Here is an 82,283-nt window from a genome sequence, read left to right on the forward strand (position 1 = left end):
GCCGGCCGCATCCCGCTGGGCCGCGCCGGCGAGCCCGACGAGGTCGCCGGCGCGATCGCGCACCTGCTCGGCCCCGACGCCTCCTACACCACGGGCGCGGTCCTGCGCGTGGCCGGCGGCCTGTAGAGAAGCGGCGGCGGCCCGGGGGAGAACCCCGGGCCGCCGCGCGTGCGCCGCACTCAGTGCGTGAACAGCTTCGCCGCCGTGATCAGCGTCTGCACCACCCCGTAACCCAGCAGCACGGCCACCACCAGCCACGACACCACCAGGCGGACCTGCTGCCCGCCACCGCTGCGCTCGTTCACGATCCACTCCTGTCCGCCGTCACCAGCTGCCCGTCCGCCATCTCGTCCCGGCCCGACGCCGGCTCGTGGAACCGCTGCGGCACCGGCCGGATCAGCAGGTTCGCCACCAGCCCCACCGCCAGCACCCCGACCATCGTGAACAGCGCCGGCCGGTACGCCGACGCGGTCAACGTGCCCGGCTCGCCCTGCGCGTCGAGGAACGCGTTGACGATCAGCGGGCCGGCCACCCCCGCCGCCGACCACGCGGTCAGCAGCCGGCCGTGGATCGCGCCCACCTCGAACGTGCCGAACAGGTCCCGCAGGTACGCCGGCGCGGTCGCGAACCCGCCGCCGTAGAACGACAGGATCACGCAGGCCAGCAGCACGAACAACGCCGTCGCGGTCTGCCCGAACAACGCCAGCAGCAGGTACGTCACCAGCCCGACGCCCAGGTACACCAGGTAGATCGGCTTGCGGCCGATCACGTCCGACGTCGAGGACCAGACGAACCGGCCGGCCATGTTGAACAGCGACAGCAACCCGACGAAACCGCCGGCCGCCGCCACCGACACCGCCGAGGTGCCGTTGTCGCGGAAGAAGTCCTGGATCATCGGGCTGGCCTGCTCCAGGATGCCGATGCCCGCGGTCACGTTGCAGAACAGCACCACCCACAGCAGCCAGAACGAGCGGGTCTTCACCGCGTTCGCCGCCGACACGTTCGCGGTGGTCACCAGCGGTTTCGCCGCCACGCTGGCCGGGTCGAACCCGGCCGGGCGCCAGTCCGGCGCCGGCACCCGCACGTTGAACACCCCGAACATCATGATCACGAAGTAGCCGACACCGAGCGTGACGAACAGCCAGACCAGGGCCGAACCCGACGCCGTCGACCCGCTGTTCGACGGGTCGTACCCGGAGTCGAAGAACGACAGCAGCTGCCGGGACAGGGGAGAGGCCACCATCGCCCCACCACCGAAACCCATGATCGCCAGACCGGTCGCCAGGCCCGGCCGGTCCGGAAACCACTTGATCAACGTGGAGACGGGGGAGATGTACCCGATCCCCAGACCGATGCCGCCCAGCACCCCGTACCCCAGGTACAGCAGCCACAGCTGCGAGGTCGCGATGCCCAGCGCGCCCACCAGGAACCCGGCCGCCCAGAAGCACGCCGAGACGAACATCGCCTTGCGCGGCCCGTTCGCCTCCACCCAGGTGCCCGCCACCGCGGCCGACAGGCCCAACATCACGATCGCGATGCTGAAGATCACGCCGATCGCCGTCTGCCCGGTGTCGAAGTGCGCGATCAGGGAGTTCTTGTACACGCTGGTCGCGTACACCTGCCCGATGCAGAGATGGATCGCCAGCGCGGCCGGCGGGATCAGCCAGCGGCTGTACCCCGGCGGCGCGATGGTCTTCCGACGATCGAGTGCGGAAAGCATCCGTGCTTCCTCCGTCCAGATGGCGAGAACCCCTCGTTCCATGCCCCCACCGCACGCTGCGCCCAAACAGGCCACGCGCCCGACGGTCGAACCCTGAGCCGAGCGGTCGACGCTACCCCCGCACGTCGCCCGACGACCACTGAGCGTGACCACCGGCGGGGATGCGACCATGAGCCGGTGAAGATCCTGTCCATCCAGTCCTCGGTCGCCTACGGCCACGTCGGCAACTCCGCCGCCGTGTTCCCGCTGCAACGCCTGCGGCACGAGGTGTGGCCGGTGCTGACCGTGCACTTCTCCAACCACACCGGCTACGGCGCCTGGCGCGGCCCGCTGCTCGCCCCCACCGACGTCGCCGAGGTCATCGCCGGCATCGCCGACCGGGGCGTGCTCGGCACCGCCGACGCGGTCCTCTCCGGCTACCAGGGCGACCCCGCCGTCGGCGCGGTGATCCTCGACACCGTCGCCCGGGTCAAGACCGACAACCCCGCCGCCCTCTACTGCTGCGACCCGGTCATGGGTGACGTCGGGCGCGGCATGTTCGTCCGCCCCGGCATCCCGGAATACCTGCGCGACACCGTCGTACCGTGCGCCGACATCGTCACGCCCAACCAGTTCGAGCTGGAGTTCCTCGCCGACCGCCGCACCGACACCCTCGACGACCTGCTCGCCGCCGTCGACACCGTGCGGGCCACCGGACCCGAACACGTCCTGGTCACCAGCGTCCTGCACGGCGACCTGCCCGAGGGCCACCTCGAGGTCGTCGCCGTCTCCGGCGAGGGCGCCTGGGCCGTCACCACCCCGCTGCTGCCGATCAGCCCCAACGGCTGCGGCGACGTCACCGCCGCGCTCTACCTGGCCCACCTCGCCACCACCGGCTCACCCGAGACCGCGCTGGAACGCACCACCAACTCGATCTTCGCGGTGCTGGCGGACACCCTCGCCGCCGGCACCCGCGAACTGCAGCTCGTCGCCGCCCAGGACGCCATCGCCGACCCGCCCACCCGCTTCACCGCCCGCCGGCTGCGCTGACCGTCCCCACGTCTGCCGTCGAAACGCCGCCCCAGAAGGTGGCCGACACCCCGACCCACCAGCGAAGATGCACCCGTGCAACCCGACGACCCCGCATTCGCCCAACGCCTGCGCGACCTCACCCGGCTACGCCGGGTCCGCGACCGCATCGACCGCGAACACGCCCAACCCCTCGACGTCGAAGCGCTCGCCCGCGGCGAACACATGTCCGCCGGCCACCTCAGCCGCCAGTTCCGCCAGACCTACGGCGAATCCCCGTACGCCTACCTCATGACCCGCCGCATCGAACGCGCCATGGCCCTGCTGCGACGCGGCGACCTCAACGTCACCGACGTCTGCTTCGCCGTCGGCTGCCAGTCACTGGGCACCTTCAGCACCCGCTTCACCGAACTCGTCGGCGAACCACCCAGCGCCTACCGCGCCCGCCACGCGCCCCCCACCGCCGAACCACCCCCGTGCCTCACCAAACAGGTCACCCGACCGATCAGGAATCGAGAAGCCCGACCCGAACCACCCCCGCTAGCGTGACCACCATGACGATCACCATCCACTACGCCTTCCTGCCCCACACCGACGCCGACGCCGCCATCGCCTTCTACCGCGACACCCTCGGCTTCGAACTCCGCAACGACGTCGGCCGCGGAGACACCATGCGCTGGCTCACCGTCGGCCCACCCGAACAACCCGAGACCGGCATCGTCCTGCACCCCCCGGCCGCCGACCCCGGCATCACCGACGACGAACGCCGCACCATCCTCGAACTCATCGCCAAGGGCAGCTACGGCGCGCTCACCCTCGCCACCGACGACCTCGACGCCCTGTTCGACCGTCTCCAGGCCAGCGGCGCCGACGTCGTCCAGGAACCCACCGACCAGCCCTACGGCGTACGCGACTGCGCCTTCCGCGACCCCACCGGCAACCTCATCCGCATCAACCAGCGGCACTGAACCCGCGCAAACGCCCCGCTGCCCACCGAACGAGGGGAGCGGTTCGCCACCCGCACCGGCTTCGACCCCCGTACCCTGACGCCCTACCGCTGGTACCGCATCACACCCCACCGCGTCCAAGCCTGGCGCGAGGTCGACGAGATGCCCGGCCGCACGCTCATGCGCCACGGCCGCTGGCTGGACTGAACCCCACCACCGGGACGGAGACCCCATGACCACGGCCCACGCCGACAGCCACGACGTCATCCGCGTACACGGCGCCCGCGAGAACAACCTGCGCGACGTCGACGTCGAACTGCCCAAACGCCGCCTCACCGTGTTCACCGGCGTCTCCGGCTCCGGCAAGAGCTCCCTGGTCTTCGGCACCATCGCCGCCGAGTCGCAACGCCTCATCAACGAGACCTACAGCGCCTTCGTCCAAGGCTTCATGCCCACCCTGTCCCGACCCGAGGTCGACATCCTCGAAGGCCTCACCACCGCCATCATCGTCGACCAGGAACGCATCGGCGCCGACCCACGCTCCACCGTCGGCACCGCCACCGACGCCAACGCCATGCTGCGCATCCTCTTCAGCCGCCTCGGCCAACCCCACATCGGCCCACCCAACGCCTACTCGTTCAACGTCCCCTCCGTACGCGCCACCGGCGCCATCACCGTCGAACGCGGCGCCGGCAGAACCCAGACCAAGAAAGCCACCTTCACCCGCCTCGGCGGCATGTGCCCCCGCTGCGAGGGCCGAGGCAACGTCACCGACTTCGACCTCACCGTCCTCTACGACGCCGACCGCACCCTCAACGAAGGCGCCATCACCATCCCCGGCTACAGCATGGACGGCTGGTACGGCCGCATCTTCCGCGCCAGCGGCATGTTCGACCCGGACAAGCCCATCCGCGACTACACCAAGCGGGAACTGCACGACCTCCTGCACAAGGAACCCACCAAGGTCAAGGTCGAGGGCATCAACGTCACCTACACCGGCCTCATCCCCGCCATCCAGAAGTCGATGCTCGCCAAGGACGTCGACGCCATGCAGCCCCACATCCGCGCCTTCGTGGAACGGGCCGTCACCTTCACCACCTGCCCCGACTGCGACGGCACCCGGCTGAGCCCCGAAGCCCGCTCCTCGAAGATCAACGGCATCAGCATCGCCGACGCCTGCGCCATGCAGATCAGCGACCTCGCCACCTGGCTCCGCGCCCTGCACGAACCCTCCGTCGGCCCGCTGCTCGCCGCACTGGGGGACACCCTCGACTCCTTCGTCGAGATCGGCCTCGGCTACCTCAGCCTCGACCGCCCCGCCGGCACCCTCTCCGGCGGCGAGGCCCAACGCACCAAGATGATCCGCCACCTCGGCTCGTCGCTCACCGACGTCACCTACGTCTTCGACGAACCCACCATCGGCCTGCACCCGCACGACATCGCCCGGATGAACAACCTCCTGCTGCGCCTGCGCGACAAGGGCAACACCGTCCTGGTCGTCGAACACAAACCGGAAACCATCGCCATCGCCGACCACGCCGTAGACCTCGGCCCCGGCGCCGGCGCCGACGGTGGCACCATCTGCTACGAGGGCACCGTCGACGGGCTGCGCACCAGCGACACCACCACCGGCCGCCACCTCGACGACCGCGCCACCCTCAAGGACACCCTGCGCACACCCACCGGCACCCTGCCCATCCGCGGCGCCCGCACCCACAACCTGCGCGACGTCGACGTCGACATCCCACTCGGCGTGCTGGTCGTCGTCACCGGCGTCGCCGGCTCCGGCAAGAGCTCCCTCATCCACGGCTCACTGGCCAAGCGCGACGACGTCGTCAGCGTCGACCAGACCCCCATCCGCGGCTCCCGCCGCAGCAACCCGGCCACCTACACCGGCCTGCTCGACCCCGTCCGCAAGGCCTTCGCCAAGGCCAACGGCGTCAAACCCGCCCTGTTCAGCGCCAACTCCGAGGGCGCCTGCCCCACCTGCAACGGCGCCGGCGTCATCTACACCGACCTGGGCATCATGGCCGGCGTCGCCAGCACCTGCGAGGACTGCGAGGGCAAGCGGTTCCAGGCAGCCGTGCTCGACTACCACCTCGGCGGCCGCGACATCAGCCAGGTCCTCGCCATGCCGGTCAGCGAAGCCGAGAAGTTCTTCGGCGCCGGCGACGCCCGCACCCCGGCCGCCCACGCCGTCCTCGACCGCCTCGCCGACGTCGGGCTCGGCTACCTCACTCTCGGTCAACCGCTGACCACGCTGTCCGGAGGGGAGCGGCAGCGGCTCAAGCTCGCCACCCGGATGGGGGACAAGGGCGGCGTCTACGTCCTCGACGAGCCGACCACCGGCCTGCACCTGGCCGACGTCGCCCAACTGCTCGGCCTGCTCGACCGGCTCGTCGACGCCGGCAAATCGGTGATCGTCATCGAGCACCACCAGGCGGTCATGGCGCACGCCGACTGGATCATCGACCTCGGCCCGGGCGCCGGGCACGACGGCGGCCGGATCGTCTTCGAGGGCACCCCGGCCGACCTGGTGGCCGCCCGGTCCACGCTCACCGGCGAGCACCTCGCCGCCTACGTCGGGGCCTGACCTCGCCGGACGCGGGGCGGCGGGGTGCGGCACCGACCCCGCCGCCCCGACCAACCCACGTACGCGATTCGATAATCTACATTATGTCAAGTAAACCGGATCCTGGCCTCCCCGGACCTCATTCCGCCACCGGATCGTCCAGCACCGCGCCGAGCACCCGCGCCTGCTCCTCGCCCGGCCCCACCCCGTGCGCGAGCGTCACCAGCGCCTTCCACAACGCCCACCCGCGCGCCCGCCGCCACGCGTCGGCCGGCAACCCGACCGCGTCCCGGAACACCGCACGCTCCACGCCGACGCACCACGTCCACGCGGGCACCAGATCGCAGGCCGGGTCGCCGACCCCGCACTGCCCGAAGTCGATCAGCGCAGTCAGACGCCCGTCCGCGACGAGCAGGTTCCCGGCGGAGACGTCGCCGTGGAACCACACCGGCGGGCCCGGCCAGGCCGAATCTCCACCACGGGGCCCAGTCTGCGGGCACGGCAACGCGTTTTCCGGCCGCTCTCCCCCGGCGCGGCGGCCTGGCGGGAACGCGAAAATCATGCATAATATCCCTTATGCATGACAAACCGGACGAAGCGGTAGGAACGTTGATCGAGGAGTTCCTGACCGCCCGGGCCACCCGCAAGCCCTCCCCCCACACGCTGGCCGCGTACCGGCGGGACCTGAACGCGGTGGCGGCGCTGGTCGCGGCGGACGGCGACGACGCCACTCCCCTCCCCTCGGGCCGGCTGCCGATCGGCGCCCTGTCCCCGCGGGTGATGCGCGCGGCGTTCGCCCGCTTCGCCGCTCCCCGCGCCGCCGCCTCCGTCCACCGTGCGTGGTCCACCTGGAACAGCTTCTTCACGTTCCTGGTGGCCGAGGGCGTCGTATCCGGGAATCCGATGCCGGCGGTGGGGCGGCCCCGCACGCCGCTCCCCCGGCCCAAGCCGCTGCGCGGCGAGGACACCCCGGAGGAGTTGCTGGCGGCGGTGGCGCGGGCCGAGGGCCGGCAGCGCGACCCGTGGCCGGAGCGGGACCTGGCGGTGCTGGCGCTGGCGTTGTGCGCCGGGTTGCGCCTGTCGGAGCTGCTGGCGTTGCGGGTGTCGTCGGTGGCCGGGCGGGACGGCGAGCGGCGCGTCGACGTGGCCGGCAAGGGCGGGCGGCCGCGGACGGTGCCGATCGAGGCGGGCGTGGACCGGGTGTTGGCCGGCTATTTGGAGAGCCGGCGGTTGCGGTTCGGGGGGCGCAGCGTGCGGCCGGACGGGCCGTTGCTGGTGGACCGGGTGGGTGAGCCGTTGCGTCGGGGTGGCCTGCAGTATCTGGTGGAGTCGTGTTACCGGCGGGCGGGCATCGGTGACCGGGTGCCGCGGGGGGCGCGGTTGCACGCGTTACGGCACACGTTCGCGACGCGCCTGGCGGAGGACGGCGCGGGCGCGGCGGAGATCATGCGGTTGCTGGGGCACGCGTCGTTGGCGTCGTCGCAGACGTACATCGAGGTGACGGCGGGTCAGCAGCGGGCGGCGGTGGCCGCGAACCGCACGAACCGGGCGGTGTCGGGGTTGTCGGTGGACCGGCGCTGAGGCGGGCGTCGAAGGTCGCCGCGCAGACCACCGCGCGCCGTGTCGTTCGGCCGATCCGTCCGCGTCATCAGCTTCTGAGCGCTCGCGAAGATGAATCCATCGGTGGCGGTTGTCCGACCGGTCGGGCGCGGCGCTGGCAGGATCGGCCGGATGCGGGTGGGTGCGGCACGGGCGGTGGCGGTCGACTGGGTGCGGGAGCGGATGCGCTCCGATCCGTCGGTGGAGGGGGCGTTGTTCAGCGGGTCGACGGTGGGTTTGCCGGACGACGCGGTGTTGCCGGCGTCGTCGGACGTGGACGTGCTGCTGGTGCGGGGCTCCCCCGGCGCGAAGGTGGGCAAGTTCGTCCGTGGTGGGGTGCTGCTGGAGGTCAGCACGGTGACCTGGGCGCAGTTGGGTGGCCCGGAGGACGTGTTGGGGTCGTGGGTGTTCGCGCCGATGTTCCGTACCGATGGGGTGATCGCGGATCCGTCGGGGCGGTTGGCCGTGGTGCGGCGGCGGGTGGCGGCGGGGTTCGCCGATCGGGTGTGGGTGCGGCGGCGGTGCGCGGGCGTGCGGCGGCGGGTGGAGGACGGGTTGCGGGTGCTGGACGCGGGGGCGCCGGTGGCGGATCAGGTGTTGGCGGTCTGGCCGGCGGTGGCGGGGTTGGTGGATCCGACGGTGCGGCGGCGGTACGTGCGGGCGTCGGAGGTGTTGGCGGGTCACGGGTTCGGTGGGTGGTATCCGGAGTTGTTGGCGACGTTGGACGGCGGTGGGGTGGGCGCGGGGCGGGTGCGGGAGCATCTGGCCGGGTTGGCGGTGGTGTTCGAGGAGGTGGCGCGACTGCCGCGGGAGGGTTTCGCGTTCGGGGCGGATCTGGGCGTGGCGGGGCGGCCGGTGGTGTTCGGGGGTGCGGCGGAGCTGGTGGCGGCGGGGCGGCATCGGGAGGCGATGTTCTGGGTGCTGGTGACGTACGCGCGGTGTCATGCGGTGTTGGCGGCGGTGGCGCCGGAGCGGGGGCGGGCGGCGTGGCCGGCGTTCGAGGCGGTGTTGGCGGATCTTGGGGTGGCGTCGGTGGCGGATCGGCGGCGGCGGGCGGATGCGGTGCTGGCGTCGTTGCCGGCGTGGCAGCGGGTGGTGGATGCGGTGTCGCGGCGGGTTGTGGCAGGCTGAGGGGGACGCGACTGGCGGCACGGGGATGGGTGGACCATCGGGGAGCTCGTCGTGGGGGTCGACCGCCTGGGCCTCCGCGGGCGAGGTGTCGCATGTCTTCTTCTTCGGTTTCCGTGGTGTCCGGTGCGACCGCGCGGTTGTTGCCGGGTGGGCCGGTGGCGGATCAGGTGTTGGCCGAGGTGGCCGCGTCGGTGGCGCGGTTGCGCGCGGCGGGGGTGACGCCGGCGTTGGCGACGGTGCTGGTGGGTGACGACGACGCGAGCGCGGGTTACATCCGGATCAAGTCTCGGCAGGCGGCGGAGTTGGGGTTCGCGTCGCCGCACGTGCATCTGGCGGCGTCGGCGTCGCAGGCGGATCTGCATGCGGTGCTGGCGGATTTCAACGCCGACGCCGGTGTGCACGGGGTGCTGGTGCAGCATCCGATCCCGGGGCGGCTGGACTACGACCGGGCGTTGGCGGAGTTGGATCCGGACAAGGACGTCGACGGGATGCATCCGGTGAACATGGGTCGGTTGGCGTTGGGGTTGCCGGGGCCGTTGCCGTGTACGCCGGCGGGGATCGAGGCGTTGTTGGCGTTCCATCAGGTGCCGGTGTCGGGCCGGGAGGTGGTGGTCCTGGGTCGGGGCGCGACGTTGGGGCGGCCGTTGGCGATGTTGTTGGCGCAGAAGCGGCCGACGGCGAACGCGGCGGTGACGGTGGTGCACACGGGGGTGGCGGACTGGCCGCGCTATACGCGGCGGGCGGAGATCCTGGTGGCGGCGGCGGGGGTGCCGGGGATCGTGCGGCCGGAGCATGTGCGTCCGGGTGCGGTGGTGGTCGGTGGTGGGGTGCGGTACGAGGGGCGGCGGTTGCTGCCGGACGTGGCCGAGTCGTGTGCGGAGGTGGCGGGGGCGATCACGCCGCGGGTCGGTGGGGTGGGTCCGACGACGGTGGCGATGTTGTTCCGTAACGCGGTGCGGGCGGCGGAGCGGCAGGCCGGCTTGGGGTGAGGTTTCTCAGCCGAGGTCGACGACGAGGGGCCGGTGGTCGGAGATGGTGGACAGCGGGGTGTCGACGGCGGTGACGGGTGGGAGCCGGTCGAGGTGGTGGGGGTCGGCGAGGACGTGGTCGAGTTGGACGCGGGGTTGCCCGGCCGGGTAGGTGGCGCGGCGGGCGAGGGGTCGCCAGCGGGTGAGGGCGGCGGCGGGGCCGGCGGGGAGGTTGAGGTCGCCGAGCAGGATCCGGGGGGCGGGCAGGGCGCGTAGGGCGCGCACGACGCGGCGTAGTTGCCAGATGTTCCAGCCGGGGACGAAGGACAGGTGGGTGGCGGCGACGGTGAGGGGGCCGTGGGGGGTGTCGAGGACGGCGGCGAGCACGACGCGGGGTTCGTCGCGGAGCAGGACGAGTCCGCCGCCGGGGCCGGGTACGTAGATGGGTGAGCGCACGGGTGCGGCGCGCAGCCGGGTGACCTGCCAGGTGCGGACGGGCAGGCGGCTGATCAGGCCGACGCCGTAGAGGGGTTCGCCGTGGCCGTCGTCGTCGTGGGTGAGGGGGCGGAACTGTTCGCCGGGGGTGCCGACGACGGCGGCGGCGAAGCGGTGGTGCTCGGCGTTCAGGGCGCGGGCGGCGAGGGCGGTGAGGTCGAGTTTGCCGCTGCGGGTCTGGTCGCGGTCGACTTCCTGCAGGGCGAGGACGTCGGCGTCGAGGGCGGTGACGGCGGCGGTGAGCCGGTCGGGGTCGACGAGCCCGTCGGTGAGGGAGCGGCCGTGCAGCAGGTTGAAGGTGGCCAGGCGCACCTGCACACCCTACGTCGCTCTGGCAGGCTGGCCGGGTGCTGAAGCTGCTGTGCTGTTCGATGCTGGTGTTCGTGGCGGTGGCGTGCGTGGGGGTGTGGTTGCGGCGGCGTCGGGGCCGGTGAGGCTGGCCACAGGCGTTTTCGTCGGGGGTGGCGGGGTGGGCAGAATGCGCGGCGTGGATGTGGGGGCGTTGACGACGTTGCTGGCCGTGGCCGCCTTGGCGGGCTGGGTGGACGCGGTGGTGGGTGGCGGCGGTCTGCTGTTGTTGCCGGCGTTGTTGGTGGCGGCGCCGGGGGTGCCGGTGGCGACGGCGTTGGGGACGAACAAGTTGGCGGCGATCTTCGGTACGTCGACGGCGGCGGTGACGTATGCGCGGCGCACGAAGCTGGACTGGGTGGTGGCGGGTCCGGCGGCGGGCCTGGCGGTGGTGACGGCGGGGTTGGGTGCGGCGTTGGCGGGGGCGGTGCCGGCGGGCGCGTACCGGCCGGTGGTGTTGGTGGTGTTGGTGGCGGTGGCGGTGTTCGTTCTGACCCGGCCGCGGTTGGGGGTGGTGGCGGCGCCGTCGCGGCGGACCCGGGCGCGGGTGGTGGCGGCGGTGGTGGTGGCCGGGTTGGGCATCGCGTTGTACGACGGGTTGATCGGGCCGGGCACGGGGACGTTCCTGGTGTTGGCGTTCACCGCGTTGGTGGGTGCGGATTTCGTGCACGCGTCGGCGATGGCGAAGGTGGTGAACGCGGGGACGAATCTGGGCGCGTTGGTGGTGTTCGGGGCGAGCGGGCACGTGTGGTGGGCGTTGGGTGCGGCGATGGCGGTGTGCAACGTGGCGGGGGCGGCGGTGGGCGCGCGGATGGCGTTGCGTCGGGGCGCCGGGTTCGTGCGGGTGGTGTTGCTGGTGGTGGTGTTGGCGTTGGTGGCGCGGTTGGGCTACGACCAGTGGACGGCGCGCTGAGGTGGCGGTGCGGGCGGAGCACGACCGGTCGGTGTTGGCCGGCCTGTTGGGTCGGGATCCGGTGTTGCACGCCTACCAGTTGGGTGATCTGGACGATTTCTTCTGGCCGTACACGTCGTGGTTCCGCTGCGGCGACGAGGTGGTGTTGCTGTATCACGGGGTGGAGCCGCCGACGTTGTTGGCGTTCGCGGCGCCGGATCGGGTGGCGGCGTTGTCGGGGTTGTTGACGCGGGTGGCGCCGGTGTTGCCGGCCCGGTTGTACGCGCACCTGTCCCCCGGGCTGCTGGGAGCGTTGGCCGGGTCGTTCCGGTGTGCCCCGGGTGGTCGGCACCATCGGATGGCGTTGACGGTGCCGGGGCGGTTGGCGGGGGTGACGCCGGCGGGCGAGGTGTTGGGCGCGGCGGACCTGCCGGGGTTGCGGCGTTTCTACGAGCGGGCGTATCCGGGTAACTGGTTCGACGCTCGGATGGTGGAGACCGGGCAGTACGTGGGGGTGCGTGACGGCGGTGAGCTGGTCGCGGTGGCGGGGGTGCACGTGTGGTCGCCGGTGTACGGGGTGGCGGCGTTGGGCAACGTGGCGACGCTTCCGCGGTGGCGGGGTCGGGGTCTGGGTGCGGCGGTGGTGGCGGCGTTGTGCGCGCGGCTGCGCGAGCGCGTCGGGCACGTCGTGTTGAACGTGAAGGCGGACAACGTGGCGGCGGTGCGGTTGTACGAGCGGGTGGGGTTCACCCGGGTCGCCGACTACGACGAGTTCTCGCTGGTGGCCCGGGTGGGGTCAGCGGCCGCGGCTGGGTGAGTCGAAGCGTCCGGCGCGGATCTCGCGCAGCGCGCGGCGGCGGGTGTCGCCGCGCAGGGTGTCGACGTAGAGGCGGCCGCGCAGGTGGTCGGTCTCGTGTTGCAGGGCGCGGGCGAGGAAGCCGCTGCCGGTGATGGTGAGGGGTTCGCCGTGCTGGTCGTGGCCGTGGGCGGTGGCGTGCAGGGCGCGGGGGGCCGGGAAGTAGAGCCCGGGGATGGACAGGCAGCCCTCGTCGTCGTCCTGTAGTTCGTCGGACAGTTCCAGGGTGGGGTTGACGAGGTGGCCGCGGTGGCCGTCGGCGTCGTAGACGAACACCTGGGTGTTGACGCCGATCTGGGGTGCGGCGACGCCGGCGCGTCCGGGTGCGCCGAGCAGGGTGTCCATCAGGTCCCGCACGAGGGCGCGTAGTTCGGCGTCGAAGGTGGTGACCGGTTCGCTGGGGGTGCGCAGGACGGGGTCGCCGATGATCCGGATCGGGCGCATAGTCATGCCCGGAAGGTTATCCGTTGCTTACCGGGGGCGGGTGTCCGCCGGCGGGTGGGAGCAGGCCGGTGTCGGCGATGCGCTCGCGTAGCGGGCGGCGGCGCAGTGCGGTGAGCACGGCGTGCAGCTCGTCGGCCAGGGGTACGGGTAGTTCGGTGTCGAGCCGGCGCATGGCGGCGGTGGTGGCGGCCCATTCGGCTTCGACGGCGGGCAGCTGGGCGCGGGCGCGGTCGGTGAGGGTGACGATGCGGTGGCGGGCGTCGGTGCCGGGGGTGAGGGTGACCAGGCCGGCGTGGCGCATGCCGGCGACGGTCTGGCTGGCGGCGGAGTGGGTGACGCCGACGCGGGTGGCCAGGTCGCGGATGGGCAGCGGCCCGTCGGTGACGAGGACGCGCAGCACGGGTGAGTAGCGGGGCCGGTAGTCGGTGAGGCCGAGGCGGTCGTGCACGGCGGCGACGTCGGCGTCGAGGGTGTCCAGGACGTGGCGCAGCAGGGTGCCGAGGGCGTCGCGGTCGGGGGCGGTCACGTCCGCTAATGTAACAGCGCTGTTGTATTCGTTGTGGTGGGAGGGTCGCCGTCATGTATCCGCCGATCGAGCCGTACGCGTGGGGCCACCTGGACGTCGGCGACGGCCAGCGCGTCTACTGGGAGACCTGCGGCAACCCCGGCGGCCGGCCGGCGCTCGTGGTGCACGGCGGCCCGGGCTCCGGCGCGGGCGCGTCGTGGCGGCAGCTGTTCGACCCGCGGGCCTACCGGATCGTGCTGTTCGACCAGCGCGGCTGCGGGCGCAGCACCCCGCCGGCCGCCGATCCGGCCACCGACCTGTCGGTGAACACCACCGCGCACCTGCTGGCCGACATGGAGCTGCTGCGCGCGCACCTGGGCGTGGACCGGTGGTTGCTGTGCGGCGCCTCCTGGGGTTCGGCGTTGTCGCTGGCGTACGCCCAGGCCCACCCGGCTCGGGTCACCGCGCTGGTGCTGTTCAGCGTGGTGGCCAACACCCGCCGGGAGATCGAGTGGGTGACCCGGGACATGGGCCGGGTCTTCCCGCAGGAGTGGGCGCGTTTCCGCGACGGGGTGCCCGAGGGCGAGCGTGACGGTGACCTGGCCGCCGCGTACGCCCGGCTGGTCGACGACCCGGACCCGGCGGTGCGGGACCGGGCGGCGCGTGACTGGTGCGCGTGGGAGGACGTGCACGTCTCCCTCGCGGGCGGCTACGCGCCCAGCCCCCGCTACGCCGACCCGGTGTTCCGGTACGGGTTCACCCGGCTGGTCACCCACCACTTCGCGAACCTGGGTTTCCTGCCCGACGGTCAGCTCCTGCGTGACGCCGGGCGCCTCGCCGGCATTCCCGGGGTGCTGGTGCAGGGCCGCCTCGACGTCAGCGGGCCGCCGGACATCGCCTGGCGGCTGACCCAGGACTGGCCGGACGCCCGGCTGGAGATCGTCGAGTCCGGCGGGCACGGCGGCGGGCACGGCATCGGCGAGCGGGTGGTCGCCGCCCTGGACGCGTTCGCCGCCGCCCCCTGAGCGCCCGGCGGGGTCGGGTCAGCCGGCGGCGAGCAGCGCCCGGATCGGGGCGGCCTTGGCGGCGGCCTCGGCGACCTCGGCGGCCGGATCGCTGCCCCAGGTGATGCCGCCGCCGGCCCACAGGTGCAGCCGGTGGGCGTCGGCCGCGGCGGTGCGGATGGTCAGCCCCAGGTCGAGGCGGTCCGACGCGACCCAGCCGAGCGCGCCCATGCCGGCGCCCCGACCCACCGGCTCCCGCGCGGCCACCTGGGCCAGCGCGGCGTGCTTGGGCGCGCCGGTCACCGAGCCGCCGGGACACACCGCGCGCAGCAGGTCGGCCAGGCCCAGGCCGCCGGCGGGCGCCGCCGACACCGTCGACTCCGCCTGCCACAGGTCACACCAGCGGCGTACGGCGAACAGCTCGTCGACGCGCACGGACCCGGTGCGGGCCATCCGGGCCAGGTCGTTGCGTTCCAGGTCGACGATCATCACGTGTTCGGCGCGTTCCTTGGCCGAGGCGAGCAGCTCGCGGCGACCGGCGGCGGTGGCCGGGCGGGTGCCCTTGATCGGCCGGGTGACCAGTCGGCCGCCCTCGACGGCGATCAGCGTCTCCGGGGAGGCGCAGCCCAGCGCCCAGCCGGGGCCGGTGAGGGTGCCGCCGTAGCGGGCGCCGGGCAGCGCGGCGAGGCGGGCGAGCGCCGGGCGGGGATCGCCGGCGTACCCGGCGGCGGCGTGCCCGACGAGGTTGACCTGGTAGACGTCGCCGCGGGCGATGGCGGCGCGCACCGCCTCGACGGCGGCGGCGTGCGCGGCGGGGGTCCAGCTGTCGCGCCAGTCGGCCAGCGACCAGCCGGGCGTGGTCGCCGGCCGCCGCGGCGGCGGGTCGGCGTGTCGGTAGACGACCACCACCAGGTCGGGCAGCGCGGGCGCCGGGGTGGGCGCGCCGGTCGGCGCGCCGATGGCGTACGCGCCGGCGGCGGCGGACAGGAACAGCGCCGCCCCGCACACCCCGTCGGGTGTGTGCCGGCCGGGTCGGGCCAGGTCGTCGACGCGTACGCCGTGCGTGGTGAGGAAGCGTTGGGCCAGGTCGGCGGGGTCGCCGCCGTCGCCGAGGCGCCACTGCAGCCGGGCGGTCTCGACCAGCCGGGACCGGCAGGACCGCGGCGCGCCGGGCACATCGAACGGTACCTGTGGGAGCGCTTCCACGACGTCCGGGTGGTTCCGGCTCATCCGTTCAGCCCGTTCTGGGGGAACATGACACATCCATGCTCGATGCCGCGCGGTTTCGCTTGGTACTGTGCGTCACTGGTCATGTGAACCATGACACAGTGCCCCCACAGTGCGGAGAACCCGATGTGTCAGCACCAGCCCACCTGCCCCTCCGCCGACGCGACCGACCGCGAAGCCGCCCGCGTCCTCGCCTGCTTCCCTGAGCAGGGCTGGAGCCTGCTCTGCAACGGCGTCATCGTCTTCGAGGACACCGGTGAGCTGCTCCCCGACGGGCGGACCATCGCCCCGCACCGGGGACCGGCCCGCCACGCCCTCGTCGCCTGAGCGATCACGCAGCGTCAGTGAGCGTACGCGCCGGCGCAGACCGCCGGCGCGCCGGCCGGGGCGGCGATTCCCCACCGCCCCGGCGTGAGCGCCCTCAATCCTCGAACGCCTCCGGCGCCGGGCACGAGCAGACCAGATTCCGGTCGCCGTACGCGCCGTCGACCCGCCGCACCGGCGGCCAGTACTTCCCCGCCCGCACCACCCCGCCCGGATAGGCGCCCACCGACCGCGGGTACGGGTGCGGCCACTCGTCACCGGACACCATCGCCGCGGTGTGCGGCGCGTTCGCCAGGGGGTTGTCCCCCGCCGGCCACCGCCCCGACGCCACCTCGTCGATCTCGGCGCGGATGGCGATCATCGCGTCGCAGAACCGGTCCAGCTCGGCCAGGTCCTCACTCTCGGTCGGCTCCACCATCAACGTGCCGGCCACCGGGAACGACATCGTCGGGGCGTGGAAACCGTAGTCGATGAGCCGCTTCGCCACGTCGTCGACGCTCACCCCGCTCGCCTTCGTCAACGGCCGCAGGTCCAGGATGCACTCGTGCGCCACCAGGCCCTTGTTGCCGGCGTACAACACCGGGAAGTGCTGCCGCAGCCGCACCGCCACGTAGTTGGCCGCCAGCACCGCCACCCCGGTGGCCCGGACCAGCCCGGCCGCGCCCATCATCCGCAGGTACGCCCACGGGATCGGCAGGATCCCCGCCGACCCGTAGCGGGCCGCCGAGATCGCCGGCCGCCCGTCGACGTGCCCGCCGCCCGGGTCACCGGGCAGGAACGGCGCCAGGTGCGCCCGCACCGCCACCGGGCCGACCCCCGGGCCGCCGCCGCCGTGCGGAATGCAGAACGTCTTGTGCAGGTTCAGGTGCGACACGTCCGCCCCGAACTTCCCCGGCTTGGCGAACCCGACCAGCGCGTTGAGGTTCGCCCCGTCGACGTACACCTGACCGCCGGCGTCGTGGACCTTCGCGCACAACTGCGCGATGCCCGTCTCGTACACCCCGTGCGTCGACGGGTACGTCACCATGATCGCGGCCAGGGCGTCCCGATGCTTGTCGACCTTCGCGTCGAGGTCGACCGGGTCGACGTTGCCGTCGGCGTCGCAGCCGACCACGACCACCCGCATCCCGGCCATCACCGCCGACGCGGCGTTGGTGCCGTGCGCCGACGACGGGATCAGGCACACGTCGCGGTGCCCCTCGCCCCGGTCGCGGTGGTAGGCGCGGATCGCCAGCAGCCCGGCCAGCTCGCCCTGCGATCCGGCGTTGGGCTGCACGCTGACCGCGTCGTAGCCGGTCACCTCCGCCAGCCAGCCCTCCAACTGGGCGATCAGCTCCCGGTAGCCGGCGGTCTGCTCCGCCGGCGCGAACGGGTGCACGTGCGCGAACTCCGGCCAGCTGATCGGTTCCATCTCGGTGGTGGCGTTGAGCTTCATCGTGCACGACCCCAGCGGGATCATGCCCCGGTCCAGCGCGTAGTCGAAGTCGGCCAGGCGCCGCAGGTAGCGCAGCATCGCCGTCTCGGAGTGGTGGGTGCGGAACACCGGGTGGGTGAGGATCTCCCCGGTGCGGGCCAGGCCGTCCGGCAGCGCCGCGTCCACGTCGCCGTCGACGCCGTCGACGCCGAACGCCGCCCACACCGCCTGAAGGTGCGCCGCCGTGGTCGTCTCGTCGCAGGACACGCCGACCCGGTCGGCGTCGACCAGCCGCAGGTTGACGTTGCGCGCCGCCGCGGCGGCCACCACCTCGGCCGCCCGCCCCGGCACGGTCGCGGTGACCGTGTCGAAGAACGCCACGTCCGCGACGTCGACGCCGCCGGCGCGCAGGCCGGCCGCCAACCGGGCCGCCGCCGCGTGGGTACGCCGGGCGATGGCCCGCAGCCCGTCCGGGCCGTGGTAGACCGCGTACATGCCGGCCATCACCGCCAGCAGCACCTGCGCGGTGCAGATGTTGCTGGTCGCCCTCTCCCGCCGAATGTGCTGCTCGCGGGTCTGCAACGCCAACCGGTAGGCGGGGTTGCCGTCGGCGTCGCGGGACACCCCGACGAGGCGGCCCGGCAGCATCCGCTCCAACCCGGCGCGCACGGCCAGGTAGCCGGCGTGCGGCCCACCGAAACCCATCGGCACGCCGAACCGCTGGGTGGTGCCGGCGGCGATGTCCACGCCGATGTCACCCGGCGGGCGCAGCATCGTCAACGCCAGCAGGTCCGCCGCGACGGTCACCAGGGCCCCGGCGGCGTGCGCGGCGGCGACCAGCGGGGCGTGGTCACGCACCGCGCCCGACGCGCCCGGGTACTGCAGGTGCAGGCCGAAGAACTCCGCCGGCAACGCCTCGACGTCCAGGTCCACCACCCGCACCTCGATACCCAGCGGCTCGGCGCGCCCGGCGATCACCGCGACGGTCTGCGGCAGCGCGTCGGCGTCCACCACGTACACCTGGCTCTTGACCTTGCTCGCGCGGCGCGCCAGGGTCATCGCCTCGGCCGCGGCCGTGCCCTCGTCGAGCATCGACGCGTTGGCCGTGGCCAACCCGGTCAGGTCGGTGACCATGGTCTGGAAGTTCAGCAGCGCCTCCAGCCGCCCCTGGCTGATCTCCGGCTGGTACGGCGTGTACGCGGTGTACCAGGCCGGGCTCTCCAGCACGTTACGGCGGATCACCGCCGGGGTGTGCGTGCCGTGGTAACCCAACCCGATCATCGACACGGCGACGGTGTTGCCGGCGGCCAGGGCGCGCAGCTCGGCGATCGCCTCCCGCTCCGAGGCCGGCTCCGGCAGGTCCAGGACGCCGTGCCAGCGGATCACCTCGGGGATCGCCGCGTCCATCAGCTCGTCGACGGAGCTGTAGCCGACGGCCTCCAGCATCCGGCGCTCGTCGTCCGGCTCGGGGCCGATGTGCCGGTCGGCGAACTGCTCTGCGGTCATGCGCTGCGCTCCTTGCGGGGGCGAGGTCGACGGGTCGGCCTCCCCCTGAGTCGCGCTGACGCGCTCCACAGCGCCTGCCCACGTGGTCCTTTTGCCTGAGAGGTTCCGGGGAGAATCTGCCCCTTCGGCGCCGCCTGATCGACGGTCTCTCCCACGTGGGTGGTACCGGCGACACCAACGCTACCAGCGGCGGTGTTTCCGGCTCATGTCCCGGGGGTGATCACACCGGCGCGGGCGCCGGCGCGGCGAGCCGCGCCGCCACGGCGGTGAGCGTGGCGCCCAGCGGCGCGTCGAGGCGCAACGCCGCGTAGCCGTCGCCGCGCGTCGCCCCCTGGTTGACGATACCCACCGGGATGCCGTGCTTCGCCGCGCGCAGCACGAACCGCCGACCCGACATGACCGTCAACGACGAGCCCAGCACCAGCAGCGCCCGGGCCCGCTCGACCAACGCGAAACAGTCCGCCACCCGGGCGGCGGGCACCGTCTCGCCGAAGAACACCACGTCCGGTTTGAGCATGCCCGCGCCGCACACCGCGCAGTCGACGGTGCGGAACCCGCTCACCGCCTCGTCGGGCAGGTCCACGTCACCGTCGGGGTTGACGTGCGCCACGGCCGCGTCGAACCCGGGGTTGGCCTCGTCCAGCCGCCGGTGCAGCTCCTCACGGCCGGTGGCGTTGCCGCAGTCCAGGCACGTCACCTCGTCGAGCCGCCCGTGCAACTCGATCACCCCGCTCGCGCCGGCCGCGGTGTGCAACCCGTCGACGTTCTGGGTGATGACCCCGCCCAGCAGCCCGGCGCGCTGCAACCGGGCCACCGCCCGGTGCCCGTCGTTGGGCACGGCCCCGGCGATGGTGCGCCACCCCAGGTGGCTGCGCGCCCAGTAGCGCCGCCGCGCCTCCGGATCCCGGGTGAACGCCTGGTAGGTCATCGGGGTGTGCCGCCGCGCCGCGCCGCTGGGCCCCCGATAGTCCGGGATGCCCGACTCGGTGGACAGGCCGGCGCCGCTGAGCACCACCACGTCACCGGCGGCCACCAGCGCCGTCAACGCCTGGAACGCATCTTCGCTCACCCCTCCATGGTGCCTCGCCCGCCCCGGTGCGCGCCCCTGCCGCCGGTCGACCGGCGCGGACACCCGCCGCGGGCTACGTTGACAGCATGCGCGTCGTCATCGCCGGAGGCCACGGAAAGATCGCCACACTGCTGAAGCGGGAACTCGCCGGGCGCGGCGACACCGCCGTCGGGTTGATCCGCAACCCCGAGCACGCCGCCGCGCTGCGCGCCGCCGGCGCCGAACCGGTCGTCTGCGACCTGGAACACACCGACGTCGACACCCTCGCCGCCCACCTCACCGGCGCCGACGCCGTCGTGTTCGCCGCCGGCGCCGGGCCCGGCAGCGGCGCCGCCCGCAAGGACACCGTCGACCGGGGCGCCGCCGTGCTGCTCGCCGACGCCGCCGTACGCGCCGGCGTCCGCCGCTACCTGCTGGTCTCCTCGATGGGCGTGGACAACCCGCCCGCACCCGACACCGACGACGTGTGGGCGGCCTACCTGCGGGCGAAGAAAGCCGCCGAGGACGACGTCACCGGCCGCGACCTCGACGTCACCGTGCTGCGCCCCGGCCGCCTCACCGACGACGAACCCGCCGGCCGGATCACCCTGGCCCGGCCCGTCACCCCCGGCGCGATCAGCCGCGCCGACGTCGCCCGGGTGGTGCTGGCCCTGCTGGACGCGCCCGGCGCCGCCGGACACACCGTCGAACTCGTCGCCGGCGACACCCCCATCGCCGACGCCGTCGCCGCGCTCGCCCGCTGACCCCACCCGAGGAGGGGCGCCGGGGTGGGGGCCCCCGGGGGGGGGCGGGGGCCGCCGGGGGGGCCCCCCGGCGGCCCCCCCCCCCCCCCCCCCCCCCCCCCCGCCCCCCCCCCCCCCCCCCCCCCCCCCCCCCCGCGGGGCCCCCCCCCCCCCCCCCCCCCCCCACCCCCGGCGCCCCTCCTTGGCCTCACCGCTGGTGACGCGGCAACGCCGGCTGAGCCTCGCCGCCACCGACCGGCGGCGCCTCCCGGGAGATGCGCTCCATGGTGCGCGCCAACTGCTCACTACCGTCGTCGAGATGCCGCGCCGCCGCCCGCATGTGCGACATCATCATCTCCCCGAAGATCCGCAGCGCCTCCCGGGTGGCCACCGAATCGTCCGCGCTCTGACCGGCGGCGCTGCGATACTCCATCACCGCCCGCTCGGCCTCCTGCTTCGCCTCCTCCGCCGCCGCCCGCAGATAACTCTCGTACTGCGTGCGGGCGTACTCGGCGACCCGCCGGGCGTAGTCGTGGGCCTGCGCGATGATCTGCTCGGCCTCCCGCTGCGCCGCCGACAGCAGGTTGACCTCCTTCGCCGCCGGCATCGCCGGCTTGTCGGCGCTCGGGATCACCCCGTGCCGGTGCAGCTCCAGATGGTCGTTGAGCCGCTCGTTCTCCGCCCGCAGGTTCGCCACCTGCGCGGCCAGCAGATCCAACTCGTCGGCCACCTGCATCCGGAACCGGTCCACGTCGGCCTGCTCGTAGCCACGGCGGGTGAACGCCGCCGACCCGAACTCCCACCGCCGCACCCGATCCGAGGTCAACCGCACCTGCACCGGCCCGGACACCTGCTGCGCGTCGTACCTGCTGATCGGAGTCGCACTCATTGGAAACCTCCGTCAGGGGTGGTCACGGTACGCCACGTCGGCCCGTACCAGTGCTTGCCGAAGCCCTCGTGGTGCAGCTGACCCGGCTGGTAACCGGCCTCCGTCAACGCCGCCACCGAATGGCCCACCATCTCGTCGGACCCGCACACGTACACGTGCCGCGACCGCCAGTCCCCGTCGGCCAGCACCCGATCGGCGATGCGCTGCACCTCACCCGGGCGCCGCGGATCCGACCCGGCCACGTACGACACCCGCAACCACGGATGCGACGCCGCCACCTTGTCGATCGCCTCGCTGTCGTAGAACTCCGTACGCGAGCGAGCCCCCACGTACAGGTCCACCCGCCGCCCCGAACCCTCCGCCGCGACCTGCTCCACCAACGCCTTCACCGGCGCCCAGCCGGTCCCACCGGCCAGCAGCAGCAGATCCGACGACCCGGCCGGCCACAACGTCAACCGGTCCCCCACCGGCGCCGCCAGGTGGATCTGGTCACCCACCGCGCACCCGTACACCAGCCGCGACGACACCGCCCCGCCCGGGGCGGCCCGCACGTGCAGCTCCACCGTGCCGTCCGGGCGCGGCGCGTTCGCCGGCGAGTAGTACCGCCACGACCGCACCGCCGGATGCGACACCCCGATCGACTGGCCCGGGACGAACGGCAACAGGTACTGCGGCCGCACCGTCAACACCGCCACGTCGAACGTGCGCCGCTCGTGCGCCAGCACCTCCGCCACCCACCACGGCGGGGAATGCGCCTCCGCCGCCTGCGCGGCCTCGGTCATCACCTGCGCGACCAACCCGTACGCGGCCGCCCAGTCCGCGGCCAACTCGTCGGTCCACGCCGCGCCGCTGAAGTGCCGCAACGTCTCCAGCAGCGCCTCACCCACCGCCGGGTAGTGCTCGGCGCGCACCGCGAACTTGCGGTGGTCGCCGCCGAGCTGCTGCAGGAACCCCACCAACCGGTCCAACTGGTCCACGTGCGACACGATGTGCCCCAACGCGGACACCAGACGATCCCGCTGCCCGGCCATGTTCGTCGGGAACATCTGCCGGGTCTCCGGATGCGCCAGGAACAACGTCGAATAGAAGTAGAGCGGCACCTGGTCGCCGTGCCCGGCCACCAGCGACCAACTCTGCTTGAGCCGTGCCGCGTCCACGCTCAGGCGTTCCTCGCCGACACGACCTGATCCCGCACCTGACCGAGCACGACCTGCACGTCAGCGATCACATCCGCCGGCACACCCAACTCCACCAACGTCGCCGTCAGATGCTCACCGACCTTCGCGTAGTGCGCCCCCGGAATGTCCAGCGGCTGATGCGCCTCGGCCAATCCCCGCCCCGCGTACTCGTTCGGGCCGCCCAACACCACCGCCAGCATCAACGCCAGGTGCCGCCGCTGCTCGACCATGTCCACATCGGCGAAGTAGCCGGCGAGGTCGCCATCCGCCAGCACCTTGTCGTAGAACAGCTCCACCGCGGCCTTCACCGCCGCCGCGCCACCGATGCGCTCGTAGTGGGAGATCGGGGTGGTCTCGCTCGTCACCGTCATGTTCGGTCCTTCCGCCAGGGGTCCGCGGCAGCGCCGCGGCAGGGGCATCGCCAGCCGGTGCGGCGTCACACACCGTGACGTCGACACGCCGACGACCGAGACGGACCATAGCGCGCCCGCCGACACCGTTCACGACTGCCCTATCAGGATCCCGACAACCCTCAACTACGGACGGTCAACACGACACCCCACTCAGGTGGACGCGGCGCACCCACGCGACCACAGCCGGTCAACACCGGCCGCGTACCGTCTCTTTCGGATACTGCGCGGCCACCCAGCGCGACCTGCACACACCCGCCCCGACGCCGGCCCGGCCCCCGCGCCCACCGCCGGCCCCCCACCACGCTCACAGACAGTCACCGAAACGACGAATCGCGCCGGACCGGAAGGCCACGACGCGATTCCGTGCACGAGACGCCAGCCGATCAGCCGGCCCGACGCCGCGCCCGACGCGCCGCCAACTCGTCCCCCACCGAATCCACCTCGGGCTCCGCCGCCGGGGCGTCCCGCTCCGGCCCACCCGCCGGCTCCGCCGGCAGGTGCGACAACGAACCCTGGATCTCCTTGAACGCGCCACCGATCGCGATGCCGAACACCCCCTGGCCACCCTGCAACAGGTCGACCACCTCCTCCGGCGACCGGCACTCGTACACCGTCGTCCCGTCGGAGATCAACGTGATGCCCGCCAGATCATCCACCCCACGCGACCGCAACGCCTCGATCGCCTTGCGGATGTTCTGCAGCGACACCCCGGCGTCCAACAACCGCTTCACGACCTTCAACACCACCAGGTCGCGGAACGAATACAACCGGGACGTCCCCGACCCCGACGCGTCGCGCACACTCGGCACCACCAGAGCCGTCCGCGCCCAGTAGTCCAACTGCCGGTAGCTGATGCCCACCGCCGAACACGCGGTCACCCCCCGGTAGCCCACCTCACCGTCAGCGGCCTGCTGTCCCCCACTCGGACCAGGATCCTGCGGCTCGTGCATCCGGACCAACCTCCCCGCCCGTGCGGCGCCACGTCGACTTCCCCGTACGCGCACCCCTCGACACGGCAACCCTAACGCCGGGGAGCGGACAACACCGGCAGGAGACACCCGACACGCCGCGCCACCGACCCGCCACAGCACACACGGCGGCCAGTCGCCACCACCGTGACCACCACCGCCGCGCACCCCGGCCGACCGACCGGCCACCGCTCAGCCCGCGAAGTCCTCCGGACGCACCTGGTCCAGGAACTCCCGGAACTTCTCCACCTCGTCCTCCTGCTCGTCCGGGATCACGATCCCCGCCTCGCTGAGGACCTGCTCCGCACAACGAATCGGCGCACCCACCCGCAACGCCAACGCGATCGAGTCACTCGGCCGTGCCGACACCCGCACCCCGTCACCCAGCAGCAGATCCGCGTAGAAGACGTTCTCCTTCAACTCGGTGATCTCCACCGCCCGCAACGGCGCCTGCACCGCCGCCAACACATCCCGCAGAAGATCATGCGTCAACGGCCGAGCCGGCTTGACCCCCTGCTGCTCGTAAGCGATGGCCGTCGCCTCGACCGCACCGATCCAGATCGGCAGGTAGCGGTCCCCCTCGACCTCCCGCAGCAGGACGATCGGCTGGTTGCTGGGCAACTCCACCCGAACTCCGACCACGCTCAGCTCGCGCACCGCCGCCTCCGTGTCGTCGTCACCTTCGCACCGCGCCTTCCCTGCACGGTACACGGACCCAGGACACGCAAGTCCCACGCGCTACGTGCACCACGCCCTCGACAGACGGGCTTACCCCGGCAAGCCTACGACACGCCCACGCCGACCGAACGGCGCGCGCCCACCCACGACGAAGGGCCGGACACCCCACGGCGCCCGGCCCCTCACCCACCACCTCACCGACCCAACGTCGACCGCAGCCCCACCCGCACCAACGCCGCGTGCAACTGCTGCGACAACGCCATCAACTCCCGCGCCGTCTCCGCCGCACGCGCCCGCGCCGCCGGATCACTCTGCCGCGCCAACGGCGCCACCAACTGCGCGAACAGGCCGACCTCACGATCCGCCGCCGACCGGTACGCCCGCAGATGCCGCGGCTGGAACCCGTACGCCGCCAACCCCGCCACCGCACTCGCGATGATCAACGCATCCGCGTCATACCACCCCGGCGGATCCGACACCAGCACACCGAGCCGCTCCAACTCGACCAACGTCGACTCGTCGACCCCGCTGCGCGACAGCAACTCCGACCGGCCCAACCGCACCTCGGACGACTCGACCGGCTCCACCGACTCCCGACCCGGCACCTCACCACCCGGACCGACCGCCACCAGATTCGGCCGCGACCGCCCCGACGGCGCACCCGACGAATCCCACTCCGCCAACTGCTCCCGGATCACCCGCAACGGCAGATACTGATCCCGCTGCGCGGTCAGCACGAACCGCAGCCGCGCCACGTCGTCCCAGCCGTACTTTCGGTAACCCGCCGGCGTCCGCTGCGGCTCCACCAGGCCCTCGGCCTCCAGAAACCGCAACTTCGAGATCGTCACGTCCGGAAACTCCGCCCGCAACTGCGCCAACACCTCGCCGATACTCATCAGCCCAGGTGAGCGCGCCGCACCGGACGGCGTCGAAGCCGCAGGCTCGTTCACCCCCGGCCGGCCTCCTCCTCCGGGCGCGGACCGGCGATGAACACCACCCGGAACTTGCCGATCTGCACCTCGTCACCGTTGCTCAACGTCGCCGCCTCGACCCGCTCCCGGTTCACGTACGTGCCGTTCAGGCTGCCCACGTCCCGCACCGTGAACGTGCCGCCGTCACGGTGGAACTCCGCGTGCCGCCGCGACACCGTCACGTCGTCGAGGAAGATGTCACTGTCCGGGTGCCGCCCACTCGTCGTCACGTCGTGGTCCAACAGGAACCGGGCACCCGCATTCGGGCCCCGGCGAACCACCAGCAACGCCATTCCCGGCGGCAACGAACCGGACATGCGGCTCGGCACCACATCGGTGTCCGGCCCTTCCAGCACTTCGTCGAGCGAACCGAGATTGAGCGTCGAAGTGACGTCGAGCGGGGGGAACTCGTCGTCTGGGCGCGTCATGGGACCACCTCACGGATCTGTTCGGTCGGCGTCGGGGAATGGCGGGTCTGGCCGCCGGGCGAACCCACACCCGGCGGCTGGCTCCCCGTGCCCGGGAAGGCGCACTCCGCAACGCTCAAACTATTGGTTCTCGGTCGACTGGGCGAGCCTAGCCAGCGCCGAAATGCAGGGCAACCGGACGCGCGGAACCAACCGCGTCGCCCGGAACGACACGAACTCAGCTCTCGGTGAGCTCGCGGTACGCACCAGCGGTCAACAGACCCTCGACCGCCGCCGGATCATCCGGAGTGATCTCCAACAACCAACCCGCACCGTACGGATCCGTGTTGATCACCTCCGGCGTGTCGGCCAACGCCTCGTTGCGCGCCGACACCGTGCCACTCAACGGCGCGTAGATCTCCGACACGCTCTTCGTCGACTCGATCTCCCCCAGCGACTCACCCGCCGCCACCACCGCACCGGAGTCCGGCAGCTGCACGAACACGATGTCACCCAGGGCGTCCTGCGCGAAGTGCGTGATACCGACGCGGACGACACCACCGTCACCACCGACCACCCACTCGTGCTCGGCGGTGTACCGCAGATTCTCAGGAATCACCAACTGCGTCCTTCGTCATCGGCGCACCGGGGAAACCGGCGCGGCCGCGACCGGTCAGGAGACCGGCCGGGCGTGGTCCAGCCTGATCGGCGCGTGCAGCTGCGAAACCTCCACAACCTCACGATCCTCGGACGCCACGTTACCGCCGTTGTCCCGCACCGTTGAGACCACCCCGCCCGGAATGTTCAAGGCCGTACGCATGGTCGCCGGATCACCGATCACCAGGATCGTGTACGGGCCACCCAACCGACGCCCGTCCACCACCAGCCCGCCACTCGACCCGTCCACGAAATACGTCGACGCGATGATCCGCACCGCGGTGCCGTCCGCACCCTGGATCTGCATCGCCTCCGCGCCCGCGCCCCGCAACTCCTGCACCGCGTCCAGGATCCGCGTCGACGACATCGCCTTGCCCGACCCCGAGAACCGCACCTCCAGGCCCGGCCCCACCGCCGGCAGCGTCCCCGCCAGGATGCCCAGCTCGTCCGCACGCCGCGTCGCCTCCTGCAACGCCGCCTGCCGACCCTGCTCACCCGAACGCAACTGCCGCTGGCTCTCCTCCAACGCCTCGATGTCCTGGCGCAGCCGCCGCTCCCGAGAATCCAGATCCGACGAGATCCGCACCAGGTCCTCCTCCCGCGTCGCCGCGAGCGTCGGATCCGTCGACGTCGTCTTGAACTGCACCACAAGCGTGAAACCCAACAACGCCAGCAGCACCCCGATCATCGCCCCCGCGGACGTGAACCGCCGTGCCACCGGCGCCCGCTCAGGCTCCGCCGCCGCCCCCGGCTCCTCCGCCGGCGCCGGCACGTCCTCCCGCTCGGCGGGCTCGGCGGGCTCGGCCGGCTCGACGGGCTCGGCCGGCGCCAACGGGCTCAACTCGTCCGGATCCGGCGCGTCCGGACGCGGATCCGGCTCACCCGCCGGACCCGACGGCCGCCCCGGCACCGCCGGCTGCGGCCACCCCGTGCCCGTCTCCCTGTGCTCCTCGCTCATCGCCACCAACCTACGCCCGGAACAGGTGCCGGCGGATCGCCGCCACATTCCCGAAGATGCGCACCCCGAGCACGACCACCACACCGGTGGACAACTGACCGCCCACACCCAACTGGTCGCCCAGATACACGATCAGACCCGCCACCAGCACGTTCGAGATGAACGACACCACGAACTGCTTGTCGTCGAAGATCCGGTCCAGCTTCGCCCGCACCCCACCGAACACCGCGTCCAACGCGGCCACCACCGCGATCGGCAGATACGGCTGCAACGCCGCCGGCACCGTGGGATCCAGATACACCCCCAGCACCACACCGGCGAGCAACGCCAGCACCGCGATCATCGGCCACCTCCCGAGGGACTGGAAGAAACACCCGAACCGGACGGCCCGGGACTGGACGAACCCCCGACACCCGAACCCGACGGGCTCGGGCTCGCCGAGGGCTCGGCGTAGCGTAGCCGTGGCTCAGGAGCGGCCGGGAGGGTGAGGTCGTCGACCTCCTTCACCCCGAACGACAACCCCGTCGTCCGCGCCACCTCGCGCATCAACGCCGCCGCCCGGCCGTCGTCGAACGTGTCCCGCATCGACCCCGGCCCGATCGCCTGCACCTCGTACGGGCTCGTCACCGGCCGGTAGTCCACCAGGATCGCCTCACCGGCCTGCCGGATCGTCGACGTCGCCGTCAACCGCTGCCCGTTGATCGACACGGCCTCCGCACCCGCCGCCCACAGGCCGTTCGCGACCTTCTGCAGGTCCGAGTACAACACCTGCGACTCCGCCGTGTCCGCGCCCGTCACCGCGTCCTTGTCCCGCGGCGCATCGGCCAACCGCACCACCACACCGTCGCCGCGCACCCGACCCAGGCCGGTGCCCGCCTCCAGGTTGCGCAACCGGGACGCCTGCGAGCCGCTCAGCGCCGCATCCCGCTGCCGGCCGACCTCCTCGCGCAACTGCTCCGCCCGCGCGGTCAACCGGTCCGTCTCCGTCTCCCGCTGCTTGATCTCGGCGATCAAGCCGGCCCGCGCCGTCGCCCGGCTCGGCTCCTCGGCCATCGTCTCCCGGTAGGCCACCGCGAACAGGAAACCGATCACCGCCAGCACCACCAGGCTCACCGGCCGGCCCAGCACCTCCCGCACCCGCGACACCGGACCCACCGCCCGCCGCGCCGCCGCGTCCGCGTAACCCGGATCCAACGGGTTGCGGAACAGCTCGGTCAGGAAGTCCGGCGCGTACACCCGCGCCGACGGGTCCCGCTCTGCGTCCCGTGGCGGCGCCGCCGTCACGCCGTCGCCCCCGCGCGCCGCGCCCGCATCTCCCGGACCAGCCGGCGGGCCTGCACCACGTACATCGCGCCGGCGACCCAGTAGAGCACCAGGCCCCACCAGGCCAGGCCCCATCCGATCGCCCCGGCGGCGGTGGCCACGCCCGGCGCGGCATCGGCCAGCAGCAGGACCGGGAACGCCGCCAGCAGCAGGAACGTCGCGGTCTTGCCCACGTAGTGCACCGGCGGCGGGCCGTAGCCGTAGCGGCGCAGCACCCCCAGCGAGCCGAGCAGCAGCAGCTCGCGGGCCAGCAGCGCGGCGGTGAACTGCCAGGGCACCACCTCGCGGGCGGTGAAGGCGAGCAGGGTGGCCAGGATGTAGAGCCGGTCGGCCAGCGGGTCCAGCAGCTCGCCCAGCCGGCTCACCTGGCGCATCCGGCGCGCGATCCAGCCGTCCACCCAGTCGCTGGTGCCGCCCACGGCCAGCACCACGACGGCGATCACGTCGGCCCGGACCACCAGGAAGAGCCAGAGGAAGAGCGGCACGCCCAGCAGCCGCACGAAGCTGATCAGGTTGGGCAGGGTGAGGACGCGATCGGCGGCGACCGTCGAACCATCCCCCGGGTGCTCCGCCGGAACCGGCCCACGCGACACCCCAACCCCCCTTCGCAGCACGGTCCGGCAGCCGTACGAGCGGCCGCCGGAGGAACGTGCGCGTTGCCGGCCGGTCAGACGCCGGCGCCCTCCCCGATGCGGCCCACCATCGAAGCGATCATGGGCCGGCCAGTTGCGCTGCCACTATATCGGGCTTCCCCGCCCGTCCCGGCCGCTGCGCTGCGTCGCTGCTCAGTGTCGTGACCGTGTCTACCGTCACAATCGCTACGGCATCCTAGGATACTAGTTGAATGGGCCGACGCCGGCACGGAGGTCCGCGGGGTCAGGCGGTGCGGGCGGTCGAGTCGGAGCCGGTCTGCGGCGCCGTCGTGGTGGCCGCCTGGCCGAACGCGAGCAACGCCAGCAGCAGCTCGTGCTGCACCCGGTTGGGCATCCGGTCCAGCACGGCCTGCACCGCCCGGTGTCGCCGCTCCTGCAGCTCGCGCAGCAGCGACTCCGCCGCGTTCGTGGGCAGCAGGCGCACCTCGCGGCGGTCCCGAGGGTCGGCCACCCGGCGCAACAGGCCCACCGCCTCCAGCCGGTCGCAGAGCCGACTGGCCGACGACGGCACCACGTCCAGCAGCTCGGCCAGGCGGTTCACGTTGGTGTCCGGGTGCGACACGATCAGCGACAGCACCCGCAACTGGGTGGGCGAGACGCTGACGGTGTCCCGCGAGGTGGCGGAGTCGAGCACACCGATGAGCGCCTCGGCAGCCGCCTCGACGGCCGCGGCAAGATTCGGAGGTCGCTCCACCCGCTGTCCCCTGCGATCGTCCCGCTCGTGTTCGCTCCGCCGCTCCGGTCACTGCCCGGTGACGTCGTCCGGCCGGTTTGAACCGCGCCAGTCCAGGCAGACGACGACCGCGTCGTCGCGGAGATCCGCGTCGGCATGATACGCGTGCAGTTCGCGCATCACCGTACCAACTGCCTCGGTCGCCGGCTGCAACCGAGTGGACCGCATCGCCCGCGCCATCGCCCGGTTGCCGTAGGGCTCCTGCTCGTCCGGCTCCGCCGCGTAGACCCCGTCGCTGACCACGAACAGCCGGTCCCCCGGCTCCAGAGCGAACTCCTGCACCGCGTAGCGGGTCTCGGCGAACATGCCCAGCGGCAGCTGCTGCTCCAGCATGACCGGCGTGACCCGGCCACCGCGCAGCCGCAGCACGTGCGGGGACCCGGCGTCCACCGCCCGTACCACGCCACGCCGGTCGTCCAGCTCCAGCAGCAGCGTGGCCACGTGCCGCTCCCCCCGGTGCTGGTAGAAGATCGTGTCGGAGGCCAGCTCCGCCTGCTCGACCAGGCTGCCGCCGGACCGGCGCGCGTTGCGCATGGCGTTCACGGTCACCGCGGTGAGCAACGACGCGGACAATCCGTTGCCGGCGCCGTTGAGCACCGTCACGGTGAGCCGGTCGCCGTCGACGGACCAGTCGAAGTGGTCGCCACCCACCGTGTAGGCCGGTTCGAGCTGCCCGGCCAGCAGCACGTCGCCGTGCCGGACACTGCGCCCGGGCAGCAGGTCCCACTGCATCTCCGCGGCCATGCTGAGCCGTTCCCGGCGGCGCGCCCGGCGGTAGCGGTCGGTCTCCCGGTCCGCCGCCCGGATCGCCAACGCCAGGTCGCCGGCGGCGTCGCGCGCGGCGGCCACGGTGGCCGCGTCCGGGGTGCCGGGCAGCTCGACCATCAGCACGCCGAGCCGCTCCCCCCACACCGACAGCGGCAGGTAGGCCCGGCAGCGGCCGTCGTCCGCGGTGTCCAGCACCGGTTGCTGGCTGCTGAAACAGCGCTGGGCCACACCGTGGGAGCGGAGCGGGCCGCCGTCCGGGCGCGCCGGGTCCAGCACCGGCCAGAGGCCGCTGGACCGGTAGTCGGCGACGAACACCTCCGCCCGTACGGCGCCGAACGTCTGGCGCAGCACCGCTTCCGCGGTCTCCGCCAGCTGGTCGGGTGGCGCCGTGCGCAGGGCACGCGACACCGGTCCGGACGCCTCCGGCATGTGCTCATCCTCCGATGACGACTATTGCTACAGGGCAAACATCATACGGAGGACCACCGACACCGGACGTGGGGTGGCCGTCAGCCCGCCGGACCCCCCTCCCCTGGACGCTGGCCGCCAGGGTAGCGAGCGGTCGACTCGGCGGTATCAGCCCGACGGGGTCGCGCCGGCCGCGATACTGACGCGGAGCGGCCGGCGACGGGAGGTACGGGGGTGAACTCGGCGAACGGCGCGGCCGTGGTGGTGGGCGTGGACGGCTCGGAGCCGGCGACCCGGGCGGTGCGCCTGGCGGCCCGGGAGGCCGGCCGCCGCAGCCGCCCGCTGCGGGTGGTGCACGCCTTCATCTGGCCCCTGCTGCGCGTGCCGGTGTCCGCGCCCGCCCAGGCGCCACCGGGCGCCGGCCTGCGCAACCAGGCCGAGCAACTGGTCGGCGACGCGGTCGGGGTGGCCCGGGCGGAGTGCCCCGGACTGCGGATCACCGGCGAGATCATCGACGGGGAGGCCGCCGCCGTGCTGCTCGGTGAGTCCCCCACCGCCGCGCTGGTGGTGCTCGGCGACCGCGGCCTCGGTGGCTTCGCCGCGCTCGTGGTCGGCTCGGTCGCGGTGCAGGTCGCCTCGCACGCCGACTGCCCGGTGCTGATCGCCCGCGGCGCCGCCCACGACGCCGGCCCGGTGGTGGTCGGCGTGGACGGCTCGCCGCTGTCCCGCGACGCGGTCGAGTTCGCCGCCGGCACCGCGTCGTCACGCGGCGCCCGCCTGCACGCCGTGCACGCCTACACCCACCCGACCTCGCGGGAGCCCGGCGACATGCAACCCCTGGTGTACGAGGAGGGGCGGCTGCGCGGCGAGGAGGACCGGGTGCTGGCCGAAATGCTGGCCGGGATCGAAGAACGCTGGCCGGACGTGCCGGTGACCCGCGAGGTGGTGCACGCCCGGCCGGTCACGGCGCTCACCGCGGCCTCCCGCGACGCCCAGCTCGTGGTGGTCGGCCGGCAGGGTCGCGGCGAGCTGAGCGGGCTGCTGCTCGGCTCGGTCAGCCAGGCGTTGCTGCACCGGGCCGACTGTCCGGTCGCGGTGGTGCGCGCCCCCGACTGAACGGTTGTCCGCGCCCCGGGCGGGTAGACGGTGCCGACAGCCGAAGCGACCGGAGGAGGCAGCGATGCCAGGACCACGGCCGGGCAGCAACGCGTACGACAAGCAGCGGGCGCGCCTGCGCGATCGCGTCGAGCAGTCCGGACGGGCCGCCGACCAGGAGGCGAACCAGGTGGCCAACCGGATCCTGCAGGACGATCGGGGTCAGCGTGGCGTCGTCCGGGGCGAACGGACCTACGGGCCCAAGGGCGAGCGCGAACCGGGCGACCCGAAGTGAGGGCGGCACCCCTGGTCGACGGCGCCATCGCGGGCGCCGTCGGCAGTGCCGTGCTGAACGTGGTGAGCTATCTCGACATGACGGTGCGGGCCCGCCCGGCCAGCACCACCCCGGAGACGACCGCCGGGCGCCTCGCCGACGTGGCGCACGTCGACCTCGGGCCGGTGGAGGAGGCGGCGAACCGCCGGGCCGGCCTCGGGCCGGTGCTCGGATACCTCACCGGGATCGCCGCCGGGGCCGCGTTCGGTCTGCTCGCCGCCCGCCGGCGGGTGCCGCTGCCGGTGGCCGTGACGCTCCTCGGCGGCGGGGTGATGGCCACCTCGGACGGCTCGATGACGCTGCTCGGCGTGACCGACCCGCGCACCTGGCGCCGGATCGACTGGCTCTCCGACCTGGTGCCACACCTGGCGTACGGGCTGACGGCCGCAGCCACCTGGCGGAGGCTGCGGCCGTCGTCGTGACCCGCTCAGCGGTCGCTGGCGTCGTCGGCCACCGGCTCGCCGGCCGGGCCGTACGGCGACGTCTGTCCCTTCGGCACCGGCCGGCCCGTGTCGGCGTTGGACGTGCCGCCGCCGCGCGAGCGCCCACCGCCGGTCAAGGCGGACTTGCGGCTGTCCTGGCTGGTCGCGCCGAGGTCGTTCCGGCGAAGCTCCTCCTGCTGCGGCTTGACCACGGGTTTCTCCTTCCGCTGGGAGCGCACGGCCGTCGACCGCGCCGCTGATCGGGATACCCGCCGCCGCCCGGCGCATTCCGACGCCGCGACGGGGTCTGGGCCGGCTCCCGGTGGGTAACCGGCTCGAATGCCGGACGATCGGAACGTGGCGCGGGCCCTGCTGGACCGGCAGTCCCGCACGTACGCGGAGGAGGCCGGGATCACGCTCGCGGACCGGCCCGGCCCGCTCTACCAGTTGCTGGTGCTCACCACGCTGCTGAGCACCCGGATCCGGGCGAGCGTGGCGGTGGCCGCGGCGCGGGAGCTGTTCACCGCCGGCTGGCGGACCCCGCAGGCGATGGAGGCGGCGAGCTGGCAGGAGCGGGTGGACGCGTTGGGCCGGGGCCACTACCGGCGCTACGACGAGCGGACCGCCACCATGCTCGGCACCGGCGCCCGGCTCTGCCTGGACCGGTGGCACGGCGACCTGCGCCGGCTGCACCGGGAGGCCGGTGCGGATCGGGCGGTGCTGCGCCGGCGGCTCACCGAGTTCCCCGGCATCGGCCCGACCGGCGCGGACATCTTCCTGCGCGAGGCGCAGGCGGTCTGGCCGGACGTGCGTCCGTACGCCGACCGGCGGACCCTGGCCGGGGCGCGGCGCCTCGGCCTGCCGGCGAACCCGCGCAGCCTGGTCGGCCTGGTCGGGGAGGCCGACTTCGGGCGGCTGGCGTCGGCGCTGGTGCGGGTGGCGCTCGGCGAGGAGTCGGCCGGCGAGGTGAGCCGCACCGCCGCCTCGGCCGGCTGAGCCGGTGCGGCTACTTGGCCGGGCCGGGCCGGGTCAGGTGCCAGGCCAGCAGCGAGGCGAGCAGGGCGAGCAGCACCACGCCGCCGGAGATGCCGCCACCCTCGCCGCCGCTGGCCCGGTGTCCGGTGGCGCCGAAGTAGATCACGGCCAGCCCGGCGAGCACGGTGACGAACGTACGCATTCCTCGGTCCTTCACGCCCCGCACGGTAGGGCCGGCGGCGACCCCGGCGGCCCGTTTCGCCCCGGTTGTCCCCCGTCCGGGGTCAGTCGGTCTCCAGGTCGTCCAGGGAGACGGCGTGCGTCATCAGCCACCGGGCCAGCGCGGCCATCCCGAACAGCCACAGCGGCGCCGACTCGGTGGTGCCGTTCGTGGCGAAGATGGCGAACCGCAGGTCCGGGGCCCGGTACGCCTCGATCCGCCACCTGTGGTTCTTGTCCCGCCAGACCGCGGAAGGGTCCATGGCGTCACGGTAGGTGACCGGGCCGGGCCGCCGTCGCCGGTTGGCTCACCAGTTCGGCACGACGTGGTCGCCGAGCCCCGCGCCGAGCCCCGCCACCACGAGCGACACCCCGATACCACCGACGATGCACCAGCCCAGCCCGCTCCAGCCGGAGCGACGCGGGCCGGTGGCGGGCACGTCCGCGCGCCAGCACTCCCGGTACGCCCAGGCGAGCACGCCGACGCCGAGCGGCAACAGCCCGATCCAGAACCAGTACCAGCGCGTGCCGAGCACCGGCGGCGGCGCGGCGAGCAGGGTGATCAGCCAGGCGGCGCCGATCACCATCGCGATCATGGCGGCCGCGGTCGCGAGCGCGTCGGCCCCGGTATCGCCGAAGTGGGTGGTGGCGTCGAGGGCACGCGGGTCGGCCAGCGGGTCGGTCCACGGGTCCCGGAACGGACCGCCGTCCGGGTCCGGCGACGCGCCGGTCGCCGCCGGGGACGGGGACGACGAGCCGGGGTCCGCGCCCTGCTGCGGATCCGGGTCGGCGCCGTCCTCGTCGTCGGTCCCGTCGGACACCGGCGGAGGCACGTACGCGTAGTGGAACCGGCCGTCGGGGCGGGCCCAGACCACCGTCGAGCCGCCCTCCGCGTACCGGGGCTCCGGGCGGCGGCCCCAGGGGCCGGAGTCGTCCCACCCGTCGGCACGGGTGATCGTCAGCACCCGGCCGGCGGCGAGGTCACGCTGCAGGCCCGCTTCGTCGTCGGCACGCGGCGCGGTCCACCAGGCCAGCGCCGCCCAGACCAGCCAGCAGGCCAGCAGCGCCGCCGGCAGCGCCCGCCGGCGCAGCCACGCCAGGTCGACGGGACCGGCACGACGGATGTCGATCATGCCGACACTCTGCCATCCGTACGCAACCGGTCAGCCGGGCCTGCGGACCACCTCGCGGGCGTCGTCGGGCAGCCGCCGGGTGACGCCGCGACGGTCCAGCAACTCCAGCAGCGGCACCGCCACCCGGCGGGTGGTGCCCAGCGCCTGCCGGGCGGCGCTGAGCGTGAACGGCTGCGGCAGCCCGGCGAGGACCCGCACCGCGTCGTCCGGCGCGCCCGGCAGCAGCACCACGTTCTCCGCCAGCCGGAGCAGCGCGCCGGCCCGCACCGCGGCGCCGATCTCCTTCGGGCCCAGACCGAGACCGGCGAGGTGGTGCGTCTCGGGGGCCTGGAACGGCCGGTCGCCGTACTCGGCGCGGACCCGCGCCACGGCCCGGGCCACCGGTTCGGGCAGTGCGCCGGCGGAGGCGGCGGTGACCAGGCCGTCGCGCAGCCGCAGCGGCGGGCGCAGCAGCGCGGTCACCAGCGCCCGGTCGGGCAGGTCGAGGCGGTGGCGCAGCACGTCCACCGGTACGCCGGCGGCGAGCGGCTGCTCGCCGGCGTAGCGGGTGACCTCCTCGGTGAGCCGGCGGCCCAGGTCCCGCCAGTGCTCCGGGTCGGCCAGCCAGTCACCGGCCACCGGGGTGCCGGTCGCCGGCACGCCCATCCGGGTGAGCTGCCCGGCCCGCACCAGCCGCCGGCGGCGCAGCTCACCGGCCGGGTCGGGTCGCCCGTCCAACCCGGCCAGCACGCCGGCCCGGGCGGCCGCCGCGCCCCGGCGGCGCAACGGCGGCGGGTCCACGTCCAGCACCGTCACCCCGCCGGCCACGTGGCGCCGGCCCGGGTCGCGCAGGAGCGCCCGGTCGCCGATCACCAGCGGCAGCGCGCGGGCCAGGCGCAGCCGGACCGTGTCCGGGCCGAGCGGCCGGACCCGGACGGGCACCGCCGCGGAGCCGACGTGCAGCATGAGGGTGGCCGGCAGGTCGGCGGCCGGATCCCCGGTCAGGCGCACGTCGAGCAGGTCGGTGCGGCCGAACCGGCCGGGGCGCAGCAGCGCGTCGCCGCGACCGATCCGGTCCCGGGACAGGCCGCGCAGGTTCACCGCCACCCGGGCCACCGCGTCGACCTCGGACCGGGCCGCGCCCAGGGAGTGCAGGCCGCGTACCCGCACCGGCTCACCGGTGGTGGCCAGCTCCAACTCGTCGCCGACGCGCAGCCGGCCGCCGCCGAGGGTGCCGGTGACCACGGTCCCGCTGCCGCGCACGGTGAACGCCCGGTCCACCCAGAGCCGGACCGGCGCGTCCCGGGCCGGGTCGGGCAGCCGGGCGACCAGGCGGTCCAGGGCGGCCCGCAACCCGGGCAGGCCGGCGCCGGTGACCGCGGAGACCGCCACCGCCTCCACCTCGCCGAGCGACGTGCCGGCGATCTCCTCCCGGGCCCGGGCCATGGCCGGCGCCGGGTCGGCCAGGTCCGCGCGGGTCACCGCCAGCAGCCCGTACGACACCCCGAGCGCGTCCAGCGCGGCCAGGTGCTCGGCGGACTGCGGCATCCAGCCCTCGTCGGCGCCGACGACGATCAGCGCGGCCGGCACCGGGCCGACCCCGGCCAGCATGTTCGGCACGAACCGCTCGTGCCCGGGCACGTCGACGAAGGCCAGGGTGCCGCCGGAGGGCAGCGTGGTCCAGGCGAAACCCAGGTCGATGGTCATGCCCCGGCGGCGTTCCTCCGCCCACCGGTCCGGTTCCATCCCGGTCAGCGCCCGGACCAGTGTGGACTTGCCGTGGTCGACGTGCCCGGCGGTGGCCACGACCCACACCGGCTCAGCCCTCCACGCGCAGGATCGCCGCGCGCACGTGGTCGTCGGCGGTCTCGGGCACGGCGCGCAGGTCCAGCAGGAGCCGGCCGTGCAGCACCCGGCCGAGGATCGCCGGCTCACCGGTACGCAGCGGCACGGCGTACCGCTCGGGCAGGCTCAACGCCCAGGAGTCCAGCTCCACCCCGGGCGCGCCGCCGCCGCCGACGACCGCCGCCGCCGGCACCACCTCGGCCTTGCAGCCGTCGGCGCCGAGGAGGTCACGCAGCCGTTCGGTCCGGGCGCGCAGCCGGCCCGGGTCGGCGTGCAGCGCGTCCCCGGTCGGGGTGGCGGGCGCGTGCAGCGTGGCGGCGAGCGCGGCGAGGGTGAGCTTGTCCACCCGCAGCGCCCGGGCCAGGGGGTGCCGGCGCAGCCGCTCGACCAGGTCGGTGTCGCCGAGCAGCAGGCCGGCCTGCGGCCCGCCGAGCAGCTTGTCGCCGCTGGCGGTGACCAGGTGCGCGCCGGCGCGCAGCGTGCTCGCCGCGTCCGGCTCGTCGGGCAGCAGCGGGTCACCGGCGAGCAGCCCGGAGCCGATGTCGACGACCACGGGCACGCCGAGCGTGGCCAGCTCGCCGACCGGCACGGCCGAGGTGAAGCCGGTGACCACGAAGTTCGACGGGTGCACCTTGAGCACGAAGCCGGTGTCCGGACCGGTCGCGACGGCGTAGTCGGCCCGGGTGGTGCGGTTGGTGGTGCCCACCTCGCGCAGCCGGGCGCCGGTGCTGGCCAGCAGGTCGGGCAGGCGGAACCCGTCACCGATCTCGACCAGCTCGCCGCGGCTGACCACGATCTCCCGGCCGGCGGCGAGCGCGGTGGCGGCCAGCACCAGCGCGGCGGCGCCGTTGTTGACCACGTGCACGGCGGCCGCGTCGGGCACGGCGGCGGCGAGCGCGTCGAGCGCCTCCCGGCCGCGCCGGGCCCGCCGGCCGGTGGCCAGGTCGAGTTCCACGTCGGTGTGCCCGGCGGCGGCGACCAGCGCGTCCACGGCGGCCGGAGCGAGGGGGGCCCGCCCGAGGTTGGTGTGCAGCACGACGCCGGTGGCGTTCAGCACCGGGCGCGGCGTGCGTCCGGGCAGCGCGGCCAGCGCCGCGTCGCGTACCTGCTCGGGGGTGATCTCACCGCGGCGGGCCCGCTGCTGGGCGGCGACGATCGCGGCCTTGACCCGGTCGCGGCCGAGCGTGCCGGCGGCGGCCGCCAGCGCCGGGTCGGCGAGCAGCGCGTCGGTGCGCGGCACCCGCCGCCGCGGGTCCACCTCGCGCATCGACGCTCCCCCGGACGGTTTGGCGGAGACGGACGGGAATCGAACCCGCCTGGCCCGGGTCCCGGACCACACCGGTTTTGAAGACCGGGAGGGGCACCAGCCGCCTGAACGCCTCCACGCAGCAGTCAATCACAGCGGCGGACGCACCGCCCGGCGAGGTGTCAGCCCCGCCGATCTGCGCGTTCGCGTTGCGGGACGACCGTGTACCTCGGGTCGCGCGCCGAGGCGACGCCGCCGTGGAAGATGCCGAAGCGGGTGCAGACGGAGGCGGCGAGCAGCGCGCCGCCGGACACCGCGGACAGCAGCCGGCTGCGGCGCCCGAGCCACGCGCCGGCCACCCCGGCGGCGGTGAGCGCCCGGCCGGCGCGCAGCAGCTTCCCGGGGGTGCCTTCGGCGTAGGGCTCGCTGAGCAGGCCGAGCCGGTTCTCCACCCGGTGCGCGCCCCACAGCTCCAGCGCCGCGCCGGCCACCGCGAGACGCCGCGCCGGCCCGGCCTGCCCGGGCGGCGCGGCCAGCAGCCCGACGCCCGCGCCGCTGGCCAGCGCGCTGCCCGCGAAGATGACCGGCAGTTCCGGGTACGCCTCGTGCCACGACGGCACCGCCGTGTCGGCCAGCAGCACCCCGGTGTACGTGGCCAGCGCCGGCGCGGTGACGGCGGCGACCAGCCCGGCCGCGTGCCCGGTCGGGGGCAGCAGCCGGCGACCCAACCCCAGCACGCCGTGCTCGGGCAGCCGGGGCGCCACCTCGGCGATCGCGGCCAGCCCGGCGGCCGGGCCGAACGCGCTGAGGATCCAGGTGCCCACCGACATCGGCGAGGTCACCTTCGCCACCCGCAGCATGTGGTGGAACCGGCTCGGCCGGCCCAGGTCGTTGATCAGGAAGTACGCGCTGGCGCTCACCGCCGCCAGCGAGGCGACCCGGCCGGCGCGGCGCAGCGCCGGCCGCCCGGTGAGCTGTCCGCCGGCGGCCAGCATCGAGGAACCGGCGGCGAGCCCGCCGGTGAACAGGTAGGCGGCGATGTCCCACTTCCACACCGGCGGCTTCAGCACCGGCCGGCCGTAGTAGGAGGTGAACTCCGCCGGTGGCACGTTGAGCTGCTCGCCACCGCCCTTGCCGGCACGGCGGCGCCGGGCGGTCGGGGCGGTGTCGCGGGCCGGGTGCGGGGCCAGGCCGGCCTCGCGGGCGCCGGCGTCGGTGCGGCCCACTCCCGGGCCGGGGCCGGTGGCCCGGCTGCCGGACTCCGGCGGCACGCCGCCGTCGGCGGCCAGGCGCTCCCGGAAGCGACGGAACAGGGCACCCACCGGACGGTCCGGGCTCACGACGATCCTCCGACGAACGCGGCGACGGTCGCCGCCGCCATGGCCAGCGCGGCCAGGCCGGCCCGCTTCCACATCTTCGGCAGGTCCCGGGTGGTGACCACCGGGTCCGGCGGCAGCCCGTACACCTCGGGCTCGTCCAGCAGCAGGAAGAACGCGCCGTCCCCGCCGACCCCGTCGGTCGGGTCGTGGCCGTAGAGCCGGGCCTCCGGCACGCCGCGCTCGTGCAGCGTGGCGACCCGCTGGGCGGCGCGGTCGCGCAGCTCGTCGAGCGGCCCGTACTGGATCGACTCGGTGGGGCAGGCCTGCGCGCAGGCCGGCGTCATGCCGGCGCCCAGCCGGTCGTAGCAGAGCGTGCACTTCCACGCCCGACCGTCGTCCTTGCGCTGGTCGATCACGCCGTACGGGCAGGCGGAGATGCAGTAGCCGCAGCCGTTGCAGATGTCCTCCTGCACCACGACGGTGCCGAACTCGGTGCGGAACAGCGAACCGGTCGGGCAGACGTCCAGGCAGGCCGCGTGCGTGCAGTGCTTGCAGACGTCGGACATCATCAGCCAGCGGAAGTCGGTGCGGCTCTCCGCGCCGGTGCCCCGACCGGGCGGCTGGGCGCCGGGCATGCCGAGGAACTCCGGGCCGGCCGACATCCGCGCCGCCGGCTCCGGGCGCCCCGGCGGCAGGCCCGGGTTCGTGCCGGTGTCGGTGGCCGTGCCGGCGCCTACCGACGCCGACACCGGGCTGCTGCTCGCCGGGCCGGTCGGGTCACCGGCGAACGGCGGCGTACGGTGCCCCGCCGGGCGGGGCTGCTCGATGAACGCCACGTGCCGCCAGGAGTTCGCGGTCAGCGCGCCGGTGTTGTCGTAGGACATGCCGAGCAGGTCGAAGCCCGAGTCCGGGACGCCGTTCCACTCCTTGCAGGCGACCTCGCACGCCTTGCAGCCGATGCAGACGCTGGTGTCGGTGAAGAAACCCATCCGGGGCGGCGCTGACTCCCAGCCGGCGTCGGGGGCCGGGTCGAGCGGTCCGTACAGGCTGTTGGCGTCAGGCATGACCGTTCCCGTCCTGGTGCGCGGCGGCCGACCGCTCGTCGGTGCCGCCGCCGGCCGCGTCGGTGGTGACCATCGGCACCTTCCGGTCCGGGGTCATCCCGGCCCGCCGCTGGTAGTCGCCGACCAGATCGAGCAGGGCCGGCCCGGTGGGCCGGCGTCCGGACCGGATGTCACAGGTGCCGATCTTGCTCTCCTGGATGAGCACGTTCGGGTCCAGGGTGATGCCGAACAGGTCGTTCGCCGAGTCGCCGGTGACCAGCCCTTCGGTGCCGAAGTGGTAGGGCAGCCAGACCTGGTGGATGATCCGCCCGTCCACCCGCAAGGGGGTGAGCCGGTCGGTGACCAGCACCCGCGCCTCGATCACCGCCCGCCCGCTGATCAGGTGCGCCCACCCGAGGTGCGCCAGCCCGACCTCGGCGGCCAGCTCCGGGGACACCTCGACGAACATCTCCGGTTGCAGCTCGGCCAGGCGCGGCACGGTACGGCTCATCCCGCCGGCGGTGTGGTGCTCGGTGAGCCGGCTGACCGTGAACACGTACGGGAAGACCTCGCTGTGCGGCTCCGGCGGGCTCGGGTTGATCCGGTTCACCGGGTGCTCGTAGATCTTCCGGGTCGGGTTGGCCTGCTGCCCGTAGAGCGGGTTGCGCATCGCCGACTCGGCCGGCTCGTAGTGCGTCGGCATCGGGCCGTCGAGCACGCCGCTCGGCGCGTACAGCCAGGCCTTGCCGTCGCCCTGCATGACGAACGGGTCGTCGCCGGCGAGCGCCTCCGGGCCTGAGGCGTCCTTCGGCGGCCGGTACGACGGCGGCTTCGTCTTCTCGAAGTCGGGCACGTCGTACCCGGTCCACTCGCCGGCGTCCGGGTCCCACCAGACGTACTTCTTGCGCTCGCTCCACGGCCGGCCCTCCGGGTCGGCGGAGGCGCGGTTGTAGAGCGTGCGCCGGTTCGCCGGCCAGGCCCAGCCCCACTCGGCGGCCACCCAGTCCTGCTCGTGCCGGGACTTGCGGCGGGCCGCCTGGTTCACCCCGTCGGCGTAGACGCCGGTGTAGATCCAGCAGCCGACGGCCGTGGAGCCGTCGTCCCTGGCCTCGGCGAACGCGTTCAGCGGACGGCCGGTGGCCACGTCGAAGCCGTTGATCTCCTTGAGCACCGCCTCGGCGCTCGGCTCGGCGTGCTCGCCGTGCGTCGGGTAGTCCCAGGCCAGGTCCAGCAGCGCCCGGTCGCGAGGCTTGGTGGAGGCGGCCAGCTTCTCCCGCAGCACCCGGCCGAGGTGGTAGAAGAACCACAGCTCGGAGCGGGCGTCGCCGGGCGGGTTGACCGCCTTCTCCCGCCACTGCAGCATCCGCTGCGTCTGGGTGAACGTGCCCTCCTTCTCCACGTGCGAGGCCGCCGGCAGGAAGAACACCTCGGTGCGGCACTCCTCCGGCACGATCTCCCCGGTGGCGATCTCCGGGCTGTTCTTCCAGAACATGGCGCTCTCGATCAGGAACAGGTCGCGGACGACCAGCCAGTCCAGGTTGGCCATGCCCAGGCGTTGGGCCCGCCCGTGCGCCGAGCCGACCGCCGGGTTCTGGCCGAGCAGGAAGTAGCCCTTCACCTTGCCGTCGATCATGTTCAGGACCTGCTGGTAGGTGCCGTGGTCGCCGGTCATCCGGGGCAGGTAGCCGTAGCCGAAGTCGTTCTCCGGCGTCGCCGCGTCACCCCAGTACGCCTTGAGCAGGCTCGCCGCGAACGCACCCGAGTTGCCCCAGAAGCCCTTCTGACCCGGGTGCCGGATGCTGTCCACCCACTTGTCGAACGTCGGGTGGTCGGCGTGGTGCGGCATCGGCAGGTAGCCGGGCAGCAGGTTGAACAGCGTCGGGATGTCGGTGGAGCCCTGGATGCTGGCGTGCCCGCGCAGCGCCATGATGCCGCCGCCGGGCCGGCCCATGTTGCCCAGCAGCGTCTGGATGATCGCGCCGGTGCGGATGTACTGCACGCCGACGCTGTGCTGCGTCCACCCCACCGAGTAGACGAGCGCGCCGGTGCGCTCCCGGCCGGAGTTCTCGGTCCAGGCGCGGGCCAGCTCGAGGAACTTCTCCTCCGGGATGCCGCAGACGCGGGCCACCATCTCCGGGGTGTAGCGGGCGAAGTGCCGCTTGAGGATCTGGTAGACGCAGCGCGGGTGCTGCAACGTGTCGTCGCGCGGGGTCTGCGCCGGCACCGGCTCGCCGTGCGACTCGTACTCCAGCCCGGAGGCCGAGTCGCGCTCCTTGCCGGTGCCCCGGATCTTGGTGTGGCCCTCCTGCCCCTCGTACTGCCAGCTGGTGTGGTCGTAGGAGCCGGTCTCCGGGTTGTAGCCGGAGAAGAGGCCGTCCAGGTCCTCGGTGTCGGCGAACTTCTCGCTGACGATGGTGGCCGCGTTGGTGTAGGCCAGCACGTACTCGCGGAAGTCGAGCTCGTTGTCCAGGATGTAGCGCACCACGCCGCCGAGCAGCGCGATGTCGGTGCCCGCCCGGATCGGCAGGTAGGTGTCGGCGAGCGCGCTGGTGCGGGTGAACCGCGGGTCGACGTGGAAGACCTTCGCGCCGCGCTTCTTCGCCTCCATCACCCACTGGAAGCCCACCGGGTGGGCCTCGGCCATGTTGGAGCCCTGGATGACGATGACGTCAGCGTTGGCGAGGTCCTGCTGGAAGTCCGTCGCGCCGCCGCGACCGAAGCTGGTCCCCAGACCGGGGACGGTGGCGGAGTGTCAAATACGCGCCTGGTTCTCGATCTGGAGTGCCCCCATCGCCGTGAACAGCTTCTTGATGAGGTAGTTCTCCTCGTTGTCCAGCGTCGCGCCGCCGAGGCTGGAGATGCCGAGCGTCCGGTTGAGCGGGCGGCCCTCGTCGTCGACGTCCTCCCAGGTCTCGTCGCGGGCGGCGAGGATCCGGTCGGAGATCATGTCGAGCGCGACGTCGAGGTCCAGGTCCTCCCACTCGGTCGCGTACGGCCGGCGGTAGCGGACCTTCGTCTGGCGCAGCGGGCTGGTCACCAGGCTCTTGCTGGCCGAACCCTTCGGGCAGAGCCGGCCCCGGGAGATCGGGCTGTCCGGGTCGCCCTCGATCTGGGTGACCCGGCCGTCCTTGTGAAAGACGCGCTGCCCGCAGCCGACCGCGCAGTAGGGGCAGACCGACCGGGCCATGCCGTCCGCGGTCTCGGTGCGGGCGGTCAGCTCGGCGGAGCGCGCCGACTGCGCGGCGGCGCCGCGCCCCAGCGGGTCGGTGCCGGTGAGTTGCCGGTACACCGGCCACCCCTGGATGAACGTCTTCAGACCCACCCGGGCACCCCTCCACGCGGAGAACGGCTGACCTCCTGCACACTAGGCCAGCCGTCTGGCGTCCGCGAGTCGAGCGGAAAACAGCGCCGCCCCGACCGGATGGCCGGGGCGGCGCTGGGCGTCGGTGTGCAGGTCGCCTCTCGGCGAGTGGCGCGACGCGGCTCCAGCCGAACGGTATTCCGCGAAGGCAATTTAGGTGAGGCCCGGGGACACTGGTCACACCGACGCTCTGCATAACCGTACCCGCGGGCCCGTTCTTCCGCGGGGCGTCGTGACGCCGGTCACCGACCTTGGCGCCCCGAGCGCCGGGCAGGGGTTACCCTGATGCCATGTCGGCCACCGCCAGCGCGTACCTCGCCCGGCCCGGGCGTCCCGCGGTGGTGGCGCGCACCCTGGACGAGCTGGCCGGGCCCACCGCCTGCATCGTCGAGCTGCCGGTGCGCCTGATGTGGAGCAGCGAGCGCGCCTTCGACCTGGCCGACCCGGACGAACTGCTCTGGATGTACGAGAACGTGCTGCGCGAGACCAGCCGGGTGGAGGACCTGCGGGAGCTGATCCACGCGGGGACGCTGCGCCGGGTCTGGCCGCTGCTCAACCTCCCCCGGGGCGTGCGCCTGGCCTGGGAGGGCCGGCACCGGAGCCTGCGCGCCGCGTGACGCACCCGCACGACTTCTACCGGGAGGTGGCCCGGGTGGCGCTGGCCGCCGCCGGCCCGCACCGCTTCGTGCTCGGCGGCGGGGTGGCGTGGGCGGCGCACGGCCTGGTCACCCGCCCCACCGAGGATGTCGACCTGTTCGCCGACGTCGAGGGCGCCGCCGCCGCGGCGGCCGCCGACGTGTGTGCCGCGCTGCGACGAGCCGGCTACCGGGTGGACGAGGCGGACCCGGGTGGGCTGGGCGACGTGTTCGACGGCTACGACCGCGACCTGCGCGACTTCGTGGTGAGCCGGGACGGTCGCGAGATCCGCCTCAGCCTGGCCCGCCTGGACCGGCACCGCAGCCCGGTGGTGATGGATCTCGGTCCGGTGATGGACGTCCGGGACCTGATCGCCAACAAGACCGCCGCGCTTGTCAACCGGCGGGAGGTACGCGACTACATCGACGTGGCCGCCGCCCTGGACCGGTACGCGGTGGCCGAGCTGCTGGAGCTGGCCCGCCAGGTGGACCCGGCGCTCGACGACACCGACGTGCGCGCGGCCGGCCGCTACCTCGACGGGCTGGCCGACCGCCGGTTCACCCGCTACGGCCTGGACCCGGCGCGGATCGCCGAGGTGCGCCGCCGCATGTCCGTCTGGCCCCGCTGACCGGACGGGACCGGACGGGCCACGGCCGGGCGGTCACTTCGTCGGCCTGCCGCCGGTGACGCCGAGGATCTCGCCGGTGACGTAGCTCGACTCCTGGGAGGCGAAGAAGACGTACGCCGGGGCCAGCTCGGCCGGCTGCCCGGGGCGGCCCATCGGCACGTCCGTGCCGAACTGCTTCACCTTCTCCGCCGGCATGGTGGCCGGGATCAGCGGCGTCCAGATCGGGCCGGGCGCGACCGCGTTGACGCGGATGCCCCGGTCGGCCAGGTTCAGCGCCAGCGCCTTGGTGAAGTTGGCGATGGCCGCCTTGGTGGTGGCGTAGTCGAGCAGCTGCGGCGACGGGTCGAACGCCTGGATTGAGGAGGTGTTGATGATCGCCGAGCCCTCCTTCAGGTGCGGCACCGCGAACTTGCTGAGCCAGAACATGGCGTACACGTTGGTCTTGACGACCCGGTCGAACTGCTCGGTGGTGATGTCGTCGATGCCATTGTCCTGCGACATCTGGTAGGCCGCGTTGTTGACCAGGATGTCGATGCCGCCGAGGTCGGCGACCGCGCGGTCGATCAGCTCGCGGCAGTTCGCCTCCTCGCGCAGGTCGGTGCGGACGGCCACGCCCTTGCGGCCGGCCTGCTCGACCAGGCTGACCGTCTCGCGGGCGTCCGCCTCCTCCTCCTCGCCGAGGTAGGAGACGAGCACGTCGGCGCCCTCCCGGGCGAACGCGACGGCCACCGCCCGGCCGATCCCGGAGTCACCACCGGTGATGACCGCCCGCTTGCCGGTGAGCCGGTCGGCGCCCCGGTACGACTCCTCGCCGTGGTCCGGCTTCGGGCCCATCTCCTGCTCCGTGCCGGGGGTGGACTGCTGCTGCGCCGACTGACCCTGCTGCTGCCCGTACTGCTCGGTGGGGTTCTGCTGGGTGTACTGGTCCTCGGTCATGACTGCGCCCTACCCCGGCCGGTCCGGGGAAAACAGCAGCCGGTGACCGTAGGGAAAACATCTCGGGGGGATGTGGCGCCTGTGACACCTGGTGGTTATGGTGCGCAACGGCGCCCACGAGGCGCCTACCCCCATGGAAAGGCACCGCATTGACCTCCTCCTCCGGCGCCTCGCGGCGCCAGGTGCTGGCCGTCGCCGCCGCCGCGGCGACCGCTCCCCTGCTCGCCGGCGCGCCCGCCGAGGCGAAGCCGAAGCCGCCGACGCAGCCGAAGACCTGGGACCTGACCGTCCTGGGCACCTCGGACACGCACGGCAACGTCTACAACTGGGACTACTACAAGGACGCCGAGTTCGACGACAGCAAGCACAACGACGTCGGCGTCGCCAAGCTGGCCACCCTGGTCAATCAGATCCGGGCCGAGCGCAAGGGCAGGGCCACCCTGGTCCTGGACGCCGGCGACACCATCCAGGGCACGCCGCTGGCCACCTACTACGCCAAGCAGGAGCCGATCACCAGCACCGGTGAGACGCACCCGATGGCCAACGCGATGAACGTGCTGAAGTACGACGCCGTCACGCTGGGGAACCACGAGTTCAACTACGGCCTGCCGCTGCTGGCCACCTGGATCAAGCAGCTCGGCTTCCCGGCCCTCGCCGCCAACGCGATCAACGCGAAGACCGGCAAGCCGGCGTTCCTCCCCTACGTGATCAAGGAGGTGCGGCTCGGCGGCCACGGCGCGCCGAAGCTGCGGGTGGGCATCCTCGGCCTGACCAACCCCGGCGTGGCGATCTGGGACAAGGCCAACGTCGAGGGCCGCCTGGTCTTCGCCGACATGGTCGCCACCGCCGCGAAGTGGGTACCGGAGATGCGCCGGCGCGGCGCGGACGTGGTGCTCATCTCCGCACACGGCGGCGACAGCGGCACCTCCAGCTACGGTCCGGAGCTGCCGAACGAGAACCCCACCGCGCTGATCGCCGAGCAGGTGCCCGGCATCGACGCGATCCTCTTCGGGCACGCCCACAACGAGGTGCCGGAGAAGTTCGTCACCAACCTGAAGACCGGCAAGGCGGTGCTCACCTCCGAGCCGTCGAAGTGGGGCCAGCGGCTGACCCGGATGGACTTCACGCTGACCCGGGAGAAGGGTTGCTGGAAGGTGGTCGACTCGTCGGCCACCACGCTGAACACCAACACGGTGGTCGAGGACCCGGCGGTGCTCGCGGCGGTCCGCGGCCAGCACGCCAAGACGGTCGACTACGTCAACAGGGTCGTCGCGCGGTCGAGCGTGGAGCTGTCCGCCGCCGAGTCGCGCTACCAGGACACCCCGATCCTGGACTTCATCAACCACGTCCAGACCGAGGTGGTCACCGCGGCGCTGGCCGGCGGCGCGTACGCCGGCCTGCCGGTGCTGTCGATCGCCGCGCCGTTCAGCCGCACCGCGGTCTTCCCGCAGGGCGACGTGCGGATCCGCGACGTGGCCGGCCTGTACGTGTACGACAACACCCTGGAGGCGGTCGTGCTGACCGGCGCCGAGGTGAAGGCGTACCTGGAGTACTCGGCGAAGTACTTCGTCACGGTGCCGGTGGGCGCTCCGGTCGACCCGGAGACGATCAGCGACCCGGCGGTGCCGGACTACAACTACGACGTGTTCTCCGGCGTCGACTACGACATCGACATCGCGAAGCCGGTCGGCCGGCGGATCACCCGCCTGGTGCTGGCCGGCACCGACACCCCGGTGGCCGCGGACGCCCAGTTCGTGGTGGCGGTGAACAACTACCGGCGCAGCGGCGGCGGCAACTTCCCCGGCATCGTGAAGACCCAGGTCTACAACGCGCAGCAGGAGATCCGCCAGCTGCTCATCGACTGGGCGCAGGCCAAGGGCGTCATCGACCCGGCCGACTTCTTCGTGCCGAACTGGAAGCTGGTCCGCGAGGGCGTCCCGGTCTTCTGATCCCCCGAGGGCCCCGGCGTCCTGCCGGGGCCCTCGTCGCGTCCGTCGAGGTCCATCCGACCCTTCCGATGCCTTCGCCGGCGTCGGGCCGGACTCGGGCCGCGCCGGACGGACCGTCAGCCGCCGGCTCTCAGGTGCCACTCCGACTCGCCGCCGGTCGGATCCGGCCGGTCCGGTCGGATGTCGGTCTCGGTGGACTCCGCACGTTCCTCGGGGCGTACCGGGGGCGGCAGCTCGCCGAAGCGGACGTGCCGCAGGAACGCGTACTCCTCATCGGTGAACGACTCGACCGGTTCGCTCATGCCCGCATTGTGCGCCACGGGCGCGGCGACAGCCATACCGTTCCACCCGCGGGCTGGGTGGCGCACGAGTGGAACGACATGGGTGTCAAGACGGGCCCGAGGCACCCATGGTGTTCCACTCGCCGGCCGGATGACCCGCGACTGGAACGGTATGGGTGTCTCCGACGCCCGAAGACAACCACCGTGCTCCACTCGCGGGCTGGGAGCCCGGACGGACAGACGCGGTATCAACAGGGGCGGGACGGGTATGCCGTCGCGACGGCCGTCGGCGACGAGGTGGAGGACGACATGCGCGCGGTACGGATGACCGCTCCCGGGGTGCTGGAGCTGACCGAGGCGCCCACGCCGGAGCCCGGGCCCGGCGAGGTGCTGCTGCGTGTCGGCGCGGTCGGCGCCTGCCACTCGGACCTGCACATCCTGGACGCGGCCGCAGGGGTGTTCCCCACCCCGATGACGCTCGGCCACGAGATCGCCGGCACGGTGGCGACCGCCGGCCCGGGCGTGGACGGCTGGGCACCCGGGGATCGGGCGGCGGTCTACGGGATCATCGGCTGCGGCCGGTGCCGGGCCTGCCTGCGCGGCGAGGAGAACCGCTGCCGGGTCGTCCCGCTGGGCGGCATCGGGCTCAGCCGCGACGGCGGGCTGGCCGAGTACGTGGCGGTGCCGGCGTCCCGGCTGCTGCACGTGGGCGACCTGGACCTGACCCAGGCGGCCCCGCTGACCGACGCCGGGCTGACCCCGTACCACGCGGTGGAGCTGGCCCGGCCCCGGCTGCGTCCCGGCACCACCTGCGTGGTGATCGGCATCGGCGGGCTCGGGCACATGGCGTTGCAGATCCTGGTCGCCACCACCGCGGTGCGGATCGTCGCGGTGGACACCAGCGTCGCGGCGCTGGACCTGGCCGGCCGCCTCGGCGCGCACCACGCGGTGCCGGCCGGCCCGGACGCCGTGGACAAGATCCGCGAACTGGTCGGCCCGCCGCCGGACGGCGCGGACGTGGTGCTGGACTTCGTCGGCGCGCAACCCACCCTGGACACCGCCCGGCAGGTCGTCGCCACCGGCGGTCAGCTGCTGCTGGTCGGCCTGGCCGGTGGGACGCTGCCGGTCCGACCGGTCGCCGACGAGCCGCCCACGGTGCCGCTGGAGACCGGGGTGGTGGTGCCGTTCTGGGGCACCCGGGCCGAACTCCAGGAGGTGATCGCGTTGGGTCGGGCCGGCCGGCTGCACGCCGACGTGCAGACGTTCCCGCTGGCCGAGGCGCCCGAGGCGTACGAGGCGCTGCGCCGGGGCGACGTCCACGGCCGGGCGGTCATCGTGCCCTGACCGGCGGCAGCCGGTCGAGCAGCGCGAGCCCGGCCCGTACCGGCCGCCGGTCGAGCGCCTCGGCGAAGCTGACCCGGCCCTGGCAGAACCGGACGAACATCCGCCAGCCGGGCGGGCTGGCCAGCATCGCGTGGAACACGTCGGGCCGCCGCTCGAACACGTCCAGCAGCCGGTGCCCGGCGCGCATCTCCGGCACCAGCCGCCGCCCGACCTCCCGGGCGTACGCGTCGAGGTCGCCGCCGGCCACCGCGGCGCCGGCGAGGCGGCCGGAGCGCAGCGCGTAGCTGATCCCCTCCCGGCTCCACGGCTCCAGCAGGCCGGCCGCGTCGCCGGCGACCAGCACCCGCCCGTGGCGCAGCGGGGCGTCCTCGGCGCGGCAGCGGGTCAGGTGGCCGGAGTCGTGCTCCGGGGCGATGCCGGCCAGCCCCAGCCGGGCCACGAAGTCCCGCAGGTAGGCCCGGGTCCGCTCGCCGTCGCCGCGGGCGGAGATGACGCCCACGGTGAGCCGGTCACCCTTGGGGAAGACCCAGGCGTACGAGCCGGGCACCGGCCCCCAGTCGAGCAGCACCCGCCCCCGCCACCGGTCCCGCTCGGCGGCGGGCACCGGCAGCTCCAACTCCAGCCCCAGGTCGACCTGGCGGAAGCGCACGCCGACGTGGCGGGCGGTCACGCCGGAGGAGCCGTCCGCGCCGACCACCGAACGCGCGCGCACCACCTCGCCGTCGGCCAGCCGCAGGCGTACCTCGTCGGGGTCCTGCTCCACCGCGCGCACCGCGACGCCCTCGCGGACCTCGGCGCCGGCGGCGACCGCGGCGGCGCGCAGCCGGTCGTCGAACTCCTCCCGGCGGATCATGGTGACCAGCGGCGCGCGGTGGCGGCGGGTGAACGCGCGTCGTCCGTCCCGGGTGAAGGTGACCCGGTCGACGCGGTCGTGTGCGGGCACCTCGACCAGGCCGTCGACCTCGGCCAGGGAGGTGCCGACCAGGCCGCCGCCGCAGGTCTTGTACCGGGGATGGGTGGCCCGCTCGACCACCAGCGTGCGCACACCGGCCCGGGCCGCCGCGTGCGCGGCGGCGAGTCCGGCCGGTCCGCCACCGAGCACGACGAGGTCCCAGACGATCACTGGTGCAGCCTAGGGCACCGCCGGACCGGGCCCGCCGGTACGACCCCCGATCGGGTGGGCATCATCGCCGGCCGCCCGGGTAACCGCCGGTCGCCGGCTGTCCATGATCGGGCGGCCCACGCCGAGGAGGAGCGATGCCTCAGGTCCAGCTGTCCGCGGTCGAGGAACGGGTCTACCAGGCGGTGACCGCGCTGGAGGTGCGCGGCCACGTCCCCTACCCGGGCCTGATCGCCGAGGAGACCGGGTTGACCGAGGAGGAGGTGCACGAGCCGCTGCACTCGCTCACCCAGCGGGGGCTGCTGCACCGGGAGGACTCGCCGATATCGGGCCTGGACTTCGGGCCCCGCTGGTGCGCACGCCAGACGGCCTGATCGCGTCGTTTGCCCCACCGGGGTCCGGGTAGCGATCGGGGATGCGTGATCGACGGTCTGTGGGGGGCACGATGAGCGGTGACCGGTCGCCGGCGCCGGACACCGGGTACGACGACCGGCGCCGCTGGCAGGCGCTGAGCGTCGGCCTGGTCGCGGCGTTCATGACGCTGCTGGACGTCAGCATCGTCAACGTGGCCGTCCCGTCGATCGACCGGGCGCTGGACGCCACCCCGAGCGACCTGCAGTGGGTGCTGTCCGGGTACGCGTTGACGTTCGGCCTGGTGCTGGTGCCGGCCGGCCGGTTCGGTGACGCGCGCGGCCGGCGGACCGCGTTCGTGGTCGGGGTGGGTCTGTTCACGCTGACCAGCGCACTGGCCGGACTGGCCACCTCGTCGACCTGGCTGATCGTCGCCCGGCTCGTGCAGGGCGCCGCCGCCGGTGTGGTCAACCCGCAGGTCAGCGGCATGATCCAGGAGCTGTTCCGGGGCGCCGACCGGGGTCGCGCGTTCGGGCTGCTCGGCGCGACCATCGGCATCTCCACCGCCGTCGGGCCGCTGCTGGGTGGCCTGCTCATCCAGCTCGGCGGCGAGGAGCACGGCTGGCGGTGGGTGTTCTTCGTGAACATCCCGGTCGGCATCGTGGCGATGGTGCTCGGCTGGCGGCTGATGCCGGCCCGGGCCGAGGGCCAGCCCGACCGGCACCGACTCGACCCGGTGGGCGTACTGCTGCTCGGCGCCGGGGTCACCGTGATCCTGCTGCCGCTGGTGCAGCGGGAGCAGTGGCAGGGCTCGGCCAAGTGGCTGCTGATCCCGCTCGGACTGGTGCTGCTGGCCGGCTTCGCGCTCTGGGAACGCCGGTTCGCCCGACACGCCACGCCCCTGTTCGACCTGCGGTTGTTCGGGCTGCGCTCGTACGTCCTCGGTTCGCTGATCGGGCTGATCTACTTCGCCGGCTTCACCGCGATCTTCTTCATCTTCACCCTCTACCTGCAGATCGGCCTGGGCTACAGCGCGCTGGTGGCCGGCCTGGCGATCACCCCGTTCGCGCTCGGCTCGGCGCTGGCCTCCGCGCTCGGCGGCCGGGTGGTCACCCGGTACGGCCGGCCGCTGGTCGCGATCGGACTGCTCGCCGTGGTGGTCGGCCTGGTCGCGACCGACCTGGTGCTGACCGGTGGGCCACACCGGAACGTGCCGCTGCGCACCGCGCTGCCGCTGCTCGTCGCCGGGCTGGGCAGCGGCCTGGTGATCGCGCCCAACCAGACGCTCACGCTCTCCGAGGTGCCGGTGCCGATGGCCGGCAGTGGCGCCGGCATGCTCCAGACCGGGCAGCGGATCGGCACCGCCGCCGGCATCGCGGCGGTCGGCGCGCTGTTCTTCTCGACCCTGGCGCAGAACCAGAACGACTGGGCGCTGGCGTTCCGGCACTCACTGCTGCTGGCCGCCGGCATCATCGTGCTGGCGCTCGGCGTGGCCGTGGTGGACATCGTCGCCGGCCGTCGCCGGTCCTGATCGGTCCGGACCGGCCAACCCGGGCGGAAGTCCCGGCGAACTTCGCGCGACCGGGGCAGCGCCAAGCACGTCGACATTGATAGATACAAGGGCATGACGAACACCCTCGACCGTCGTGCCCTGCTGCGCCTCGCGGGCGCCTCCGCCGGCACCGCCGTCCTCGCCGGCGCAACCCTGGCCGGCGCCTCCCCCGCCGGCGCGGCCACCGCCGCGTTCCGGCACGGCATCGCCTCCGGCGATCCGCTGCCGGACGGGATCCTGCTCTGGACCCGGGTCACCCCCACGCCCGACGCGCTGCCCGGCTCCGGCGCCGGCCCCGACGTCGAGGTGCGCTGGCAGGTCGCCACCGACCCGGACTTCACCGCGCCGGTCGCGGCCGGCACGATCGCCACCGGCGCGGCCCGCGACCACACCGTGAAGATCCCGGTCACCGGCCTCGCCCCGGCCACCACCTACTGGTACCGCTTCGGGTACGCCGACGCCTGGTCGCCGACTGGCCGCACCACCACCGCGCCGCCCGCCGACTCGGCGGTGGACCGGCTGCGGCTCGGCGTGGTGTCCTGCGCGAACTGGGAGGCGGGCTACTTCTCGGCGTACCGGCGGCTGGCCGACCGGGACGACCTGAACCTGATCGTCCACCTCGGCGACTACCTCTACGAGTACGGGACCGGCGAGTTCACCGCCGCCGGCCGGGTGGTGCGGCCCACCCAGCCGGCGCACGAGGTGCTCACGTTGGCCGACTACCGGATCCGGCACGCGCTCTACAAGACCGACCCGCACCTGCAGGCGCTGCACGCGGCGGTGCCGTGGATCATCACCTGGGACGACCACGAGGTCGCCAACGACGAGTGGTCCGGCGGCGCGGAGAACCACACGCCCGGCACCGAGGGGCCGTTCGCCGACCGGCTGGCCGCCGCCCGGCAGGCGTACCTGGAGTGGATGCCGGTGCGCGTCGGCGCGGACGGGGCGATCTACCGGCGGTTCCGCTTCGGCCGGCTGGCCGAGCTGTCCATGCTGGACCTGCGGTCGTACCGCTCGGCGCAGGCGTCCGGCACGGCGGTGGACGACCCGGCCCGGACGATCACCGGCGACGCCCAGATGGCGTGGCTGAAGGCGGGCCTGTCCGGCTCGAGCGCCCGCTGGAAGCTGGTCGGCAACCCGGTGATGATCGCCCGGGTGGACGTCGGCGCGCTGCCCGCGTGGCTGCTCGGTCCACTCGGCAAGCTGCTCGGGATCCCGGAGAACGGCGCGGTGCTCAACGCCGACCAGTGGGACGGCTACAACGCCGACCGCAACGAGCTGGTCGACCACCTCCGGGCCACCGGCACCCGCGACGTGGTGTTCCTGACCGGCGACATCCACACCTCGTGGGCCAACGAGGTGACCACCCGCGCGACCGGTTCGGCCGACCCGGCCGCGGTCGAGTTCGTCGTGCCGTCGGTGACCAGCGACAACATCAACGACTTCCTGAAGCTGCCGGCCGGCAACCCGCTGAGCCAGCTCGGCGCGGGCCTGATCCGCTCCACCAACCCGCACGTGCGCTGGACCGAGCTGGACGGACACGGGTACGGGGTGTTCGAGGTGACGCCGCAGCGCTGCCGGATGGACTGGTACCACCTCGCCGATCGGACCAGCAGCACCAGCGGCAGCCGCTGGGTGGCCGGCTGGTCGGTGGCCGCCGGTTCGTCCAAGCTGCGTGCCGAGGGCGCCCCGGCCTGACCCCTTTCGGGTACGCGTGAAGGCCGGCACCCCTTACCCTGGGGTGCCGGCCTTCGGCGTGGTGCTCACTTGGTCCAGTGCTGGTCGACGAGGTCGGTGGCCTGCTTCTCCCACTGCGCGTACGCATCCGGGTAGGCCGACACCTGCACGGTCTGGGCGGCCTTGGTCAGCGGCATGTCCTGCCAGCCGTCGACCTGCTTGAGGCCCTTCAGGAAGGCGAGCGTGGAGTACTCGGGGTCGGTGATCTGCTCCGGGCTACCCCAACCCGAGGACGGGCGCTGCTGGAACAGACCCAACGAGTCGTGGTCGTTGCGGTCACCGAGGTGACCCAGGTTCTCCAGCTTCGACTCCTGCAGCGCGGTGGCGATCGACACGACCGCCGCCCGCTCGGGCAGACCGGCCTTCTTCGTCGCGGCGATGATCGCCTTGACGTTCGCGGTCTGCTCGTCGTTCAGGTTGATCGTCGACTGCTCGCCCTGCACCGTGGCGGCAGCGACGGGCTTACCGGCCGTGGCGTGGGCGGGGGTGTCGGCGTGCGCGGCGATCGGACCGGCGAACACACCACCGGTGAAGGCCAGACCAGCGATACCCAGAATGCTCTTACGCAGGATCGTGTTCATGGTGGGGGCTCCGTTCGGGGGTCGACACACCGGGGGGTGTGTGGGCACCGTCAGGCGCTCAGGAAAGTCTTCGGGGGATCCGGCTGCTCGCGGGGCGCGGGGGCCTCTACGCGGCGCCGGACCATGTGTAACGACCGGCCGCCCACCGTCATTCCCGGGGGGCGCGGGTCGGCGGCGCGGGGGTGCGCTCACCTTCCTCGGTCGTTCACCCGGTTACAACGCCGCGCACCCCCCGACGATTCCGCCGCCAGCGTGCCACCCACCACCCCGGAACCGGACACCACGCCCACCCGGGGACGGCCCGCACACCACGCGCGCCCAAGCACCCACGGCGTTCCACCCACCGCACATCAACGCCGTGGGTGGAACGCCATGGGTGTCTCACGCCCCTCACAGACACCCATGGCGTTCCACCCACCGCCTACGGACGCCGCGAGTGGAACGCGTGGTTGTCTCGGGTCATGGGGTGCCTCGGAGTTTGCCCGACCCGGTCCACCAGGCCGTGGTGATGTGGGCGGGCTCCAGACGTGCAAGACCCGCGCGGGGGCGGGACCGGCCGGCCCCGAGGTCGGGGCCGGCCGGATCGCGGGGTCACCAGAGCTGCTGGACGATGTCCGCCGCCTGCTCCTCCCACTGCGCGTACGCGTACGGGTAGGCGGACACCTGGACCGTCTGCGCCGCGCTGGTCAGCGGCAGTTCCTGCCAGCCGCCGACGTTCTTCAGCGCGCCGAAGAACGCCTTGCTGGCGTAGTCCGGGTCGGTGATCTGCTCGGACGAGCCCCACCCGGACGACGGGCGCTGCTGGAACAGGCCCTCCGAGTCGTGGTCGTTGTACGTGCCGAGGTGACCCAGGTTGTAGAGCTTCGACTCCTGCAGGGAGGTGGCGACGCCGATCACCGCGCCCCGCTCCCCCACGCCGGTCTGCTTGGCCGCCTTGACGATGGCCTTGGCGTTGCCGAGCTGCGCGTCGTCGAGCGGGATACGCGACTGCGCGCCCTCGACGCCGTGCGGCATGAGCTTCTCCCGGGTCGGGCGGTCGGCCTTGGTCGGCACCCTGTCGCTGCCGGTGGTCAGGCCGGACTTCGCCGCCTCGGTGCCGGTCCTCTTGCCGGTGGCCAGGTCGATGGCGGCCACGGCGCCGGCGTGCGGTCCGCTGGTCACCGGGGCGGCGACGGCGGTGGGGGCGAAGGCCAGGCCACCCAGGGCGGCCACCCCCGCGACGGTCAGCGCGGCGCGGCGGTTCTGGGCGACGGTGGTGGTCCTCGCGTAGGCGGTCTTCGCGACGGCGGGGAGCCATCGGGTGACGTGCTGCTTCACGATGGTTGCCCTTTCGATCGTTACGACGCGCTCCGGGGTGAGCGCCCCTGGGGGTGGCCGGCGACGCGGGTTTGGATGCCGGCGGTACGGGGGACACAACCAGCCGGACCTGTCACCCATTCCGGAAATGTCAGGCGGGCCGCGGGCTGCGGTCCAGGTCACCCGGAGCACCGGACAGCCGGCGCCTACCCGGGGAAACGGGACGATCGGGCCGGACGGCCGAACCACACCAGGACGTGCCAGAGCTGCTTGAGGTGTTGCCAGGTGACCTCGGTCGGTCCCCGATCGGCCCAGCGCTCGGGCTCGCGCACCAGGGAGGCGGCGGCACGGCCGATCAGCGCCGCGTGCAGCGGCTCCCCCGGCCGGCCGAACTCGGCGTGCACGCGGGCGGCCAGCGGCGGGATGTCCGGGCCGCGGAAGTCGGCGTCCACGCCGTCGACGGGCAGCTCGAAGCCGGCGTGCCAGTCCAGCGCGAAGCCGTGCCGCCCGGCGATCGCGGCGAGGCGCCGTCCGGCGTCGGTGTCGCGGAACGACGGGTCGACCACCACGGCCTCGACGTCGCGGGCGAGGCTCAGCTCGCCGTGCACCTGCGCCTCGATGTAGTCGTCCAACGATCGGCCGGCCCGCTCGGACGCCCGTTCCCGGCGGGACAGCAGCGCCCGTGACAGGGCGCCGGTGTCCATCCCGGACACGCCCAGGCTGACGCCGGTGCCGGCGGTGGCGTCGAGCAGCGCGGCGAGGACCGGCTCGAAGACGGTGACGGTGCCGACCTCGGTCGGGCCGAGGTGGCTGTCGCCGAAGGTGAACGTGGCCCGGGTCAGCACCTCCGAACGCAGCCGCAGGTGGCACGAGCCGAACCGGGGGCAGGCGCCGTCGAGGTGGTCGAGCAGGTTGAGGCCGCCGTACGTCGGGCGCTCCGCGGGCAGCACGCCCGGACGCTGGTACGCGCCGCCGAACATCGCCTTCTCCCAGACGTCACGGTCACCGCCGGGAAACGCGGTCAGCCCGCCGTTGGAGATGCCGGTGGAGAACTGGCTGCGGTAGACGCCGTCGGCGTCGAGCGCCTCGGCCACGGTGCGGCCGTCGCGCAGCAGCCGGTCGGGGTGGAAGTTGAGGGTCAACCGGCCGTGGCCGGTCACGGCCGCGACCAGTTCCTCGTACCGGATTCCGGTGCCGGAGCCGGCGAGGTGGGCCGCGATCACGGCGAGCGCCGCCGGCCGGTCCCGCAGGGCGACGTCCCGCACGTGTCGCAGGGCGGCGGACTGCGCGGCGGTCAGGGTCGGTTCGGGCATCGGGCGAGTATCGCGGGTCCGGGGCCCGGAGGCCAGGCGGTTACCGGTGATCGACCGCGCCGAGGCGGGCGAGCAGGTGCGCGGTGGCGGCGAGTTGGCGCAGCAGGTGGTCCAGGGTGGTCTGCCGGTCCAGCGTGGACGGCGCGGCGGAGGCGCCGCCCTTCGTTAGAGTGAGGCACCTGCCGCACCGGGAAGGCCCGTACCGTGACTGCTACGACCGTGGTCGACCAGGTCGAACTGGGCGATCACGTCTGCTGGATCCACGACGACGACGGCGACGCGCTCGACACCGTCGGCCGCTTCGCCGCGGTCGGCCTGCGCCGCGGCCACAAGGTGGTCTGCTTCACCGAGACGTCGACGCCGCAGGCGGTCCGCCTCCGGGTCGACGCCGTGGGGGTCCCCACCGAGGCCGCCGTGGCGGCGGGACAGCTGCGGATCCTGCCGGCCGTGGAAGCCTTCCTGGCCGGCGGCCGGCCCACCCCGACCATGCTCGCGGACGCGGTCCGCCACGAGGTCGACCAGGCCCGGCACGAGGGCTATCCGGGGATACGCCTCAGCGGCGACATGACGTGGGTGCTGGGCACCGGCGTCACCCTGGACGAGCTGCGACGCTACGAACTGGCGCTCAACCCGCTCTTCCCCGACGGCCGGGTCGCCGGCCTGTGCCTGTACGACCGGCGCCGCTTCCCCGCCGACCAGCTCCGGCTCCTCACCGCGGCCCATCCGGGCACCGCCGACCCGCACACGCCCCGCACCTGGTCGCCGCTGCTGCGGGCGTACCGGGTCGGCGATCCGCTCGGGTTGCGGCTGGTGGGACAGGTGGACCGGAGCAACCGGGACGCGCTCGTCGCGTTGCTGGCCGACCTGACGGCCGACCGGTGGGCGGCGGCCGTACCCCCGGTGCTGGACCTGACCGACCTGAGCTTCGCCGACGCGGGCGCCGCCACCGAGCTGGCACGGGCCGTGCGGGCCGGCCGCGCGGGCGTCCGGTTGGTGGGCTGCCGGCCGACGCTGCGCCGGCTGCTGCACGTGCTCGGCGGCGTCACCGCGGGACCGCCGGCGTGACGACGGCACGCCCGTCATCGACCTCGAACCGGTGCTCGACGACGAACGCTGAGCCGCGCCCTCAGTGGCCCCGGGCGATCCACTCGTCCAGGTGCGGCGCCTCCGCGCCGATGCTGGTGTCCTCGCCGTGCCCGGTGTGCGCCACCGTCTCCGGCGGCAGGGTGAGCAGCCGGGTGCGGATCGACTCGACGATGGTGCCGAAGTCGCTCCAGGAGCGGCCGGTCGCGCCCGGACCGCCGGCGAAGAGGGTGTCGCCGGTAAAGACCGCCTCCAGTTCCGGGGCGTGCAGGCTGCACGCTCCCGGGCTGTGGCCGGGCGTGTGCAGGACCCGTAGCGTGGTGCCGCCGACGGTCACGGTCTGCCCGTCGGTGAGGTCACCGTCCGGCGGCGTGTCCGGATGGACCTGGTCCCACAGCACCCGGTCGGCCGGGTGCAGCAGCACCGGCGCGCCGGTGGCCCGGGCCAGTTCGGGGGCGACCCGGACATGGTCGTCGTGGGCGTGGGTGGCCAGGATCGCGACCACCCGGCGGTCGCCGACGACCGCGAGGATGGCGGCCACGTCGTGCGGCGCGTCGACCACCACGCACTCGGCGTCGTCGCCGATCACCCAGACGTTGTTGTCCACGTCGAACGTCTGCCCGTCCAGCGAGAACGTGCCGGACGTGACGGTGTGGTCCACTCGGGCGGTCACGGGAAGACCACCACCGAGCGCAGCACGTCGCCGTGGTGCATCCGGGTGAACGCCTCCTCGACCCGGTCGAGGGCGATCTCCTCGGTGACGAAGGCGTCCAGGTCGAGCCGGCCCTGCCGGTACAGCTCGGTGAGCATCGGGAAGTCCCGGCTGGGCAGGCAGTCGCCGTACCAGCTGGACTTGAGCGCGCCGCCGCGGCCGAACACGTCGAGCAGCGGCAGGTCGACGGTCATCTCCGGGGTGGGGACGCCGACCAGCACGACCGTGCCGGCGAGATCACGCGCGTAGAAGGCCTGCTTCCAGGTCTCCGGGCGGCCCACCGCGTCGATCACCACGTCGGCGCCGAAGCCGCCGGTGGCGGCGCGGATCGCCTCCACCGGGTCGTCCTCGGAGGCGTTGACGGTGTGGGTGGCGCCGAACTGCCGCGCCCAGTCGAGCTTGCGGGAGTCGGTGTCCACCGCGACGATCGTGGTCGCGCCGGCCAGGGCGGCGCCGGCCACCGCCGCGTCGCCGACCCCGCCGCAGCCGATCACCGCGACGGAGTCGCCCCGGGTCACGTTGCCGGTGTTCATGGCCGCGCCGAGGCCGGCCATCACGCCGCAGCCGAGCAGGCCGACGGCGGCCGGTCGGGCCGACGGGTCGACCTTGGTGCACTGGCCGGCGTGCACGAGCGTCTTCTCGGCGAACGCGCCGATGCCGAGCGCGGGCGTCAGCTCGGTGCCGTCGGTCAGGGTCATCCTCCGCGTCGCGTTGTGGGTGGCGAAGCAGTACCAGGGCCGGCCGCGCCGGCAGGCCCGGCACTGCCCGCAGACGGCCCGCCAGTTGAGCACCACGAAGTCGCCGGGGGCCACGTCGGTGACGCCGTCGCCCACCTGCTCGACGATGCCGGCGGCCTCGTGGCCGAGCAGGAACGGGTAGGCGTCGTTGATGCCGCCCTCGCGGTAGTGCAGGTCGGTGTGGCAGACGCCGCAGGACTGGACGCGGACCACCGCCTCGCCCGGCCCCGGGTCGGGCACCACGATCGTGGTGACCTCCACCGGCGCGCCCTTGCGCCGCGACACGACTCCCCGGACTTCCTGGCTCAAGAGATTCTCCTTCGTTCGGTCCCCTCCGCCGAACCTACCGCCGATCATCACCGTCGGCCCGGCGTCGCCGAACCGGAATGCCCCGGTCTCAGCCGGGTACCCGCGTGCGGGTCCTTCGACGTCGAACGGGAGTGATCATGAGGTTGACGCATGCGCCGCTGCGGGTCGCCGTCGGCGCGTACATCCTGAACTCGGGGCTGTCCAAGCGGACCCTGGAGGGCGAGGCCGCCGCCGGCGTGCACGGCATGGCGGTGGGCGCGATCCCGCAGCTCCGGCAGGTCCCGCCGGACCGGTTCGCGGTGCTGCTCTCGCGCGGCGAGATGGCCCTCGGCGCGGCGCTGCTCGCCCCGTTCGTGCCGTCGCTGCTGGCCGGCGCCGCGCTGGCCGCGTTCGGCGCCGGGCTGGTGCAGCTCTACCTGAAGACGCCCGGCATGCGGGAGGGCACCAGCCTGCGCCCCAGCCAGGCGGGCATCGGACTGGCCAAGGACGTGTGGCTGGTCGGCGCGGGAGTGACCCTGATGCTGGACTCGCTCACCCACGGACGGCGCCGCTGACCGGCCTCCGCGCTCAGGCCGCCGCCGGCACCGCCACCGTGGCCCGGTCGTCGGCCCACCGGCGGCGGGCGGCGTTGCGGTAGCGCAGCACCTGCACCGCGCCGAGCGCCCAGAGCAGATACTGCACGGCGAACGCCCAGCGGAACGCGGACAGCGGCGGGGTGCCCTGCCCGGCCGGGGTGGCCAGGTCGAGCACGACGCCGACGGCGAGGATGAGCACGATCGAGGCGACGAAGCCGCCGACGTTGACGATGCCGGTGGCGCTGCCGATGCGGTGCACCGGGTTGAACGTGCGGGCGTAGTCGAAGCCGATCACCGAGCCGGGGCCGTTGACCGCGAGCACCACCACCAGCGCCACCAGCAGCCCGTGCGGGGCGCGGCCGGGCCAGGCCAGCACCACCGCCCAGACGGCCGCGGTGGCGGCGGTGATGGCGAAGACCACCACCGAGCGGTGGAACGGGTGCCGGGCGCACAGGTGCGCGATCACCGGGCCGCACACCAGCGTCACCACGGTCATCAGGGTGAGCAGCCCGGCCGCCGCGGTGGGCGAGAAGCCCTGCCCCTGCACCAGGAACGGATAGCCCCAGAGCAGCGCGAAGACCGAGCCGGAGAACTGGGTGACGAAGTGCGTCCACAGGCCCAGCCGGGTGCCGGGCTGACCCCAGGCGTCGGCGAGCTGCCGGCGTACGGTCGCCAGGCCGGGGGTGGACGCGGTGACGTGCTCGGCGCGCGGGGTGTCGCGTACCGCGGCGAGGACCAGCAGCAGCACGGTGACGCCGAACGCCGCCGCGGTCAGGAACGCCGGGGTCCAGCCCGCGCGGTGCAGCAGCGCCACCAGGGGTACGGCGCCGAGCACCGCGCCGAGCTGGCCGACGGTGCCGGTGAGCTGCACCAGCAGCGGGTTGCGCCGGCCGGGGAACCAGTACGCCACGATCCGCAGCACGCTGATGAACGTCATCGCGTCGCCGAGGCCGACCAGCACCCGGGCGGCGACGGCGAGGCGCACGTCGACGGCGACCGCGAAGACGATCTGCCCGGCCACCATCAGCGCGCCGCCGGCCAGCAGCAACCGGCGCGAGCCGTATCGGTCCAGCAGCACCCCGACCGGGATCTGCATGGCGGCGTAGACGGCGAGCTGGGCGACGGAGAAGGTGGCCAGGGCAGCCGCGTTGATCCCGAAGCGGTCCGCCGCGTCCACCCCGGTCACGCCGAGGGAACTGCGGTGGAACACCGCGGCCACGTACGCGGTGACGGCCACCGCGTACACCAGGGCGGCCGGCCGGCGGGGGGCGCTCACCGCAGCACCCCGAGCATGGTGGCGGCCGTGTCGATGTGGCCGGCCACCGCGTCCCGCCATGCCTGCGGGTCGTCGCCGTCGAGCGCGGCGGACGCCAACTTCATGATCAACCAGTCCGGGCGGCGGGGTGACCGGGCCAGAAGGCGCGGAGCAGGGATTCGACCTCGGCGGTTCGCTCGATCTGGGGCATGTGGCCGGTGTCGCGGAACAGGTGGGCCCGAGCCCGCGGCAGGCGGGTTCGCGCGTACGCCAGGTGGGCGGCGGGCAGGATCAGGTCGCGGTCGCCCCAGATCAGCAGCGTGGGCAGGTCGAGCGCGGGCGGCAGCGCGACCGTCACGCCGGCCGTCCGGGCTCCGGAACGACCGCCTCGCCAACCGGCCGCGCGGCCGGTGGAGTCGGCCCGGCGGACCCGGCCGGCGGGGTCGGCACCCGGGCCGGGCGCGAGCGCATGGCCAGCGCCAGCACCCGGCCGTACCCGGCGGGAGCGACCCGGGCGAGCAGGTCGGGCAGCTTCGCCGACCAGCCGATCAGCACCCGGCCCCGACGCCGCCGCGCGCCGCGCAGAATCACCTCGGCGGCGGTCGCCGGGTCGATGGTGAGCAGCTTCTCGAACTGCCGGCGGCCGGCCTCGTACTCCTCGACCGGGACGCCGCTGCCGACCCGGGCGCTGGCGGCGATCCGGGTCCGGATGCCGCCCGGATGCACCGAGGTGACACCGATCCCGTCGTCGACCAGCTCGTGCCGCAACGCCTCGGTGAACCCGCGGACGGCGAACTTGCTCGCCGAGTACGCGGCCTGCCCGGCGGGGGCGATGAGGCCGAACAGGCTGGACACGTTGACCAGGTGGGCGCCCGGCTCGGCCTTGAGCGCGGGCAGCAGCGCGTGGGTCAGCCGCACCACGGCCCGGAAGTTGATCTCGACGACCCAGAGGAACTCGTCCAGCGTGACCTGGTCGAACCGGCCACCCAGCGCCACCCCGGCGTTGTTGATCAGCAACCGGATCCGGGGATGGGCGCGGTGGATCTCGGCGGCGACCCGGTCGGTGGCCTCGGCGTCGGCGAGGTCGACCAGGTGGGTCTCGACCCGCCGGTCCGGGTGGGCGGCGCGGATCGCCTCGACCACCGCGGCGAGGCCGTCGGCGTCCCGGTCGAGCAGGACCAGGTCGGCGCCGCGCCGGGCCAGGCCGTGGGCCAGCGCCGCGCCGATGCCGCTCGCGGCGCCGGTGAGCACCGCGACGCCGCCGCGGACATCGAGATCACGCATCGGTGCCTCCCGAGGTGGACACGGCCGCGGTGGCCGGTGCGCCGGCCCGGGCGAACCGCACGCCGTCGGTGAGCGGCCCGTGCCGCATCAGGCGTACGTCCCGGGGATAGTTCTGGTGCAGCCGCCACGGCGCGCGCGGCCCCTGCTTGGGCAGCTGGTCGACGGCGCGCAGCACGTACCCGGAGCGCAGGTCGATGATCGGTACGAGGTCGTCGGTGTCCGGGGCGTCCGGGGTGACGATCTGCTGCCCGGTGTCGTCGAGGTGGCGCAGCAGCCGGCAGACGTACGTGGCGACCAGGTCGGCCTTCAACGTCCAGGAGGCGTTGGTGTAGCCGATCGTCATGGCGAAGTTCGGTACCCCGGAGAGCATCATGCCCTTGTAGGCGATGGTGGCGGCGAGGTCGACGTCCGCGCCGTCGACGGCCAGCGTCATGCCGCCGAGCGCGAGCAGGTTGAGGCCGGTGGCGGTGACCACGATGTCGGCCGGCAGCTCCTCGCCGGAGGCGAGCCGGATGCCGTGCGCGGTGAACGTGTCGACGGTGTCGGTCACCACCGTCGCGCGTCCCTCGCGCAGCGCGGTGAACAGGTCCCCGTCCGGCACCACGCACAGCCGCTGGTCCCAGGGGTCGTAGCGGGGCGAGAAGTGCCTGTCGACGTCGTACCCGACCGGGAGCCGGCCCTTCGCGGCCCGGCGCAGGAACCGCTTGACCAGCCCCGGCGTGCGCCGGCTGAGCTGGAAGTTGGCCACCCCGAGCGCGACGTTCTTCCACCGGGCCACCGCGTACGCGGCCTTCGGCGGCAGCCAGCGCCGCGCGGCGTCGGCGAACGCGTCGCGCGACGGCAGCGAGATCACGTACGTCGGTGAGCGCTGGAGCATGGTGACGTGGGCGGCCCGTTCGGCCATGGCCGGGACCAGCGTGACCGCGGTGGCGCCGCTGCCGATCACCACCACCCGCTTGCCGGTGAAGTCGAGCCGCTCCGGCCAGTGCTGCGGGTGCACAAGCGTGCCGGCGTACCGTTCGACGCCGGGCAGCCGGGGCGTGTAGCCCTCGTCGTAGCGGTAGTAGCCGGCGTTGGTGAACAGGAACGCGCAGGTCAGCGCCGTGTCCTCGCCGGTGTCGTCGCGATGGACGTGCACGGTCCAGCGGGCGGTCGCGCTGTCCCACTCGGCGCGCACCACCCGGTGGTGGAAGCGGATGTGGTCCTGCACGCCGTACTCGCGGGCGGTCTGGCGCACGTAGCGGCGGATCGACTCGCCGTCGGCGATGGCCTTCGGGTCCGTCCACGGCTTGAACGAGTAGCCGAGCGTGTACATGTCCGAGTCGGAGCGCACGCCCGGGTAGCGGAACAGGTCCCAGGTGCCACCGATCGCGCCCCGGGCCTCCAGCACCGCGTAGGTCTTGCCGGCGCACTCGCGTCCCAGGTGGACGGCGGCGCCGACGCCGGACAGGCCGGCGCCGACGATGAGGACGTCGACGTGGTCGGAGGCCATGGCTTCTCCCGTTCTCGCCCGGCGGTGGATCGGACACTATCCACCGCTCTCGACCCGAGTCAACACCCTGTCGAGTCGGATCGACAGGGTGTTGAGCGGGTGTAGCATCGGCCGACATGAGCCCCGCCCGTACGCCGACCGGCGCCGCGCCGAGCCGCGGGCGGCGGGCCGGCCGCTCCACCGGCGACGACCGGGAGGTGGCGATCCTGGCCACCGCCGAGCGGCTGCTGCGCGAGCGCGCCTTCGGCGACATCTCCATCGACGACCTGGCCCGGGGCGCGGGGATCTCCCGCCCCACGTTCTACTTCTACTTCCCGTCCAAGGACGCGGTGCTGCTGACCCTGCTCGACCGGGTCACCGAGGAGGCCGACGCCGCCGCCGGCGACGTGCTGGACCGGCTCGCCGAGGACCCGCGCGCCCGGTGGCGGGAGCTGATCGCCCGGTTCCACGCCACCTTCGGCGGCCACCGGAACGTGGTGCTGGCCTGCGCCCAGGTGCGTGGCACCAACGCCGAGGTCCGGCGGCTCTGGGCCGAGGTGCTCGAACGCTGGGTCCGCGCGGTCCAGGCCGCGATCGAGGTGGAACGCGCCCGCGGCGCGGCCCCGGACGGGCTGCCCGCCCGGGACCTCGCCATCGCGCTGAACTCGATGAACGAGCGCGTCTGGTACGCGACGTTCGCCGGCGACGGACCGGCGGTGGCCGAGCGGGACGTGGTCGACGTGCTGCTCGACGTCTGGCTGACCGCGATCTACCGCACCACCACGCCCCCGGTCACGCCGCCCGGCTGAACTCCATGATCCAGTTGGTTTCCCAGGTGCGCTCGCCGTCGACGGAGAACGCCTGCTCCCAGCGGCACGAGGTCGGGGTGACCGCCGACCAGAGGAACCGGCAGCGCACCGGCCGCCCCTCGTCGGCGTCGTCGGCGAAGAACGTGCCGACGCCGTCGGTGAACCGGCCCACCACCGGTGGCAGCTCGAGCACCCCACGCCGGCTGTTCATCCAGTAGATCGACCACAGGCCGGTCGCCGGGTCCAGGACGCGCACGGTGGACCCGGCGAAGCCCCGGCTCGGGCAGCGCATCTCGTCGAAACTGCCGGCCCCGTCGAAGAACGAACGCGCCTCGCTGGTGCCGGCGAACTCGTCCCAGTCGTCGCTGCCGACGTGGCGCTCGCGCAGCCGCCGGTTGGCCACGTCCCAGGTGCCGACGAGGAAGTCGAAGTCGCCCATCAGCGCCCCACCGGCCCCTCGGCACGGGTGTCGGCCAGATAGCCGGCCAGGTCGGGCCGATCCGGCGCGAGCATGTGCCGGACCCAGGCGGCGCGCTCGTGTTCCAGCACGCCCAACTCCCACACGCAGCCCACGCCGGGCCGCCGGAGGTCGACGAAACGCGCCGGGTCGTCGTCCGGGCAGTCGAGGGCCGGCTGCCCGGCGACCGCGATCCGGCACTCGACGACGTTGTCGAAGAACCAGCTGTACGCCAGCAGGTACGCCCCGGTGTCCGCGCCCCGGTGCAGCACCACCCAGCTCGCCGGCGGGGTGCCGCCGTCCGGGCCGGGCAGCAGCGACGGCAGGTACGCGTACCCGGCGTCGACCACCTCCGGTTCGAGGCGGCGTTCCGGCTGGTCGATGTGGTAGCGCTTGACGTGCCGGCCGGCGACCTCGACGGTTCCCGGCACGGTCAGCTCCTTGTCGTGAAAAGCCATGCCGGGACGGTAGGACCACTTCCCTGACAGCTAGTGTCAGTGGATGCGGGCCAGTCGACTCCTGTCCATCCTGCTGCTCCTGCAGGCCCACGGCCGGCTCACCGCCGCCGACCTGGCGACCCGTCTCGAGGTGTCGGCGCGCACCGTCTACCGGGACGTCGAGGCGCTGCACGCCGCCGGCATCCCGCTCTACGGCGAGGCCGGGCACGCCGGCGGCTACCGGCTCGTCGACGGGTGGCGTACCCGGTTGACCGGGCTGACCGGCGAGGAGGCCGACCGGCTGCTCTTCGCCGGGCTCCCCGGGCCGGCCGCCGAACTGGGCTACCAGTCGGTGGTGGCGGCCGTGCAGCTCAAGCTGCGCGCCGCGCTCCCGGCCCCGCTCGCCGACCGGGCGGCGCGCCTGGAGCAGCGGTTCCACCTGGACACGCCGGGCTGGTACTCCGACGGCGACCCGTCGCCGCACCTGGCCGCGGCGGCCGAGGCGGTGTGGCGGGAACACCGGGTACGGGTGCGTTACCGCGGTTGGCGCGGCGAGGTGACCCGGGTGCTGGAGCCGTACGGGCTGGTGCTCAAGGGCGGCCGTTGGTATGTGGTCGCGGCCCGGCCGGACCGCGCCGAGCCGGCCACCTACCGGGTCAACCAGATCCTCGACCTCGCCCCGTTGGACGAGCCGTTCGACCGGCCGGAGTTCGACCTGCCGGCGTGGTGGCGGGCGCACGTGGTCGCGTTCCGGGCCGGGCTGCACCGGGACGAGGCCACCGTCCGGCTCTCCGCGCGCGGCCGGGAACGGCTGCGGGAGATCGGCAGCGACGTGGTGGTCGCCTCCGTCGAGGCGACCGCCGGCCCGCCCGACGAGGCGGGCTGGGTGCGGGCCGTCCTGCCGATCGAGTCGCTCACCCACGCGCACGGCGACCTGCTCCGGCTCGGCGCCGACGTGGAGGTCCTCTCCCCCGCCGCCCTCCGCGACCGCCTGGCCGGGACCGCCGCCGCGCTCGCCGCGCTCTACCACCCGGCCGAGCCGGGGCGTCCGTGACCGGCAGCGGTTCGGGACACGGTGAGCGTCACCGTGACTCTTCGCGTTCACACCGTCCACTTAGGGTTCTCGACGGTCCGGCTCACACGACGTTCCGGACCGCCCACCGGCCCCACCCGGGCCCCGACGGAAGGACCACCCATGCCCTTCGCCCGACGTACCGCCGCCCTGGCCCTGGCCGCCGCGCTCGGCGGCCTCGCCGCGGTGGCCGTCCCCGGCGCCGCCGGCGCGGCGCCCCGCCCCGGCCCGGAGACGCCCTCGGTGCTGCTGCTCACCGTCGACGGCGGCGGCGCCGACGTGCGGGCCACGGTGCTGGTCTGCGGGCCCGCCGGCGGCCTGCACCCCGACCCGGCCGCGGCCTGCCGGCTGGTCGCCCGGGTCGACGGCGACCTCGACGCGCTCGACGTGGACGCCGACCCCTGCGCCGCCGTCCACGCCCCGGTCGTCGCGCGCGCCGTGGGCATCTGGCAGGACCGCCCGGTCCGCTACGCCCGGACGTTCGACAACCGCTGCCTCCTGACGCGCGCCACCGCCAGCCTCTTCGCCTTCTGACACCCCCCTGGTCGATCATGAAGTTGGCGGTGCCGTACGTCCGGTCGAGGCCGCCAACTTCATGATCGCCGGGGCGGGTGCGGGGCCGGGGCGGGGGACGGCGGAGAATGGTGTGTCGGATCAGGGAGGGCGTGGTGGTGGCGGAGCGCGGGGCGGGCGACGGGTGGGAGCTGCGGGCGGACTGCGCGCGCTGCGCCGGGGTCTGCTGCGTCGCGCCGGCGTTCGCCGCCTCGGCCGACTTCGCCATCGACAAGCCGGCCGGGCGGCCCTGCCCGAACCTGCGCGCCGACTCCCGCTGCGGCATCCACTCCGAGCTGCGGCGGCGCGGCTTCCCCGGATGCACCGTCTTCGACTGCTTCGGCGCCGGCCAGCACCTCACCCAGGGCACCTTCGCCGGTCGCGACTGGCGCGCCGATCCGGGCGTCGCGCGGCGGATGTTCGACACGTTCGCGGTGCTGCGGCCGTTGCACGAGCTGCTCTGGTACCTCACCGAGGCGGTCCGGATCACCCCGCCCGGCGGGCTGCGCGACGACCTGACCACGATCCTGGACGAGACCGGCCGGCTCACCGACGGCACCCCGGAGGAGCTGCTCGCCGTCGACGTCGACGCCCACCGGGACCGGGTCAACCGGCTGCTGTCGCGCGCCGGCGAGCGGGCCCGCGCCGAGCGGGCCGGGCCGGACCGGCGGGGCGCGACGCTGATCGGAGTCGACCTGCGCCGCGCCTCGCTGACCGGGGCGAACCTGCGCGGCGCCATCCTGATCGGCGCCGACCTGCGCGGGGTACGGCTCGGCGCCGCCGACCTGACCGGGGCCGACCTGCGCGGGGCGGACCTGCGCGGCGCCGATCTCGGCGAGTGCCTGTTCCTGCACCAGTCCCAACTCGACGCCGCCCGCGGTGACCACCGCACCGTCCTGCCGCCCGGGCTGCGCCGTCCCGAGCACTGGTCCCGCACGATCACCCCACCCCCCACCCCCCTCCCCCCACCACCGCTCCCACCGCTCCCGGTGATCAAGGAGTTCGCGTCTCCACCAGGCGGCCACTCGACGCAAACCCCTTGATCACCCGGCCGGACCCCCGGGCTCCGGCGTGGCCGGCCGGCGGCGTGATCAAGGAGTTCGGGTCGGGGCGAACGCCGGTCGTGACGCGAACTCCTTGATCGGGCGGCAGGACGTTGGGTGGGTAGTGGGGTGGGTGGAAGTGGGGTGGGTGGGTTTCGGGGTGGGTGGAGCGGGTAGGCGGCGCACGGCCGGTCGAGGTGAGACGGGAGGCGGACCGATGGGATATCGGGCACGCGACGGCGAGGAACCGGTCGACCCGGCGCACGCCGAGGACGCGGCCGGTCAGGCCCGGCTGGTGCAGGTGCCGGCGGACACCGACGTGCCGGCCCCCGCGCCGGACGCGCCGCGACCGGACGAGGTGACCGAGGACGACGGATCGGGGATGGCCGGCGGGGCCTCCGGCAGCAGCTCGGGCGGCTCGTCGATGCCGACCCATCCGGACGCGTCCCGCTGAACGTTTGCCGCCACCCGATGCGGGCAGGAGTGCGACATGACCAGTGAAGAGTCCTTCGGCCGCGCCCCCGGCGACGAGCCCGACGGCGCCACCGCGTACGAGGCGTCGCTGCGCCCGCCGGGCGAATCCCTGCACACCACGGACGACACCGGCGACGACTTCGCCGACCTGCCCGCCGAGGACCGGCGCTCGGCGCGGGACACGAGCCGAGCCGGCTACGACGTGGACGCCGTCTCCGGCACCGCCGACCCGGCCGACGGGCCGGAGGAGATCGAGGAGGGCCGCCCGCTGCGGTGACCCGACGACGCGCGCGGGGTGGCTGGTGCGCCGGCGCCCCGCGCCTCGGTCATCCCCCGGTTGGCCAGCGCGTCGGCGCGTTCGTTCTCCGGATGCCCGTTGTGGCCCTTGACCCACAGCCAGGTGACGTCGTGCCGCGCGCACGCGGCCTCCAGTCGCTGCCACAGGTCGGCGTTCTTCACCGGCTGCTTCGCGGCGGTGAGCCAGCCGTTGCGCTTCCACGCGTGCAGCCAGCCGGTGATGCCGTTGCGCACGTAGGTGCTGTCGGTGTGCAGCCGCACGGTGACCGGCCGGGTGAGGCTCTCCAGCGCCCGGATCGCGGCGGTCAGCTCCATCCGGTTGTTGGTGGTCGGGGTCGCCTCGCCCCCGCACAGCTCCCGCTCACGCTCGCCCCAGCGCAACACCGCGCCCCAGCCGCCCGGCCCGGGATTGCCGCTGCACGCGCCGTCGGTCCAGATCTCCACGACCCGGCCGGTCTCCGCCTCCGCCATGCCCGGCAACCTACCGGGTACGCCGCCCGGCGGGGCCATGCGACCCGGCCCGCCCGGAGCACCGGCCCGCCACGGCGGCCCGCTCGCGGTCCGGCGGGACCACCCGCGCCGCGCCGCCCGGCTACTGTGCGGTTCCATGACCGCACCCCCGCCGTTCAGCACCCTCTGCAACTTCCGCGACCTGGGCGGCTGGCGCACGGCCGACGGCCGCACCGTGGTCCGGGGACGGCTCTACCGCTCCGACTCCCTGGCCAAGCTCGCCGGCGACGACCTGGACCGGTTCGCCGCGCTCGGCGTCCGCACCGTCATCGACCTGCGCTATCCGTGGGAGGTCGCCGAGCGCGGACGGGCGCCGGAGAACGTGACCTGGCACAACCTGAGCATCGAGCACCGCTACTACGTCCAGGCCGACATCGACCCCGACGTCGACCCGTGGCGCTACCTGGCCGACCGGTACGCCGAGGTGGCCGAGGACGGCGTGGTGGAGTTGCGCCGGGCGCTGGAGGTCATCGCCCACGACGAGCATCCGCTGGTGTTCCACTGTGCCTCCGGAAAGGACCGCACCGGGCTGCTCGCCGCGCTGGTGCTGGCCCTGCTCGGCGTGGACGACGACCAGATCGCGGCGGACTTCGCACTCACCGAGCGGGCCACCGACCGGCTGGTCGACGAGTGGCGGGAACGCAACGGCGGCGCGACGCCGGGCTGGCCGGCGTACGGGCGGGCGCCGGCCGAGCTGATCCGGTTGGTGCTGGCCGAGTTGGTCGCGGCGCACGGCTCGGTGCGCGGCTACGTCACCGGGCGGCTCGGGGTGGGCGAGGAGACGATCGCCGCGCTACGCGCCCGGCTGCTCACCGACGAGGAAAAACCGCACGACGGCGACGGGGCGCTCTGGCAGGCTTCCTGATCATGGACACTCGCTGGGACGGCCTGCGGGCCGAGGTGCGCGCCGCCGTCGACGACCTGGTCACCTCCGGCCGGGAGGCCGGCGTGCAGGTGGCCGCCTACCTCGACGGGGCGCCGATCGTGCAGGAGCAGGCCGGCCTGGCCGACACCGACACCGGCCGGCCGATGACCGCCGACACCCCGGTGCACGCGGTCTCCACCGGCAAGGGCCTCACCGCCACCGTGGCGCACGTGCTGGCCGAGCAGGGCCGCCTCGACATCGACCTGCCGCTGGCCCGGGTGTGGCCGGAGTTCGCCCGGCACGGCAAGGACGGCATCACGCTGCGCCACGTGCTCACCCACACCGCCGGCCTGCCCGCCCTGCCCGCCGACGTCACCCCGGCCGACTTCACCGACTGGGAGCGGATGTGCGGGCTGCTCGCCGACGCGACGCCGTTGTGGGCGCCCGGCGAGCGGCTGGCCTACCACGCCTGGACGTGGGGCTGGCTCGTCGGCGAGGTGGTCCGCCGGGTCACCGGCAAGCCGATCTCGCAGGTGCTCGCCGAGGAGGTCGCCGGGCCGCTCGGCGTCGACCGGGAGCTGTTCCTCGGCGTACCGGAGGCGGAGCTGCCCCGGCTGGCCCGGCTGGAGGACGCCGGCCTGTCCGCGCTGATGACCTGGGCCGGCGCCAACCTGCCGCACTTCGACGCGGTGGCCCCGCCCGCCGTCCGCCCGGACACGGTGATCGGCGGCGACCCCGACGTGCTACGCGCCGACGTGCCGTCGGTCGGCACGATGAGCGCCCGCGCGGTGGCCCGGATGTACGCGGCGCTGCTCGGACCGGTCGACGGCGTGCGGCTCATCTCCCCCGACCGGCTACGCGCCGTCTCCGCGCCGGCGGTCCGCGCGCAGGAATGGGTGTTCGGGCAGGAGAGCACGTTCGGCCTCGGCTACGCGGTCGACGACGACGGCTCGTTCGGCACCGCCGGCAGCGGCGGCAGCCTGGCGTTCGCGTACCCGGGACTGGGGTTGACCGTGGCCGCGGTGCGCAACCGGCTCGGCGCGGGCGACGGCGACCCGATGGAACGGCTGCGGGTGCTGGTGCGCGACCGGGTCGCCGCGACCCTAGGCGGGGCGCAGCCGGGCGCGTAGCCGGCCGGCGGCGTCACCCAGCACCGCGCCGGTCATCGGCAGCAGCGGGCTGGACCGCATCACCGCCAGGTCCTCGGCCGGGCTGGTCCCGCCGTCGAGGAACCGCAGCACCCGCTCCGGCGGGTTGCGGTCGAACAGCCGCTCGAAGAACTCCACCCCGTCCACGTGCCCCCGGTCCAGGGCGCGCAACGCCACCGCGTCCATCCACCGGTGCCGACCCGGGTACGCCGGCGCGGGCACCGGCGGGCGGCCCGCCGCGACCGCCCCGGCCAGCTGGTCCGCCTGGCGGAGCATGGCGGAGAAGGTGAACCCGGTGGACGGGCGGGTCGCCCCGCCGGCCGTGCCCAGCCGCACCACCCGGGGGCTCGGGCGGGCGACGAACGGACCGTCGGTCATCGGGATCACCCCGTTCTCCACCTCCGCCACCCGCAGGGCGGTCAGGTCCAGCCCGAGCAGGCCGGCGTAGCCGCGCAGCGCCGCGTCGTACCCGGCGTCGTCGAGCAGCGCCGGCCCGAACTCGGTGTACTCCACAAGCGCGAACCGGTCGTCGACCGGCAACACGTAGCCGAACGACACCCCGCGCTCCGGCTGCCGGGTGCGGAAGTCCATCAGCACCGCCCGGCCCGGGTCGAACGTCGGCCGGTCGGCCGCCAGCCACCACCCCCGGAAGTGCTGCAACCAGCTGGTCCGCCCGGGCCGCGCCGGCGGGCGGGGACGCGAGTCGAGCACCCAGCCGGCCCGCACCAGCACCCGGCCCTCCGGGTCGCACACGGTCACCCGGTCGCCGTCGTCGCGCAGCTCCCCCGCCGGCGCGCCGATCCGCACCGCGGCCAACCGCCGCTCCGCCTCGGCAGCCCGGTCGTAGACCGGGGCGGAGCGGAGCATGGCGTACCGCAGCGGGTCCAGCGGCAGGACGCGGCGGCCCGCCGCCGTGACCACCTCGACCCGCGACCAGCTCGCGCTCAGCAGCGGTTCCAGGTCGCCGCCGGGGGTGCCCCAGAACGCCCAGGTGCGGTCCTGGCCGCGCTTGTGCACCGGGTCCACCACGGCCACCCGCACGCCGGTGACCCGGCGCCGGTCCAGGGCTGCCAGGACCAGCGAGGCGGCGCCGCCGCCGCCGACCAGCGCGAGGTCGACGTCGACCGGGGAGGATGCGGGCACCCGCCCACGCTGTCACACCGGCGGGGAGCGCCGCCGGGGACCCCACCGCCCGCGCCGACGCGCCGCGTAGATTCGGCGGCATGACGGGCGCGCCGCTGCGGGTGGGGTTGCTGGGGTACGGGACGGCCGGGCGGGTGTTCCACGCCCCGCTGATCGCCGCCACCCCCGGGCTGCGGCTGGACGCGGTGGTGACCCGCGACCCGCAGCGCCGCGCGCAGGCCGACGCCGAGCACCCCGACGCCCGCCTGGTCGACGACGCCGAGCAGCTCTGGTCCGCCGCCGACACGCTCGACCTGGTGGTGGTGGCCGCGCCCAACCGCCAGCACGTGCCGCTGGCGCGGGCGGCGGTCAGCGCCGGGCTGCCGGTGGTGGTGGACAAGCCGGTGGCGCCGGACGCCGGACAGGGCCGGGCGCTGGTGGCCGAGGCCACCGCCGCCGGGGTGCCGCTGACGGTGTTCCAGAACCGGCGCTGGGACGGCGACTACCGCACCGTGCGCCGGCTCGTCGAGGCCGGCGAGCTGGGCCGGGTGACCCGGTTCGAGTCGCGGTTCGAGCGGTGGCGCCCGGCGATCAAGCCGGGCTGGCGGGAGAGCGGCACCCCCGGCGAGGCCGGCGGCGCGCTGTTCGACCTCGGCGCCCACCTGGTCGACCAGGCGGTACGGCTGTTCGGGCCGGTGGAGCGCGTCTACGCCGAGCTGGACCGCCGGCGGCCCGGCGCCGAGGTGGACGACGACGCGTTCGTCGCGCTCACCCACACCGGCGGCGTGCGCTCGCACCTGTGGATGGGCGCGGTGACCGCGCAGCTCGGGCCCCGCTTCCGGGTGCTCGGCGACCGGGCCGGGTACACCAGCTGGGGCCTCGACCCGCAGGAGGCGGCGCTGCGTGACGGCCGGCGGCCCGGCGGGCCCGGCTGGGGCGAGGTCGCCCCGGAGCGGTACGGACGCCTCGGCGCCGACGACGACCTGCGTGTCGTGCCCACCGAGGCGGGCTGCTACCCGGACTTCTACGCCCGGGTGGCGGCGGCGCTGCGCGACGGCGCGCCGATGCCGGTCGACCCGGCCGAGGCGGTCGCCGTGGTCGAGCTGATCGAGCTGGCCCACGAGGCGGCGGCGCAGGGCGTCACCCTGCCGGTGCCCCCACTGCGCTGAGGGGTAAGGAGGGCCCCCTGTTAACGCATTCGGTATAGGAGGGGGCCCCGCTTAACCCGCCAGGCCGGCGCCCGGCGAGGCGGTCGAGCAACTCGGCCCGCACGGGCTATCCGGTGACCGGCTCGCGGGCATCCTCGGCGGCCGGCTCGGCGTACGCGGCGGCCACCGTCGCCCGGTCGAACACCCGCCACGTCGCGACGATCACCGCGACCGCCACCACGAAGCCCACCCAGTACGGCGCGGTGATCCCGAACCGGGCGGCCACCACGCCGCCGAGCAACGCGCCGACGCAGTTGCCGCCGGCCGCGATGAACAGCGTGGTGCTGCCCACCCGGCCCATCAGCGCCGGCGGGGTGAGCCGCTGCCGCAGCGAGTTCGCCACGATGTTCCACAACGCGCTGTGCACCCCGAACGCGAACAACGCGACGCCGACCACCGCCGCGCTGCGCGACGCGGCCAGCGCCAGGTGCAGGCCGGCCTCGACCAGCAGCCCCACCCGCACCGTCCAGGTGGCGGTGATGGCGGCGATCAACCGGTCACCGACGACCGAGCCGAGCAGCCCGCCCACCGCCATGCAGGTGAACAGCACGCCGTAGCCGACCGAACCGACACCCAACCGCTGGGTCGCCAGCAGCACCAGCACCGCGATCGCCGCGGTCAGCGTGACGTTGAGCAGCCCGATCAGCATCGTCATGGTGCGCAGCAGCCGCTGCGACAGCAGCCAGCGGAACCCCTCCGCGACCTCCGCGCGCACCGAGCGCCGGTCATCGCGCGCCGGCGCCCCCCGGTACGTTCCGGCGAGCAGGCCGACGAGCACGGCGCTGAGCGCGTACGTGCCGGCGTTGAGCGCGAACGGCGCCGCCGCGGCGAGCACGAACAGGAACCCGCCGAGCGGGCCGGCGACCATGTTCTGCGTGACCTGGGTGCCGCCGTTCAGCCAGCCGTTGGCCCGTTCCAGCCGCGATCGGGGCACCACCGCCGGCAGGACCGCCTGGGCGGCGGTGCGGAACACCACCTCGCCGGTGTTCACCACGAACAGCACCACGTAGAGCAGCGCGACGCCGGCCCGGTCGGTGAGCATCGCGGCGGCCAGCACGGCCAGCGCGCCGACGCGTACCCAGTCGATGAGCACCATCAGCCGGCGCCGGTCCACCCGGTCGGCCAGCACGCCGCCGGGCAGCGCGAACAGTAACCAGGGCAGCCACGACACGGCCGCGCCGGCGGAGACCACGAGCGGGTCGTCGGTGCGCGACGCCACGTACAGCGGGGCGGCCACCGTGGCCGTGCCGCTGCCGAGCGCGGACAGCGTGGTCGCGGTCCACAGGCGGGCAAAGCGCCCGCCGAGTCGTTCCCCCGTCACGACGAGGCAAGCTATCAGCGAAAGCGCCGCCCGCCGAGTGATTTGCGGAAGGCCCCCGCACAACGCCTCCGGTTCTCTCGGGGGCGGGCTCCGCAGCCAGTGCGGCACCCCGCTCAGCTCAGTCGGGCTCGCCAGGGATGGGAATCGGCAACGCGAGCGGGGCCGTCGGACCGACCGCCGTGACCGAGTGCGCGGGTGCCGGCCGGTCCGCCGCCGGTCGCCGCGAGTACAGCCGCCCCTGGCCGGCCGGACCGTTGCGGCGGGACACCTCGATCGTCACCATCCGGATCGGCGCGGGCGGCGCGGCGAACCCTGGTACGCCCCAGCGCAGCCAGATCGGGAGCCGCCCGGCCCCGGCCTCGGCCAGCAACTTCTCCACGGTCCGTCGACGGTCGGTGTGGTCGACCTCGACGACGACCGGCGGACGGTCCGGCCGGGCGCAGGCGACGTCGAGCACCGACTGCCGCCCGGACAGTGGCGGCGGCAACGGCAGCACGCTCGCTGCCCGGCGGTAGACCCGCCAACCCTCACCGGTCGCCCACGCGACCACGGCGTCGACGAGCCGAGTGGTCACCTGGTCGGTGGTCAGATCCTCGAAGGTCAGCCCGTCGAGTCGGTGCGCGAGGGAGGCGGCCACCCGCTCGCCGTCCTCCGCCAGATCCATGCCCGCAGGCTAGCGGGCGACCGGAGCCCACCGTCGAGGACCACCGGCCAGGGTCACCGGGTGTTCAGGCGGGCGGCCTGGCGGATCAGGTGGTCGCGTTCGGGCAGGTTGGTGGCCTTGCCGGCGGCCTCGGCGTAGAGGCGTGCGGCCGTCTCCGGGTTGCCGTCGCGCTCGTGCAGGTACGCCGCCACCGCCGTGTGCCGGGGCAGCGCGTCGTCCAGCGCCGCGAGCGCCGCCAGCCCGGCCCGGGGACCGTCCGCCTCGCCGACCGCCACCGCGCGGTTGAGCCGCACCACCGGGCTCTCGGTGAGCCGGACCAGCTCGTCGTACCACTCGACGATCTGCACCCAGTCGGTCTGCGCGGCGGTGGGCGCGTCGGCGTGCAGGGCCGCGACGGCGGCCTGGGCCTGGAACTCGCCCAGCCGGTCCCGGGCCAGGGCCGTCTGCAGGATCCGCACCCCGTCGGCGATCAGGCCCGTGTCCCACCGGCGGCGGTCCTGGTCGGCCAGCGGCACCAGGCTGCCGTCCTGGCCGGTCCGGCTGGCCCGACGGGCGTGGTGCAACAGCATGAGGGCGAGCAGCCCGGCCACCTCGGGATGGTCGACGGCGGCGGCGAGCTGCCGGGTGAGCCGGATCGCCTCGGCCGCCAGGTCGACGTCGCCGGAGTAGCCCTCGTTGAACACCAGGTAGAGCACGCGCAGCACGGTGGCGACGTCGCCGGGCTGGTCGAACCGAACGGCGGAGACGGTGCGCTTGGCCCGGCTGATCCGCTGCGCCATGGTCGCCTCGGGCACCAGGTACGCCTGGGCGATCTGGCGGGTGGTGAGCCCGCCGACCGCGCGCAGGGTGAGGGCGACCGCGGACGACGGGGTCAGCGACGGGTGCGCGCACAGGAAGTAGAGCTGGAGCGTGTCGTCGGCCTCGGGCACCGGCCCGGGCGCCGGCTCCTCGTCGACGAGGTCCTCCCGCCGGCGTCGGGCGGCGTCGGCGCGGGCCGTGTCGAGGAACCGGCGCCAGGCCACGGTGACCAGCCACGCCTTCGGCTCGCGTGGCGGGTCGGCCGGCCAGGCGCGGAGCGCCTCGACCAGGGCGTCCTGCACGGCGTCCTCGGCCGCCGCGAAGTCGGCTCCGCGGCGGACGAGGACGCCGAGGACGCCCGGCGTGAGGCTGCGCAGCATCGCCTCGTCCATCGGGTCAGGTCACTCCGTGATGGTGGGCGGCGCGGTCATGAATGGGCGCAGCTCCAGCCACTCGTGGATCGGCTTGCCGCCCTGACCGGGCGCGGCCGACAGCTCCGCGGCCAGTTCGAGGGCGCGCTCGTAGCTGTCCACGTCGATCACCATCCAGCCGGCGATGAGGTCCTTCGTCTCGGCGAACGGCCCGTCGGTGACCGGCGGGCGCCCCTCGCCGTCGTAGCGGACGAAGGTACCTTCCGGGGCGAGCGCCTGCGAGTCGACGAACTCGCCGGACTCCTCCAGCCGGGCCGCGAAGTCCGTCATGTACTGCACGTGCGCCGAGAACTCCTCCGGCGTCCACCTGTCGAACTGCGGCATGTCGGTGACCGGGGTCGGTCCGCCGCGGTAGTGCTTCAGCAGCAGGTACTTCGCCATGGTGCTTCTCCTCGGTGCGGGTGCGACCCATTCTGGCCGCGTTCGAACCGGGGACGGAGCCGGTCACCCGTTCTCGACGTCCGCGGCGGGGAAATCTTTGCCGGGGCGCACATCTCCTTAAGCGTCCTAGGAAGATAGGTTCAGGATGGACAGGCAACCGCCAGGGTGCATAAGATTCGAACGGGCAACCAAACGGTTGCCTTTACCGGGAAGTGGGGCGACGGGTGGACGAGGTGTTCCGGGCACTGGGCGACGCCAACCGGCGGGTCCTGCTCGACCGCCTGAACGCCCGCAACGGCCAGAGCCTGCGCGAGCTGTGCGCCGGGCTGGACATGACCCGGCAGTCGGTCAGCAAGCACCTCGCGGTGTTGGAGGCCGCCGGGCTGGTGACCACCACCCGACGAGGGCGGGAGAAGCTGCACCACCTCAACGCCGCCCCCATCAACGCGGTGGCCGACCGCTGGATCGGCCGATACGACCGGGAGCGCGCCCGCGCCCTCGCCGACCTGCGGACAGCATTGGAGCGGCAGCCCATGGAGAGCCCCACGTTCGTCTACACCACCTACGTCCGGACCACGCCGGAGCGGCTCTGGCGAGCCCTGACCGAGCCGGGGTTCACCCGCCGCTACTGGGGCGGGGTCACCCTCGTCTCCGACTGGCGGGCCGGTTCACCGCTGCTCTGGCAGGACACGCCGGACGGCGAGCCGAGGGACCTCGGTCAGCGGGTGCTGGTCGCCGAACCGTACCGGCGACTCGCGTACACCTGGCACGGCTTCCAACCGGAGCACGCCGCGCACTTCGGGTGGTCCGACGAGGAGCTCGCCGCCCGGCTCGGCGAGCGCCGATCGAAGGTCACGTTCGACCTCCTCCCGCAGGGCGGGACCGTCCGGCTGACCGTGGTCCACGACGAGTTCTCGCCGGAGAGCGAGATGCACCGGGCGATCAGCGGCCAGCTCGACGGCAGCGGAGGCTGGCCGGAACTGCTGGCCAGCCTCAAGAGCCTGCTGGAGACCGGCGAGCCGTTGCCGGAGCCGGTCGCGGCGGGCTGACCGCGTGGCCGGGTCGGGGTCGCCCACCCCCGTCGCGGCGGCCCCGGGCCCGACCGGTCAGCGGCCGGCGGTACGCCGCAGGCCGGGCACCAGCACGGCGCCGGCGAGCAGGTGCAGCACCACAAGCGTCAGCGTGGCCGCCCGACCCGCTCCCCCGCTGACCGGCCCGAGCAGGGACAGCAGGAGCACCAGCACCGCGACCACGGTCCAGACCGCCCGCGCCCGCCCGGTGAACCGCTCCAGCAGGGCCAGCAACGCCCAGCCGGCCAGCCCGGCGAGCAGCGTGCTGACCGCCACCGCCACCGGGCTGACGCGCTGCTCGACGCCGCCGCTGCGCGCGGTCAACTCCACCCCGGCGAGCGGCACCGCGACGGCCCAACCCAGCAGCGTGGCCGCGGTGGCGGAGAGCACCGTGAACAGCCGGTGGCGGCGGCGGGCCGAACGGGCGGTGGTGCTCGGGATCATGGTCTCCATCGGTGCGTACCTCCGGTGCGGCGGGATCGACTGCCGGAAACGCTAGGGCGGCGGGACGCCGCGCGGATCGCGCCGGCGACGGGTTCCCGGCTCCGTCGCGGGAACCAGGCACGGGCCGGATCTCCGTCTCGCGGCCGATGAGGGCCGGCGGGCCGGCGGCCTAGCATCCGGGGCATGAGGTGCCTGTCCCGCTCCCGGTCCGTGCTGCTGCTGATCGACGGCGGCATCGCGGCCGCCACCCTCGCCGTGTCGCTGCTCGTGCTGCTGAGCTCCGACTCCGGTCCGGTCACGGCGGGCGGGACCGCCGTCGCGGTCGGCCTCGCCGCGGTGCAGGCCAGTTGTCTGCTGTGGATCCGGCGGCGACCCGGGTACGCGCTCGCGGTGGCCGCGCTGGCCGGCGTCGGCCTGGAGGCGCTCTGCCCGACGCTCGGCTGGCTCGGCCTGGTGGCCGCGCCGCTGTCCTACGTGGCCCGGTTGCGGCCGCCCCGCTTCTCGCTCGTGGCGCTCGGTCTGCTGGTGGCGCCCACGCCGTGGAAGCTGGTCACCGGCGGCTGGCGCGACCTGCTGCTCGCGGTGACCGCGCTCGGCTTCAGCTGGTCGGTCGGCGAGTTGATGCGGGCCCGGGCGCAGCGACGCTGCGAGTGGGAGCGGCAGGTGCGCGCGACCGAACGGGAGCGGATCTCCCGCGAGCTGCACGACGTGGTCGCCCACCACGTGGCGGTGATCGCGGTGCAGGCCGTCGCCGCCGAGGACGTCTTCGACCAGCACCCGGAGCAGGCACGTGCCGCCCTCGGGTCGATCAACGCGGCGGCCCGGTCGGCACTCACCGAGCTACGGGCCATGCTGCACGCGCTGACCGCCGACGACGGGTCCGACCCGGACGGGCCGCAGCCGCGACTGGCGCAGCTCGACGCGCTGGCCGACGCCGTACGGGCGGTGGGTTTGCCGGTGACGATGCGCCGGGAGGGCGACTGCGAGGCGCTGCCCGGCGGGGTGCAGCTGTCGGCGTACCGGATCGTGCAGGAGTCGCTGACCAACGCGCTGCGGCACGGGCACGCCACCCGGGCCGACGTCGACGTCCGGTACGACGGCGGGGTGCTGCGGCTGGAGGTGGTCAACGACGGCTCGGCGCCGGCCCGGCGGCCCGGCACGAGCGGCGGACGGGGCATCGTCGGCATGCGGGAGCGGGCCCGGCTGCTCGGCGGCACACTGGACGCCGGCCCACTGCCGACCGGCGGCTTCCGGGTGCGCGCCGACCTCCCGGTCGGCGCGAACCGGTGAGCGCGAGGAGTGAG

90 protein-coding genes, 1 tRNA gene and 1 riboswitch are annotated in these 82,283 nt (G+C 74.0%); of the genes, 37 read left to right on the forward strand and 54 right to left on the reverse strand.

Annotated features, from left to right (window positions below; all coding sequences use genetic code 11):
* Positions 1–126 (forward strand): SDR family oxidoreductase (locus ACGFI2_RS03705; RefSeq protein WP_393511600.1); only part of this gene is annotated, 126 nt, incomplete at its 5' end.
* A gap of 53 nt (positions 127–179) precedes the next feature.
* Here the strand turns inward: ACGFI2_RS03705 and ACGFI2_RS03710 are convergent.
* Together ACGFI2_RS03710 and ACGFI2_RS03715 are read right to left on the reverse strand one after the other, a co-directional pair.
* Complete coding sequence (locus tag ACGFI2_RS03710; RefSeq protein WP_281941262.1) at positions 180–305, reverse strand: hypothetical protein; 126 nt, start codon at positions 303–305, stop codon at positions 180–182.
* Complete coding sequence (locus ACGFI2_RS03715; protein ID WP_393510100.1) at positions 302–1,720, reverse strand: OFA family MFS transporter; 1,419 nt, start codon at positions 1,718–1,720, stop codon at positions 302–304. The genes ACGFI2_RS03710 and ACGFI2_RS03715 overlap by 4 nt, the downstream gene beginning before the upstream one ends.
* Positions 1,721–1,897: 177 nt before the next feature.
* Here ACGFI2_RS03715 and pdxY point away from each other — a divergent pair, with 177 nt between their 5' ends.
* The 4 genes from pdxY to ACGFI2_RS03735 all read left to right on the forward strand — a co-directional run bounded on the left by pdxY (position 1,898) and on the right by ACGFI2_RS03735 (position 6,268).
* Positions 1,898–2,749 (forward strand): pyridoxal kinase PdxY, encoded by an 852-nt coding sequence (pdxY, locus tag ACGFI2_RS03720; RefSeq protein WP_393510102.1) that lies wholly within the window; start codon positions 1,898–1,900, stop codon positions 2,747–2,749.
* A 75-nt stretch (positions 2,750–2,824) separates the two neighbouring features.
* Positions 2,825–3,277: a helix-turn-helix transcriptional regulator gene (locus ACGFI2_RS03725; RefSeq protein WP_393510104.1), complete on the forward strand. Its 453-nt coding sequence runs from the start codon at positions 2,825–2,827 to the stop codon at positions 3,275–3,277.
* Positions 3,278–3,282: 5 nt separating this feature from the next.
* Complete coding sequence (locus tag ACGFI2_RS03730) at positions 3,283–3,696, forward strand: VOC family protein (protein WP_393510107.1); 414 nt, start codon at positions 3,283–3,285, stop codon at positions 3,694–3,696.
* Between the two features lie 211 nt (positions 3,697–3,907).
* Positions 3,908–6,268 carry an ATP-binding cassette domain-containing protein gene (locus ACGFI2_RS03735; protein WP_393510110.1) on the forward strand — a complete coding sequence of 787 codons (2,361 nt, stop codon included), beginning with the start codon at positions 3,908–3,910 and terminating at the stop codon, positions 6,266–6,268.
* Positions 6,269–6,386: 118 nt separating this feature from the next.
* On the opposite strand, the gene ACGFI2_RS03740 is transcribed toward ACGFI2_RS03735, so the two are convergent.
* Entirely contained in the window at positions 6,387–6,809 is a 423-nt protein-coding gene (locus ACGFI2_RS03740) for a phosphotransferase (protein ID WP_393510112.1), read from the reverse strand.
* A gap of 14 nt (positions 6,810–6,823) precedes the next feature.
* On the opposite strand from ACGFI2_RS03740, the gene ACGFI2_RS03745 reads away from it, so the two are divergent.
* The 3 genes from ACGFI2_RS03745 to ACGFI2_RS03755 all read left to right on the forward strand — a co-directional run bounded on the left by ACGFI2_RS03745 (position 6,824) and on the right by ACGFI2_RS03755 (position 9,966).
* Positions 6,824–7,828, forward strand: a complete 1,005-nt coding sequence (locus tag ACGFI2_RS03745; RefSeq protein ID WP_393510115.1) for a tyrosine-type recombinase/integrase — start codon at positions 6,824–6,826, stop codon at positions 7,826–7,828.
* Between the two features lie 150 nt (positions 7,829–7,978).
* A complete protein-coding gene (locus ACGFI2_RS03750; protein WP_393510117.1) occupies positions 7,979–8,977 on the forward strand; it encodes a hypothetical protein in 999 nt (332 codons plus the stop codon).
* A gap of 92 nt (positions 8,978–9,069) precedes the next feature.
* On the forward strand, positions 9,070–9,966 hold the full coding sequence (locus tag ACGFI2_RS03755) for a bifunctional 5,10-methylenetetrahydrofolate dehydrogenase/5,10-methenyltetrahydrofolate cyclohydrolase (protein WP_393510120.1): 897 nt from the start codon (positions 9,070–9,072) through the stop codon (positions 9,964–9,966).
* Positions 9,967–9,972: 6 nt separating this feature from the next.
* Here ACGFI2_RS03755 and ACGFI2_RS03760 read toward each other — a convergent pair whose 3' ends face one another.
* Positions 9,973–10,752: an endonuclease/exonuclease/phosphatase family protein gene (locus ACGFI2_RS03760; RefSeq protein ID WP_393510123.1), complete on the reverse strand. Its 780-nt coding sequence runs from the start codon at positions 10,750–10,752 to the stop codon at positions 9,973–9,975.
* A gap of 166 nt (positions 10,753–10,918) precedes the next feature.
* Between ACGFI2_RS03760 and ACGFI2_RS03765 the strand changes: the two genes are divergently transcribed.
* Together ACGFI2_RS03765 and ACGFI2_RS03770 are read left to right on the forward strand one after the other, a co-directional pair.
* On the forward strand, positions 10,919–11,701 hold the full coding sequence (locus tag ACGFI2_RS03765; protein ID WP_393510125.1) for a sulfite exporter TauE/SafE family protein: 783 nt from the start codon (positions 10,919–10,921) through the stop codon (positions 11,699–11,701).
* A gap of 7 nt (positions 11,702–11,708) precedes the next feature.
* Positions 11,709–12,497, forward strand: a complete 789-nt coding sequence (locus tag ACGFI2_RS03770; RefSeq protein ID WP_393510128.1) for a GNAT family N-acetyltransferase — start codon at positions 11,709–11,711, stop codon at positions 12,495–12,497.
* On the opposite strand, the gene def is transcribed toward ACGFI2_RS03770, so the two are convergent.
* Entirely contained in the window at positions 12,477–12,986 is a 510-nt protein-coding gene (gene def, locus ACGFI2_RS03775; RefSeq protein ID WP_393510131.1) for a peptide deformylase, read from the reverse strand. The genes ACGFI2_RS03770 and def overlap by 21 nt on opposite strands.
* Before the next feature lie 10 nt (positions 12,987–12,996).
* Complete coding sequence (locus ACGFI2_RS03780; protein WP_393510134.1) at positions 12,997–13,506, reverse strand: MarR family winged helix-turn-helix transcriptional regulator; 510 nt, start codon at positions 13,504–13,506, stop codon at positions 12,997–12,999.
* 53 nt (positions 13,507–13,559) lie between these two features.
* Here ACGFI2_RS03780 and pip point away from each other — a divergent pair, with 53 nt between their 5' ends.
* Positions 13,560–14,510, forward strand: a complete 951-nt coding sequence (gene pip / locus ACGFI2_RS03785) for a prolyl aminopeptidase (RefSeq protein WP_393510137.1) — start codon at positions 13,560–13,562, stop codon at positions 14,508–14,510.
* A gap of 18 nt (positions 14,511–14,528) precedes the next feature.
* On the opposite strand, the gene ACGFI2_RS03790 is transcribed toward pip, so the two are convergent.
* The gene (locus tag ACGFI2_RS03790) at positions 14,529–15,719 is read right to left on the reverse strand and encodes a chorismate-binding protein (RefSeq protein ID WP_393510140.1); all 1,191 of its coding nucleotides are present in this window, start codon (positions 15,717–15,719) and stop codon (positions 14,529–14,531) included.
* Positions 15,720–15,842: 123 nt separating this feature from the next.
* Between ACGFI2_RS03790 and ACGFI2_RS03795 the strand changes: the two genes are divergently transcribed.
* Positions 15,843–16,043: a DUF5999 family protein gene (locus ACGFI2_RS03795; RefSeq protein WP_013286363.1), complete on the forward strand. Its 201-nt coding sequence runs from the start codon at positions 15,843–15,845 to the stop codon at positions 16,041–16,043.
* Between the two features lie 94 nt (positions 16,044–16,137).
* Here ACGFI2_RS03795 and gcvP read toward each other — a convergent pair whose 3' ends face one another.
* Both gcvP and ACGFI2_RS03805 read right to left on the reverse strand, forming a co-directional pair.
* Complete coding sequence (gene gcvP, locus ACGFI2_RS03800; protein WP_393510143.1) at positions 16,138–18,960, reverse strand: aminomethyl-transferring glycine dehydrogenase; 2,823 nt, start codon at positions 18,958–18,960, stop codon at positions 16,138–16,140.
* A 73-nt stretch (positions 18,961–19,033) separates the two neighbouring features.
* Positions 19,034–19,124: riboswitch (glycine riboswitch) on the reverse strand.
* A gap of 56 nt (positions 19,125–19,180) precedes the next feature.
* The gene (locus ACGFI2_RS03805) at positions 19,181–20,029 is read right to left on the reverse strand and encodes an NAD-dependent protein deacetylase (protein ID WP_393510146.1); all 849 of its coding nucleotides are present in this window, start codon (positions 20,027–20,029) and stop codon (positions 19,181–19,183) included.
* A gap of 86 nt (positions 20,030–20,115) precedes the next feature.
* Between ACGFI2_RS03805 and ACGFI2_RS03810 the strand changes: the two genes are divergently transcribed.
* A complete protein-coding gene (locus ACGFI2_RS03810; RefSeq protein ID WP_393510149.1) occupies positions 20,116–20,772 on the forward strand; it encodes an NAD(P)H-binding protein in 657 nt (218 codons plus the stop codon).
* Positions 20,773–20,959: 187 nt separating this feature from the next.
* On the opposite strand, the gene ACGFI2_RS03815 is transcribed toward ACGFI2_RS03810, so the two are convergent.
* From ACGFI2_RS03815 to ACGFI2_RS03880, 14 genes are all read right to left on the reverse strand, one after another.
* Positions 20,960–21,640, reverse strand: a complete 681-nt coding sequence (locus ACGFI2_RS03815) for a DivIVA domain-containing protein (protein WP_393510152.1) — start codon at positions 21,638–21,640, stop codon at positions 20,960–20,962.
* Positions 21,637–22,797, reverse strand: a complete 1,161-nt coding sequence (locus ACGFI2_RS03820; RefSeq protein WP_393510155.1) for a globin domain-containing protein — start codon at positions 22,795–22,797, stop codon at positions 21,637–21,639. The genes ACGFI2_RS03815 and ACGFI2_RS03820 overlap by 4 nt, the downstream gene beginning before the upstream one ends.
* Before the next feature lie 2 nt (positions 22,798–22,799).
* A complete protein-coding gene (locus ACGFI2_RS03825) occupies positions 22,800–23,189 on the reverse strand; it encodes a group 1 truncated hemoglobin (RefSeq protein ID WP_393510158.1) in 390 nt (129 codons plus the stop codon).
* A 425-nt stretch (positions 23,190–23,614) separates the two neighbouring features.
* On the reverse strand, positions 23,615–24,181 hold the full coding sequence (locus tag ACGFI2_RS03830; protein WP_393510161.1) for a MerR family transcriptional regulator: 567 nt from the start codon (positions 24,179–24,181) through the stop codon (positions 23,615–23,617).
* Positions 24,182–24,391: 210 nt separating this feature from the next.
* Positions 24,392–24,856: a bifunctional nuclease family protein gene (locus tag ACGFI2_RS03835; RefSeq protein WP_091056860.1), complete on the reverse strand. Its 465-nt coding sequence runs from the start codon at positions 24,854–24,856 to the stop codon at positions 24,392–24,394.
* Positions 24,857–25,071: 215 nt separating this feature from the next.
* A complete protein-coding gene (locus ACGFI2_RS03840; RefSeq protein ID WP_175441184.1) occupies positions 25,072–25,773 on the reverse strand; it encodes a MerR family transcriptional regulator in 702 nt (233 codons plus the stop codon).
* Between the two features lie 50 nt (positions 25,774–25,823).
* Entirely contained in the window at positions 25,824–26,276 is a 453-nt protein-coding gene (locus tag ACGFI2_RS03845; protein ID WP_007071101.1) for an FHA domain-containing protein, read from the reverse strand.
* Between the two features lie 217 nt (positions 26,277–26,493).
* Entirely contained in the window at positions 26,494–26,874 is a 381-nt protein-coding gene (gcvH, locus tag ACGFI2_RS03850; RefSeq protein WP_393510165.1) for a glycine cleavage system protein GcvH, read from the reverse strand.
* Between the two features lie 54 nt (positions 26,875–26,928).
* Positions 26,929–27,870 (reverse strand): DUF881 domain-containing protein, encoded by a 942-nt coding sequence (locus tag ACGFI2_RS03855; RefSeq protein WP_393510167.1) that lies wholly within the window; start codon positions 27,868–27,870, stop codon positions 26,929–26,931.
* 10 nt (positions 27,871–27,880) lie between these two features.
* Entirely contained in the window at positions 27,881–28,213 is a 333-nt protein-coding gene (locus tag ACGFI2_RS03860) for a small basic family protein (protein WP_007071104.1), read from the reverse strand.
* Complete coding sequence (locus ACGFI2_RS03865; RefSeq protein ID WP_393510169.1) at positions 28,210–29,154, reverse strand: DUF881 domain-containing protein; 945 nt, start codon at positions 29,152–29,154, stop codon at positions 28,210–28,212. Before ACGFI2_RS03865 ends, ACGFI2_RS03860 begins: the two co-directional genes overlap by 4 nt.
* On the reverse strand, positions 29,151–29,786 hold the full coding sequence (locus ACGFI2_RS03870; RefSeq protein WP_393510172.1) for a CDP-alcohol phosphatidyltransferase family protein: 636 nt from the start codon (positions 29,784–29,786) through the stop codon (positions 29,151–29,153). Before ACGFI2_RS03870 ends, ACGFI2_RS03865 begins: the two co-directional genes overlap by 4 nt.
* A gap of 283 nt (positions 29,787–30,069) precedes the next feature.
* Complete coding sequence (locus ACGFI2_RS03875) at positions 30,070–30,540, reverse strand: MarR family transcriptional regulator (RefSeq protein WP_393510175.1); 471 nt, start codon at positions 30,538–30,540, stop codon at positions 30,070–30,072.
* Between the two features lie 48 nt (positions 30,541–30,588).
* Complete coding sequence (locus ACGFI2_RS03880) at positions 30,589–31,776, reverse strand: PP2C family protein-serine/threonine phosphatase (protein ID WP_393510178.1); 1,188 nt, start codon at positions 31,774–31,776, stop codon at positions 30,589–30,591.
* 213 nt (positions 31,777–31,989) lie between these two features.
* Between ACGFI2_RS03880 and ACGFI2_RS03885 the strand changes: the two genes are divergently transcribed.
* From ACGFI2_RS03885 to ACGFI2_RS03895, 3 genes are all read left to right on the forward strand, one after another.
* Positions 31,990–32,871: a universal stress protein gene (locus tag ACGFI2_RS03885; RefSeq protein WP_393510181.1), complete on the forward strand. Its 882-nt coding sequence runs from the start codon at positions 31,990–31,992 to the stop codon at positions 32,869–32,871.
* A gap of 64 nt (positions 32,872–32,935) precedes the next feature.
* On the forward strand, positions 32,936–33,145 hold the full coding sequence (locus ACGFI2_RS03890) for a phosphatidylethanolamine-binding protein (RefSeq protein WP_091056824.1): 210 nt from the start codon (positions 32,936–32,938) through the stop codon (positions 33,143–33,145).
* On the forward strand, positions 33,142–33,606 hold the full coding sequence (locus ACGFI2_RS03895; RefSeq protein ID WP_393510184.1) for a hypothetical protein: 465 nt from the start codon (positions 33,142–33,144) through the stop codon (positions 33,604–33,606). Before ACGFI2_RS03890 ends, ACGFI2_RS03895 begins: the two co-directional genes overlap by 4 nt.
* Before the next feature lie 5 nt (positions 33,607–33,611).
* Here ACGFI2_RS03895 and ACGFI2_RS03900 read toward each other — a convergent pair whose 3' ends face one another.
* Positions 33,612–33,818: a hypothetical protein gene (locus ACGFI2_RS03900; protein WP_393510187.1), complete on the reverse strand. Its 207-nt coding sequence runs from the start codon at positions 33,816–33,818 to the stop codon at positions 33,612–33,614.
* Between the two features lie 127 nt (positions 33,819–33,945).
* Here ACGFI2_RS03900 and ACGFI2_RS03905 point away from each other — a divergent pair, with 127 nt between their 5' ends.
* Entirely contained in the window at positions 33,946–34,602 is a 657-nt protein-coding gene (locus ACGFI2_RS03905) for a hypothetical protein (protein ID WP_393510188.1), read from the forward strand.
* A 10-nt stretch (positions 34,603–34,612) separates the two neighbouring features.
* Here the strand turns inward: ACGFI2_RS03905 and ACGFI2_RS03910 are convergent, their stop codons facing one another.
* The 9 genes from ACGFI2_RS03910 to fdh all read right to left on the reverse strand — a co-directional run bounded on the left by ACGFI2_RS03910 (position 34,613) and on the right by fdh (position 44,687).
* Entirely contained in the window at positions 34,613–34,798 is a 186-nt protein-coding gene (locus tag ACGFI2_RS03910; RefSeq protein WP_107157906.1) for a hypothetical protein, read from the reverse strand.
* A 67-nt stretch (positions 34,799–34,865) separates the two neighbouring features.
* A complete protein-coding gene (locus ACGFI2_RS03915) occupies positions 34,866–35,063 on the reverse strand; it encodes a hypothetical protein (RefSeq protein ID WP_107157830.1) in 198 nt (65 codons plus the stop codon).
* A gap of 45 nt (positions 35,064–35,108) precedes the next feature.
* A complete protein-coding gene (locus tag ACGFI2_RS03920) occupies positions 35,109–35,933 on the reverse strand; it encodes a hypothetical protein (protein WP_393510191.1) in 825 nt (274 codons plus the stop codon).
* Positions 35,934–35,963: 30 nt separating this feature from the next.
* The gene (gene selB / locus ACGFI2_RS03925) at positions 35,964–37,727 is read right to left on the reverse strand and encodes a selenocysteine-specific translation elongation factor (protein WP_393510194.1); all 1,764 of its coding nucleotides are present in this window, start codon (positions 37,725–37,727) and stop codon (positions 35,964–35,966) included.
* 4 nt (positions 37,728–37,731) lie between these two features.
* Complete coding sequence (gene selA / locus ACGFI2_RS03930) at positions 37,732–39,024, reverse strand: L-seryl-tRNA(Sec) selenium transferase (protein WP_393510197.1); 1,293 nt, start codon at positions 39,022–39,024, stop codon at positions 37,732–37,734.
* A gap of 20 nt (positions 39,025–39,044) precedes the next feature.
* A tRNA-Sec gene (locus tag ACGFI2_RS03935) sits at positions 39,045–39,140 on the reverse strand.
* A gap of 45 nt (positions 39,141–39,185) precedes the next feature.
* Positions 39,186–40,343, reverse strand: a complete 1,158-nt coding sequence (gene nrfD, locus ACGFI2_RS03940) for an NrfD/PsrC family molybdoenzyme membrane anchor subunit (RefSeq protein ID WP_393510200.1) — start codon at positions 40,341–40,343, stop codon at positions 39,186–39,188.
* Positions 40,340–41,386, reverse strand: coding sequence for a 4Fe-4S dicluster domain-containing protein (locus ACGFI2_RS03945; protein WP_393510202.1), 1,047 nt, complete (start codon positions 41,384–41,386; stop codon positions 40,340–40,342). Before ACGFI2_RS03945 ends, nrfD begins: the two co-directional genes overlap by 4 nt.
* On the reverse strand, positions 41,379–44,687 hold the full coding sequence (gene fdh, locus ACGFI2_RS03950; protein WP_393510205.1) for a formate dehydrogenase: 3,309 nt from the start codon (positions 44,685–44,687) through the stop codon (positions 41,379–41,381). The genes ACGFI2_RS03945 and fdh overlap by 8 nt, the downstream gene beginning before the upstream one ends.
* Before the next feature lie 329 nt (positions 44,688–45,016).
* On the opposite strand from fdh, the gene ACGFI2_RS03955 reads away from it, so the two are divergent.
* Entirely contained in the window at positions 45,017–45,343 is a 327-nt protein-coding gene (locus tag ACGFI2_RS03955; RefSeq protein ID WP_393510208.1) for a hypothetical protein, read from the forward strand.
* Entirely contained in the window at positions 45,340–45,990 is a 651-nt protein-coding gene (locus tag ACGFI2_RS03960; RefSeq protein WP_393510211.1) for a nucleotidyl transferase AbiEii/AbiGii toxin family protein, read from the forward strand. Before ACGFI2_RS03955 ends, ACGFI2_RS03960 begins: the two co-directional genes overlap by 4 nt.
* A 33-nt stretch (positions 45,991–46,023) precedes the next feature.
* Here ACGFI2_RS03960 and ACGFI2_RS03965 read toward each other — a convergent pair whose 3' ends face one another.
* Entirely contained in the window at positions 46,024–46,926 is a 903-nt protein-coding gene (locus ACGFI2_RS03965; protein ID WP_393510214.1) for an SDR family oxidoreductase, read from the reverse strand.
* A 149-nt stretch (positions 46,927–47,075) separates the two neighbouring features.
* Between ACGFI2_RS03965 and ACGFI2_RS03970 the strand changes: the two genes are divergently transcribed.
* Positions 47,076–48,875 carry a bifunctional metallophosphatase/5'-nucleotidase gene (locus ACGFI2_RS03970; protein ID WP_393510217.1) on the forward strand — a complete coding sequence of 600 codons (1,800 nt, stop codon included), beginning with the start codon at positions 47,076–47,078 and terminating at the stop codon, positions 48,873–48,875.
* Positions 48,876–48,991: 116 nt separating this feature from the next.
* Here the strand turns inward: ACGFI2_RS03970 and ACGFI2_RS03975 are convergent, their stop codons facing one another.
* The gene (locus ACGFI2_RS03975; RefSeq protein ID WP_393510220.1) at positions 48,992–49,177 is read right to left on the reverse strand and encodes a hypothetical protein; all 186 of its coding nucleotides are present in this window, start codon (positions 49,175–49,177) and stop codon (positions 48,992–48,994) included.
* Between the two features lie 288 nt (positions 49,178–49,465).
* Here ACGFI2_RS03975 and ACGFI2_RS03980 point away from each other — a divergent pair, with 288 nt between their 5' ends.
* On the forward strand, positions 49,466–50,500 hold the full coding sequence (locus ACGFI2_RS03980) for an NAD(P)-dependent alcohol dehydrogenase (RefSeq protein WP_393510223.1): 1,035 nt from the start codon (positions 49,466–49,468) through the stop codon (positions 50,498–50,500).
* Here ACGFI2_RS03980 and ACGFI2_RS03985 read toward each other — a convergent pair.
* Positions 50,487–51,623, reverse strand: coding sequence for a geranylgeranyl reductase family protein (locus ACGFI2_RS03985; protein WP_393510225.1), 1,137 nt, complete (start codon positions 51,621–51,623; stop codon positions 50,487–50,489). The genes ACGFI2_RS03980 and ACGFI2_RS03985 overlap by 14 nt on opposite strands.
* A gap of 134 nt (positions 51,624–51,757) precedes the next feature.
* On the opposite strand from ACGFI2_RS03985, the gene ACGFI2_RS03990 reads away from it, so the two are divergent.
* The 3 genes from ACGFI2_RS03990 (at position 51,758) to ACGFI2_RS04000 (ending at position 55,221) form a co-directional block, all read left to right on the forward strand.
* Entirely contained in the window at positions 51,758–51,994 is a 237-nt protein-coding gene (locus ACGFI2_RS03990) for a hypothetical protein (RefSeq protein WP_393510228.1), read from the forward strand.
* Positions 51,995–52,065: 71 nt separating this feature from the next.
* Positions 52,066–53,502, forward strand: coding sequence for an MFS transporter (locus ACGFI2_RS03995; protein ID WP_393510231.1), 1,437 nt, complete (start codon positions 52,066–52,068; stop codon positions 53,500–53,502).
* Positions 53,503–53,595: 93 nt separating this feature from the next.
* Positions 53,596–55,221, forward strand: a complete 1,626-nt coding sequence (locus ACGFI2_RS04000; protein ID WP_393510234.1) for an alkaline phosphatase D family protein — start codon at positions 53,596–53,598, stop codon at positions 55,219–55,221.
* 65 nt (positions 55,222–55,286) lie between these two features.
* Here the strand turns inward: ACGFI2_RS04000 and ACGFI2_RS04005 are convergent, their stop codons facing one another.
* The 3 genes from ACGFI2_RS04005 to ACGFI2_RS04015 all read right to left on the reverse strand — a co-directional run bounded on the left by ACGFI2_RS04005 (position 55,287) and on the right by ACGFI2_RS04015 (position 58,450).
* Positions 55,287–55,841 carry a hypothetical protein gene (locus ACGFI2_RS04005; RefSeq protein WP_393510237.1) on the reverse strand — a complete coding sequence of 185 codons (555 nt, stop codon included), beginning with the start codon at positions 55,839–55,841 and terminating at the stop codon, positions 55,287–55,289.
* 591 nt (positions 55,842–56,432) lie between these two features.
* A complete protein-coding gene (locus ACGFI2_RS04010; protein WP_393510240.1) occupies positions 56,433–57,158 on the reverse strand; it encodes a hypothetical protein in 726 nt (241 codons plus the stop codon).
* A gap of 185 nt (positions 57,159–57,343) precedes the next feature.
* Entirely contained in the window at positions 57,344–58,450 is a 1,107-nt protein-coding gene (locus ACGFI2_RS04015; RefSeq protein WP_393510243.1) for a DUF3626 domain-containing protein, read from the reverse strand.
* Positions 58,451–58,654: 204 nt separating this feature from the next.
* Between ACGFI2_RS04015 and ACGFI2_RS04020 the strand changes: the two genes are divergently transcribed.
* Positions 58,655–59,515 (forward strand): MEDS domain-containing protein, encoded by an 861-nt coding sequence (locus ACGFI2_RS04020; protein ID WP_393510246.1) that lies wholly within the window; start codon positions 58,655–58,657, stop codon positions 59,513–59,515.
* A 61-nt stretch (positions 59,516–59,576) separates the two neighbouring features.
* On the opposite strand, the gene ACGFI2_RS04025 is transcribed toward ACGFI2_RS04020, so the two are convergent.
* On the reverse strand, positions 59,577–60,206 hold the full coding sequence (locus tag ACGFI2_RS04025; RefSeq protein WP_393510249.1) for an MBL fold metallo-hydrolase: 630 nt from the start codon (positions 60,204–60,206) through the stop codon (positions 59,577–59,579).
* Complete coding sequence (locus tag ACGFI2_RS04030) at positions 60,203–61,291, reverse strand: S-(hydroxymethyl)mycothiol dehydrogenase (protein ID WP_393510252.1); 1,089 nt, start codon at positions 61,289–61,291, stop codon at positions 60,203–60,205. The genes ACGFI2_RS04025 and ACGFI2_RS04030 overlap by 4 nt, the downstream gene beginning before the upstream one ends.
* A gap of 137 nt (positions 61,292–61,428) precedes the next feature.
* Here ACGFI2_RS04030 and ACGFI2_RS04035 point away from each other — a divergent pair, with 137 nt between their 5' ends.
* Entirely contained in the window at positions 61,429–61,845 is a 417-nt protein-coding gene (locus ACGFI2_RS04035) for a hypothetical protein (RefSeq protein WP_393510255.1), read from the forward strand.
* A gap of 13 nt (positions 61,846–61,858) precedes the next feature.
* Here the strand turns inward: ACGFI2_RS04035 and ACGFI2_RS04040 are convergent, their stop codons facing one another.
* The 4 genes from ACGFI2_RS04040 to ACGFI2_RS04055 form a co-directional block, all read right to left on the reverse strand.
* On the reverse strand, positions 61,859–63,142 hold the full coding sequence (locus ACGFI2_RS04040; protein WP_393510258.1) for a nitrate/nitrite transporter: 1,284 nt from the start codon (positions 63,140–63,142) through the stop codon (positions 61,859–61,861).
* A 106-nt stretch (positions 63,143–63,248) separates the two neighbouring features.
* The gene (locus ACGFI2_RS04045) at positions 63,249–63,479 is read right to left on the reverse strand and encodes an alpha/beta fold hydrolase (RefSeq protein WP_393510261.1); all 231 of its coding nucleotides are present in this window, start codon (positions 63,477–63,479) and stop codon (positions 63,249–63,251) included.
* Positions 63,476–64,405 carry an SDR family NAD(P)-dependent oxidoreductase gene (locus tag ACGFI2_RS04050; RefSeq protein ID WP_393510264.1) on the reverse strand — a complete coding sequence of 310 codons (930 nt, stop codon included), beginning with the start codon at positions 64,403–64,405 and terminating at the stop codon, positions 63,476–63,478. Before ACGFI2_RS04050 ends, ACGFI2_RS04045 begins: the two co-directional genes overlap by 4 nt.
* The gene (locus ACGFI2_RS04055) at positions 64,398–65,897 is read right to left on the reverse strand and encodes a flavin-containing monooxygenase (RefSeq protein WP_393510267.1); all 1,500 of its coding nucleotides are present in this window, start codon (positions 65,895–65,897) and stop codon (positions 64,398–64,400) included. The genes ACGFI2_RS04050 and ACGFI2_RS04055 overlap by 8 nt, the downstream gene beginning before the upstream one ends.
* A gap of 116 nt (positions 65,898–66,013) precedes the next feature.
* Here ACGFI2_RS04055 and ACGFI2_RS04060 point away from each other — a divergent pair, with 116 nt between their 5' ends.
* Positions 66,014–66,685 carry a TetR/AcrR family transcriptional regulator gene (locus ACGFI2_RS04060; RefSeq protein WP_393510270.1) on the forward strand — a complete coding sequence of 224 codons (672 nt, stop codon included), beginning with the start codon at positions 66,014–66,016 and terminating at the stop codon, positions 66,683–66,685.
* Here ACGFI2_RS04060 and ACGFI2_RS04065 read toward each other — a convergent pair.
* Together ACGFI2_RS04065 and ACGFI2_RS04070 are read right to left on the reverse strand one after the other, a co-directional pair.
* Positions 66,669–67,124, reverse strand: a complete 456-nt coding sequence (locus ACGFI2_RS04065) for a hypothetical protein (protein ID WP_393510273.1) — start codon at positions 67,122–67,124, stop codon at positions 66,669–66,671. The two genes, ACGFI2_RS04060 and ACGFI2_RS04065, sit on opposite strands and share 17 nt — an antisense overlap.
* A complete protein-coding gene (locus ACGFI2_RS04070) occupies positions 67,124–67,600 on the reverse strand; it encodes a hypothetical protein (protein ID WP_393510276.1) in 477 nt (158 codons plus the stop codon). Before ACGFI2_RS04070 ends, ACGFI2_RS04065 begins: the two co-directional genes overlap by 1 nt.
* A gap of 43 nt (positions 67,601–67,643) precedes the next feature.
* On the opposite strand from ACGFI2_RS04070, the gene ACGFI2_RS04075 reads away from it, so the two are divergent.
* From ACGFI2_RS04075 to ACGFI2_RS04095, 5 genes are all read left to right on the forward strand, one after another.
* Positions 67,644–68,633 (forward strand): helix-turn-helix transcriptional regulator, encoded by a 990-nt coding sequence (locus ACGFI2_RS04075; RefSeq protein WP_393510278.1) that lies wholly within the window; start codon positions 67,644–67,646, stop codon positions 68,631–68,633.
* A gap of 141 nt (positions 68,634–68,774) precedes the next feature.
* A complete protein-coding gene (locus ACGFI2_RS04080; RefSeq protein WP_393510281.1) occupies positions 68,775–69,185 on the forward strand; it encodes an SSI family serine proteinase inhibitor in 411 nt (136 codons plus the stop codon).
* A 107-nt stretch (positions 69,186–69,292) separates the two neighbouring features.
* The gene (locus ACGFI2_RS04085) at positions 69,293–70,246 is read left to right on the forward strand and encodes a pentapeptide repeat-containing protein (RefSeq protein ID WP_393510284.1); all 954 of its coding nucleotides are present in this window, start codon (positions 69,293–69,295) and stop codon (positions 70,244–70,246) included.
* A 217-nt stretch (positions 70,247–70,463) separates the two neighbouring features.
* Positions 70,464–70,700, forward strand: a complete 237-nt coding sequence (locus tag ACGFI2_RS04090) for a preprotein translocase YidC (protein ID WP_269691696.1) — start codon at positions 70,464–70,466, stop codon at positions 70,698–70,700.
* A 36-nt stretch (positions 70,701–70,736) separates the two neighbouring features.
* Positions 70,737–70,997: a hypothetical protein gene (locus ACGFI2_RS04095; RefSeq protein ID WP_393510288.1), complete on the forward strand. Its 261-nt coding sequence runs from the start codon at positions 70,737–70,739 to the stop codon at positions 70,995–70,997.
* Here the strand turns inward: ACGFI2_RS04095 and rnhA are convergent.
* Positions 70,916–71,488, reverse strand: coding sequence for a ribonuclease HI (gene rnhA, locus ACGFI2_RS04100; RefSeq protein WP_393510291.1), 573 nt, complete (start codon positions 71,486–71,488; stop codon positions 70,916–70,918). The two genes, ACGFI2_RS04095 and rnhA, sit on opposite strands and share 82 nt — an antisense overlap.
* Positions 71,489–71,624: 136 nt before the next feature.
* Here rnhA and ACGFI2_RS04105 point away from each other — a divergent pair, with 136 nt between their 5' ends.
* Positions 71,625–72,392 (forward strand): tyrosine-protein phosphatase, encoded by a 768-nt coding sequence (locus tag ACGFI2_RS04105; RefSeq protein WP_393510294.1) that lies wholly within the window; start codon positions 71,625–71,627, stop codon positions 72,390–72,392.
* A 2-nt stretch (positions 72,393–72,394) separates the two neighbouring features.
* Positions 72,395–73,522 carry a serine hydrolase domain-containing protein gene (locus ACGFI2_RS04110; RefSeq protein ID WP_393510297.1) on the forward strand — a complete coding sequence of 376 codons (1,128 nt, stop codon included), beginning with the start codon at positions 72,395–72,397 and terminating at the stop codon, positions 73,520–73,522.
* Here the strand turns inward: ACGFI2_RS04110 and ACGFI2_RS04115 are convergent.
* Positions 73,496–74,683: a lycopene cyclase family protein gene (locus tag ACGFI2_RS04115; RefSeq protein ID WP_393510299.1), complete on the reverse strand. Its 1,188-nt coding sequence runs from the start codon at positions 74,681–74,683 to the stop codon at positions 73,496–73,498. The two genes, ACGFI2_RS04110 and ACGFI2_RS04115, sit on opposite strands and share 27 nt — an antisense overlap.
* Positions 74,684–74,763: 80 nt before the next feature.
* Between ACGFI2_RS04115 and ACGFI2_RS04120 the strand changes: the two genes are divergently transcribed.
* The gene (locus ACGFI2_RS04120) at positions 74,764–75,831 is read left to right on the forward strand and encodes a Gfo/Idh/MocA family oxidoreductase (protein WP_393510300.1); all 1,068 of its coding nucleotides are present in this window, start codon (positions 74,764–74,766) and stop codon (positions 75,829–75,831) included.
* Positions 75,832–75,937: 106 nt separating this feature from the next.
* On the opposite strand, the gene ACGFI2_RS04125 is transcribed toward ACGFI2_RS04120, so the two are convergent.
* The 4 genes from ACGFI2_RS04125 to ACGFI2_RS04140 form a co-directional block, all read right to left on the reverse strand.
* Positions 75,938–77,191 carry an MFS transporter gene (locus ACGFI2_RS04125; protein WP_393510303.1) on the reverse strand — a complete coding sequence of 418 codons (1,254 nt, stop codon included), beginning with the start codon at positions 77,189–77,191 and terminating at the stop codon, positions 75,938–75,940.
* Between the two features lie 118 nt (positions 77,192–77,309).
* Positions 77,310–77,855 (reverse strand): hypothetical protein, encoded by a 546-nt coding sequence (locus ACGFI2_RS04130; protein ID WP_393510306.1) that lies wholly within the window; start codon positions 77,853–77,855, stop codon positions 77,310–77,312.
* 53 nt (positions 77,856–77,908) lie between these two features.
* A complete protein-coding gene (locus ACGFI2_RS04135; protein ID WP_393510308.1) occupies positions 77,909–79,045 on the reverse strand; it encodes an RNA polymerase sigma factor in 1,137 nt (378 codons plus the stop codon).
* A 9-nt stretch (positions 79,046–79,054) separates the two neighbouring features.
* Entirely contained in the window at positions 79,055–79,465 is a 411-nt protein-coding gene (locus ACGFI2_RS04140) for a YciI family protein (protein ID WP_393510311.1), read from the reverse strand.
* Positions 79,466–79,689: 224 nt separating this feature from the next.
* Here ACGFI2_RS04140 and ACGFI2_RS04145 point away from each other — a divergent pair, with 224 nt between their 5' ends.
* Positions 79,690–80,514, forward strand: a complete 825-nt coding sequence (locus ACGFI2_RS04145) for an ArsR/SmtB family transcription factor (protein WP_393510314.1) — start codon at positions 79,690–79,692, stop codon at positions 80,512–80,514.
* Positions 80,515–80,571: 57 nt separating this feature from the next.
* On the opposite strand, the gene ACGFI2_RS04150 is transcribed toward ACGFI2_RS04145, so the two are convergent.
* On the reverse strand, positions 80,572–80,988 hold the full coding sequence (locus ACGFI2_RS04150) for a DUF6069 family protein (RefSeq protein WP_393510317.1): 417 nt from the start codon (positions 80,986–80,988) through the stop codon (positions 80,572–80,574).
* A 174-nt stretch (positions 80,989–81,162) separates the two neighbouring features.
* Between ACGFI2_RS04150 and ACGFI2_RS04155 the strand changes: the two genes are divergently transcribed.
* On the forward strand, positions 81,163–82,269 hold the full coding sequence (locus ACGFI2_RS04155) for a sensor histidine kinase (RefSeq protein ID WP_393510320.1): 1,107 nt from the start codon (positions 81,163–81,165) through the stop codon (positions 82,267–82,269).
* Positions 82,270–82,283: the final 14 nt, after the last annotated feature.

This window comes from Micromonospora sp. NPDC049282 (genome assembly GCF_043197045.1).
Lineage (GTDB): Bacteria > Actinomycetota > Actinomycetes > Mycobacteriales > Micromonosporaceae > Micromonospora.

Bases quoted from the DNA above. Each gene is read 5' to 3' on its own strand.
- ACGFI2_RS03715 (WP_393510100.1), bottom strand. From the start codon at position 1,720: ATGCTTTCCGCACTCGATCGTCGGAAGACCATCGCGCCGCCGGGGTAC.
- ACGFI2_RS03730 (WP_393510107.1), top strand. From the start codon at position 3,283: ATGACGATCACCATCCACTACGCCTTCCTGCCCCACACCGACGCCGAC.
- ACGFI2_RS03735 (WP_393510110.1), top strand. From the start codon at position 3,908: ATGACCACGGCCCACGCCGACAGCCACGACGTCATCCGCGTACACGGC.
- ACGFI2_RS03740 (WP_393510112.1), bottom strand. From the start codon at position 6,809: ATGATTTTCGCGTTCCCGCCAGGCCGCCGCGCCGGGGGAGAGCGGCCG.
- ACGFI2_RS03745 (WP_393510115.1), top strand. From the start codon at position 6,824: ATGCATGACAAACCGGACGAAGCGGTAGGAACGTTGATCGAGGAGTTC.
- ACGFI2_RS03750 (WP_393510117.1), top strand. From the start codon at position 7,979: ATGCGGGTGGGTGCGGCACGGGCGGTGGCGGTCGACTGGGTGCGGGAG.
- ACGFI2_RS03755 (WP_393510120.1), top strand. From the start codon at position 9,070: ATGTCTTCTTCTTCGGTTTCCGTGGTGTCCGGTGCGACCGCGCGGTTG.
- ACGFI2_RS03765 (WP_393510125.1), top strand. From the start codon at position 10,919: ATGCGCGGCGTGGATGTGGGGGCGTTGACGACGTTGCTGGCCGTGGCC.
- def (WP_393510131.1), bottom strand. From the start codon at position 12,986: ATGACTATGCGCCCGATCCGGATCATCGGCGACCCCGTCCTGCGCACC.
- pip (WP_393510137.1), top strand. From the start codon at position 13,560: ATGTATCCGCCGATCGAGCCGTACGCGTGGGGCCACCTGGACGTCGGC.
- ACGFI2_RS03790 (WP_393510140.1), bottom strand. From the start codon at position 15,719: ATGAGCCGGAACCACCCGGACGTCGTGGAAGCGCTCCCACAGGTACCG.
- ACGFI2_RS03795 (WP_013286363.1), top strand. From the start codon at position 15,843: ATGTGTCAGCACCAGCCCACCTGCCCCTCCGCCGACGCGACCGACCGC.
- gcvP (WP_393510143.1), bottom strand. From the start codon at position 18,960: ATGACCGCAGAGCAGTTCGCCGACCGGCACATCGGCCCCGAGCCGGAC.
- ACGFI2_RS03810 (WP_393510149.1), top strand. From the start codon at position 20,116: ATGCGCGTCGTCATCGCCGGAGGCCACGGAAAGATCGCCACACTGCTG.
- ACGFI2_RS03815 (WP_393510152.1), bottom strand. From the start codon at position 21,640: ATGAGTGCGACTCCGATCAGCAGGTACGACGCGCAGCAGGTGTCCGGG.
- ACGFI2_RS03825 (WP_393510158.1), bottom strand. From the start codon at position 23,189: ATGACGGTGACGAGCGAGACCACCCCGATCTCCCACTACGAGCGCATC.
- ACGFI2_RS03830 (WP_393510161.1), bottom strand. From the start codon at position 24,181: ATGCACGAGCCGCAGGATCCTGGTCCGAGTGGGGGACAGCAGGCCGCT.
- ACGFI2_RS03840 (WP_175441184.1), bottom strand. From the start codon at position 25,773: ATGAGTATCGGCGAGGTGTTGGCGCAGTTGCGGGCGGAGTTTCCGGAC.
- ACGFI2_RS03845 (WP_007071101.1), bottom strand. From the start codon at position 26,276: ATGACGCGCCCAGACGACGAGTTCCCCCCGCTCGACGTCACTTCGACG.
- ACGFI2_RS03855 (WP_393510167.1), bottom strand. From the start codon at position 27,870: ATGAGCGAGGAGCACAGGGAGACGGGCACGGGGTGGCCGCAGCCGGCG.
- ACGFI2_RS03860 (WP_007071104.1), bottom strand. From the start codon at position 28,213: ATGATCGCGGTGCTGGCGTTGCTCGCCGGTGTGGTGCTGGGGGTGTAT.
- ACGFI2_RS03880 (WP_393510178.1), bottom strand. From the start codon at position 31,776: ATGCCGGAGGCGTCCGGACCGGTGTCGCGTGCCCTGCGCACGGCGCCA.
- ACGFI2_RS03890 (WP_091056824.1), top strand. From the start codon at position 32,936: ATGCCAGGACCACGGCCGGGCAGCAACGCGTACGACAAGCAGCGGGCG.
- ACGFI2_RS03905 (WP_393510188.1), top strand. From the start codon at position 33,946: ATGCCGGACGATCGGAACGTGGCGCGGGCCCTGCTGGACCGGCAGTCC.
- ACGFI2_RS03915 (WP_107157830.1), bottom strand. From the start codon at position 35,063: ATGGACCCTTCCGCGGTCTGGCGGGACAAGAACCACAGGTGGCGGATC.
- ACGFI2_RS03920 (WP_393510191.1), bottom strand. From the start codon at position 35,933: ATGATCGACATCCGTCGTGCCGGTCCCGTCGACCTGGCGTGGCTGCGC.
- selA (WP_393510197.1), bottom strand. From the start codon at position 39,024: ATGCGCGAGGTGGACCCGCGGCGGCGGGTGCCGCGCACCGACGCGCTG.
- ACGFI2_RS03945 (WP_393510202.1), bottom strand. From the start codon at position 41,386: ATGCCTGACGCCAACAGCCTGTACGGACCGCTCGACCCGGCCCCCGAC.
- ACGFI2_RS03955 (WP_393510208.1), top strand. From the start codon at position 45,017: ATGTCGGCCACCGCCAGCGCGTACCTCGCCCGGCCCGGGCGTCCCGCG.
- ACGFI2_RS03965 (WP_393510214.1), bottom strand. From the start codon at position 46,926: ATGACCGAGGACCAGTACACCCAGCAGAACCCCACCGAGCAGTACGGG.
- ACGFI2_RS03975 (WP_393510220.1), bottom strand. From the start codon at position 49,177: ATGAGCGAACCGGTCGAGTCGTTCACCGATGAGGAGTACGCGTTCCTG.
- ACGFI2_RS03980 (WP_393510223.1), top strand. From the start codon at position 49,466: ATGCGCGCGGTACGGATGACCGCTCCCGGGGTGCTGGAGCTGACCGAG.
- ACGFI2_RS03990 (WP_393510228.1), top strand. From the start codon at position 51,758: ATGCCTCAGGTCCAGCTGTCCGCGGTCGAGGAACGGGTCTACCAGGCG.
- ACGFI2_RS03995 (WP_393510231.1), top strand. From the start codon at position 52,066: ATGAGCGGTGACCGGTCGCCGGCGCCGGACACCGGGTACGACGACCGG.
- ACGFI2_RS04000 (WP_393510234.1), top strand. From the start codon at position 53,596: ATGACGAACACCCTCGACCGTCGTGCCCTGCTGCGCCTCGCGGGCGCC.
- ACGFI2_RS04005 (WP_393510237.1), bottom strand. From the start codon at position 55,841: ATGAACACGATCCTGCGTAAGAGCATTCTGGGTATCGCTGGTCTGGCC.
- ACGFI2_RS04015 (WP_393510243.1), bottom strand. From the start codon at position 58,450: ATGCCCGAACCGACCCTGACCGCCGCGCAGTCCGCCGCCCTGCGACAC.
- ACGFI2_RS04035 (WP_393510255.1), top strand. From the start codon at position 61,429: ATGAGGTTGACGCATGCGCCGCTGCGGGTCGCCGTCGGCGCGTACATC.
- ACGFI2_RS04050 (WP_393510264.1), bottom strand. From the start codon at position 64,405: ATGCGTGATCTCGATGTCCGCGGCGGCGTCGCGGTGCTCACCGGCGCC.
- ACGFI2_RS04055 (WP_393510267.1), bottom strand. From the start codon at position 65,897: ATGGCCTCCGACCACGTCGACGTCCTCATCGTCGGCGCCGGCCTGTCC.
- ACGFI2_RS04060 (WP_393510270.1), top strand. From the start codon at position 66,014: ATGAGCCCCGCCCGTACGCCGACCGGCGCCGCGCCGAGCCGCGGGCGG.
- ACGFI2_RS04065 (WP_393510273.1), bottom strand. From the start codon at position 67,124: ATGGGCGACTTCGACTTCCTCGTCGGCACCTGGGACGTGGCCAACCGG.
- ACGFI2_RS04070 (WP_393510276.1), bottom strand. From the start codon at position 67,600: ATGGCTTTTCACGACAAGGAGCTGACCGTGCCGGGAACCGTCGAGGTC.
- ACGFI2_RS04075 (WP_393510278.1), top strand. From the start codon at position 67,644: ATGCGGGCCAGTCGACTCCTGTCCATCCTGCTGCTCCTGCAGGCCCAC.
- ACGFI2_RS04080 (WP_393510281.1), top strand. From the start codon at position 68,775: ATGCCCTTCGCCCGACGTACCGCCGCCCTGGCCCTGGCCGCCGCGCTC.
- ACGFI2_RS04085 (WP_393510284.1), top strand. From the start codon at position 69,293: ATGGTGTGTCGGATCAGGGAGGGCGTGGTGGTGGCGGAGCGCGGGGCG.
- ACGFI2_RS04090 (WP_269691696.1), top strand. From the start codon at position 70,464: ATGGGATATCGGGCACGCGACGGCGAGGAACCGGTCGACCCGGCGCAC.
- ACGFI2_RS04095 (WP_393510288.1), top strand. From the start codon at position 70,737: ATGACCAGTGAAGAGTCCTTCGGCCGCGCCCCCGGCGACGAGCCCGAC.
- rnhA (WP_393510291.1), bottom strand. From the start codon at position 71,488: ATGGCGGAGGCGGAGACCGGCCGGGTCGTGGAGATCTGGACCGACGGC.
- ACGFI2_RS04105 (WP_393510294.1), top strand. From the start codon at position 71,625: ATGACCGCACCCCCGCCGTTCAGCACCCTCTGCAACTTCCGCGACCTG.
- ACGFI2_RS04110 (WP_393510297.1), top strand. From the start codon at position 72,395: ATGGACACTCGCTGGGACGGCCTGCGGGCCGAGGTGCGCGCCGCCGTC.
- ACGFI2_RS04120 (WP_393510300.1), top strand. From the start codon at position 74,764: ATGACGGGCGCGCCGCTGCGGGTGGGGTTGCTGGGGTACGGGACGGCC.
- ACGFI2_RS04130 (WP_393510306.1), bottom strand. From the start codon at position 77,855: ATGGATCTGGCGGAGGACGGCGAGCGGGTGGCCGCCTCCCTCGCGCAC.
- ACGFI2_RS04135 (WP_393510308.1), bottom strand. From the start codon at position 79,045: ATGGACGAGGCGATGCTGCGCAGCCTCACGCCGGGCGTCCTCGGCGTC.
- ACGFI2_RS04140 (WP_393510311.1), bottom strand. From the start codon at position 79,465: ATGGCGAAGTACCTGCTGCTGAAGCACTACCGCGGCGGACCGACCCCG.
- ACGFI2_RS04150 (WP_393510317.1), bottom strand. From the start codon at position 80,988: ATGGAGACCATGATCCCGAGCACCACCGCCCGTTCGGCCCGCCGCCGC.
- ACGFI2_RS04155 (WP_393510320.1), top strand. From the start codon at position 81,163: ATGAGGTGCCTGTCCCGCTCCCGGTCCGTGCTGCTGCTGATCGACGGC.